This is a genomic window from Sphingomonas arenae (assembly GCF_016924655.1).
In the GTDB taxonomy this organism is placed as follows: Bacteria; Pseudomonadota; Alphaproteobacteria; order Sphingomonadales; family Sphingomonadaceae; genus Sphingomicrobium; species Sphingomicrobium arenae.
This window is the reverse complement of sequence record NZ_JAFFJU010000001.1, coordinates 834577-946452: the sequence shown is the minus strand read 5'-3', so window position 1 is coordinate 946452 and position 111876 is coordinate 834577. Positions and strand designations below refer to the sequence as shown.

Genomic DNA, 111876 nt, shown 5'->3' with positions numbered 1-111876 from the left:
CGATGACCATCGCCATGCTGCTGCGTAACACCCTGGTCGCGGCGCACCGGCGCGCCGGCCTCAAGGTACCGGAGGACCTGTAGATGCTTTCCATCCTGCTCGCCGCTGCCGCCGCCCCGACTGCCGTCGATGCGGAACGCGCCTTTGCCGCTCGCGCGCAGCAGGTTGGTCAGTGGACCGCCTTCCGCGAATATGCGGAGCCCTCGGCTGTCATGTTCAACCCACAGGCCGTGTGGGCGCACGAGTTCCTGAGGAACCGCAAGGATCCGCCCCGCTCCGTCGAGTGGTGGCCGGCCCGCAGCTTCGTGTCCTGCGATCGCCGCAGTGCGGTGAACACGGGCCCGTGGCTGATCCGCGACCGGAACTTGCACGGCTATTTCACCACCGTGTGGCTGAAGCAGCAGGACGGTGGCTGGAAGTGGAGCGTGGACGGGGGTGACGAGCTCAAGACCCGGCTCCCGCGTCCTCGCCGCGCATCTGTCCGCCGCGCGAGCTGCGGCAACCTCAAGGCCATCCCTGCCGCTTACCGCGCTGCGACCGAGCCGACCGCCCTGATCGCCGGCAAGCCCCCAGCGGACGCAGGCCAGGGCCGCTCGGCCGACGGCACCCTGATCTGGGAGTGGCGGGTCGCAAAGGACGGCTCCCGCCGCTTCGAGACCAAGCTGTGGAATGGCCGCGCCTACGTCACCGCGCTTGACCAGCAGGTCGCCGCTCCCAAGTCGTGATCGAGCTTTTCACTTCGGCCTTCATCACGCTTGCGGTCATCATTGACCCGCCCGGCTGCGCGCCCATCTTCGCCGGACTGACCAAGGGCACCGATGCGGCCCACCGCCGGCGCATGGCGATCCGCTCCGTGCTTGTTGCCTGGTGCATCCTCGTCTTCTTCGCCCTGCTCGGTGAGCCACTGCTGCGCACCCTCGGTATCAGCCTGTCCGCCTTTCGGCTGGCGGGCGGCATCATGCTGTTCATGATCGCCCTCGACATGGTGTTCGAGCGCCGCACCGAGCGCCGCGAGGAGCGCGCCCGCGATATCGAAGGCACGCCCGAGGCCGACGACATCTCCGTTTTCCCCATGGCGATTCCGATGATCGCGGGGCCAGGCTCCATCGCCTCGATCATGCTGCTCTCCGCCCGGGCCCAGGGCACCGTGGAGGGGATCATTGTCCTGTCGGCAATGACCGCCGTCATCGTCCTGACGCTGATCGCCCTGCTGCTCGCCGGGCCACTAATGCGGCTGATCGGCGCCAAGCTGGAAGCGATGATCACCCGCATCCTCGGCGTGATCCTGGCCGCGCTAGCGGTGCAGTTCGTGCTGGACGGGCTGGAGCGGAGCCTGCCGGGCCTCGCCGGCTAACGCACCACCCGCCACATCCGGAGCGGGCTGTCCTTGCCGAGATCAATCGGCCGCAGCCACTCGGGCGCGCGACCGTTCGCCAGCTGCACGTAGAAGCCGCGCGGCGCGGAGGCCATGAACACCGTCGCCTGGCTCATCATTGGGCAGACCAGCACGTAGTCCGCGCGATACTTGTCCGCGATGATCGCGCGCGCATTGGCGGCATCGCCGCGGAACGCCTTCATCACGTCGCCGATCGCCTCACCATTGCGGTGGTAAGGGCCCGCGATGCTGCTGTGATGGGTGACCGAGATCACCCGCGGCGCCAGGTCGACGAAGGTGAAGATCGTGCCCTTGGGCTGCAGCGCCACGGGGCGCATCGCCGACAGGGTCGGGCACAGCCGGTTGGCACGATTCACCATCCGCTCGCGCTCCGTCTGCGGCGGCGAGGGGAGGAAGCCCCGCGCCAATGGCGCCGCGGCCCCGAAGCCGAGCAGGACCGCGCCGATCACCCCCAGCGCGAACAGCACCGGGTTCTTCGCGTGCCATGCCCAGGGCAGCAGGATCCACGCCAGCGCCACCGCTCCCGGGATCGCCAGCATCTGCGCCGAGGGGCCCGCCCGGGTCTGCCACAACAGCAGCAGCGCCGCCGCGATCGCAATGGCTCCAATCGCCACCGTCCGCCGGAACAGGTCGCGGTCCCGCCGGTTGCGCCATGCCAGCGCGATCCAGCCGATGACGCCAATGACCGGCAGCGTCGCGACCATCAGGATGGTCTGCTGCGTATGCTCGTAGAGCGGCTTGGCCTCCCGCACATTGTCCAGCCACAGCCGCTGGACCTCGGGCGAGACCCCCTCCAGCCGGCTGAGGCAGTGCGGCCAGGCCAACGCGTGGAAAGCGGCGACCACCACACCCGCTGCCGCGGCGCCGAGCATTCGCTTGGGCCAGCCCGCGGGCGACCACCAGGCGAGCAGCGTCAGCAGCGCTCCCCCAATCAGCGCGTCGCTCAGCCAGACCGGCGACAGGGCATCGCAGACCGGCGCCCGGTTGGCGTAGCTCGCGAACAGCAGGAAGCCGATGGTCGCTCCCCCGGCTAGGCTTACGCCATAAGCCGCGATGCGCCGCCGTTGACCTGCCTCGTCTACCCACATCAGCACCTGGGCTGCCCCGGCGATCGCCAGGTAGATCAGCATTTCCAGCCCGATGCTCAGTGACAGGGCGCTGGCCAGGCCGGTGGTCAGCCCGCCGCGTGCCGGCCGTGGGTCGGCGAGGCCCGCAACCGCCACCGCCAGCAGCGCAATCTGCCAGCCATGGTGATCGATGCGCAGCGGCATGAACATGCCGTTGGTCGACCCCGCGAAGAACAGGGTGCCCAGCGCCACCACGAAAGCGGCCGGATGGATCAGCCGGCGCACGCTCAGCGCGACGGCGAGACCCAGCAGCAGGTAGGGCAGCAGCGGCGCCACCGCGACCGCGAACCGCTCGGCATTCGGGCCGTTGGTGAACAGTCGTCCCAGCAGGATCAGCCCCGCGATCGGCAGGTCCACGACGCGCGACCAGTGGATGTTCGCGCCCGCGGGCGGATCGAGCTTGTACTGGCGAAGGTCGTACCAGTCCTGCCCGCCGAGCCACGCCCGCACCTGCGCCATCCGCAGATTGTCGTCGGTGTCGGACAGCGCGAACCAGTGGATGCCGGTCCAGCGCTGATAGAGCATCCAGGCGCATGCGCAGGCCCAGGCGACCACCACGATGGCTCGCCAGTGCCGGCCCGCCCAGTCCAGCGTCTCGTCCCAGGTCACACGCACCATGGGGCTGGCGCTCTAGAGCCTTGCGGCTAAAGGGCAAGGTGAACCCATGTTGTCGACCTTGCCTCCCCAGCACCGCGAAACGGTAAGCCAGATTGTCCGCTTCGGGATGGTCGGTCTCGCCCTGACGGTTCTGTATTCGGTGATCTACTGGCCGCTCGCCACTTACGTCATGTGGCCGGTGTTCGCGGTGGTGATCGCTTTTGGGGTGGCGGTGACGGTCGGCTTCTTCTTGCACAGCCGGTGGAGCTTTAAGGGCCATGGCAAGGTCGAGGACCGCCGGACCAAGCTGCAGTTTTTGGGCGTGCAGACCTTCGGCTTCGTCCTGAACGCCACCTTCACTTGGGTCTGCACGGACGTGCTCGGCGGGCCAACCTGGTGGCCGCTGGTCCCCGCCGTGCTGGTGACGCCCTTTGCCACCTACCTCCTCAACCGCCTGTGGGTGTTCGCCTGATGGAACGCATCGTCTACGACCGCATGGCGGAACTCGACCAGCAGCATTGGTGGTACCGGGCCCGGCGCGAGGTGCTGGCCGCCCTCATCCGCCGCCGGGTCCGGCCGCCCGCAGGCGCGCGCATCCTGGAGATCGGCTGCGGCACCGGGCACAACCTCGCCATGCTTGGTCAGTTCGGGGATGTCGAGGCGATCGAGGTGGACCCCGCCGCGCGGGCGGTGGCGGAGCAGCGGCTGGGCCGCCCGGTCGGCTCCGCTCCCCTGCCCGACCTGACGGGCGTGCCGGAACGCGCGTTCGACATGATCGCCTCTCTCGACGTCATCGAGCATATCGAGGATGACGCCGCTGCCCTCGCCAGCATCGCCCGCCGCTTGAAGCCCGGCGCCCGCTTCCTGATGACGGTTCCCGCACACCAGTGGATGTGGTCGGCGCACGACGTCGTGAACCATCACCATCGCCGCTACTCGAAGCGCCAGCTCAAGGCCTTGGTCGACGCCTCACCGCTGAAGCTGGAAGCGATCGGCTATCTGAACAGTCTGTTGTTCCCGGTCGCGGTCGCCGCTCGACTGGCCGGCAGGATCACCGGCAAGGACGACAGCGACGACAAGCTTCCGCCGGCGCCCTTCAACACCGCGCTGGAACGCGCTTTCGCGCTGGAGCGTCACTTGATCGGCAGGGTTTCCCTGACGCCCGGCCTGTCGCTCTTCGCCATCGCGTCCGCCACCTGACCCAGCCGCCCGGTCCGCTGACCCGGGCCGGCAATCTCCTGCACGATGTACAGCGGCCGGTTCTTTGCCTGGCTGTACAGGCGCCCGAGATATTCACCCATCATCGCCAGCACGAACATCTGCACCGCGCCCAGGATCACCACCACCAGCATCAGCGAGGTCCAGCCCTGGATGCTCTGCCCGGTTGCGAACGCGTAGAGGATGTAGAGGACGATCAGCAGCGATCCCGCCGACAACAGCAGGCCGAAGTGACTGGCAAGCTTCAGCGGTGCGGAGGAGAAGCCGGTCAGCGCGTCGAAGGCGAAGCGAAGCATCTTGCGCAGCGGATATTTGGTCTCGCCCGCCGCCCGTTCGGCGCGGTCGTACTGAAACGGCACCTGGCGGAAGCCGATCCAGGCGACCATGCCGCGGATGAAGCGGGCCTGCTCCGGCATGGCGAGCAGCGCGTTCAACGCGCGCCGGCTCATCAGCCGGAAGTCGCCGGCATCTACGGGAATGTCGATCTCCGTCGCGCGCGCCAGCAGCCGGTAGAAGGCATGGGCGGTGGCGCGCTTGAAGCGGGTCTCGCCGGCGCGGCTCCGGCGAACGCCATAGACGACGTCGGCCTGCTCCCGCTCCATCACCTCCAGCATCGGGGCGAGCAGTTCCGGCGGATCCTGCAGGTCGGCATCGATGATCAGGATTCGGTCGCCCCGGCACAGGTCCAGTCCCGCGGTCAGCGCCAGCTGGTGCCCATGGTTGCGAGACAGGTCGAGCGCGACGAGGTGCGGGTCCTCCCGACTGAGGCGCTGCATGATGGGCCAGCTGCCGTCCCTCGAGCCGTCGTTGATGAGCACGATCTCATAGTCCGATCCAACGCTCTTCTGGGCGGCGGCAGACAGCCTGGCGTGCAGCAGCTCCAGGCAGGCTTCCTCGTTGTAGCAGGGAACGACAATCGACAGCGCGGTCATGGGTCACTTACCTAGCGCGGCCGGAACCCAGCCGATAGAGGCTGCTGTTCCCGCCTTCCCAGACCTTCTGCGCATCCCCAAGCAAGGCCGGATCGAAGGGCGGCGGATCGACCAGCCACAGATAGTCGAACGCTTCGCGCGGAAGCTGGACCAGCGAGCGGTCGATGGACCAGTTCTCGCGGTTCTCGCACTGCCGCGGACGGATGCGCTGCGACGGATCGAAGGCGAACCGGCCGGCAGCTGGGTGGTTGATCTCCAGCAGGTTGCCCCCCTGCATGAACCACTGGTTGTTGGAAAAGCCGTTCCGCCGCACCACGACCATTCCGCCGAGGTGGTCGTTGCGGGGCAGCGCCCAGCGCCAGCCGCATCGCGCGCCGACGAAGGTTGCGACCGGCGCGCCCCGCGGCACATGCTGGAGCGCCTGAAGCTTTGCGCGATGATCGTTGGCGGCCATTCCGAGGCTGGTGGTGACGGTCGCGGTGCGCATCAGCATGAAGCCGACGGCCAGCACCGCCAGCACGCGGGCCAGCGGAAGCACCGTCTCCGACTTGAAGCGGATGCCGAGCACCGCGACCGCCAGCAGGAACGGCATCAGCCGCATGTCGGCATAAGCGGACCCGAAGATGATCCGGGGCAGGAGGACAAATGCCGCCAGCAACACCAGTGCAGTGAAGCTCAGCATTCGGGAGATGGTCAGCCGGGGGTGGATCAGCGCGAACAGGAACACCGCGCCCAGGATTGCGACGGACGCGAGATCATAGACGTACCAACGGTCGCGGAGCGCGGATTTGACCCACATCCACTTGGTTTTCCAGTCGAACCAGTCGCCGGTGAAGCCGCCGCTGTTCTCGCGCCACGCCAGCATCAGCAGCAGTGGCAGCGCCAGGACCAAGGCCTGCGCCGCGGCGCCAAGCCCGGCCTTCCACCAGGTCCGGCCCCCGTCGTGCTGGCGGACGGCCTCGGCGGAGAAGCACAGGAGGCCCAGCATGCCCCAGCCGAAGGCATGCGCGACCCACACGATGATGCTGATCGGCACGAACAGCAGGGCGCGCAGCCGGAACTTGCCCAGCCGGCCCAGCCGCAGCCACAGGCCGAACGCCAGGAAGGCGAGGGCCATCGCCAAGGCATAGTTGACGAAGCCGAACAGGAAGTGGTGCCCGTAGGCGAACGGCAGGGCGAAGGCGACGGTCGGCGGCAGCCGGTGGTGCACTTCGCGCGCCACCCACAGGAAGCCCGCGACGGTCATCACCGGAATGGAGATGACGATGAGCTTGGTGGCTAGTTCAAGGCCCAGCAGTTTGCCGAGCGGCCAGACCAGCAGGTCGACGCCCAAATTGCCGATCACAGCCCAGTTGTAGCCGAAGTAGCGCTGCAGCTCCGGCGACTGGCCGAGGTCCAGCTCGACCCGATAACGAGCCATGTGGCCCATCATGTCGACCAAGGGCGGGATGGGCGGATAGAGCAGCGGCACTGCCGAAAGCAGGATCATAGCCGCGACGAACCAGCGCGTCTCCCACCATGGGCGCGGTCCCGGCGGGGACTCGGGCGCGGCGGGGACGATCACCATGTCCTCTCGCCTGTCACGCCCTGCCCCTTCATGCCGCGCCGCTGCTCTGCCACTCGCGGCGGGCGCTTTCAACCGGATGACGACGCCGTTCAAGCGGAAGAAAGGCGTAAGCTGTTAATTCTCCTCCAACCTTATCCCGGAGACACACTCATGACCAAGCATCTGATCGGCGGCCTCGGTCTGGCTGCGATCGCGGCATCCGCGGCGCTGGCGCAGGTCCCGGCCGGTGGCCCTCGCGACGCCGGCCACACCAAGGCCGAAATGCTGCGGCATGTGCAGACGATGTTCACGCGGGCCGACGCCAATCGCGACGGCTCGATCACCCGGGCGGAAGCGGAGGCGGTGCGGAGCGAGTGGCGTGCGCAGCGCCAGGCCCGCCGGGGCGAGCGGGGCGCCGCCGCCTTCGACCGGATCGACAGCAACCGTGACGGCTCCATCTCGCGTCAGGAGTTCGACGCGCATCGTGCGCAGCGCCAGGCGCGCCGGACGGATGGCGGCACCCAGCGCGCCGGCATCGGCCGGATGGCGCTTGCCGGGCGGATGTTCGACATGGCGGACGGCAATCGCGACGGTCGCCTGACGCTTCAGGAGGCCACGGCCGCTGCATCGCGCCACTTCGACATGGTCGACACCAACCGCGACGGAACGGTCAGCCGTGAAGAACGCCAGCACATGCGGCATGCCGCAGGCGCGGTGAAAGGCAGCCGCTAGGCCACTGGCGGAGGGGCAGCACGATACCGCTCCTCCGCTTCCATCATGTAGTCGCGGGTGATCGGCAGGGCCCTTCGGTCGCGCACATATTGCACCTGGAAATTGTTCATCGCGCCATTCTCGAAGGCGACGATCCCGCCCGCCAGGTAGAACTCCCACATGCGGAAGAAGCGCGCGTCGTACAGCGCCTCGATCTCGCGCCGGTGCGCATGGCAGTTCGCCAGCCAGTGGCGCAACGTATAGGCATAATGCAGCCGCAGCGTCTCGACGTCCGTCGTGATCAGCCGCACCGCCTCCGCCGCCTCGCTCATCTGGCTGAGGCTCGGCAGGTGATAGCCCGGGAAGATCCACTTGTCCGTGAACGGGTCGGGCGCACCGGCCTTGCCATACTTGCCGATGGTGTGCAGCAGCATCACCCCGTCGTCCGTCAGGAGCTCGCGGCACTTGCCGAAGAACTCGCGATAGTGCGCCGCGCCGACATGCTCGAACATGCCGACCGACACGATCCGGTCGAACCGTCCCGTGGCGTGGCGATAGTCGATGAGCTCGAACCGGACCCGGTCTGCGACGCCCGCCTCGGCGGCGCGCTGGCGAGCCACCCTCAGCTGCTCCTCCGACAGGGTGACGCCCAGCACCTCCACGTCCGCCACCCGGTTGAGATAGAGCGCCATGCCGCCCCAGCCGCAGCCGATATCCAGCACGCGCTGACCCGGCTTCAGGTGCAGCTTGGCCGCGATATGCGCCTTCTTGTCCGCCTGCGCCTGTTCCAGGCTGTTCGCCGGATCGCGGAAGTAGGCGCAGCTATACTGCAGGTCCGGGTCCAGGAAGAGCCGGTAGAGCCGCCCGTCGAGGTCGTAATGGTGCGCGACGTTCCGCTTCGCTCGCTTGGCCGGGTTGCGACGGAGCAGCCGCTTGATCGGCCCGAGTTTGCCCTTTCTGAGCTTGCCCTTGTGCCCTCCGCGCTCGAACGGGTTGGCGCCGACGACCAACTCCAGCAGATCGAGGATGCTGCCATCCTCCACCGTCAGGCGCCCGTCCATGTAGGCCTCGCCCACCTTCAGCCGCGGGTTGCGGAGGATGTCGAGCAGTGCACGCCGGTCATGCAGCCGCACGGTCAGATGCTTGCCTCCGCGGCCGTAAGTGGACTGGCCCGTCGGCGTGATCACGGTCAGCCGGCCGTCCGGCAGTGCCTGATCGAGTAAGCTGCCCAGCAGACGCATCGGACTTGCCCTCCCTTCGGAGGAGGAGCCTAGCGCGGGTTGAGCGCCCAGCGCAAAGTGCCGGCAAGGCCCAGCGTCGCCGCGCCCAGCGCCGGCCGTCCGAAACCCGAGGAGCGCAGCCCATGCATGCGCCGCGCCCAGTCCGGCAGCAGGTCCACGGCCGACTGCATCAGCAGCGCCTGGATCGGCAAGGTCCGCAGCTTGTCCGGAGCCTTCCGGAGGATGAGGTTCTGTACTGTTGCCGTCCGCTCGTCCCCGACCAGCTCCGGCTGGAAGCTGCGCAGCAGCCGCGCTGCCTCGGCCGTGGTCACCGGCACCGGGTCCGCGCCTAGCTTCCGTGCGATCGGCGCGACCTCCGCCCAATATCGGTCCATGTCCGTCAGGCTCATTGCCGGCTCGCCGTAACGGACCCAGCCGTCGAGAAACATGGCCGAACCGGCGACGTGCACCCAGGCGAGCAGCCGGGGGTCGTTAGCGTCGTAGGGCGTTCCGTCGGGCAAAGTGCCGTGGACATGGTCGTGGATTCGGCGCACCCGATCGATCGCCGCCTTCGCATCGATCCGGGCGCCATAGGTGGTCACCGCGATGAACCGCGCCGTGTTGCGCAGCCGCCCGTGCATATTGTGCTGGAAGTCGCTGTGGTCCCACACGCCGGCAAGCGCCTTGGGGTGCAGCATCTGCAGCAGCAGCGCCGCAATGCCGCCGACCATCATGGAGGTGACATCCCCATGCACCCGCCACGCCACCCCGCCGGGCGGGCAGAGCGCGTCGGGCGAGGACTTGATCGGCTCCTGCCCGCGTTCCGCATCGTTGAAGAACGCCACCACCTCGCCCGCGATGCGACGGCGCAGGGCTTCGGCAGGGGGCGCGAGGGAGGCCATGTCCCTACAACGTGGGGAACCGCCCAATGCTCCTCAACCCGTCACTCCCGCGAGGGCGGGGATGACGAGGGTTGCTTAGCCCGCCCGCTCCGCGTCCAGCTCGCTGCGCCGCTTCTTCTCCGCGGCCGTCTTCAGCTGGCCACAGGCCGCGTCGATATCGCGCCCGCGCGGCGTCCGTACCGGTGCCGAGATGCCCGCCTCGAAGATGATGTTGCTGAATGCCCGGATGCGCTCCGGCGTCGAGCATTCGTATGGCGCGCCAGGCCAGGGGTTGAACGGAATGAGGTTCACCTTGGCCGGCAGGCGGTAATGACGGATCAGCCGCACCAGCTCGCGCGCATGCTCGTCGCTGTCGTTCTTGTCCTTGAGCATGACGTACTCAAAGGTGATGCGCCGCGCATTGTTGGCGCCCGGATAATCGGCGCAGGCCTGCAGCAGCTCCTCGATGCCGTACTTGCGATTGAGCGGCACGATCTCGTCGCGGATTTCCTTGGTCACCGCGTGCAGCGACACCGCCAGATTGACCCCGATCTCGTCCCCGCAGCGCTCCATCATCGGCACCACGCCGGACGTGGACAGAGTGATCCTACGCTTGGACAGGCCGAGGCCATCGCCGTCCATCACGATCTTCAGCGCGTCGCGGACATTGTCGAAATTATAGAGCGGCTCGCCCATGCCCATCATGACGATGTTGGTCAGCATGCGGCCTTCCGGCTGGCTCGGCCACTCGCCCAGCGCATCGCGGGCGAGCATGACCTGACCGACGATCTCGTGCGGCTCCAGGTTGCGGACGAGGCGCATGGTGCCGGTATGGCAGAAGCGGCAGTTGAGGGTGCAGCCGACCTGGCTCGACACGCAAAGGGTGCCGCGATCCGCGTCCGGGATGAACACCATCTCGAAATCGTGGCCGTCGTGCGTCTTGAGGAGCCACTTGCGCGTGCCGTCGGTCGACACCTGCGCCTCGACCACGCCGGGACGAGCGATGGTGAAGCGCTCCGCCAGCCAAGGCTGCTGCGCCTTGGCGATGTCGGTCATCAGCGAGAAATCGGTGACCCCGCGATTGTAGATCCAGTGCCAGAGCTGCTTGGCGCGCAGCTTGGCCTGCCGCGGCTCCAGCCCAGCAGCCTCCAGCGCGGCACGGATGCCGTCCTTCGAAAGGCCGACCAGCTCTTGCCTGCCGTCGGCACGCGGCGTGGTCGGCCGCGGAACGGGCACAGGGTCGATCGGGCCGGGGATCGGCATCAGGGTGGTGTCAGCGCTCATGGGAGGCTGCCATGTAATGACAAATGCGGCCTTTTTCCAGTCGCCGTCTCAGCGCGGTGGGGCGCAGCCGATGGCGGCGGCATCGATCGCCGTCGCCGCGCCCGCCAGAAGGTAATAATCCGTGTAGCGCCGGCCGCCCGCGCCCTGCCACTGCAACCGCATCCTCGGGGCGCGTCGCAGACTGGCGATGATCGCCTGCTCCTGCGCCGGACCACGGCTCCAGGCATCGGACCCGCGGGTGACGAGCAGGAATTGGTCGGTGCCGATCGTCAGCATGGCATGAGCGCCGCCCCGCGCCGGCCGGCTCAGTCGGGCATGCAGCTGCCCGTGGCGTCGGCCCGACCGGTCGAAGGCGATGGCGACCCGCGCCTGCTCCTCGCCTTTGGGCGCCAGCAACTCGCTCCGGGCGACCGCCTCGCAAGTGCCGCCGGGACGCTGGAGTGCCGCCCAGGAACCCCCTGCGGCCAGCACCTGCGCTCCGGCCGGTGCGGCGATCAGCAGCAGCGCGAAGAGCGGCGCGCGATAAGCGGTCACCTTTGCCCCGGAACCGCGCTCCAGTTGGTGCGCGGATCGACTGGCTGGTGCGGGCCCACCGTGCTGACGGTCAACAGCGCGCCGGCCGCGATCGCGACGCCGTAGGGGATGCCGGCTTTCCGACGCAGGATCACGGCGCGCTGCTGCATCGCCTCGCTCCACCCGAACGAGCGCAGCGCGATGATGAACATCGCCAGGACCCCGCCCGCGATCGCGACCGACAGCAGCAGCCACATCGCGCCGCCGAAATCGAACCAGAAGACCGTGCAGGCGAACAGCTTGACGTCGCCCCCGCCCAGCTTGCCTGCGCTGAACAGCATGGTGCCGACCGTCAATGTCGCGGCGAACACCAGGAAGTTCTGCCACAGGTCCAGGCGAAAACCGGTCAGCACGACCACCACGATCGCCAGCAGGAGCACCGCGCCGCAGATCAGGTTGGAAATCTTGAGCTGGATTGAATCCTGCAGCGCGGCGAGCGCGAGCAGCGCCATCAGGAGCAGGACCGCCCATTGCGGGGCGAGCGCGGCAAGATTCATTTCTTCGACTCCACATACGCGAGGTTGTTGGCCGCGCGCGCGAACCAGCGGTCGCTTGTTTCCAGCGCTTGGGCGAAAGCTGCAATGGCTTTTTGCCGGTCCCCGCGCCGGAAAGCGATCACTCCTGCATCGTTGAGGCGGGCCGCCCAGTCGCCGTCGCTCTCGCCGGGGCGACGAGCCGGCAGGGACTCGGCCACGGCGGACCGCGCCAGGTCAAGGTTGGCAGCGATCTTCGCATCCTCAGGGGTGAGCGCCGCCGCCCGTTCGAGAAAGCCGACCGCTGCGCTCCATTCCCCGCGGAGCAGCATCGACCAGCCACGATTATTCAGCAGCTGCGGATTGTCGGGCGACACCTTCAGGGCCTGCGCATAAGCCCGGTCCGCGATTCCCCAGTCCTTCTGCCGATCGGCCGCAACCGCCCGCGCATTCCAGGCGCGCCAACCCGCGCCCGGCTGCGCTACGGCCTTGTCCAGCAACATCGTGGCCTCACCCGACCGGTTCATGTGAAGTGCCGCAATTCCCGCTTGCTGAAGCAGGTGCGCGTCGGACGGGCGCGCCGGGAGCAGCGCCGCATAGCCGGCGGATGCGCGAACCCAGTCACCCTCTTGAAACGCGAGGTCGGCGAGCAGCCGGTCGACCGCCGGTCCGCTTGCTCCACTGGCGACCGCACTGGCGATCATCTGCCGCGCCTGCTCGGGCCGTCCGGCGGCAAGGGCGCGGGTCGCCTCGTCGAGGCTGGGAGTGGCGATGGCCCCGGCGAGCGCGGCCAGCAGCAGCATCATCCCCGGCGGCGGCTCAGGACGGCGGCGGCATCCCGGCCCAGCAGGACCACCAGCCCCGTGCCGGTTCCGGGCCGATGGCGAAGCGCAAAGCCGAACTGGCTGGCCAGCCGAGCGGCCTCCGAGCGCCGTCCCGTGGGATAGAGGATCACGGACGCGCGCTGAACCGCCGGCGCATTGCCGATCACGATCCGCTGCGGTGCATAGCCCCGCCGCTGCAGCAGCGTGCGGGTGCGCGCGGCCAGACCCTCGCTGCGCGCGGCGTTGAGCAGCGTCAGGCGGATGACCGGTGCAGGACGCAGTGCAGAGCCGCGGTCGGCAAACGCGGTGGGGGTTGTGCGCTCCGCAAGGCGGGGCTTCCAGCGCACCGGGCCGCTGCTGACCAGGGCAACCTCGCCAAGCGAGATGCGCTCCAGCCGCGGGCCGGCTGGCCGCTCCGCCCTGGGCCGCACCGGCGCAAGAGCCACGCTCACGCTCGCTGCGGCCGGTGCGGGCGCGGGCATCGCTGCGGTTTGCGGTTGCCGCTTGGCAACCTGCGGAGCCTCCGCAAGCTTCACTTCCGCTCGCGGTTCGAGCTCAGGCTCAGCGAGCACCGGCGCCGCCACGGCGATCCGGGCTGGACCGACCGACAGGGCAGGAGCCTCGGCCACGACCGGATGCTGGCCGAGCACCGGCGGAGCAGCCACGGCCACGACTGGCGCTTCCACCGCGGCGACCTCGACCAGCGCGGCCGATGCGGACTGCCCGGCCGCCAGCCGCGAGGCCATTTCCGCCCGGACCGACGCGGCCTCCTCGCGCTTGCCCTGCATGTCGAGCGACAGCGCGAGGTTCGCGTAGAGCCGCGGATCGCCCGGCGCGACCGCCAGTGCCATCTCGTAGTAGCGCCGAGACAGGTCGAACCGCCCCATCCGGTCGTAACAGGCGGCAAGCCCGTTCATCGCGTCGACGCTGCCGGCATCCTCCCGCAGCGCCTTGCGGAAGCCTTCCAGCGCGAGCGCAACATTGCCGAGCGCGAAGTGCGCCCGGGCCTCGGCCACTCGGAAGCTGACCGGCTGTTCCCCCGGCGCGAGGTTGCCCGGCTTGGCGCGGATCGCCAGCTCCGCTTGCTGTGCACAGCCCGGAAGCGCCAGCATGGCTGCTCCGGTCATCAGGATGATCGCCCCCCGCTTCATCGTGTCAGCTCCCCATCGCCGGCAGCACCGTCCGGATCACCCGGATGAACGCCGGCAGCATCAGCACGCCGATCATCACCGGCAGCATGCAGGCCACCAGCGGGATCGAAAGCAGCACCGGCAGCCGGTGCGCTTTCTCTTCCGCGCGGAGCCGCCGCTTCTCGCGCATCTCGCTCGCATAGATGCGCAGTGTCTGCGCGATCGAAGAGCCCAGCTTGCCCGACTGGATCAGCAAAGTCGCAAACGCGCGGATCTCGTCCACTTCCGCCCGGTCCGCCATCCGCCGCAGCGCGTCCTCGCGGCTCCGGCCGGCACGAAGCTCCAGCACCACCGTGCCCAGCTGCTCCGAGATCAGCGGATGCGACTGCACCATTTCCTGCCCGACCCGGTTGAACGCGGCCTCGAGGCCAAGACCCGCCTCCACGCAGACCAGCATCAGGTCCAGGGCATCGGGAAAACCGTTGATCAGCTCGCGCTGGCGCCGGTCCGCCTTGGCCCGCACGAACAGTGACGGCAGGTACAGCCCCATCAACGCCGCGATCATGCCCTGGACGTAGAGGGTGACCAGGCCCGGGCTGTTCCCCGACCACCAGTGCAGGAACAGCACCGTGGTGGGCAGCAGGACCACCATCATCAGGCGGACCAGGGTGTAGACCCGCGGTGCGTAAGGCGCCGTGAACCCGGCCGCGGCCAGCTTCTGGCGCAACTGCTGGTCCTTGCTGTCGGTCAGGCTCAGGCCTGATTTCTCGACCGCGTCGACCAGCTTCGCCCAGGCGCTCTCGCTGGCCGAGTTGCGCAGCGAGGCCGCGCGGTACGTCTCGCCGATCGCCGGTCCTTCCGCCTCCAGCCGCTGGCGCGTCTGCGACCGGGTGAAGACCAGGTTGACGGCCATGAACGCAAGCCCCGCGACAGCCATGAACAGCAGCGCCAGCAGGCTCAATCGGGCGATCTCATTGTCGGCAAGCAGGTCGAGCATATCGCGTTACACCTTCAGGTCGACCATCTTTCGGATGGTGAAATAGCCCGTCAGGTACAACAGGATGAGCACCGCGAAGCCAGGGATGAACAGGGCGTCGTCGGCCACATCGAGGTAGAAGCCGGGGTTGAGCAGGAACAGCGCCGTGAAGGCGAGGATCGGCAGCAGCGTCAGCATGACGGCCGTCATCCGCCCTTCGCTGGACAGCGCGCGGACCTTCATCAGCATGGTGTGCCGGTCGCGGATCACCTTGGACAGATTTTCCAGGATCTCGGCCAGGTTGCCGCCCGTTTCGTTCTGCACGGACAGGCTGACCACGAACATCCGCATGTCGTCGAGGTCCCAGCGCTCCGCCAGCGCGAACAGCGCATCGCGCAGGTCCGCGCCATAGGTGACCTCGTCCACCACCACGCCGAACTGGCTGCCGATCGGATCGGGCATCTCCACCGTCAGCAGGTCCAGCGCCGCCGCGACCGGATGACCGGCGCGCAGGCCGCGGATGAACACGTCGAGCGCGACGGGGAACTGTTCCTCCATCTTGCGCCGCCGCCGCTGCGCCTTGGATTGCAGCACGACCAGCGGCACGGCCAATCCCACCGCCACCGCGAAGGTCCCGAGCAGGAGCAAGCGCCCGGGCCCGATCGGCGATCCCAGCGCCATCATCACCACGATGATCAGCGCCATCAGCGCCGCCGGTCCCATGGCCATGAACAGCAGCACCTGGCTGGTCGGCATGGTGATCCCGGCCGCCATCAGCAGCCGTTCGAACGCCCGCGCCGGCCGCTCCAGGAAGCTGGGCACCTGCTCGGCCAGTTGGAAGTCCTGCCGCCGCAGCTTGTTCATCGTGTCGGTGCGCGATGCACCGCGGCCGATCATCTGCAGGCGAAGGTTGATCGCACGCCCTTCGGACCGGGAGCGCGACACGGTCCGGACCAGGGTCTCGACCAGCAGCAACACCGATGCGAACACCAGGATCAGGATCAGGACGCGGAGGAAGGTCTCGTTCATGCGTCGAACCTCAGGTCGGGCCGGAACAGGTCCACGGGCAGGCTGATGCCGTGGGAAATGGCATCCTCCAGGAAGCGCGGGCGGATGCCGGTCGCCTCGAACCGACCGATCACCGCGCCGTCGGCCGAGCGGCCCGTCTGCCGGAAGCGGAAGATTTCCTGCATGGTGATGACGTCGCCTTCCATGCCGCTCAGTTCCGACACGCTCATCAGGCGGCGCCGGCCGTCCGACAGCCGGGCGAGTTGCAGCACTACGTTGATGGCCGATGAGATCTGCGACCGGGCGGAGCGCGCCGGAATGTCGATGCCGCTCATGCCGATCATCTGCTCGACCCGCGACAGCGCGTCGCGCGGCGTGTTGGCGTGGACGGTGGTCATGGATCCGTCGTGGCCCGTGTTCATCGCCTGCAGCATGTCGAACGCCTCGCCGGAACGGACCTCGCCGACGATGATCCGGTCGGGCCGCATGCGGAGCGCGTTCTTGACCAGGTCGCGCTGGGCAATCTCGCCCCGCCCTTCGATGTTCGGCGGCCGGGTCTCGAGCCGGGCCACATGGTCCTGCTGCAGCTGGAGCTCGGCCGAATCCTCGATGGTGACGATGCGTTCGCTATTGTCGATGAAGGCCGACATGGCGTTCAGCATGGTCGTCTTGCCCGACCCGGTGCCGCCCGAGATCAGCACGTTGCGGCGGGACTGGACGACGGCCTTGAGCACCTCGGCGATCGGCTCGGGCATCGAGCCGATCTCGACCAGCCGCGCCATGGAGATCGGCACCTTGGCGAACTTGCGGATGGACAGCAGCGACCCGTCGAGCGCGAGTGGCGGGACCACCGCATTCACGCGGCTGCCGTCGGCGAGGCGAGCGTCTACCAAAGGCGAGCTTTCGTCGATGCGCCGGCCCACCGCCGACACGATCTTCTGGATGATGCGCAGCAGGTGCCGCTCGTCCTTGAAGCGGGCGGCGCTCATTTCCAGCTTGCCGAACCGTTCCACGAACACCCGCGCGTGACCGTTCACCAGGATGTCGTTGATGGTCGGGTCCTTGAGCAAGGGCTCCAGCGGCCCCAGTCCCAGCAATTCGTCGAGCACGTCGTCGACCAGTTGCCGCCGCTCGGCGAGGTTCAGCGCATGCTTCTGCTTGGCCAGTTCCTCCTGGACGATGTCGCCAATTTCGTCCTGCACCTGCTCGCGCGACATTCCGTCCAGCGCCGACAGGTTGATGAGGTCCAGCAGTCGCTGGTGCAGTTCGACCTTGAGTTCGGTGTTGAGGTCCCGCTTGGCGAAGGCGCCGGCGTCGCCGACGTTCATCAGCCGCCGTTCCTCGAGCGGGACGACCCGTTCCTCGTTGGCCGGCGTCGGATGACGGTCGGGTTTGCGGATCTGCCACATGGCTTAACGCTCCAGTCCGAGTGCTGCGGCAAGTCCCGCATCAAGGGTGTCGAGATCGCGACCGAGGGCGCTCTTGCGTTTGACCTCGTCGATAAGGACGCCGCGATCGAGGGCGGCATCCATCACCGCCGGCTCGTTCGCGACCGTGTAGCTTGCCGGGCGGCCGAGGACCTTCTCCACGTCGGCCGGCTTGACGGTGCGGAACAGGCCCTTCTCGAACCTGTTCACGACGACGCGCAGCTCGACATTGCCGAGGCCCTGCTCCTGCAGCAGGTCGATCTGCCGCCGGGCGCGGTGCAGGCCGGCAACCGTCAATTCCGTGACCAGCAATACCAGGTGCGACCGGGCAACCAGCGACAGCGACCAGTGCGCCCAATTGGCCGGCAGGTCGACGAACACCGTGCCATATTCGCGCTGGGCCCGCTCCACGATGGCGATCACATGGTCGTTGGACAGCGCCTCCAACGGCAGCATCTCTGGCGGGGAGGCGATCACCGCCAGGCCCGACGGATGCACCGTCGCGACCGAGCGGAGCAGCTCCCCGTCCAGGCGCGCGCCCGCCTCGATCAGGTCGCCCACGCTCAGCTTCGGCTTGAGGCCGAGCTGGAAGGCCACGTCCCCGAACTGCACGTCGAGGTCGATCAGGCAGGCATGGCGCCCGTGCTTCTCCTCATGCTGGGCGAAGCGGCAGGCCAGCTGCGTCAGCAGCGACGTCGCACCGCACCCGCCGCGGCTCTTGATGACGGTAACCAGCCGAGACGTTCCGGCGAACGCCTCGACCTCCTTTTCGGCCACGCGCTCGCTCAGCGGCGCGAGCGACGTCTCCAGGTCGTCCAGCGTCAGCGGGAGCGGCAGCACGTCGTGCGCCCCGCTGCGCAGCAGGCTGCGGACCAGCGCGAGCGGCGGTTCGTAGGCGGCCGCGATCAGCGGCGTCTCGGTCGCCTGGGCGAGTCGCTCGAACCGCTTGATGGACGCCGGAGTACCGGGGTCGACCTGCACCACCGCGACGGCGGCCGAACTGAGTTCCTTCGGATCGATCCAGTCGGTCAGCGGGACCAGGCTGAAGCTCAGCGGCATTCCGCCGGCGCGCGCGCCGAACAGCTCGGCCGAGTCGCCCTCGGCGCCGCTCAGGTACAGGTGCACGCCGGCTTCGCGTCCCTGGGGGCGCCAGACCTTCGCAGTGTCGTGTGGGTTCATGACGCTCACGGGTCTTTCCTCAGTTGGACTCGGTTCCGCTGCTGTCCTCGACGGGCAGCGTGGTGCGAAAGTCGGGCAGATTGAACGACACAAGTCCGAACAGGAAAAGAGGCCGGAATTCGACGTTCTGAAGCGAGACAGTCACGAGAGGCGACAGGTCCATGCCATTAGGGTCGCCCGCATAGCCAAGGCCGGAGCCCGTATAGCTGACGATCACGTCCGCATTCTCGATGCTCGCCCGCATGCCCCGCATGCGCGAGACCATCGCGGTGAAATTCGCGCTGTTGAAGGTACCGAGGTTGGTCGGGCAGGGGGAAGTCTGACAGGTGCAGCTGGTGCTGGTGCAGCGCACTTCGCCCAGCACAGAGGCAGGGATACGATCGCCTTGCGTCAGCGGCCCCAGCGGACCACCCCCATCCGGGTCCACGCCAAGGTAGCTACCCGCCAGCCCGGGCGCGAGGATGTTTGTGACCGCCAGGTAACGGGCCCCGATCTGGGTCGCCTTGGCCGCCTGGTTGTACTCGAAGCCCAGCCGGCCCGCGTCGATCAGGCCGAAGATCAGCAGGATCAGCAACGGCAGGACCAGCGCGAACTCGGCCGCGCTCGCACCGCTGCGGTCGCGCAGGAGGCGGCGCGCGCTCATATGCCCATCACCGCGGCTTGCTGCTCGGCCCGGATGATCAGGCCCCAGCCCTTGAACCCGATCGCGCCGAGCACCGGTTGGTAGGGAATCTCCGCAACCACCGTGACCACCGGCGCATTGGTCGTGCCGCCTGCAACGGGGTTGTAGATCCCACCCAGGTTGGTGGTGACGCTTCCTCCGCCCGACCCGGTGGTCACGCTGGCAAAGCACTGCACCGTGACCGAAAAGGTCGCGTTGCCCCATTGCGGAAGCAGGTCGCCGCCGTTCGCCAGCAACCCGGTCTGGACGACGTTGCGGGTCGGCGTCACGACATTGGTCGCGTTTGCCGTGCCGGCGCCGCAGTCGAAGTTGCTGAACTCCTGCCGTGCCGCGAACCGCGCGCCGTCACGCACCGCCTTGGTCAGCGTATGCTGGTCGCGGAAGTAGTTACCGACCTCGAAAGCGCCCATCATGATGATCAGCAGCAAGGGCGTGACCAGCGCCAGTTCGGCCGCCGCCGCGCCGGAGCGCGACCGGATGAGCCGGCGAAGCATCATCGGATGAGGTACGGCACATCGCGCCGCACCACCTGCGCGTTGGTCGAGCCCGATCCGCCGCTGCTCGTCTCACCGATGATCTCGACGTACAGGTCGCCCTGGCCCGTTGAGACACGCTTGACGGCTGTCCCGGCAATCGTCCGTGCGTCCGCTCCGCGATTGAGCGATGGCTCGACCACGAACACATCGATCCAGCGGCGCACCGGGACGTTGGTCGAATTGCCGTTCACGCTGTTGGCCGTGCAGTTCACCACCGCCACGGTGAAGCGGCGGCGATCCACCACGTTCCCGGTGGGAACCGTACCGCTCCCATAGCCCTCCACGGGGCTGCAGACGGGCTTGCCGTGGGACACCAGGGTTGCCCCGCTCGCGGTCGGCGGACGCTGTCCGAGGACAGTGACCCCATCGATGACGGTGTCGCGGTTGTCCATTTCCCACTTGTACACTTCGTACCGGGTGGGCCGGGTCTTCGCGACATTCTCGGTCAGGCCCGTGTTGAACTGCCAGTCGGCGTTGGTCCAGTAAGTGCCGTCCGAGCGCCGATAGTTCGTCCGAAAGTAAGCGTCCCGGTCCCACTTCGCATCGCCGATCCGCCCGCTGGCGCAGCTTTCGTCATAGGCGTGGCACATGTCGCGTGGGTGACCCATATTGGTAGGCGTCACCGTGGTCGGCAGCGGTGTCGCGGCCGAGCTCGGCAAATAGGGAACTGCTCCCTCCTGCCAGCCCTGGTTGTGGATCGCGCAGGCGTTGTTGCCGCTCGCGTTTGCGGGCCGCACCACGTCCTTGACGCTGTTGATCGAAGCGGGGCAGGTGCCGCCGGTCTGGCAGCTGGAATTGCTGTCGTAGATATCGAAGCGGGTGTTGACCGCGTCCGTCGCCGGCGTGTTCGCGCCTGGCTTGGTATCGACGCCCGTCGCCTCGATGCACTCGCCGGGCGGCGTGACCCAGCCCAGCGCTTCCTGCAGCCCGGGCACGCCGTTGGACCCGCCGCCCGTGTTCAGATAGCCGAAGTTCCCCGGCGCCCAGCTGCCGTTGCCGCCGCCCACGCTCGTCAGCTTCAGCCCGCGACCTCGGTAGGAGTTGGCATCGAAGTCGGAATTGGCGTTCACTTCGTCCGGGTTGCAGATCATCACCGGCGGCGTCTTGCAGATGGAGGTGCCGAGCCCCGCCACCGCTTCGCCGCCCATGGTCGCGCGGAAGGCCCTCACCACCGGCGTCAGCGTGTAGACCGCGTCGCGCGGCGCGACCCGGACCTTGACGAACTTGGCCCGGGCGAACTCCGTCACCGCGGTGAAGCTGTTGGTGTCCGCCTCCGCGTCCGCCTTGTTGGCGTAGAAGACGATCGCGCCCGTGGCCGTGTCGACCGCGACGTTGATGCCGCCGCCATCGTTCCCGAACCGCGTCTGGTTGGCGAGCAGCCCGCGCGCCGCCGCCTCCGCTCGCTGGATCGCGCCGGCCTGCCCGTCGAGCTGGCTCGCCGCCGCCAGCGCCGCCTGGTCCGCCGCATTCTGCAGCTCCGTGTCGAGGCTCGCCATCCGCGCATAGTCGAAGGCGATGCCGCCCGCGGCGATCAGTGCGAACAGGGAGAGGGCAACAGTCGGGGCGACCGCAGCCTCATCCGCCTTTCCCAGTCTCCGAATTCCACCGAGCATGACCTGTCACCCTTATTGAGGTCCTGAGCCCCCGCCGCCCGAGCCGCCGGAGCCGCCATTGCCGCCGCCGCCGCTGGTCGTGCCGACCTGCTCGACCGCCTTCACCGCGTCCGTGCGGTAGCGCTTGGTCGCGGCCGCCGCCTTCTCCCCGTGGGAGCCGGGCTTGGCGTCGTTCTCGCCATAGACGGGGTCCGGATCGATGATCTGCGCTTCCTTGTTCCAGGCCACCGCCTCGCCGAAATGGCGGTCGACGGAGCCCGTCTGCGGGTCGGCCGTGGCGCAGCCGGCCAGCGGAAGGGCGAGGCCGAGCAGGATCCAACGCTTACAGGACATGGCCATACTCCCGTTCCAGGCCGGTCGGACCGGCGGGGTTCACTTGGGCGGACCCGCCCGGCACCGGGCCTGGCGCCGGGGCCTGGCCGGCGTCGTGCTGGATGCCGAGTTCGGGCACCGGACCCACGCCCGTGTCGGTCCGGCCGAGCACGAACAGGTCCGCTTCCGCCGGCGGCTTCACCCGGTCGGTGGGCGCCTTCAGCGTCGCCGCGCGCACCGGACGGACCAGCCGCGGCGTCACGATGATCACCAGCTCTGTTTCTTCCTTCTGGAAGTTGGTGGAGCGGAACAGCGTGCCGATGATCGGGATCGATCCCAGCACCGGGAACTGCCGCACCGTGTCCTGGAAGTCCCGCCGCAGCAGCCCGGCCATGGCGAAGCTTTCGCCGTCGCGCAGTTCCACCACCGTCTTCGCCCGCCGGGTCTGCAGGCCCGGGATGCGCAGGTTGTTGATCAGGATGGACGCGGTCGGGTCGATCGAGCTGACCTCCGGCGCCACCACCAGGTTGATCACCCCGTCGGCCAGCACCGTCGGCGTGAACGCCAGGCTGACGCCGAACGGCTTGAACTCCACCGTGACCTGGCCCGCGATGCCCTCGTCATCGTCGTCGTTGCCGCCCGAGTTGCTGCGCAGCACCGGGATCGGGAACTCGCCGCCCGCCAGGAAGCTCGCCGTCTCGCCCGACAGGGCCACCAGCGTCGGCTCGGCCAGCGTCGTGATCACGCCCTTGCGCTCCAGCGCGTCCAGCGTCGCGTCGATGTTGAGCCCGCCGATGCCGAACGTCCGGCGCAGGATGCCGAAGCTGTCGGCGATCGCGCCCAGCGTGGGCGGACCGCTGCCCGACAGGCCGGCCCCGCCGCCGATCGCGCCCTGGAAGCCGTTGTTGCCGCTGCCGTCCAGGAAGCCGCCGATCCCGAACTGCTTGAACGCGTTGCGCTTCACTTCGGAGAACCGCACTTCCAGCATGACCTGCTGGGCAGAGCCCACCGACAGCAGGTTCACCACCTTGCCGGGCGCATAGGTCTCCGCGATCTGCACCGCCCGATCGGCCGCGGGGCCGCTCGACACGATCCCTTCCAGCACCACCGCGTCGTTGGACATGCGCGCGCCGACCTGGTCGCCGGGCAGCAGTTCCGACAGCTGGCGCTTCAGGCTGGTCACGTCCGGCCCCACCGCCACGTCCATCACCGCGATCAGCATGTTGCTGCGGTCATAGAGCGTCAGGCTGGTGGTCCCGGCCTTCTTGCCCAGCACGTACAGCGACTGGCTGGTGAGCGGCAGGACGTCGGCCACGGCCGGGTCCCCGATCAGCGCCTTGGCATAGGGCCGGTCGACGCGGAGCACCTGGCTCTTGCCGACGGGCACGGCGAGTTCGCCCGCATGGACACCGTCGGCTTCGCTGACGGCGGTCACCTGGGCAAGCGCGGGGGCGGGCACCAGGGCCGCCGCCGCAACGCTGCCCAGGGCAGCGAGGATCCGATGCTTATTTGCCATACCCCCCCACTTCGTAACTGGTGCCCGTGGTCCCCCGAACCACTTCGACACTATTGGTGACCGGCTTCGGCGCGGCGGGCCGTGGCGCTGCACGGCGGACCGGCCGCGGAGCGGCAACGCGGGTGTAGCGCGGTGCGGAAGCCTGGACGTTCAGCGCTTGCGGAGCGAGCGGCCGGGCGTAACCCGCCGACCCGTACCGGCCGTAACGCAGGTCCTCCAGGCTGACGGTCTCCACCATCGCATTGTCTTCCTTGGCGCCGGGCTTGCGCAGCACCAGGCTGATCTGTCCCACGGTCTGGGCCAGCGCGAGCTTCTGCGCGTCGAGCGGCTCGACCTCCAGCGTCGCGGTCTGCGCGACGGCGGGCTCGCCATTCTCGTTCTTGGCGTTCTGGTCCATCGCGATCACGCGGATGTTCTGCAGCAGCACGTCGGTGACCTGGGCGTTGCCGCGATTGTCCGGGCCGATGACCTGGCGGGTGATCAGCACGTCGACGCTGTCGTTGGGGCGGATGAAGCCTGCCACGCCCGACACGTCGTTGATCCGCACGGCGGCGGCGCGCTTGCCGTTGGGCAGCAGCGCGGCGATGGAGGCCGCCTGGCCTTCGCCGGTGACCTTGTCGGCCAGGATGGGTTCGTTGACGGCGAGCGGCCGCAGCACGACCCGGCTCTTGCCCACGGGCAGGAGCTCGTTCACGGTGCGATAGCTTCCGGCCGGAAGCGCGTTCGCCGGATAATCGATGAAGCGGACCTTTTCGGGCGTCAGTTCGGCGCCATAGTCCAGCGGAACGGCCGCGACCGCGACCTTGGTGGTGCCCTCGGGCGCCTGTGCGACCCGGCCGGCGGTAAGGTAGGTGTTCGCCAGGTAAACGGCGACCAGTCCCAGAACGAGCGCGATTCCGATCGCGATCAGCGATTGCCGTTTCATGTACAGACCCCCCTGCCGGGCATTTCTAACACCGATTGATCGTTACGCATACGGCCACACTGTGGCACGTCAGCAACTTCCACCGCACGTCTGCACGTTGGTGGACGCGTCGCCGACGCTGGTGGTGATGGCGTTCCCGAGGTTGATGGCGCCAAGCGCGACGACCGATCCGATGGCACCGACGATCAGCGCATATTCCGCCGCGGCGGCCCCGCTCTCGTCCCGCATCATTCGAACCCATGCGCGCATGTCCGTTCCCCCAGGACAAAGCGGCCGGCCCCCGAGGGAGCCGGCCGTTCCGTTAGTTACTGGCAGTTCGCCGTGTACTGAGTGGAGTTCTTCGACTTGATGCAGGTCGAGGTCGTGTTCAGACGCTCGCTGATGGCATTGCCGAGACCAATCGCGGCGAGGGCAATGGCCGAGCCGATGATCGCCAAGATCAGGGCATATTCGGCTGCGGAAGCGCCGGATTCGTCGTTCAGCATCTTGATGAAGTTGGTCATTGTACGTCCCTCTCTACTCGTAATGGTTGGAGAGGCGGCCGCGCAAACCGGCCGCCATCGGTTACTGGCAGTTCGCCGTGTATTCGGTGGAGTTCTTCGACTTGATGCAGGTGGAGGTCGTGCTCAGGCGATCGCTGATGGCGTTGCCCAGACCGATCGCGGCGAGCGCGATGGCCGAGCCGATAATGGCCAGGATCAGCGCATATTCCGCCGCCGAGGCGCCGGACTCATCGTTCAGCATCTTGATGAAATTCGACATGACAAAGTCCCCTTCAATCCGCCCCCTGGATGGGGCCTTTTCGACGCGTCGCGACCTTGTCGGGAGTGTCCCCCTGGCGGTGCCGGCGCAGGAACCCTGTGAAGCGCTGTTGCGTTTCGACCCCCTGCGCCGAACCAGGCCCCCGGCCGCTCGGCTGAGATGGAGGGAATGGAATCCTTAACCCGCTGTCAAGGATAGGTGTTTAACCCGGATCAACGGAATGCATTGCAAACTGTCTGAACTAACAAATTGAATTCAAACGGTAATTTCGGGTTAAACGAGCCTTGCGGCGGCACACGCGCAACTCTCCGTTTTGTTCCAAAAAAATACATAGAGGGTGTTTGCGGCCACGTTTTCGGACCGCGTTCGCAACGACTTGCTTGTCTAAAGCTCGTTAACCAAATCGCTGATTCGCAACCGATTCGGTTCTTCTCATGCCCGTGCTCGTCGTCTTTTCATCTCCGAAGTGCCGCACTTGCACCCACAAGCCTAGGAGAAGGAGGGGAGGCGCTAGCCAAGTGCCGATCAAGGTCAAAGCGGGTGAGGCGAACCCCAAAGCCGCCGCTGTCTTCTCCCAAAGCCTCAACGCCGTCCAACGGCTCTCAAGTAGGACTGCAAAGCCCAAGCAGACCGCAGGCATGTCGTAGTGAAACCCGTATGGGATCAGGAGGAACGTCGCGGTGGCAGCCGTGAACACGTTGAACTTGCGCCAAACCAGAACCAGCAGCGATCCCGAAGACAAGCTGGCCGACCAGCCCGTACCCGGTAGAGGGCGTTACCTGAAGGTAGAAGAGCTTGGCTTCAGGATTGGCAACTCGAGAAAGCTGCAGTGCCAAAGAGCTATCGAAGAAGTTGCGCCACGAGCTGGTGCCGAACGCAAGAACCCTCGCCAAAAGCCAAGTTGCGACCTTCAAGATGGCCTTCAACGCCGAGGTTGGGTGGCGCAAGAACGGAACCGCGTAAAGGAAACCAACATGCGGCTTAATCGTCAGCCCCGCTCCCGCCCAAGACGGACCGCCTGAATGCCAATAGGAACAGGGCGCTCGTAAGCAAACCATATTGACCGAAGCTGAGGCAAATCACGCTCGCAGGCGCGCACCCTGCTAGCCAAAGCCTCTCTGGCAGGTGGAAGCGGGCAGCATAGAGAAAGAGGCCGAGCGTCAGAACATTCCATGACGCAAAGGCCAATCCGAGCGGCAGGTAGGCAAAGGGCATCGCAATGAACAGCGCGTGGGGAGGATAACTGTAAGCATTCCCCGCCGTCTGGATCCCCATCATGGCAGATGCCGCCGCGTCGAACGCACGCAAGTTATAGATTTCAGCGATGCGGCCCTCGGTGGCGAGACATCCGGCGACCCACATCATGTTGAAGTCGCGGCCTTGCAGGCTGAAGCGTAGCGTTTGGCTGATCACATAACCGGTGCTTGCGACACACAGGGCAGCCCAGAAAGTTATTGGAACCCTCGTCGTCGTCATCTTCCGAGCGCGTGCAGCAGGCTGGCCGTGGGCACGTAAAGACATGCGCCGATAATGATGACGATTAGCGCGTACTCAGCGTGCCGCAGTCGGTCCCCCATCAGGCGAAGCTAACAGCGGCTTGCTGGATCGCAAATGGTGGTGTGACGGGCTGCTTCTCGGCCGCCCCCACCTCGACGGCTAAGCCGGCACCCGGTGGCGATACGTCACGTTCACGCGCTTGCTCAGCAGCAGGTAGGGCAGCCACAGGCCCACGCTGATCATCGTCTTCTTGATATTGCCTTCCAGCAGCGCATGGAGGGCGCTCGCGACGTCTCCGGGGACGTCGGTCGCGACCACCGCGTTGGCGATCAGCAGCTGGGCGGTGATGTCGGTCAGCCAGATGAACAGCAACAGGCGCGGGAACAGGGGCACGCGGCGCAGCGCGGCGACGAAGGCGACCACGTACAGGCTGCTCATCAGCACCGCGTCCACCGTCATCGCGAAGTGCAGGGTGGACAGCCACTGCGGCGCGTCGGCGGCGATCGCCGGGATGGATGCCAGATACTCGGCCGCGCGGACCGGCACGTTCAGCAGCATCCCGATCAGCAGCGAGACCATGATCCCGCTGGTGCCGTACAGCGCATGGCGCTTCGCCTCGTCCGGGCCGACGCTCCGCCAGCGGCCGACCAGCGCTAGGCGCCGCTCCGGCTGGGGCAGGCTCTCCCCGTCCGCGAACCAGCGCAGCGCCAGGACAAAGCTCGCCGCCGGGGCCAGCACCAGCAGCAGGTAGGGGGTGATCGCCGTTCGGTCGAGCACGGGCAGCGGGCTTGCGGCGACCCGCGCGGCACAGGCCAGCGCGGCCAGCAGCATCCAGCCGATGACGATGTGGGACAGCCGGCTCTCCAGGCTGGTCAGCAAAGCCGTCGAACGGGCGTGGAGCCGGGCGCTGATCGTCTGGAACATCGGCAATGCGAACACCTGGCGTACCTCGTGAATCCTGTCCGGCCCGCCCTGTTGTGTCTTCTCGCCCTTTCGATGCGGTTAATGCGCCGATTACGGGTCGGTTCCGGTCAATATAGGTGACCGTTGCGACACAAACACACGCGTTTGTGAACTTCAACGTGTCACAAAGACGGTGATTGCCGCCCGCCCCGCGGCTGTGTCAGGGGCGCCTTGCTCGGTTCACTGGTCCGTCAACGGGGGGTTGGGACCGATGCGCCTTCTCGTCATCACGAAGCCGTTTCCTTGACCTTGCCCACGGCCCTGGCCGGAGCGGCGGATGAGCTGGCGCTGTTCGCGGCGGCCGGATTTCTGCTGTTTTCGCTCGACGATCTGCTGCTGGACTTCCTCTATTTCGCGCGCGGCCTGTGGCGTCCGGACGAATGGCGCGACGCCCGCGACCTCCCCCGAAGCGCCAATCCGGGCTGGATGGTGGTCTTCATTCCCGCTTGGGACGAAGCCGCAGTGATCGGCCAAATGCTCCGCGCCACCGTCCAACGCCTTGATTATCCTCGATATACTCTGTTCCTCGGCCACTACCGCAACGATCCCGCCACCGCCGAAGCCGTCCACGCCGCCGCCCGCGAAGATGGCCGGATCGTCCCGGTCGAGGTCCCCGCCGACGGCCCCACGACCAAGGCCGACTGCCTCAACCACCTCTACGCCGCGCTGGTCCGGCTAGAGGCGGAGCGGGGTGAGCGCGCCATGGCGATAGTGCTCCACGACGCGGAAGACCTGGTCCACCCGCTCGAGTTGCGCCTGTTCGACGCGGCAATTCCCGGCGCCGGGCTGGTGCAGCTGCCCGTGGTGCCTCTGCCGGACTCGCTAAGTCCCTGGATTGCCGGCCATTATTGCGACGAGTTCGCCGAGAGCCACGGCAAGGATCTCGCGGTGCGGCAGTCGGTCGGGGCCGCGATTCCGCTCGCCGGCGTCGGCTGCGCCATCAACCGCGATGCCCTCGCCAGGCTCGCGACCGCGGGCAACGGCAGCCCCTTCGCCACCGGCAGCATGACCGAGGATTATGAATGCGGGCTCCGGCTCGGCGCCATGGGGGAGCGGACCCGCTTCGTGCGCCTGCCGGAGGTCGAGAACGAACGCGCCCTGGTCGCCAGCCAGGGACAATTCCCCGGCACGCTCCGCGCCGCCGTGCGCCAGAAGGCGCGCTGGATCGGCGGCATCTCCTTTGCCGGCTGGGAACGGCTCGGCTGGGGCCGCGGCTGGGGCGAGAACTGGTTCCGGATGCGCGACCGCAAGGGCCCGATCGCCGCCCTGCTGATGGTTGCCGGCTATGCCGCCGCGATCCTGTGGGGACAGCTGTGGGTCGGCTCGGCCCTCGGAGCCCCCAAGCCGCCGCCCATGTCGCCGCTGCTGCAAGGCCTGCTCGCCGCCAATGCCGGGCTACTCGTCTGGCGCCTGGCCATGCGCGCGGCGTTCACCTGGGCAGTCTACGGCTGGGGCGAAGCCTTGGCCTCGCTGCCCCGGGTGCTGGCCAGCAACCTCGTCGCCATTCTCGCCACCCATCGTGCGCTCGGCATTCACCTCAGGGGTGGGCCGAAGCGCTGGGACAAGACCAATCACACCTTTCCGACGGAGTATCGTTAGATCATGAGCAGTGCACCCCTGCGTTTCCTGGGAGTCGCCATCATCACCTGGATCGGGGTCCGGACGGCCGGGCAGGCGCTCGCCTTGGCCCCGCTCGCCCCGATCCCCGTGCCACCCGCGGTCACTCCGCTGCCGGTCGAGCCGCAGGTGGACGTTGCGGACGCCGGACCGCCGGCACAGCCATGGGCCTATGGCGCGCCGCCGATGCAGCCGGTCGCCTACCCCTATTCAGTGGCCGTGCCCATGTCCGTGCCCTCGGCTCGCCCGGTCCGTTATGCAGAAGCGCCTCCCATCTACGCGCCCGCGCCGGTGGTCTATCCTGCCGCTTACCCGCCCTTCGGGGGCTGGCCCGGCCAAGCACCCGAGATGGCGGCGACCTCCCCCACAACGCCGGTTCGGACAACGCCAAGCTTCACGCCGGTCATGCGCAAGGCCTTCGATCGCCTTAGCCTTACCACCTGGGCATTGCTGCGCCAGAACCAAGGGATCGCCGCCCCCGTGAACGGCCCCACGCCGCTGGCACCGAGCGGGCAGTTGGGGCAGAGCCAGGCGGGCGCGCGGCTGACCTGGCAGATTGATCGCGCCTTCGCGCTCAACCTGCGAGTCTCCTCGCCCGTGCACCAGCAGCCTGGGCAGAAGCCTGCCGGCGAAGCCGCGCTCGGGGTCAGCTGGCAGCCGGTGCAAAGCGTCCCTGTCCGACTGCTTGCCGAGCGTCGCAAGGCCTTTGGCATCGGCGGCGGGCGCAACGCCTTCGCGCTGCTCGCGGAAGGCGGCATTTACGACCATCCGCTCCCGTGGAACTTCAGGCTCGACGGCTATGCCCAGGCGGGCATCGTCGGCCTGCAGAGCCGCGACATGTTCGCCGATGGCGGCTTTGCGGTCTCGCGCCCGGTCAACAGCCGGCTCGCGCTTGGCGGCGGGGTCTGGGGCGGGGTCCAGCCAGGGTTGGCGAGGCTCGATGTGGGCCCCCGCGCCTCACTCTGGATCAACCCGCGGATCCGGGCGCACCTCGACTACCGGCTCAAGCTGATGGGCAACGCGATGCCCGGCAGCGGACCGGCGCTGACGGTGGGAGCGAACTTCTAGAGGCATCCTTACGGGACCGTTACGCGTTGGCGGACCGAAGGAGGCCTGGATGAAGCAAACGGTTCCCCTGCTCTGTCTGGCTGCGGCGGCTTGCGGCACGACCCGTGATTATGACCCGGCGCCTTCCGTGAGGCCCGGCGCTTACCGGGCCACTGGAAGCAGTCCGGCATGGGAATTGTCCATCGACCGCGCGAACATGGTCTATACGGATTTCAGCAACCGCGTCCGCGTCGCCGAGCCGATTTCCGGGCGGGCCATGATTGCCGCTGGGCTTCCGATCCGGACCAGCCGGATGCAGGCGCTGATCACCCGCATGCGCTGCACCGACCCCGTCACGCAGCGCTCCTATCCCGACACTGTCCAGTTGACCGTTGATGGACGTCGCTTCAGCGGCTGCGGCGGGGAACCGCTCAGCATGACGCTCGGCAACAGCAACTGGACGGTCGAACAGGTGAACAGCCAGCCGGTGAGCGGCGCCATGCAGTTCGCCGGCAATCGGATGACGGCACGGTTCGGCTGCAACACCATCACGGGCACCTATACCGTGACAAGCATCACCTTCAGTGCTGGCGCGCGCGCGTCGACGCGCATGGCCTGCCCCGACATGACCGCCGAAACGCAGGCGCTGGCGGTGCTGTCCCAACCCGCGACCCTGCTGTGGCAGTCGGCCGACCAGGTCACCATCGGCAATGACAAGGGTCAGATCCGGCTTCGACGGGCGCTGTAGCGCATCCCGCCGGTCGTAGTTCACCTGACTGCTTGTACGCGGACGAGCGACGGGCAATGACCGTCTCCATGAACGCTCCCCCGCTCGAGTTCCTCACACTTCCCGATGGCCGCCGCATCGCCGCTCGCCGGCGTCCGGGCCGTTCGCCGACCCTGCTGTTCCTGCCGGGATACGCCTCCGACATGGAGGGGACCAAGGCGCTCGCGCTAGACGCCTTCGCTGCGGAACGCGGAGTTGCTATGCTGCGGTTCGACTATTCGGGCACGGGTTCCTCCAGCGGCCGGTTTGAGGACGGCACCCTCAATCGCTGGCTGGAAGAGGCGCTGGCAATGGTGGACGCGCTCACCGAAGGGCCGCTGATCGCGGTGGGCTCCTCCATGGGCGGGTGGCTCGCCCTGCACCTCGCGCTACAGCGGCCCGCGCGGGTGGTAGGACTGATCGGCGTCGCTGCGGCACCGGACTTCACCGACTGGGGCTATACGACCGATGACAAGGCGGCTCTGGTGCAGCACGGACGATTGGAGCGTGAAAACCCCTATGGTCGCGACAAGCAGGTGACGACCCGGGCATTCTGGGAGTCCGGTGAACCACTGCGCGTGCTCGGCGGAGCCATCAACATCCGCTGTCCGGTGCGGCTGCTGCATGGTGATGCGGATGCGGATGTTCCCACCGGGGTTGCGTTCAAGCTGGTGGAGCAGCTGCGTTCAGCCGACGTCCAGCTGACCTTGCTCAAGGGCGGCAACCATCGCCTCTCGGAGCCGCACGAGCTGCGGGCGCTGAGCCGAGAGGTCGACGACCTCGTGGAGCTTGCCGGATGATCCTTGTCCTTGCTGCCGTCCTTGCGACAGCCCAACCGCAGACGCCGCCGGCGCCATGTCCCGACATCGATACTCCGGTAACCTATGTTTGCAGGGCCGTTCAGGCCCAGGGGCTCGGTCAGCCCGCCCGGGCGGCGGAGCAGTTCGAGAAGGCAGCCGCGGCCTCGCCCGCAAACGGTCCTGAACGTGATCGCGCCCTCGCGGCGGCAGGCAACATGTGGATCGCCGCGGATCAGCCCGGCAAGGCCGCATTGGCGCTCGACCGTGCCCTGGCCGGCACCGGGCTCCAGGCGGAACAGCGCGGCGAGGCCTTGCTCGACCGCGCCCGCGCTGCGGAGGCGCAGAATGACCTCACCACGGCTCGCACCCGGGCCGACGAGGCCGCAGCCATCATCGGGGAAGACCCGTTCCTCTGGTACTTCTCGGCCGCACTTGCGATCAGGGAGGGGAATGCCGGCCGCGCCAAGGATGCGATCGGTCGGGCGCTGACCCTTGCGCCCAACGACGCGCTGGTGCTGTTCGAGGCGGGCCACGTGTACCATTTTGCCGGTGATGTGGCGAAGGCCCGCGAATACTGGACCCGCGCCGCTGCCGCCGAGCCGAACAGTCCCACCGGCAAGGCCGCCAGGGAAGCCTTGGCCTTGCTGGACGCGCCCGCCGCGCCCAAGTGAGGGGCATGAAGTTCCTCCACACCATGATCCGGGTGACAGACCCGGAGGCCACCGTCCGCTTCTTCAACCTGCTCGGGCTGGAAGAGCGTCGCAGAATGAGTAGTGAGGCGGGCCGCTACACGTTGATTTTCCTGGGCGTGCCCGGCGACGAGGGTGGCGAAGTTGAGCTCACTTACAATTGGGATCCGGAAGACTATGGTGGCGGCCGCAATTTCGGCCACCTCGCCTACCAGGTCGACGACATCTACGAGACCTGCCAGCGCCTGATGGATGCCGGCGTGACCATCAACCGACCACCGCGCGATGGCCGGATGGCCTTTGTCCGAACGCCTGATCGGATCAGCATCGAGCTGCTGCAGATGGGCGGGGCCAAGGATCCTGCGGAGCCCTGGGCTTCCATGCCGAACACGGGCGAGTGGTGAGCACGGCAGCACCCGAAATCGTTGCTGTCCCGGCGTTCAGCGACAACTACATCTGGCTACTGCGCGATCCTGCAAGTGGTGCTGTCGCGGTCGTGGATCCGGGCGACGGAACGGCAGCGCTCCGAGCCGCCGAGGAGCGCGGATGGCGGATCGGACAGGTGCTCACCACCCACTGGCATCCCGACCATACGGGCGGCAACCTGCAGGTGAAGGAGGCGACCGGCTGCACCATCCATGGACCGGCCGCCGAGCGCGATCGCATCCCCGGCATCGACGAGGAACTGCGGGAGGGCGACCGGGTTCGCGTGGGTCAGCTGGAGGCGGAAGTCTGGGAGGTCCCGGGGCACACGCTGGGCCACATCGCGTTTGTCTTTCGTGAGGCCGGTTTCGCTTTCGTCGGCGACACGCTGTTCGTCATGGGCTGCGGGCGACTGTTCGAGGGGACGCCGGCGCAGATGCATGCCTCGCTCCAGCGGCTGGGCACGCTCGGCGCGGACACGCGGCTCTACTGCGCTCATGAATATACGCTCGGCAACGCTCGCTTCGCGGCTCATGCGGAACCCGACAACATCGCGGTGCGGACCAGGCTCACGCAGGTCGAGGCGCTGCGGGACGCCGGAGCGATGACGGTACCCACCACGGTGGCCGAGGAATGGGCGACCAACCCTTTCCTGCGGGCGAAGGATGTCCAGGAACTCGGGTCGTTACGGCAGGCGAAGGACAGCTTTCGTTAAGGTCGGAGACAGCATTGTCTTTCGTGCGTTGACAGCACCCGAGTTCGAGAGGTCCGCCATGCGCTCACTACTTCTTCTTCCTCTGCTTGCGAGCGTCGCCGCGTGCGCCGCTAGCGCGAACGATCAGCCACGATCGGCCAAGGCGCAGCAGGAGCTGGATCGCTATCTCACCGGGAAGGTCGCAGGGTCGCCACAGACTTGCCTGCCGACCTTCCGCCGCGACGACATGGTCGTAATTGACGAAAAGACCATCCTCTTCCGTGATGGGTCACGGCGCGTCTGGCGGAACGATCCGGCTGGTGGCTGTATCGGCCTTGGGCGGCCCGGCGTTGCCATGGTCACGAGGACCTTTGGCAGCGGTGAGCTCTGCCGGGGAGAGATCGTCCGGATGACGGATCTTACCAACGGAATCACCGTCGGATCCTGCTCGCTCAGCGACTTCGTGCCTTACACCACTCCCGACCAGCCTCGGTAAGCGTCAGCGCCCGTAGAGGGCATCGAGGCGATCCTCGTAGGCCGCCTTGATGACGTGCCGGCGGATTTTCATCGAGGGCGTGAGCTGCTCGTTGTCCACGGTGAAGGCCTCGTCTGCCAAGATGAAGCGACGGACCTTTTCTATGACGGACAGGTCCGCGTTGACCCGGTCGACCGCCTTCTGCAGCCGTGCCCGGATTGCGGCCTCGTCGCGTTTCAGCTCCGACACCAACTCGGGTTCCGGAACCAGCAGCGCGACCAGGTGCGGCTTCCGGTCGCCATAGACCATCGCCTGCGCGATCTCCGGCTGGAGGGTCAGCATGCCCTCGACCCGCTGCGGCGAGACGTTGTCCCCCTTGTCGTTGACGATCAGGTCCTTCTTGCGATCCGTGATGCGAATGCGCCCGGCATCGTCGAAATGGCCGACATCGCCCGTAAGGAGCCACCCGTCCTGGAGAACCCGGCCCGTTTCCTCGTCATTGTTCCAGTAGCCGTGCATGACCAGCTCGCCCCGGACCAGGATCTCGCCATCCTCCGCGATACGTACTTCGGTGTTGAGCAGGGGCGGTCCCACCGTGTCCATGCGAATGCCATTCTTGGGCCGGTTGCAGCTGATCACCGGTGCGGCTTCGGTCTGCCCGTAACCCTGCAGCATGGTGAGGCCGAGCGAATGGAAGAAGAGGCCCACCTCTGGGTTGAGCGGAGCGCCGCCCGATACCATCGCCTTGATCCGGCCTCCGAATTTCCTCGCGACCTTCTTGCGCAGGGTAAGTGAGAGGAACAGGTCCATCGGCTTGTCGATGAGCGGGATGGTGCCTTTCTCGTAACGCTCCTGGCCGATGGCCAGCGCGCGGTTCAGCAGCTTCTGCGACAGGCCGCCCGACTTCTCGATGGTCTTGAGGATGCGCTGCCGAAGCATCTCGAACAGGCGGGGGACGACGACCATGATGGTCGGCCGGACCTCCTCGATGTTGGCTGCCAGCTTCTCGAGGCTCTCCGCATAGTAGATCTGCGCGCCAAGCCCGATCGGGAAGTGCTGACCACCGGTATGCTCATAGGCGTGGCTGGCCGGAAGAAAGGACAGGAAGATCTCGTCGTCCCACCCGAAGTCGTTGGCGATCACGTCGGTGCAGGCTGCGACATTGTGGAGGATGGCGCCGTGATGCTGCCGGACTCCACGGGGCGCGCCGCCCGTGCCGCTGGTGTAGATGAGACAGGCGAGATCGTCGCGCCCGACACCCGCGATCCGCTGGCGCAGCGGCTCGAGATCATGTCCATTGCGGGTGAGCTCGTCCCACTGGTGAAAGCGCGCGCCTTCCAGTGCCTGCCCGGTGCGGATGTCCTCTATGCCGATCACGTCGTGGCAGTCGGACGAAAACAGCACGGCGGGGACGAGGGTCTTCGCCAGCTTCTGGTTGGAAACGATCACTGCCCGCGCACCGGAATTGCCGAGAATGTGCGTGTGATCGCGCGTGGTGTTTGTGGTGTAGGTCGGAACCGTCACGCAGCCCGCGGCCATGATGGCAAGGTCGGCGATCAGCCATTCCGGCCGGTTTTCGCTGACAAGCATCACCCGGTCGCCCGGCTTTAATCCCATCTGCAGCAGGCTGGCCGACAAGGCGGCGACCTGCCGCGCTGCCTCCTTGTAGCTGACGCTCTCCCACCTGCCGCTCCGCTTGGCCCAGAGGAAGGGCGCGTCTCCGCGTTCCCCGACCCGCGCCAGGAACATGGCGACGAGATTCGGGAAGTGTTCGAGCTGTGTCCTCTTCATTCGCTGACTGCTGCCCCCTCGCTTCGGGGATCGGCCGCTCCCACCCAGCGGCCGTCCACCCGTTCGATTGCATTCGCCTTGAAGCTTGGCGCACGCAAGCCGACCTTGTGCCCATAAGCGCGCAGCGCCGGCGCCATCGCCTCAAGTGCCGTCCCCCGTTCCAGGAACACCGTGTCCCCCGGCGCATAGATGACGGGGGCGGCGAGCGCCTGCTGCGCGGTCATGTTCCAGTCGACCATGGCGATGATCGCCTTGGCCACCTGCGCGATGATGGTGGGACCTCCGGCCGCACCGACGGCCAGCCGCACCTTGCCCTCCGGTCCATAGACGATCGTCGGAGCCATGGAGCTGCGCGGCCGCTTGCCCGCCTGCACGCGGTTGGCCACCCAGACGCTATCGACGTTGGGGACGAGGCTGAAGTCCGTGAGCTCGTTATTGAGATAATAGCCATTCACCATCAGCCCCGAGCCGAAGCTGCTCTCGATGGTGGAGGTGAGCGACGCGACCTCGCCCCATTGATCGACCGCCACGAAGTGCGAGGTGGAGATGACCTCCGGCGTCAGGCCCTCCGCAAGCCTGGGAGCACCGGGCGGGGTCCCGGCCTCCGCCGACGCCAGCGCGCGATCGGGAGAAATCAGTGCGGATCGCTGGGCAAGGTAACCCGCGTCGAACAGACCGGTGGTCGGTACTGAGATGAAATCCGGATCGGCCAGGTACCGATTGCGATCCGCAAAGGCGAGCCGCATGGAGTCCGCGATCAGGTGCCAGCTCTGCGGACTGGCAGGCCCCAATTGCCCAAGCGGAAAGCGCTCGAGCTGCTTGAGGATGGCGAACACCGTCGTGCCGCCGGAGGAGGGCGGGCCCATGCCGCAGATCCGATGCCCGCGATATTCGCCGCACACCGGGGGGCGCTGCTTGGCCTCATAGGCGATGACATCGCCCACGGTCATTGGCGCCGGGTTGGTCCGCGCGGTGCTTACGGCCGACGCGATCGCCGCGGCATTTTGGCCCGAGTAGAAATGGTCCGGACCTTTGCGCGCGAGCTGCTCCAGGAAGGATGCGAGTTCCGGATTGCGGATGATGGTGCCGACCGGCTTGGGTGTTCCATCGGCCTGGTAGAGCAGCGCGCGACCCGTTGCGGTATAGCCCGCGGTCTCCTTGTTGTTGGCCAGCATCTCGCGGAAGCGCGGCGTAACCGCGAAGCCGTCGCGGGCGAGCCGGATTGCGGGTTCGAACAGCTTCGCCCAGGCGAGGCGCCCCTGGTTGCGATGCGCAAGCGCCATCAGGCGCACGTTGCCGGGCACGCCGACGCTGCGCCCGCCGGGGATCACCTCCGGGAAGTCGAGCGGCTTGCCGTTGACGAAGAACCACGTCTCGTTCGCCGCCGCCGGCGCCGTTTCGCGTCCGTCGTAGGTCTCCGGGCTGCCATCGCCGTCGTCGTAGACGAGGAAGCCGCCACCGCCGATGCCGCTGGATTGCGGCTCGACCACGGTCAGCGCGAGGAGCGTTGCGAGAGCCGCATCCGCGGCGCTGCCGCCCTGTCGAAGCATCTCCGCTCCGGCCGCAGCTGCGCGCGGATCGGCCGCGCTGACCATGCCCTTGGCAGACGACACGAGCGCCGGCTGGGCGGCAGGGGAGGCGGCGCCATGGCCCACTTCCGTCGGTGGCGCTTCCCGGACTGCGGCAGGCGTAGTCGAGGTACTAACCGCGCAACCGGACAGCAGCAGCGCGGCGATGAGCGTCAGGGAACGGGCTCGCATGATGTGCGGGGCTACTCCGTCCCCACGGCCTCGGCAATGCTGCTGAAGCCGGCGCGTTCAAGCTCCACCGCCAGTCCCTCGGCGATCCGGCGTGCGATCCCCGGACCTTCATAGACCATGGCGCTGTACAGCTGCACCAGGCTCGCACCCGCCCGAATGCGCTGCCAGGCATCCTCGGCCGAAGCGATCCCCCCCGCGCCGACCAGCGGCAGCTGCCCGCCCGATGCCGCCCGGAACCGACGCAGCGCATCGAGGGCCAGGGGTTTGAGCGGAGCGCCCGAGAGCCCGCCCGCTTCACCGCCGTGGCTGGACCGGAGCGGCGGGCGCGAAATGGTCGTGTTGCTGACGATCAGCGCGTCGACGCCATGGTCCAGCGCCGCGCGCACGATCTGCCGAGGTTCCTCTTGCCCCAGGTCGGGCGCGACCTTCAGGAATACCGGAGGGCCGTCCGGTGAACGGGCGTCGCGCACGGCGGCAAGCAGCTCCCGCAGCGCTCCTTCGTCTTGGAGCTGACGCAAGCCCGGAGTGTTGGGCGAGCTGATGTTGATCGTGAGATAATCCGCGACCTCGCTCATCCGGCGCACCCCCTCCGCATAGTCGGCGACACGATCCGGCGAGTCCTTGTTGGCCCCGATATTCACCCCGAGGACGCCCGCGCGCCTGCGGCCACGGAGGCGCTGGAGTGCATCCTCCTGTCCCTGATTGTTGAATCCGAACCGGTTGATGACCGCCTGATCCTCCGGGAGCCGGAACAGTCGTGGACGAGGATTTCCGTGCTGCGGCCTGGGCGTGAGTGTTCCCACCTCCACGAATCCAAAGCCCAGCGCGAGCATCGCATCCGGCACTTCGGCGTCCTTGTCGAACCCCGCGGCCAGTCCGACGGGATTCGGAAACCGCAAGCCGGCGACCTCCACCGCCAGCGCGGTGGGCGACGATGGAGCTTTACGCTTCGGCATGGCCTTAAGCGACGCGATCGTCACTTGGTGCGCCTTTTCCGCGTCCAACCGCAAGATGAGGGGGCGAAGGAGGGGGTAGAGGGCCATGTGCTCCGGTCGTTGGTCGAATAGCGCGTCATGCCGGGCTTGATCCGGCAAACGCCTTCCCCTTGAAGGAAGCGGACGCTGTTTGAAAGGTCGCCCGCTTGAAGCATATCCTTCTCCTCGCCTCCACTGCTCTCCTCGCGGCCTGCGCGACGACACCTCCGGCGGCATCGTCGGCCACGGCGCCGATCGCTGAAGCGCCAGTGCCCTCTGCTGCTCAGCCGGCGCCCGCCAGGAATGCCGAACTCGCCGCCTTCTTCGACGAGTATGACAAGGCCGAACTCGCCCTGTCACCGCTGTCCAAGTCCTACCGCGGCATCAAGGACGCCGATTACGGCAAGTGGGACGAGTTCACGGATGCCGCCGCGGAGGAGAACCGCGCCCTCGATCAGCGCTACGCCGCAGAGCTTCAGCGACGCTTCCCACGTGAGAGCCTCAGCCCGGAAGACCAACTCAGCTACGACCTGTTCCTGTATCGCATCGCGCGGTCCGACTCGCTGTGGCCCTACCGGAAGAACGGCCTCGTCTTCGACCAGATGAACGGCGCGCAATCGGAAGGCCCCGCGTTCCTGATCAACATCCACAAGGTCGACAGCGTCTCGGATGCGGAGGCGTATGTGTCTCGAATCAGCGGCGTCGCGCGCTACCTCGACCAGGCAATTGCCGAAGCTCAGGACCGTGAGGCTCGAGGCGTGCTCGCGCCCAAGTGGGTCTACCCGTACGTTGTCGCCGACAGCCGCAACCTCATCAAGGGCGCTCCCTTCGACGGCGGGGCGGACAACGATCTCTGGGCCGATTTCAAGACCAAGGTCGGCAAGCTCAATGCCGACCAGGCGACCAAGGACCGCCTCCTCGCTGCGGGGCGCACCGCAATGGTTCGCGACCTCAAGCCAGCCTACCAGCGCGTCATCTCGGCCATGCAGGCACAGCAGGCGAAGGCCGGGCGTGACGACGGCATCTGGCGCTTCCCGAATGGCGCGCCCGAATATCAGGCGCGCCTCAGATATTATACGACGACCGACCTCACTCCCGACCAGATCCATCAGCTCGGGCTCGACCAGGTCGCACGAATCCATCGTGAGATGACCGCCATCAAGGATCAGGTCGGCTTCAAGGGAACGCTGCCCGAGTTTTTCGAGCACATGCGGACGTCGAAGCAATTCTATTATCCGAACACCGCGGCGGGTAAGCAGATGTACCTCGATGAAAGCGCAAAGGCGCAGGCGGCGGTCCAGGCTGCCCTGCCGCGTTTCTTCGGCCGGCTGCCCAAGACCCCGTTGCAGATCAAGCCGGTCGAGCCGTTCCGGGAGAAGAGCGCCGGTAAGGCCTTCTACAACGACCCGCCGCCCGATGGCTCGCGCCCGGGCATTTACTATGTGAACCTCTACGACATGAACGACATGCCCTCAACCGAGGTCGAGGCCTTGTTCTGCCACGAGGGCATTCCCGGCCACCACCTGCAGGGCGCCTTGTTGAGCGAGCTTGGCGAAGGCGAGGTGCCACCGTTTCGTCAGTTCAGCGGCTACACCGCCACCGACGAGGGCTGGGGTCTCTATGCGGAAAAGCTGTGCAAGGAGATGGGCCTCTACAACGACCCGTACCGCGACTTCGGCCGGCTGCAGCTGGAGCTGCACCGGGCCATTCGCCTCGTCGTGGACAGCGGCATCCATCACAAGCGCTGGACCCGTGAGCAGGCGATCAAGTACGTCGAGGACAATAGCGCCGACGCCAAGGGCGGCATTGTGAAGGCGATTGAGCGCTACGTCGTCTACCCGGGCCAGGCGACCGCCTATATGGTCGGCAAACTCAAGATCGAGGAACTGCGCGCCAAGGCGAAGGCTGAGCTCGGTACTCGCTACGACGACCGGCAGTTCCACGACACGGTGCTGCTGGCTGGGTCCATGCCGCTCGACCTGCTGGAAAAGCGGGTGAACGAATGGATCGCGTGGACCAAGGCGAGCTGATCGGCGCGGGACACACGTAGTTCCCGCACTTGATTTTTCAGGGCAATTGCACAAATCGGACTGTGAAAGTCTGATTTAAGCTCATGCGCCTGACCCACCTTGCCGACTATGCGGTCGTGATGATGACTGCCGCGGCCCGCCGTCCCGCGGGCGAGCGCCTGTCCGCGACTGTGCTCGCCTCTGAAACTGGCGTGCCGCTCCCGACTGCTCAGAAGCTGCTCGGCAAGCTCGCGGGCGCGGGCCTGTTTCGAAGTGTGCGCGGCGCAGGTGGAGGTTTCGTGATGGAACGTTCGCCGCGCGAAATCAGCCTCGCCGAAATGGTCGAGGCGGTGGAAGGCCCGATCGCGATGACCCAGTGCTGCGGTTCGGAAGAGGCGTCGGAGTGCGCTCTCGATGCGCATTGCCGGGTCAAGCCGCACATGAGCGTCGTGAGCAATGCCGTCCGCGGCGCGTTGGCGGCGGTGACCCTGGAAGACCTTTGCACGCCGGCGGTCACCGCCCGCGTTCTGGAACAAGCATGAATCAGGAAATCATCACCAAGAACCGCGAAGCGCACGAGGCCGCGGAGAAGCTCGCCACCTACGAGTGGGGCTTCACCAGCGACATCGAGTCCGAACGCGCGCCCAAGGGCCTCAATGAGGACACCGTGCGCTACATCAGCGCCAAGAAGGGCGAGCCCGAATGGCTGCTCGAGTGGCGGCTCAAGGCCTATCGCGCCTGGCTCGAGATGGAGGAGGTCGACTGGGCCAAGCTCGACATCCCGGCGATCGACTACCAGGACGCCTATTACTACGCCGAGCCCAAGAAGAAGCCGACCATCGCCTCGCTGGACGAGCTCGACCCGGAGATCCGCCGCACCTACGAAAAGCTCGGCATCCCGATCGAGGAGCAGAAGGTGCTCGCCGGCGTTGAGGGCGCGCGCAAGGTCGCGGTGGACGCGGTGTTCGACAGCGTCTCGGTCGCCACCACCTTCCGCGAGGAGCTGGAGAAGGCGGGCGTCATCTTCCGCTCCATTTCCGAAGCAGTGCGCGAATATCCGGACCTCGTCCGCCAGTACCTCGGCAGCGTGGTGCCGCAGCGCGACAACTATTTCGCCTGCCTCAACAGCGCGGTCTTCTCCGACGGCACCTTCGTCTACATCCCCGAAGGTGTCCGCTGCCCGATGGAGCTGTCGACCTATTTCCGCATCAATGCGGAGAACACCGGCCAGTTCGAGCGCACGCTGATCGTCGCCGACAAGGGCAGCTATGTCAGCTATCTCGAAGGCTGCACCGCGCCGATGCGCGACGAGAACCAGCTCCACGCCGCGGTGGTCGAGATTTTCGCGCACGAGGATGCGGAGGTGAAATACTCCACAGTCCAGAACTGGTATCCGGGCGATGCGGAAGGCCGCGGCGGCATCTTCAACTTCGTGACCAAGCGGGCGATGTGCTCGGGCGCGCGGAGCAAGGTCAGCTGGACGCAGGTCGAGACCGGCAGCGCGGTCACCTGGAAATACCCTAGCTGCATCCTCAAGGGCGAGGGCAGCGTCGGCGAATTCTACTCGGTCGCGCTGACCAACAACCGCCAGCAGGCCGACACCGGCACCAAGATGGTGCACATCGGCGCGAACACCCGCTCGACCATCGTCAGCAAGGGCATCAGCGCCGGCCGGTCCGACAATACCTATCGGGGGCTGGTGAAGGTACTCCCCGGAGCGGAGAACGTCCGCAACTTCACCCAGTGCGACAGCCTGCTGCTCGGCGACCAGTGCGGCGCGCACACGGTGCCCTACATCGAGGTCAGGAACCCGACCGCGACCATCGAGCATGAGGCGACCACGTCCAAGATCAGCGAGGACCAGCTCTTCTACGCCATGTCGCGGGGGTTGGACCAGGAAGCGGCGGTGGCCCTGATCGTCAACGGCTTCGCCCGCCAGGTGCTGAAGCAGCTCCCGATGGAGTTCGCGGTCGAGGCGCAGAAGCTGTTGGGGATTAGTTTAGAGGGGAGCGTGGGGTGATGCTGTTTGCTGCCATGCTGATCGCGTCGCAAGAACCATCATTTGTCAGCGATCCCAAGACGGCAAGTGCGCTGAGAGCGTATTCGCAGTGTTTGAGAATGCGGGCTATCGAGCTTGAGCCGTCTGGTGCATCACCGGACGATCTGTTCAAGGCAGCAAAGACTGCCTGCGCTGATGAATTCGTCAGTGCCAGCTACGCGCTTCAAGAGCGGTATGTTGAACGAGGGCGAGCTGAAGCCGCGCGTATGAGCGAGCGTTTCATTGCAGCCATCGAAGACCCGGCTCTGGAAGACGTCCGGCTGAAAGTTTTGGAACGCCGAGCGACAAAGAAGAACGATGCTGCAAATCACTGACCTCCACGCGACCGTCGCGGACAAGCCGATCCTGAACGGCCTCACCCTCACCGTTCCGGCGGGCGAGGTGCATGCGATCATGGGGCCGAACGGGGCGGGCAAGTCGACGCTCGCCTATGTGCTCGGCGGGCGGCCCGGCTATGAGGTGACGGACGGCTCCGTGACCTTCATGGGCGAGGACCTGCTGGCCCTCGAACCGCACGAACGCGCCGCGGCGGGCCTGTTCCTCGGGTTCCAGTATCCGGTGGAAATCCCCGGCGTCTCCTCCATGCAGTTCATCCGCGAGAGCCTGAACGCCCAGCGCCGCGCGCGCGGCGAGGCGGAACTCTCCGGCGCGGAGTTCATCCGCCTCGCCCGTGCCGAAGCGGCCGAGCTCGGCATGGACGTCGAGATGCTCAAGCGCCCCGTAAACGTCGGCTTCTCGGGCGGCGAGAAGAAGCGGATGGAGATGGTCCAGATGGGCATCATGCGCCCCCGCTTCGCCGTGCTCGACGAGACGGACAGCGGCCTCGACATCGACGCGCTGCGCATCGTCGGCGCCGGCATCAACCGCATCATGCGCGCGCCCGATCGCGGCGTGCTGCTGATCACCCACTACCAGCGCCTGCTCGACGTGGTGCAGCCGGACCGAGTGCATGTGCTCAGCGCCGGTCGCATCGTGCGCTCGGGCGGGCCCGAGCTTGCCCACGAGCTCGAGCGCGAGGGCTATGCGGAGGTGGCGGCGTGAGAGTGGCCCGACCCAGCGCTTGCGCTCACCCTGAGCCTGTCGAAGGGTGTGGTGCAACGCTTCGACAAGCTCAGCGTGAGCGCGGGAGGCGGATGTGACTGTTCCCTTCCCGACCCGCAAGGCGGAGGCTTACCGTTATTCCAACTTGGATGCCCTCAAGAGCGTCTGGGCCGACCTCGAAGCGCCAAAGCAGATCGTCGTTCCCGCCAGCGAAAAGCACTGGCACGTCCTGCTGCCGACCGAGGAACCGGTGCAAGTCCGCCGAGCCGAGATCGTGCTGGAGGCGGACGCCGAGCTGTCGATCTTCGCGCTTAATACCGCGTCCGACTACGGGCGCTACGAAATAGATGTCGAAGTGCGCAAAGGCGCCAACTTCACCTTCGATGCCGCCAACATCGGCGGAGGCAAGGCGACGCAGGAGATCGTCACCACGGTCCGCCACGTCGAGCCCAACGGCACCTCGCGGCAGACGGTGCGCAGCGTGCTCGGCGGCACAGCGACCGGCAGCTATCTCGGCAAGGTGGCGGTCGCGCGCCATGCGCAGAAGGTCGACGGCGAGCAGTCGGTCAAGGCCATGCTCCTCGACCGCGGCGCCACCGCGAACTGCAAGCCGGAGCTGGAGATCTACGCCGACGACGTGAAGTGCGCCCACGGCGCCAGCGTTGGCGAGCTCGATCCCAACCAGCTGTTCTATGCCCTGTCGCGCGGCCTGCCGCCGGCCGAAGCCAAGGCGCTGCTGCTGGAAGGCTTCGTGCTGGAGTTGTGGGACGATGTGCCGGATGAGGCGCAGCGTGAGGCGCTAGTCGAGGCCAGCCGTGCCGCACTGAGGAGTGTGGTGCGGTGAACAGGCCTGATCTCGTCACCCCGGCCTTGAGCCGGGGTCTGCCTGCCTTCCGAGAAGAAGGCGGTTCCCGGGTCGAGCCCGGGACGACGGACGCACTTGCGGTCCGCGACCAGTTCCCCGCCATCGCCGGCTGGCACTATCTCGATTCCGCCGTCTCCGCGCAGAAGCCGCAGGCGGTGATCGACGCCATCACCCGCGCCTATGCCCAGGACTATGCGTCCGTGCACCGCGGCGTGTACCAGCGCTCGGCGGACATGACGCTCGCCTACGAAGCCGCCCGCGCCCGCGCGGCGAACCTCATCGGCGGCGCGGCCGACGAGGTCATCTTCACCCGCGGGGCGACGGAAGCCATCAATCTGGTTGCGCAAGTGCTCCGCAAGGAGGACCGCTCCCGCGTCCTCCTCTCCGCACTGGAGCACCACAGCAACATCGTGCCGTGGCAGCTCGCCGGCTACGACATCGATGTGGTCCCGCTGACCGCCGATGGCCGGATCGACTTGGATGCAGCGGAGCGGATGATCTCCGACCAGCACCGGGTCGTCGCCTTCGCCCACGTCTCCAACGTGCTCGGCTCGATCCTCGACGGCAACCGCGCCGCCGAGATCGCGCACTCCAAGGGCGCGCTGCTGCTGCTCGACGGCTGTCAGTCCGCCCCGCGCCTGGCGGTGGACGTCGCGGCGATCGGCGCCGACTTCTACGCCTACTCCGGGCACAAGCTGTACGGCCCAACCGGCATCGGCGTTCTGTGGGGCCGCAAGGACCTGCTCGAGTCCATGCCGCCTTGGGCCGGCGGCGGTGCGATGATCGACCGGGTCACGTTCGAGCGCACGACCTTCATGCCCCCGCCGCAGCGGTTCGAGGCTGGCACCCCGCACATCGTCGGCGGGATCGGGCTCGCGGCGGCGATCGACTGGGTCGAGGCGATCGGCGTCAAGCGGCTGCACGCGCACGAGGCTGCGCTTGTGGCGGAATGCCGGGAACGGCTGCGGGGGCTCGGCTTCGTCCGGCTGTTCGGGCCGGAGGAGAGCGCGGGTATCGTCAGCTTCGAGGTAGACGGGGTTCATCCGCACGACGTGGGCACCATATTGGACGACGCGGGCGTGGCGATCCGCGCCGGGCATCATTGCGCGCAGCCGCTAATGGACCTGCTCGGCGTGCCCGCGACCTGCCGGGCGAGCTTCGCGGCGCACTCCGACAGTTCGGACATCGATGCGCTGGTGGACGGCCTCAGCCAAGTGAAGCGGATATTCGGATGATGGGTGAGGAACGCAAGATCGAGATCGAGGAAGTGACGGAGGTCACTCCGCCGCCGCGCGCCCGCGTCGAGAGCGCGGGCGAGACATTCGAGCGCAAGCGCGACTATCTCGCGGGCTTCCTCGCGGAGAAGCCTGTCGATGCACCGGTGCACGGTCCCGGCGGCGACGTGCAAGCGGCGATCGTGGAGGCGCTTAAGACCATCTACGACCCGGAGATCCCGGTCGACATCTACGAGCTGGGCCTCATCTACGACGTGACGGTCAGCCAGGACGGCGACGCCGTGGTCACCATGACGCTGACCACGCCGCACTGCCCCGTGGCCGAGTCGATGCCGGGTGAGGTCGAACTGCGCGTGCTGTCCGTGCCCGGAGTGCGCGATGCGGAGGTGAAGCTCGTCTGGGACCCCCCGTGGGATCCGAGCAAGATGAGCGACGAGGCCCGGCTCGAATTGGGGATGCTTTGATGACCGAAGTAAAAACCCGCACCCGACCGGCCGCCATCACGCTAACCGCGTCCGCCGAGCAGCGGATCGCCGACCTAATGGCCAAGGCTCCCGAAGGAGCGATTGGAGTGAAGCTTTCCACGCCGCGCCGCGGCTGCTCCGGGCTCGCCTACTCGGTGGACTACGTCACCGAAGAAAGCCGCTTCGACGAGAAGATCGAAACTCCTGGCGGCACCTTCTACGTCGATGGCGCGTCCGTGCTCTACCTGATCGGCTCCGTCATGGACTGGCGCGAGGACGACTTTACCGCCGGCTTCGTGTTCGAGAACCCGAACGCCAAGGGCAGCTGCGGCTGCGGGGAGAGTTTCACCGTCTGAGCGTGAATGTGATAACCTTCGGTTCTCGGAGGTGAGTCATGCGATTGTTGCTGCTTCCCGTCCTGGCTGCGGCGCTGGGCGCCCCAAGTGCTCCACCGACCGCGAAACCTGTCGCCGACATGCCCAGCTGGAACCCTTATCAGGAGCAGGCCGGCTGTCCGGAGACGCCGATGTCGCTGGCCCGCAAGCAAGGGGAGAATCCGCGCGCACGGAACCTGACGGACTTGCCCGACGCGATGATGTTCGCAGCTGTTGACCGGCGCATCGACCGCTGCCCGGCCCCACTGGTCCTCAGCCGGCAACCGCGCGGGCGCTGAACTGCCCGCGACAAAGGGGTCCACAAGGGAGGATGCAGTCGCTACATGCGCCTCCCTATGTCCAAGATGTTCAGGATTTCGCTTCCCGATGGCTCCGTGCGGGAGATGCCGGAAGGCTCGACGCCGGCCGATGTGGCTGCCGCGATCGGGCCTGGCCTGGCCAAGGCGGCCCTGGCCGCGCGCGTCAACGGCGAGGTGCGCGATATCACTCGGCCCTTCGAGGAGGATGCCGAGCTCGCGCTGATCACCGCCCGCGACGAGAAGGACGCGTTGGAACTCGTCCGGCACGACTATGCGCACGTGCTGGCCGAGGCGGTGCAGAACCTGTTCCCAGGCACGCAGATCACCTTTGGTCCGGCGACGGACGATGGCTTCTACTATGACTTCGCGCCGGCGCCCGGCCGGGGAGCCTTCACCGAGGAGGACCTGCCCGCCATCGAAGAAGAGATGCGCCGGGTCATCGCCCGCGACGAGCCGCTCATCCGGGAAGTCTGGCAGCGCGCGGACGTACGCGACTTCTTCCAGCGCACCGGTGAGACCTTCAAGGCCGAATGGGTGATGGAGCTGCCGGAGGGCGAACCCATCACCATGTATCGCTCTGGGCAGGGCGAGGGCAAATGGATGGACCTGTGCCGGGGACCGCACCTGGCCTCCACGGGCAAGCTCGACCCGCAGGCGTTCAAGCTGACGCGCGTGTCGGGCGCCTACTGGCGGGGCGACCCTAAGAACCCGATGCTGAGTCGCATCTACGGCACCGCCTGGCTCAATCGGAAGCAGCTCGACGAACACCTCAAGCGGCTGGAGGAAGCGGCCAAGCGCGACCACCGCAAGCTGGGGCAGGAGATGGACCTCTTTCACCTCCAAGCCGAGGCGCACGGCTCCATCTTCTGGCACCCGAACGGCTACCTCATCTGGCGCGAGCTGGAGGCGTACATGCGCCGCGCGATCGACGCCGCCGGCTACCAGGAGGTGAAGACCCCGCAGATCATGGACGCTCGCCAGTGGGAGCAGAGCGGCCACTGGGGCAAGTATCGCGAAAACATGTTCGTCATCCCGGACGAGGTGCCGAACACGGAGGACGAGGGGCCGGTCATCACCGGCGATGCCGACTGGATGGCGCTCAAGCCGATGAACTGCCCGGCCCACGTGCTGATCTTCCGCCAGGGCATCAAAAGCTACCGCGACCTGCCGCTGCGCCTGTACGAGAACGGCTGCTGCCATCGTAACGAGCCGCACGGCGCGCTGCACGGCCTGATGCGCGTGCGTCAGTTCACGCAGGACGACGCCCACATCTTCTGCCGCGAGGACCAGATCGTCGACGAGGTGAAGGCCTTTTGCTCGCTGGCTGACCGCATCTACAAGGACTTCGGTTTCAGCTACTCCATCAAGCTGGCGCTGCGGCCCGAGAAGCGCTTCGGCTCGGACGCGGATTGGGACAAGGCCGAGAACGAGTTGCGCGATGCCGTGAAGGCAGCGGGGCTGGCAACGCCGGAGTACGGGTGGGAGGAGCTTCCCGGCGAGGGCGCCTTCTACGCGCCAAAGCTCGAGTGGCACCTCACCGACGCAATCGGCCGCACGTGGCAGGTCGGCACCATCCAGTCCGACCGCGTGCTGCCCGAGCGGCTGGATGCCTCCTATGTGGGCGAGGACGGCGGCAAGCACCGGCCCGTCATGCTCCACCGGGCCATCTTCGGCTCCTACGAGCGGTTCATCGGCATCCTGATCGAGCATTATGCAGGCAGGTTTCCGCTGTGGCTCGCGCCCGTGCAGGCGGTGGTCGCCACCATCGTTTCGGATGCGGACGGCTATGCCGAGGAGGTCGTGCGCAAGCTCAAGGCGGCTGGCATTCGCGCCGAGACGGACCTCAGGAACGAGAAGATCAACTACAAGGTGCGCGAGCACAGTCTGGCCAAGGTTCCGCTGCTGCTGGTTGTCGGCAAGCGCGAGGCGGAGGAGGGTACGGTTGCGCTCCGTCGTCTCGGATCGGAGGAGCGGCAGCTGGTGATGAGCCTAGACGAGGCGCTCAGGATGATCGCGACCGAAGCGGTCGCGCCGGATCTTGCCGGACAGCAGGGCTGAGCTCGAGCAGCGCTGGCTGCACCTTACACGCGTCGCGCTGCCGGCAGTAGCGGCGGAGCGAGGCTGGCCGCTCAAGGACGATCACTGCTTCCAGCGCGTGCTGCTCGACGGCGCGTGCGAGGGCTGCTGGTACGACCACGTGTCGGGACGTCCGGCATATCGCCATGCGCCGGAGCAGCTCCTGGCGCGGGCGGTCGAGCTTGGGCAGCAGCTGTTGGCCGGAAAGCTAGACCTTCGCGTCAGCAATCGGCAGTCGCTGGCATGGCGCGGCCGCCTGCGTTGAGCGATCAGGAGCGCGGCAATTCCGAGCGGCTTGCGTCGGCTGTCTTGCCGTCGAAATAGCGGTGGAGCACCTGCAGCCGTTGGTCGTCCGCAGCCCGGACCTCCGCCCGCGCCTGCTCTGCCTCCGCAGCGATCTGCACCAGCCGACCCAGCGTCTCATCGACATACGCCCGGCGCTCGTCGGGCCGGGCCCGCTGGCAACGCTCGAGGCAGGTGTCGATGAGCTCGGGAACGCGCCGCTCCAGCGAGACCAGGAGCGACTGGTGCTCGTGGGTCAACGAGGGCGACTGACGCTCCGCCAGAAAGCCCTGGATGGACTCTCGGGCAAGGCGCGCCCGCTGGCGCTCCGGCCAGGTCAGGCACTTGTCGAGTTTGCGCCAGCGCAGGTCCGGAAGAAGGTTGGTCGAGGGCACCCCCGGACGGCGGCGCATGGCGTCGTCTCGTTCGCGCCCGCTCCGGCGAAGTTTCCAGCCGAGTCGCGCGGCGAGGGCCAGGAGCAAGCCGCCGATCACGGCCGCCCACCACGCCTCGTTCGCGACTCCGGCCGTACCGACGGCCAGGCCGATCAGCACCAGCAGGGCAACAGCCCCGGCCAGCGCTGCACGGAACAGTCGATTGAGGGGGCCGTGGAGTCGCTCCCCCATCGCTAGCAGGATCGCGAACGCCAGCGAGCCCACCAGTGCCGCCAGGATTCTCAGCATCGTCGTCCGTCTCTCCGCATCGCACAGGGCGATGTAGGAACCCCCTGGCGCTTGCGCGAGGGCCAACTGACGCCGGCTCGCCACAGAAGAGCGCAAAAACGGCGCGGGAGAGCCACACTCCCCTTTTCAGCGGAGCCAAGAGGCACTAGCTCGCACCCTCGGGTACAACTGACTTCAGGAGATTGCGTTATACCACCGCCCTATCCGCGCCGTTCCATGGCGCCGCCGACGTTTTCCGGCCCTCGCTACAATGAGTTCATCCAGTCCCAGAAGGTCCGGGTGATCGACGAGAATGGCGAGAATTTGGGCGTGATGTATACGCGCGAAGCTTACGAGCAGGCCGTCAGCGTGGGCCTCGACCTGGTCGAGATCAGTCCCAACGCCGACCCGCCCGTCGCCAAGTTCCTCGACATCGGGCGCTTCAAGTATGAAGCGCAGAAAAAAGCCAACGAGCAGCGCAAGAAGCAGAAGACGCAGGAGATCAAGGAGATCAAGATGCGTCCGAACATCGACGACCACGACTACGACACCAAGATGAAGAAGGTCGTCGAGTTCCTGGAAGAGGGCGACAAGGTGAAGCTCACCATGCGCTTTCGCGGTCGTGAGATGGCGCACGGCCAGCTCGGCATGGCAGTGCTCCAGCGCGCATCGGAACAGGTTGCGGAGATCGCCAAGATCGAAGCCCATCCGCGCATGGAAGGCCGCCAGATGCTGATGGTCTTGGCGCCCAAGTAAGGTCCAACGAGGGAGGCCCGCGTGAACCGCAGTTCCGCTTGTTCGAAGTGCGGCGGGAGCATGGGGGCGGGCTTCATCGTCGACGAGGGCCATGGAACTCGTACTGTTGCGAAGTGGGTCGCCGGTGCGCCCGAGCGCAGCATCTGGACTGGCCTGAAGTTGCGCGGACGCGAGCGACTGGACGTTGTGACGTACCGCTGCAGCCGCTGCGGCTTTCTCGAAAGCTACGCGGCCCAGCGCTGACGGGCTGGTTAACGTGTCGCAAAGGGGTTCATTTCCCTGTTGCAACTTTACGACAGTGGGTCGGATTCCCGCAGGGCGCCAAATGCGGTTCGCTTCCCTCTAGGCTGAGGCTGCACTAGCCTTCTCTCCAGAACAGGAGAGGGGTTCATCATGCGCAAGTCCGTCTGGCTGCTATCGGCCGGCATCTTTGCACTTTCGACACCTGCGCTCGCGCAGGAAACCGACACCGACCAAGGCGCGGCCCAGCCGACCGATGGCGCAACGGCTGAGGCCGGCGCCGTGGATGCTTCGGCCACCCAGACTCAGGACAACGCCCAGGCGGGTGAGATCATCGTCACGGCGACCCGCCGTAACGAGGCGCTGTCCGACGTTCCGCTGGCGGTCAGCGCGGTAACCGCGCAGACGCTGGAGAACACCGGTGCGACGGACATCCGTGCGCTCAACCAGGTATCTCCGTCGCTGCTGGTTTCGTCGACGTCATCCGAAGCGGGCGCGGGCGTCGCCCGTATCCGCGGCATCGGCACGGTCGGCGACAACCCCGGCCTGGAAAGCTCGGTCGCCGTGTTCATTGACGGCGTCTACCGCTCGCGTACGGGCGTCGGCCTGACGGAGCTCGGCCAGATCGACCGCATCGAAGTGCTGCGCGGGCCTCAGGGCACCCTGTTCGGCCGCAACGCCTCGGCCGGTATCATCTCGATCATCACCGCGAAGCCGAGCTTCACGACGCAGGTGAACGGCGAGCTGACCATCGGCAATTACGATCTGCGCCGCGTGGAACTGGGCGTGACAGGTCCGATCGGCTCCACTGTGGCCGCGCGCCTCGACGCCATCTACATGAAGCGCGACGGCTTCCTCGACGACGTGATCTCGGGCCGCCAGGTGAACGACCGCGACCGCTACCTGCTGCGCGGCCAGACGCTGTTCCAGCCGAACGACGACTTCTCGCTGCGGCTGATCGGCGACTATGCCAAGCGGGACGAGGAATGTTGCGCGGCTCCCTTCCTGCCCGCACGCGATGTGAACGTGGTGAACGGCGAGGCCCAGGAGGGCCCGTCCACCATCGCCTTCATCGAGCGCGGGCTCGGCGCGGTGATCAACGACGATCCGTTTGAGCGGAACGTCTCGATCACCCCCGGGCGCAGCTACCGCTCGGACGTGAAGGACTGGGGTCTCTCTGCCGAAGCGGTTTACGACTTCGGCGGCGCTGAACTGACCAGCATCACGGCCTACCGGTATAACAATTACATCCGCGGCCAGGACGCGGACTTCAACAATCTCGATCTCGTCTATCGCGACGATGACGGATCGGCCTTCAACCGCTTCAAGACGTTCAGCCAGGAACTTCGCCTGCAAGGCTCGGCCTTCGGCGACCGCCTCGACTGGCTCCTAGGCGGCTATTACGCGAACGAGAAGCTGCGGGTGGACGACAACATCGCTTACGGCGATGACTTCTCGCGCTACGCGAACTGCCTGGTGGCGAACAACTTCGCCCAGTCGTTCGAGTTGAATCCCCTGCTTGCTCCGTTCGCGGGCAGCCTGGTCCAGCCGGGTAACGCTACCTGCTTCAATGGCGCTACGGCTCCCGGCCTCTACGCAGCGCTGGCCGCGGCTCCGACGACCCAGGCGGTGTTCGGCGCATTCTCCCGCCAGGGGCCGTTCGCCGCGCCGATCTTTACCAATAGCGGCTTCACCAACCTGTCGATCGCGAACGGCTTCGGTGCCCGGTCGCTGACCGGAACTGGCACGGACGACCGGTTCGACCAGACTAGCAACAACATGGCGATCTTCACCCACAACATCTTCACCATCACGGATGGTCTGAAGCTGACGGTCGGCGCACGTTACACCCGTGAGAAGAAGGAGCTGGATGCCGACCTGCTGGACGTGGGCGGTTCGGTCTGCGCGCTGTACGGAACGGGCGGTCCGCTCGGTGCCCTGCAGCAGATTCCGTGCGTCATCCCCAGCCTTCCGGGCGGGGCGCTGTCATTCAAGGACAGCTTCACCGAGAAGAAGCTCTCCGGAACCGTGGTCCTCAGCTGGAAGCCGACACCCGACCTGCTCACCTATGCGAGCTTCTCGCGTGGTTATAAGGCCGGCGGCTTCAACCTGGATCGGTCGGCGCTCAGCCGCTACGTGGCGCTGAACTCCTCCGGCGTTCCGGTCGCGGGCGCGGTATGTCCCACCAGCGGAACGCTTCCGGCGGGTTGCGCCACCGGCGGGTTCACGGATCCCAGCCAGCTGCGCTTCAAGCCGGAGATCAACAACGCGCTGGAGATTGGTGCCAAGTACAACGGGCGCGGGTTTGACGTGAACGTTGCGGTGTTCCGCCAGCTGTTCAAGGACTTCCAGCTCAACACCTTCAACGGCATCAACTTCTTCGTTGAGAACATCAACGCCTGCAAGGACGACCTGAACGGCGCGGACACGGACAACTCGCAGATCGTTCCGACCGGCGCCTGCGAGGGCAAGACCAAGGCGGGCGTGAAGAGCCAGGGCGTCGAATTTGAAGTCTTCACCCGTCCGCTCCGCGACGTGACCTTCAACTTCGGTGCAACGGTGGCCGACACCAAGTATCGCAAGAACCTGGTCGGTGCCGATGGTCGCGCGCTGACCCCGGCCCTGTTCCAGCTGCCGGGCCGCCGTCTGTCCAACTCCTCGCGGTTGACCCTGTCGTCCTCGATCGGCTGGACTCCGCCGATCGGCTCGAGTGGCCTGCGGGGCCTCATCTACCTCGATGCGCGTCACCAGTCGAAGTTCAACACGGGCTCCGACCTCGACATCGAGAAGATCGACGATGGCTACACCGTCTTCAACGGCCGCGTCGGCCTGCGTGGACCGCGCGATCGGTGGGCGCTGGAGTTCTGGGCGCAGAACCTGTTCAACACCGACTACAAGCAGGTGGCCTTCGACGCCTTCCTGCAGGGCAGCTGCACGACCCGCGGCGCGCAGGCGGGCTTCTGCTCGCCGATCCCGAATCGTTCGACCCAGCTATTCGGCGCCTTCCTGGCCGAGCCGCGGACCTACGGCATGACCCTGCGGATGAAGCTGTCGCCGGAGCCGCGGGTCGAGGAGGCCGCACCTCCCCCGCCCCCGCCCCCGCCGCCTCCGCCGCCTGCCACGCAGACCTGCGCGGACGGCTCGGTCATCCTGGCGACGGACAGCTGCCCGTTGCCGCCACCTCCGCCGCCCCCGCCGCCGCCGGCGCCGGAACGCGGCTGAGCCTCAGCCGAGTGAACAGGGAAGGGCTCCGCGAAAGCGGGGCCCTTCCTCTTTTCGGGGATCAGGCGGCCGCAGCCTCTGCGCCGTCGCTCGCCGCGGCGAGGAGTGCGGTGCGAAGAATCGCATTGTCGACCGGTTCGAGCTTCTTCCCGTCCGCTCGGGTCAGGTAGAAGACGTCGACCGCGCGCTCTCCATATGTGGCGATGTGCGCGGAATGGATAACATGGCCCAGCCCGTGGATCGCACGGGCGAGGCTGGCAAGCAGGCCGGGACGGTCTGCCGCATTCACCTCCACCACCGTGGTTCGCCGCGAGGCGCGATCCGCGACGGTGATCGACGGCGCGATGGCGAAGGCACGGGCCGACGATCCGGCGGGGAGCGGGGGGAGGGACTCGCCCGCAAGGGCTGCCTCGACCGAGCGGACCAGCCGCTGCCGAAGCCGCTTCTCGCCGTACGGCTTTCCTCGCCCGTCCTGCACCAGCAGATTATCCAGCGCCATCCCGTCTCGTGTGGTGTGAATGCGCGCGTCGACGATCGTGGCCCCCGCGGCCGCCAGACCGGCGCAGACCCGATAGAAGAGTCCCGGCCGGTCCGGAGCGAACACCGTGACGCGAGTCGCGCCCTCTTCCTCACCTTCAGCCAGGACGCTCGCCCCGGCATCGCCGATCCGAGCGCCGGCCGCGGCGATCTGCCGGGCATTGGCAAGGATCGAATCCGGCGTTTCCGCAATCCAGTAGCTATCGGGCAGCCGGCGCGCATGGGCACGTGCAGCACCGGCCTGCCAGCCGAGCGCGCTCGCCAGCTCCGCCTGCCGGGCCGCGACCTGCTCGGCGCGCCCGCGCTGCTTATGTCCAAGTCGCAGGCGCTCTTCGGCTAGGTCGAACAGGGAGCGGATCAGTCGGCGCTTCCATTCGGTCCAGACGCCCGGTCCGACGGCCCGGATGTCGACCACGGTCAGGATCAGGAGCAGGCGCAGCCGCTCCGGCGACTGAACCGCGGCGGCGAAGTCGTCGATGGTCTTGGGATCCGATAGATCACGCTTGAATGCCGTTGCCGACAGCAGCAGGTGATACCGGACCAGCCAGGCGACGGTCTCCGTTTCGCCAGCGTCCAGCCCGAAGCGCGGACAGAGCCGCTCGGCTATTTCCGCGCCCAGCACCGAATGGTCGCCACCGCGCCCCTTGGCGATGTCGTGGAGCAGGACGGCGACGTAGAGGACCCGGCGCGATCCGATCTGGTCGAACAGCGCGGTTGCCAGCGGGTGGTCGGCCTGGAGTTCGCCGCGCTCGATCGCGGCCAGCAGGCCCACCGCGCGAATGGTGTGCTCGTCCACCGTATAGTGGTGGTACATGTCGAACTGCATCTGCGCGACGACGCGCCCGAAGTCTGGCACGAACCGGCCGAAGACTCCGGCCTCGTTCATCCAACGCAGCACCAGGTCCGGCCGCTTCCGGTGGGTCAGCACGTCGAGAAACAGCGCGTTGGCCTGCGGATCGTCGCGAACCTGATCCACCAGCTTCGCATCCCGGGTGGCGGCGCGCATCGCGGTGGGATGGATCTCCAGCCCCTCGCGAGCGGCCAAGGCAAATACTTCCAGCAGGCGAACCGGCTCTTCCGCCAGGAAGTCGTCCCGCGGGATCGACAGGCGGCCGCGGTCCAGCACGAACCCGTTCAAGCGGCGCGGGCGGCGGAGGAACGTCGGAAGCGCGAACCGCCGGCCCTTCTTGCCGAGCTGTTCGTCCAGCTGCGCAAGGAACACGCCGGTGAGATCACCGACCGTCTTTGCCTGCAGGAAGTAGAAGTGCATGAACCGTTCGACCGCGGATTTTCCCGGTCGGTCGGAATAGCGCATCGCCTCGGCGATCGCGCGCTGATGGTCGAAGCTCAGCCTTTCTTCGGCACGCCCGGCGAGCAGGTGCAGGTGACAGCGCACCGACCAGAAGAAGCGCTCCGCCCGATCGAAGCGGCGCGCCTCCTCCGGGGTCAGCAGGCCGGCGTCGACCAGTTCGGCCGGGCTTTGCACGCCATGAACATATTTCCCGATCCAGTAGAGCGTATGGAGGTCGCGCAGGCCGCCCTTGCCGTTTTTGACGTTGGGCTCGACGACATAACGGGTATCGCCCATCTTCACGTGCCGTTCGTCTCGTTCCGCGAGCTTGGCCGTCACGAACTCGGCGGCGGTGCCCGCCACTACGTGCGAGCGGAAGCGACCATTCGCCTCCTCGAACAGGGTTTGGTCGCCCCAGAGGAAGCGCGATTCCAGCATCGCCGTGCGCACCGTCATGTCGGACCGGGCGAGCGAGAGCAGTTCGGGCACCGTCCGGATGGCCTGCCCGACCTTCAGCTTGAGATCCCACAGGAGGTACAGGGTCGCCTCGATCACCTGCTCGCACCATGGCGCGCGCGGGTGAGGGGTCAGGAACATCAGGTCGACGTCGCTGAACGGCGCCATCTCGCCGCGCCCGTAGCCGCCGAGGGCGACCAGCGACACACGCTCCCCCGTGGACGGGTTCCCGTTGGGGTAAAGGCGGGTGGCTGCGAAATCGAAGGCAAGGCGAACCAGTTGATCCGTCATCCACGCCGTACCGGCGGCATGGACCCGGCCCCGCGCCGGCTCGGCGGCAATACGGCGGGCGATTTCCGCTCGACCGTGGTCCAGCGCCTGCTTCAGGGTCGCGACCGCGTCGTTGCTGTTTCCGCTCCCGAGCGTGTCGGCGATCGCGCGGCGGTCGATGATCGTCCGCTTGTCTTCGACCAGGTCGAAGCGCTGGGCGCTCATCCGTCCCGCTCCATCGACAGGCGCTTAAGGCGATACAGGGCTTCCAGCGCGTCGCGCGGGCTGAGTGCGTCAGGGTCGATAGCGTCCAGGGCGTCAACCAGAGGGTCGGACTTGTGCTCCGGCTCCGCCAAAGCAGCAGCGAACAGGGGCAGGTCGTCCAGCCCCGCGGCGATCCCGCCGGTCGCGTCCCGGCCGGCCTCCAGCTTGGCGAGCACCGACTTGGCTCGCGCGACCACGGCCGGCGGAAGTCCCGCGAGTCGCGCCACCGCGATGCCGTAGCTCCGGTCCGCAGGTCCGTCCGCGACCTCGTGCAGGAGGACGAGATCACCCTTCCACTCGCGGGCACGGACGTGGTGCAGCGACAGCGCGTCGAGCCGGCCGGCGAGACGGGTCAGCTCGTGATAGTGGGTCGCGAACAAGGTCCGGCACTTGACCTGATCGTGCATCGCCTCGACTACGGCCCAGGCGATAGCCAGACCATCGTAGGTGGATGTGCCCCGCCCAATCTCGTCAAGGATGACGAGGCTGTTCCGGGTTGCCTGGGTGAGGATGGCCGCAGTCTCGACCATCTCGACCATGAAGGTCGATCGCCCGCGCGCGAGATTGTCCGACGCGCCCACCCGGCTAAACAGGCGGTCCACAAGCCCCAGCCTGGCGCGTGCCGCAGGGACGAAGCTCCCCGCCTGCGCAAGCAATGCAATCAGCGCCGCCTGACGCAGGAACGTCGACTTGCCGCCCATGTTGGGTCCGGTGATCAGCCACAGGCGGTCTTGCGGCCCGAGCGCGAGATCATTGGCGATGAACCGTTCGCCAGACGATTGAAGCGCGCTTTCGACAACCGGGTGGCGCCCGCCCTCGATCTCCAGGCAGGGCTGCTCCAGCAAGGCGGGTGCGCACCAACTACCTTCGGAAGCGCGCTCGGCATGGGACGCCGCCACGTCCAGCCGGGCGATCGCGTCCGCGGTGTCGGCGACGGCCGCGGCCGAGGCAACCGCCAGGCTGGTCAGCTCCTCCAGGTGGGCGGCTTCCGCGGCAAGCGCGTGGGCGCCAGCCTCCAGCACCCTGCTAGCCTCCTCGTGCAGGGCCGGCGAGTTGAAGCGCACCACCCCCGCCAGGGTCTGGCGATGGGTGAAGCCGCTGTCGGGCTGGAGCAGCCGGTCGGCATTCCTGGCGGAAACCTCGACATGGTAGCCAAGCACCGCATTGTGCCGGATCTTGAGGCCGCTGATCCCCGTCGCCTCGCGGTAGCGCGCCTCCAAGGCGGCGATGGCTCTTCGGCCGTCCGAGGAAGCGGCACGAAGAGCATCGAGATCAGGGTCGTAGCCCTCGGCGATATACCCGCCCTTGCTGGCGTCCAGCGCCGGCGCGAGGACCAGCGCGGCGGCAAGGTGCTCTGTCAGCGCCTCATGCCCGCCGAGCCGCGGCAGCAGCCGCTCGAGCAAGGCGGGGCGTTCCCGCTCGCCTTCCAGTTCGAGCCCGAGCGCTGCGGCCGCACCGAGTCCGTCGCGGAGCAGCGCCAGGTCCCGCGGGCCGCCGCGCCCGGCCACCAGGCGGCCAAGCGCACGGCCGATGTCCGGCATGGCCTTGAGGGCTTCCCGCACTCGCCCTCGCCGCAGCCCGTCTTCGTGCAGCCAGGCGACCAGCGCCAATCGTGCCTCAATGGCAGCCTTGTCGAGGAGGGGAGCGGAAAGATCGGCCGCGAGCAGCCGGCGACCGGCCGCAGTGGTGCATCGGTCCACTTCGGCCAGCAGCGAGCCGGCGACTTGGCCATCGACGGTGCGGGTGATCTCCAAGCTCGCTCGCGTCGCCGCGTCGATTGCCATGTGCTGCAGCCGCGCGATCCGGCGCGGAGCCGCAAGGAACGCCGTTGCGTCCTTCTGCGTCGCATGGAGATAGGCGAGGAGCCCGCCCGCCGCGGCGAGTTCCGCTCGGGACAACTCGCCGAACCCGTCGAGCGTCTGCACCGCGAATCGGCTTTTCAGCGCGCGCTCGCCCGACAGGCTGTCGAACCCGCCCTTTCCGGCCACGCAGCGTACACCCGGCACCTGGCCTTCCGCGATGATCTCCGCGGGGGAGAGCCGTGCCAACTCGGCTTGCAGGTCGCCGGGCCCGCAGGCAACCAGCTCGAAGCGCCCCGTGGAAATGTCGGCGGCGGCAATGCCCCAGTCGTCGCCCGCGCGGGCAATCGCCGCCAGCCAGTTCGCCGCACCGCTGTCGAGCAGCGTCTCCTCGGTCAGCGTCCCCGGCGTGACCAGCCGGACGATGGCCCGCTCGACGAGCGCCTTGGACCCGCGCGCCCTGCGGGCTTCGGCGGGACTCTCCGTCTGCTCGGCGATGGCGACCCGATGTCCGGCGCGGATCAGCCGGGCGAGGTAGCTTTCGGCCGAGTGGACCGGCACGCCGCACATCGGCACCGGCTCGCCCCCGCTCTCACCCCGCTTCGTCAGCGCGATGTCGAGGCAGGCCGCGGCGGCCTTGGCATCCTCGAAGAACAGCTCGAAGAAATCTCCCATGCGATAGAACAGCAGCGCATCGCCTGCCTCCGCCTTGAGGCGGTGGTACTGCTCCATCATCGGGGTCGGGGCATCGGCGCGGGCCATGAGCGGTGAGTTAGCCTGAGTGGCGCTCTTCGCACACCCCTTCGCGCACGCTGAACAGCCACGAAGTGGCGTATCGAAGCGCAGTCCGTCGATATCCGACTGCGCCGAAACTCAGGATGATCGGGAGGGGTGACGTTCCGAGCCGAAGTCACTACCTGCGACCCGAACCTCAAGGAGACCACCCATGGCCGACGCGCCGCAGACCCTCACCCTGACCCTTTCCAGCGGCGGCGATGTCGTCATTCGCCTGCGCCCGGACCTTGCCCCCGGCCACGTGGAGCGGATCACCAGCCTCGCCAAGCAGGGCTTCTATGACGGGGTGGTCTTTCATCGGGTGATCCCGGGCTTCATGGCGCAGGGCGGCGACCCGACCGGCCGTGGCACCGGCGGCTCCAGCCTTCCGGACCTCAAGGCCGAGTTCAACGCCGAGCCGCACGTTCGCGGCACCTGCTCGATGGCGCGCACCAACCAGCCGGACACGGCAAACAGCCAGTTCTTCATCTGCTTCGACGATGCGCGGTTCCTGGACCGGCAGTATACGGTGTGGGGCCAGGTCGAGAGCGGCATGGAGCATGTCGATGCGCTGCCGGTCGGCGAACCGCCGCGCAATCCGGGCAAGATCGAGAAGGCGATCGTCGCCTAGACCGACAGCAAGCGGGCGCTCACGCTTCGACAGGCTCAGCGTGAGCGCTCGGGAGGGCGTCTGAAGTTGCGCTCACCCTGAGCCTGTCGGAATCGAAGATGACCGAAGGACAAGGGTGTCCGCGATGACCTCACCTGTTGCCCTCATCACCGGCGCCTCGGCCGGCCTCGGCACCGACTTCGCCCGCCAGCTCAGCGCCACCGGCGCGCGGCTGGTGCTGGTCGCCCGGCGCAGGGATCGGCTAGAGGCGCTTGCCGCGGAACTGGGCAATGCCCGCGCCGTCGACCTCGACCTGTCGGAGCCTGACGCGGCGGAGCGGCTGATGGCCGACCTCTCCGCTCACGACGAGCATGTCGACCTGCTGGTGAACAACGCCGGCTTTGGCCTTGGCGGACGGTTCGAGACGCACGACCCCGCGCGCCTCCGCCAGATGGTGGACCTGAACTGCGGCGTCCTGACCGACCTCACTCGCGCGGTCGTGCCGGCGATGATCGAGCGCAGGCGCGGCGGCATCCTCAACGTCGCATCCACCGCGGCCTTCCAGCCCGGGCCTGGGATGGCCGTCTATTTCGCGACCAAGGCTTACGTGCTGAGCTTCTCGGAAGCCCTCCACGAGGAACTGAAAGGCCAGGGCATCCACGTCACCTGCCTCTGCCCTGGACCAACTGCGACCGAATTCCCCGAAGTGGCGGGCTTCGGCAAGGCGGGCGCGTTCGACAAGCTCTCGGCCGACAGCGCCAGCGTGGTCCGGGCGGGCCTTGCCGGCCTCGACCGCAACCAGGCGGTGGTCATCCCGGGCACTTTCAACAAGCTCGGCGCCCAGGGGCATCGGCTGCTCCCCCGAGCTCTGCTGCGCAAGGCCGCCGGCATCATCAAGCTCTGAGGCGACGGCTCGCGGGTGTCTTGCGCATAGCCGGTGAACCAACCTGAGCCTCAGCTAGTTCGCCCCGCCTGCGGTAACACCCCCGCGCAGCTGGCCAAGCGCCCTCTTTTTTCGTTTCGCGTCAGTCCCACATTGAACCTTGCGGCCGGTGCCCGGGTTCACAGGCGCGAGAAGGAGAGCGTTGCGAATGGCTGATGTGGATACCGAGGTACGGCGACTGCAGGTTGCCAACCTCCCGCCCTCGGAAAGCGGCCGCGGCCTGGCGCGCCTGCCCGTTCGCTTCATGGCGGAAGCCGGACTGGAGGACGGCGCAGTCATCGAGATCGTCGGCAAGCGCTCCACGCCGGCCAGGGCGATTCGGCCGCTGAAGGACGACGAGGGGGTCGACATCGTCCGGCTCGACGGCCTGCAGCGGGCCAACGCCGGTGTCGGCTCGGGCGATTTCGTCGAAGTGCGACCGGCCCAGTCGAAGCCGGCCACCCGCGTGGTGTTCGCGCCGGCGGTGAACAACATCCGTCTGCAGGGCTCCGCGGAGGCATTGAAGCGGACCTTCGCCGGTCGCCCCCTCACGTCCGGGGACACGGTGGCGACCAGCGGACACCAGCGGATCAACGCCGACATGCCCGAGCACGTCCGCCAGCTGCTGAACGCGCCCGCTTTCGCCATTCAGGAGATCCGCCTCGCCGTGGTCTCCACGACGCCCCGCGGCATCGTCCACATCGACGCGAACACCCAGGTGGAGCTGCTCGCCGAATATGCGGAGCAGCATGGTGAGCGGCGAGCGGACGTCACTTATGACGACCTCGGCGGCATGCGCGGGACCATCGATGCTTTGCGCGAGATGGTCGAGCTGCCGCTTCGTCACCCGGAGCTGTTCCAGCGCCTGGGTGTCGATCCGCCCAAGGGGGTCCTGCTCCACGGCCCGCCCGGCACCGGCAAGACGCGGTTGGCCCGGGCAGTGGCGAACGAAAGCGATGCGCAATTCTTCCACATCGCCGGTCCGGAGATCATGGGCTCGGCCTATGGCGAGTCCGAGAAGAAGCTGCGCGAACTGTTCGAGGAGGCCAGCCAGGCAGCACCGTCCATCATCTTCATCGACGAGATCGACTCCATCGCTCCCAAACGCGGGCAGGTGACGGGTGAAGCGGAGAAGCGCCTGGTCGCGCAGCTGCTGACCCTGATGGACGGGCTGGAGCCGCGCCAGAACCTGGTGGTGATTGCCGCCACCAACCGCCCGGAGGCGATCGACGAGGCGCTGCGCCGGCCAGGCCGGTTCGACCGCGAGATCGTGGTCGGCGTACCGGACGAGAACGGTCGGCGCGAAATCCTCGGCATCCATACCAGGGGCATGCCGCTGGACGGCGGCGTCAACCTCGATGAGCTGGCGCGGCGCACCTACGGCTTCGTCGGTGCGGACCTCGCTGCGCTGACGCGTGAAGCGGCACTGGAAGCCGTCCGCCGGATCATGCCGGAGCTGAACCTCGCCGATGGCACCATCCCGAACGAGGTGCTCGACAAGCTGGCGGTGACCGGCTCCGACTTCGACAACGCACTGAAGCGGGTGCAGCCCTCGGCGATGCGCGAGGTGCTGGTGCAGGTGCCCAACATCGGCTGGGAGGACGTCGGGGGCCTCGACGCCGCAGCGGAGAAGCTGCGCGAAGGGGTGGAACTGCCGCTGAAGCATCCCGACGCGTTCCGCCGCTTGGGCATCCGGCCGGCCAAGGGGTTCCTGCTCTATGGCCCGCCCGGCACGGGCAAGACGCTGCTGGCGAAAGCCTGCGCGCGGGAAAGCCAGGCCAACTTCATCGCGACCAAGTCATCCGACCTCCTCAGCAAATGGTATGGCGAGAGCGAGCAGCAGATCGCCCGCCTGTTCGCCCGTGCCCGGCAAGTCGCACCGACGGTCATCTTCATCGACGAGCTCGACAGCCTGGTTCCGGCGCGCGGCGGCGGAATGGGGGAGCCGCAGGTGACGGAGCGGGTGGTGAACACCATCCTGGCCGAGATGGATGGCCTGGAAGAGCTGCAGGGTGTCGTGCTGATCGGTGCGACCAATCGCCCGAACCTCATTGATCCCGCCTTGCTTCGCCCGGGGCGGTTCGACGAGCTGGTCTATGTCGGTCCACCCGACACCGCCGGCCGGCGACGCATTCTCGCGATCCACACCAAGGGCATGCCGCTCGCGAACGACGTGGACCTGGAGCGGCTGGCGCAGCGGACCGAGAACTTCACCGGGGCGGACCTCGAGGATCTCACCCGCCGGGCCGGCCTGACGGCCCTTCGGCGCGGGCTCGACGCCGGCCAGGTCACCATGGCCGATTTCGAGGCTGCGCTGTCCGATACGCGGGCATCGGTAACGCCGCAGATGCTGGAAGAATATGCCCGCATCCAGTCGACGTTGAAGAGCGATGCGGTTCGGCCTGACGGCGGGATCGGTTTCGTCAGCCCTGGAATGCTTCGCCCACGGTCGGCCGAGAAGCAGGGCTAGGCGAGGCGCTTCCTGCCCCAAACGATCAGGACCAGCAGCAGCACCGTCGCCGCGCCGAAGGGCAGGTGCGTATCGATGCCGTACATCGCCATGGCGATCGTCGGGGCGGCGACGTAGCTGATCCCGTTCGCCGAGGTGATCACGCCGGCGACCGCGCCCTGCTCGCCCAAGGGGACCGCGAGGCTTGCTCCCGCCGTGAAGCCTGGGCGCGTGAACCCGAAGCCGATGGAGGTGATCGAGAAGCCCAGTACTAGTCCGTAGAGATCGGATGCGAACATCGTCACCAGCAGCCCTGCCGCCGCAATGGCCGAGCCCCAGAGGATCAGTGGTCGCGGGCCCATGGCGAGCCGCGGAATCAGCCCCCATTGGGCAGCTAACGTGGCAGCGGCTCCAGCCATCATGACGATGGCGATGCTCGTCTCCGCCCCATTGGGCTGAAGCTGCAGCTGGTCGATGATGAAGAAGCCCAGGCAGGTAAGGCCGCCTGCCTGCGCATGGCCCGACGCGACGCCCGCCAAAATCCAGTTCCGGATGCGCGGGTCACGCCAGCGCAGGCGGTCTTGCCGGGTCGGAGAGGTCGCTGCCTTGACGCTCGCACCCGTCACCATGGAGGCGAGGCTGGGATAGCTCATGGCCGCACCCCGGCCCTCCCGCGGCTCCGCCGCATCGTCCGGCAGCCAGATCAGGATCGCGCCGGATACCCCGACCGCAATCAAGGCAAAGGCGAACAATGGGCCGGGCAGCCCGACGAAGGGCAGCACGAACAGGGGCGCGAGCGCCGGTCCGATCACCGTTCCCAGTCCGAACGACGAGGACAAGGCCGACAACGCGCTGGTTCGGGCTGTCCGCCGGGTTTTGCTGGCGAGATAAGCCTGGGTCGCGCTCGGGGTCGCGCAACCGAGGCCGCCGTAGATCGCCCGGAACAGTCCGAACAGCAGGAAGGTCAGCGCTCCGCCGATCCAGCCGTGCATCCCCGCGACCAGTGCCAGTCCGCAAAGCGTCATCGATACGATGAACCCGAGAAGGCCCAGAAGCGTCAGCGCCTTGCGCCCGTGGTGATCGCTCTGCCTTGCCCAGAAGGGCGCCAGCAGCACCCACAGGACCGCGGACCAGGTGTAGGCAATAGCGACCCAGAAATCGGCGATCCCGATCTCCCGTCCGATCGCCGGCATGACCGACTGCAGCGCCGTGTTGCCCGCCGCCGCCACCAGCATAGCCGAAAAGAGCAGTCCGAACTGGAGGGGAGTGACTGCGGAACCTCCGACCTTGCGCTGTCCCGTTCCTCTCGCCATGGCCGCGGGTCATAGTCCGCAGGACGGGTGAGGCAAGCGAGCGGCTGGAACTTGCCAATCGGCCGGGCATTTGCCACCGGGGGACAAATCTTCCCGCTCATCCGGAGACTTCATGCCTGCCTCGACTGCCCGCACGCTGAAGGGACCTCGTCGCCTCGCTCGCCGCGATGCGCGCCGGACATCGAATCCGCGCCTCCACTTCCTTCGCGGCTTCCTGAAGAATCCCGTGATGGTCGGCTCAATCATTCCCTCCAGCCGCAAGCTGATCGATCGCATGCTGGAACCGGTGGATTGGGCCAACACCCGCGTTTTCGTCGAATATGGCCCCGGTGTCGGCACCTTCACACGCCCGATCCTGGAACGGCTCGGCCCGGACGCGACCCTGATCACGATCGACACCAATCCGGAGTTCACGGACTATCTGCGCCGCGATATCGACGACCCTCGGCTGGTTCCGGTGACCGGCTCGGCGGCCGACGTGGAGAAGATTCTCGCCGACCGCGGCTTCGCCCATGCCGACTATGTCCTGTCGGGATTGCCGTTTTCGACTCTGCCACCGGGTGTGGGGGATGCGATCGGTGCGGCCACCTCGCGGGTGATCCGTCCGGGCGGCGCTTTTCTCGTTTACCAGTTCAGTCCAAAGGTTCGCGAGTTCATTGCGCCCGTTTTTGAGCGTCTGGAACGCGGTTTTGAGTGGTTCAACGTGCCACCCGCGACACTGTTCTGGGCCTATCGGGAGCCGCAGGCAGCGGAGTAGCGCCTACTTCTCCGCGCCGAAGTTCAGCCGCCGCGTCACCGTATAGTCGATCGTCGTCACCAGGAAGTGACCGATGGTCCACTTCGCCTTGCGCCACCAGTTCGCTCGCGCCTTGTGGATTTCGGGCGTGATCTGCAGGCTGTCCCGTGTCTCCCGCTCGAAGTAACCCCGCATCTGCTCGGCAAAACCCGCATCTTCGATCCGAAGCATGATCTCCAGGTTCAGGTAGAGGCTGCGAAAGTCGAAGTTGGACGAGCCGATGTGCACCGCATCGTCGACGATCGCCAGCTTGGTATGCAGGCGGCACGGCTGATACTCGTACATCTCGACGCCATTGCGCAGCAGCCGCTTGTAGGTGTGCCGCGCAGCCGCGATGGTGGTCGTGTTGTCGGACTTGGAAGCGGTGATGACGCGGACCTGGCCGCGCCGTCCCATTCGCGCGATCCGGCGCAGCATGGCGTAGGGCGGCGAGAAATAAGCCGCGATCATGTCCATGCGCGTGCCGCTGATGATCTCCTTGGCGATCTGGGTCGGCCAGGGATTGCGACGGCGCATCGGCCCCGAGAACTTCCACTGCAACGCGCCCCTGCGCTGCGAATGGCGATGGATCAGGCGGCGTAAGGTGCGGATCTTCGCTCCCTTGGTCGTCGTCCACTTGAAGATCGCTTCATAGTAGCGCGTGAGCGGGGTGACAGCGCTTCCGTCCAGCGTCAGCCACAGGTCCCTCCAGTCCGTCGCCTTGCTGCCGTCGCCGAAATAGTCGTCATCGATGTTGGAGCCCCCGACGATGGCTCTGCGACCGTCGAAGATGGCGATCTTCTGGTGGTTCCGCAGCAGGTACCGGACTCCGTAGCGGGGATGGAACAGGCAGAAGTGCCCGCCCGCATCATGCAGCGGCTGGTAGAAGTCCGGCCGCGCCGCCGAGCAGCCAAACCCGTCCACCAGCAGCCTCACCTCGCAACCGCGCTCCACGGCCCGCACGAGGGCCTGGACGACCGCGCGTCCGGCATGGTCGTCGGAGAACATGTAGAAGAGCATGCGGATGCTCTCCCGCGCTTCGTCGATCATGCGCAGGATCGTTTCGAGCCGCTCGGGCCCTTCTTCGATCAGTTCTAGCCGCGTGCCCGCGATGTCCGCGCTGATCCGCCGGTGCGACGACGGCGGCTGCGGATCGGGGCGGTCGGCCATGGGCGACCTTTGCCGGGCTGGAGGTGGAGGCGCAAGCATCGGAGGCGTAACGCATCCGGAACGGAAAAGTCGCGCTTTCCTTGACTCTGGCACAGGGGCGTCTTAGGTCGGCGCCCTTCCGTCGAACTCCCGCTTTTAGAAAGACAGGCCGTCATGGCACGCGTCACCGTCGAAGATTGTGTCGACAAGGTTCCGAACCGCTTCGATCTCGTCCTGCTTGCGGCGCAGCGCGCGCGGCAGATTTCCGGCGGCGCCGACCTGACGTTGGATCGCGACCGGGACAAGAACCCCGTCGTGGCCCTGCGCGAGATTGCCGAGCAGACGGTTCGTCCGCCCGAACTGCACGAGGCGATCGTCTCGGGTCTCCAGCGTGTCCGCATCGACGAAGAGGACGAGACGGACGAACTCGCCTCGCTCAGCGAGTCGGCCGAGGCGCTTCGTCTGACCGCGGCGGCTCCGCCGCGCCCGACGCCGAGCGGCGGCGACTACGAGTAATCGGCGGCGAGGGACTGCGCTGCGCTCGCCGCAGCGCTGGTCCTGACCGGTGCCTTCTGCGGCACCTCCGCATCGACCCAGGTGAGATCGGCGGGCGACACGGCGCGACCAGCGTGATCCCGCGCGACGAGCTCCTGCAGCGGCTTGCCAGAGCGCTTGTCCGCCAGGATCATCCGCGATGGTCCTGCCAGCCATTTCTCTGACCATTGGCGAAGCGCGACCAGCGTCGGCAGCAAGTCCGCTCCCATGGCGGTCAGCTCGTAGATAATCCTTCGCCTGTCCACAGGATCACGACGACGCTCGAGCACGCCTGCTTGGACCAGACGAACCAGGCGGTTGGACAAGATGTTGCGCGCAATCCCCAGAGAGGCTTGGAACTCCTCGAAATGTCGGAGACCCGACATTGATCCTCGCAAGATCAGGATCGTCCACTTTTCACCAATCAACTCGATCGCGGGAGAAAGCGGACAATGGGCTGCTGCAGCCCTGAACGCTTCAACAATGCCGCTACTTGCGTCGTTACTCAACGAGACGGTCCTTGACAGGTCTTCGGCCGCACGAATGAAGCACACAACCGCCGCCGACGCTAGCAGCCGAAGCGTGAGCGCTACCATGCGTGGCCTTGGTGCCGCAGTGGCTTTCGCACTTGCAACAGGATGGCCCCTCGGCCCACATTAGGGGCGTGCTACGCCAATATGAGTTGATCGAGCGGGTTCGGTCGTACGATCCCGACGCCGACGAGGCGTTGATCAACCGCGCCTACGTTTTCTCGATGAAGGCTCACGGCTCGCAGACGCGCGCCAGCGGAGACCCTTACTTCAGTCATCCGATCGAAGTCGCGGGCATCCTGACGGACCTGAAGCTCGATGACGAGACGATTGCCACGGGCATTCTCCACGACACCATCGAGGATACGGTTGCGACGCCGGAGGAAATCGAGCGCACTTTCGGCCCGAACGTCGCCAGGCTGGTCGATGGCGTTACCAAGCTCAGCAAGATCGAGGCGCAGTCGGAGAATGAGCGCGCCGCCGAGAACCTGCGCAAGTTCCTGCTCGCCCTGAGCGACGATATTCGCGTGCTGCTGGTGAAGCTGGCCGACCGGCTCCACAACATGCGCACGCTCCACCACATCAAGAACGAGGACAAGCGCCGCCGCATCGCCCGCGAGACAATGGAGATCTATGCCCCGCTCGCTGAGCGGATCGGCATGTACGAGATCATGAACGAGATGCAGACGCTCGCGTTCCGGCAGCTCGAGCCCGACGCCTATGCATCGATTATGCGGCGCCTGGCGCAACTGCATGCCGAGGGCGGGGACATCGTCAGCCGCATCGGCCTGGGTCTGCAACTCCACCTGCAGGACAATGGCTTGGAGGCCGACGTTCAGGGTCGCGAGAAGCACCCCTACAGCATCTGGCGGAAGATGGCCGAACGGCACATCAGCTTCGAGCAGCTGTCCGATGTGATGGCTTTCCGCGTGGTCGTGGAGAGCGTCGAGGATTGTTACCGTGCGCTGGGGCTGATCCACCGCCGCTGGCCGATGGTCCCGGGCCGCTTCAAGGATTATGTCTCGACCCCCAAGCGCAACGGCTACCGGTCGTTGCACACGTCCGTGATCCACGACAGCAAGATGCGGATCGAGATCCAGATACGCACCCGCGAGATGCATGAACTCGCGGAGCGCGGGCTCGCCGCGCATTGGGCCTACAAGGAGGGCAAGCCGACCGCCGACATCCGGGTGCCGTGGATCGACGACCTGGTCGAGATCTTGGATCATGCCGAGAGCCCCGAGGAGCTGCTCGAGCACACCCGGATGGCGATGTACCAGGACCGGATCTTCGCCTTTACTCCCAAGGGCGAGCTTATCCAGCTGCCCAAGGGCGCCACGCCGGTGGACTTCGCTTATGCCGTGCACACCGATCTTGGCGACCGGACGGTCGGCGCCAAGGTCAATGGTCGCGTGGTGCCGCTCCGGACGTTGCTGGACAACGGTGACCAGGTCGAGATCCTGCTGTCCGAAGCGCAGCATCCCCAGCCGTCCTGGCTGCGCTTCGTCGCCACCGGGAAGGCGCGCTCGGCGGTGCGGCGTTTTGTCCGGCACAAAGAGCGGGACGAAACCGTCGAGCTCGGCCGCAAGATCTACGACGAGATCGTCGCGCGCCTGCCTGTGCCCTTGCCAGCCGAGGCCCTGCCGCGAGCGCTCAAGAAGCTCAAGATGGAGGACGAGGACGCCTTGATGATCGCCATCGCGCGCAAGCGCGTCGGCGACGAGGCGCTGATGGAAACGCTGGTGCCCGGCTCAACCGGCACTGATGTGGCGCCGCGTCCTGCGGCACAGCTCAAGGCGATCTCGATCAAGGGACTGACCGCCGGCGTGGCCTACCACCTGGCGCAATGCTGCCATCCGATTCCGGGCGACCGGATCGTCGGATTGCGCCGCGAGGACGAGGAGATCGAGGTCCACGCCATCGGCTGCGAGCGGCTGGCCACCGGGGTGGACGCGGACTGGCTCGACCTCGCCTGGGGCGACGGCTCGGACGGCGCGACCGCGCGGCTGTGCATCATCCTTCGCGATGTCGCCGGAGCGCTTGGCGTGATGGCCGGGATTCTCGGCGGCAAGGGCGCCAACATCGTCAACCTGCAGCTGGTGCACCGCGACGGCAGCTTCCACACGTTCCATGTCGATGTGGAGGTGCACGACCTGGCCCACCTGCACGCGATCGTCGCGGCGCTGCGGGCGGCGGATCAGGTCTCAAGCGCGGAACGAATCTAAGCTCTGGTCATGCCTGCGTAGGCGGGGTCCCTCATATCCCCCGGACAAGCTCGGCGCTTCGGAGATGGACTCCTGCCTTCGCGGGAGTGACGGTCAGGCGCGCTTCGCCCGGTCCGCTCCGCCGGCCGCCAGAACCGCAAGCGTCACCAGATCGCTCGCGCTCGCCGTCATCGGGGCAATCTGCACGGGCAGCTGCATGCCCAGCAGGAACGGCCCCAGCACGCTTTCCCCACCCAGGGCGCGGAGCAGCTTCGCCGACAGGCTCGCGGACTGCAGGCCCGGCATGATCAGGATGTTGGCAGGACCGGACAACCGGCTGAATGGATAATAGCGCCGCTGCATGTCGTGGTTGAGCGCGAGCTCGGGTGACATCTCGCCCTCATATTCGAAGTCGACCTTGCGCCCGTCGAGCAGGTGAACCGCTTCGCGCAGCTCGCCGACGTAGGCGCCGGGCGGGTTGCCGAAGGTCGTGTAGCTGGTGAAGGCGACCCGCGGCTCCTGCCCCATGCGACGTGCGAAGGCGGCGGAGCGGGTCGCGATGGCCGCCAGCTCCTCGGCTGTCGGTCGCTCGGTGACCGCGGTATCGGCGATGAGTACCGTCTGGTTCTGCCCGACGACGATGTTGATGCCGAACGGAGTCGCGCCTTCGTCCGCATCGATCACCATCGATACCTGGCGGAGGCTCTGGCTGAAGGGGCGCGTGACCCCGGTGATCATCGCGTCTGCTTCACCAAGCGCGAGCATGGCCGCGGCGAAATAGTTGCGATCCTGGTTGACCATCCGCTCGATCTCACGCCGCAGGAAGCCCCTGCGCTGGAGGCGCCCATACAGGTGGTCTACCGCGCGGCCGACCAGCGGCGAGTTGCGGCTGTTCAGCACCTCGTAGCCGGACGGATCGTCGACCCCGAGGTCCTCGAGCAATTCGTAGACCTCCTCGCGTCCGACCAGCACCGGCGTGCCATAGCCGCCTTCCTTGAACGCGATGGCGGCGCGCAGGACATTGCGTTCCTCGCCCTCGGCGAACAGCACCCGCTTCGGATTGGCGCGTGCCGCCTCGTAAGCGAGGCTCAGAACGGACACCGTCGGGTTAAGACGCGCGCGCAGCGACTGGCGGTAAGCCGCCATGTTGTCGATCGGCTTCTGCGCCACGCCCGAACGCATCGCGGCGTCGGCCACGGCCGCGGGCACGATCTCCATCAGCCGCGGGTCGAAGGGCGCGGGGATGATATAGTCGGCGCCGAACTTGTGACTCTTGCCGCCATAAGCTGCCGCGACTTCTTCCGGCACCGCTTCACGCGCCAGGGCAGCCAGCGCCTCGGCAGCCGCAATCTTCATCTCGTCGTTAATGGCCCGGGCGCGCACGTCGAGCGCACCCCGGAAGATGAACGGAAACCCAAGCACATTGTTGACCTGGTTCGGATAGTCCGACCGGCCCGTCGCGACGATCGCATCGGGGCGCGCAGCCTTGGCCTCCGGTGGAGTGATCTCCGGGTCCGGATTGGCCATGGCGAAGATGATCGGCTGGTCCGCCATGCCCTTCACCCATTCGCCCTTCAGCGCGCCCGCCGCGGACAGGCCTAAGAACACATCAGCGCCGACCAGCGCCTCCTGTAGCGTGCGGCGGTCGGTCTCCACGGCATGCGCGCTCTTCCACTGATCGAGGTCCTCGCGACCCTTGTGGATCACGCCGGTGCGGTCGCACATGATGACGTGGTCGCCCCGAACGCCCATCGCCTTGATCAGCTCGGTGCAGGCGATCGCCGCGGCCCCGGCGCCGTTCACCACCACCTTGATGTCCTGCAGCTCACGCCCCGTCAGCTTGCACGCGTTGATGAGGCCCGCCGCCGTGATGATGGCGGTGCCGTGCTGGTCGTCGTGGAAGACGGGGATGTTCATCCGCTCCCGCAGCGTCTGCTCGATGACGAAGCAATCGGGCGCGGCGATGTCCTCAAGGTTGATGCCACCGAAGCTGGGTTCCAGCAGCGCGACGGCTTCGATGAACTTCTCGCAATCCTCCGTGTCCACTTCGAGGTCGATCGAATCGACGTCGGCGAAGCGCTTGAACAGCACCGCCTTGCCTTCCATCACCGGCTTGGACGCCAGCGCGCCGAGGTTGCCGAGCCCAAGGATCGCCGTGCCGTTCGAGATCACGGCGACAAGATTGCCCTTCGCGGTGTAATCGTAGGCGGTCGCCGGGTCCTCGGCGATTGCGCGTACCGGCACGGCGACACCGGGAGAGTAAGCCAGGCTGAGGTCGCGCTGGGTCGCCATCGGCTTGGACGCGATGATCTCGATCTTGCCCGGGCGCCCGCGTGCGTGGAAGTGGAGCGCCTCGGCTTCGGAGAACTTGACGTTGCTTTCGGACATTCCGCCGCCTTAGCCGCTGGAGGTGGCTCAAGTCACCCTTCGGGGTGACAAAGCCGGCGACAGGTGACAAAGGGCCGTTCACTCGGGTCGGCAAGGGGTCAAGCACATGAGCGAGCGCGAGAATATCGCCGACGCCCCACTTGCGCCCGAGGTCAAGGACGTCACTTCGCCCCCGCAGCAGGCCGAGCCGGACGACCGGGTGATGGACGAGGAAGACCGGCTTCGGCCGGAGTTCGTCAGGGACGTGCTCGACGCCGTGGCAACGGGAGACGTCCAGACCGCCCGTGAGCTGGTGGAGCCGCTCCATCCGGCGGACGTTGCCGACCTGATCGAACTTGCCCGGGCGGACGAGCGCGAAGGTCTCGTGGCCGCTCTCGGCCTGATCGTCGACGCCGACGTGATCGCCGAGATGAACGAGCACGTCCGCGAGGCGCTCATCGACGAGATGGAGCCGCAGCGGGTCGCAGACATCGCCGGGCAGCTCGAAACCGACGATGCCGTCGCACTGATCGAGGACCTGGAGGAGGACGAGCAGCGCGCCGTTCTCCGCGCCATGGAGCCGGACGACCGCGCCGCCATCGAGGAAGCGCTCACCTATCCCGAGGAGTCCGCCGGTCGCCTGATGCAGCGCGACCTCATCGCGGTGCCGGAGCATTGGACGGTTGGGCAGGTGATCGATTACCTGCGTTCGGGCGAAGGTCTGGCAGACGACTTCTGGGAGGTGTTCGTCGTCAGCGCGTCCCACCATCCCGTTGGCACCTGCAAGCTGTCCAACATCCTCCGGTCGGCACGGCACCGGCGGGTCTGCGACATCATGTTGCGAGAGCAGACGCTAATCCCGGTCGACATGGATCAGGAAGACGTGGCGCTGCGCTTCCAGAAATATGCGCTGGTCTCGGCCGCGGTGGTCGACGACAGCGGGCGCCTGGTCGGGATGATCACGGTGGACGACGTGGTCCACATCATCCAGGAGGAAGCGAGCGAAGACGTCCTGCTCCTGTCCGGCGCTGGCGAGGGCGACATCAACGAGCCGGTGCGCGAGAGCTACAAGGCGCGCGTCCGCTGGCTGATCGCCAACCTTCTGACCGCCTTGCTCGCGTCCACGGTCATCCGGATCTTCGAGGACTCGATCGAACGCCTGGCAATCCTTGCAGCGCTGATGCCGATCGTGGCGGGGGTCGGCGGCAATGCCGGGACGCAGACGCTCGCGGTCACGGTTCGCGCGCTCGCCACCAACCAGCTCACGCGCTCCAACCGCTGGCGGCAGGTCTGGCGCGAGATCCGGGTCGCGATGCTGAACGGGCTCACGGTCGCGACGCTGATCGGAATCGCCGTTTCCCTGATCCTCCAGAGCCCGCAATTGGGCGCTGTCATCGCCGCAGCCATGCTCTTCAACATCCTGATCGCCGGCTTCGCGGGCGTGCTGGTTCCGCTCACCATGGAGCGCCTGCGCGCCGATCCGGCGGTGGCGAGCAGCATCTTCGTGACCATGGTGACGGATTCCATGGGGTTCCTCATCTTCCTCGGGCTTGCAACAGCGGTTGGCCTCACTGGCTAAGCCCTTGTCTTCGCCTGCGCTTTTGCCGCAGGAGCAGGGTGTGCCGACTCTCCATCTCACCAAGGTTGCCGTGGGCTGCCGTGATCTTGCGGCGCTGGAAAAGCGGATCGCCTCCCGCACCGGTCACGGTGAGGTTCGCGTTGTTACGCGCATGAAGCCCAAGCGTATGGCAGAACTGGTCGGTGGCTCGCTTTACTGGATCGTCAAGCACCGGATCATCGCCTGCCAGACGATCCTGCGGTTCGAGGACCGGCCCGACGGACGCCTCGACATCGTCTGCGCCGATGCGCTGCAGCCGGTGCCGCCCACGGCCAAGCGCGCGCACCAGGGTTGGCGCTATCTGGAAGGGGCGGAGGCGCCGCTGCCGGGAGACACTGACGACAGCGGGTTGGGGCTGCTTCCTCCGCCGCTCTACGGAAGGCTGGCGGCGCTCGCTTTGGTCTAGCGGCAGCCGGAAACGGTTGCCGAGCCCTCGGCGACGACCTTGCACGCAGGATTACCTGCCAGGGTCACGGCCGAAAGCCCACGGGCGGTCACGTCGGCGCTGTTGGTAGCCACGGCGCGAACCGTGGTGGGCCCCTCCGCGCCGATCTTCAGGTCCTTGACCTGCAACGCCCCCGCATCGAGCGCAGAGGTACCGCGCACCACGGCCGTGAACTTCAGCGCCTTGCCGGCCAATCTGGCGCTCCCGGCCCCCGCAATGCCGGTCGTCAGCCTGTCGACACCGACCTGGTCGATCGAAGCGGTTCCGGCGCCCTGGATGGTAAGGTCGAATGCGAGCCCCTTGACCGCATTAATGGCCAGGCTCCCCGAGCCGTTCAGCACCGCGCTCCTCAACTCATGGGTTCCAACGCTGATCTCCACGGGCCCGCGTTGCTGGCCGGGATAGCCACCCCAGGAGGAGCGGTTGGGCCGGATCACCAGTGTCCGCCCATTGATCTCGACCGCCACGCCGTCCAGACCCTGCGCAGATCCGCTAGCCCTCGCGAACGGGGCCTTGCCCGTCACCAGCGTAACCGCGAACGGCCCTTCGACCCGGATCCGGTCGAAGCTCGTGATGGAGAAGTTCCGCTCCGCCGCGGTAGCGGGGAATGAAGCGGTCGCAAGGGCAGCTATCAGCAGGAAGCGTGTCATCGCTCCTTCATGCCGCACGATGGTTAATGCGTCGTCAAGAGCACTGGACGTTGCCGCTCCCTGCCTTGCTGATGCTGCATTTGGCACCGCCGGTCACGCGCACGTCCCCGGACCCGGCAATCCCCACCTTGGCCGTGTCCGTGGCATTGGCCTCGATATTTCCCGAACCAGCAATGTCAGCCGAGACTTGCTGGCTTGCTACCTGCCCCGCGCGGATGTCGCCGCTTCCGGCAATCTCATAACGGGCTCGTGCCGCCTGCCCAGCGGCCGAGGCTTCCCCCGAGCCGGCGATCTCCAGCCGCAGGTCCTCGACCCGCACCTCGGCGATCCGAAGGTTGCCGGAGCCCGCGATGGAGCCTGCGAACCGAGGGCCGCTGACCCGGTTCACGCGGACATCACCCGATCCCGCTATGGCCGCGCCTTCGATCATCGGTGCCGAGACCGCGACGCGCGCCTTGCCGCCACTCCAACTGAAGCCGCTTCCGAACCAGCCGGAGCGCTTCTCCGGGTGGATTCGAAGGGTGTTGCCGTCCACCTCGACGACCATTTTCTCGAGCAGCTTTTGGGGGCCTTGCGCCGCTACACTGGGCTGGCCCCCGGTGGTCACGTCAACGTCGAACGGGCCTGCAACCTCGATCTTGGTGAATCCCCCTACGGGAAAGGTACGGGACGTTGTCGGCCCGCCGTCTTCCGCCTTGCTGACACTGCACGCACTCAGTGCAAGCGTGGCCGCCATCGCTCCAAACACCGCTCGACGCATCGATACCCTCCTGTCTCGCTGTATTGCATCAACAATACACCAGCGGCCGAGGCATGGCAAGCATGCGAAAAAGGGCGCCTCCCGCGAAGGAGGCGCCCTTGTTCGACCTCAAGGAGGGCGGGGAGGCTTATTCCACCACTTCCTTAGTCTTGTGGTGGATCAGCGCTGCCTTGTTGAGGATCTCGAGGATCTTCTTCAGCGCCGTCGGTTCGTCGACCTGCTCCATCGCAGCCAGCTCGCGTGCGAGACGCGAAGAAGCGGCCTCGAAGATCTGCCGCTCCGAATAGCTCTGCTCCGGCGCGTCGTCCGGACGGAACAGGTCGCGGACCACTTCGGCGATCGACGACAGGTCGCCCGAGTTGATCTTGGCTTCATACTCCTGGGCGCGGCGCGACCACATGGTGCGCTTCACCTTCGGCTTGCCCTTCAGCGTCTCGAGCGCGGCGGTCATCGTCTTGTCGGACGACAGCTTGCGCATGCCGACGGAGTCCGCCTTGTTCACGGGAACGCGGAGCGTCATCCGCTCCTTTTCGAAGCGCAGCACGTAAAGGTCGAGCCGACAGCCCGCGATCTCCGTGCTTTGCAGTTCAACGACGCGGCCAACACCATGCTTGGGGTAAACTACGTAATCGCCAACGTCGAAGCTCAACGCCTTCGCTGCCATTCGTTCACCTTTCTTCGAGTGTGAGTCCGAGCCCTCGGAATCCGCATGGTCCCCCCAAGTCGACCTGCGGCCTTGGCTCTTCTCTCTCCTGGAGTCCTGCTTGCAGTCGGGCTTCCGCTGAATCGCGGCTGCCTCTGAAATCAGTCTGTAACACAAACTGACTTAAATCTCCAGACCCAGCTGTAACGGCACGCCCGCGTTAACCACGATTAAGTTGTGGATGCCGAGGCCGAGCAGCCTGACGCCCTTGGGCACGGGCAACAGACTAGCCAGGAGATGGTGTCCCGCGGTCGTGAATCCAACCTTGTCGGTCACCGGATCGACGAAACTCCTGGATCGCGTGATGGTCTGAAAGTCCGCGAACTTGACCTTCAGCGTAACCGTTCGCCCGGCGACCTCAGCGCGCTCGATCCGCGCCCAGGCGAGTGTCGCCACCCTTTCCAGCTCAACCGTGAGGGCTTCGGGCTCGCTGAGGTCCGTGTCGAACGTGCGCTCCGCACTGACGGACTTTGCTTCCCGATGCGGGCGCACGGGGCGCTCGTCGATGCCCCGGCAGATCCGCCAGTACCATTCGCCCGAGCTGCCGAACCGTCCCTCGAGTTCCGCCAGGCTCAGTCCCTGGAGATCGGCTCCGGTATGGATCCCCATCCGGTTGAGCTTCTCGGCGGTCTTGGGTCCGATGCCATGGAAGCGGCCGACCGGAAGCGAGCCGATGTAGCGTGGTGCATCCTGCGGCCGGATGACACACAGGCCGTCGGGCTTGTTCTGATCGGAGGCGAGCTTCGCGACGAACTTGCAGTAGGACACGCCAGCTGACGCCGTGAGCTGGGTTTCCTCCCGAATCCGCCGCCGGATGTCCTCGGCAATGGCGCGCGCGGAACCGAGCCCGTGCCGGTCCTCCGTGACATCGAGATAAGCTTCGTCGAGGCTGAGCGGCTCGATCAGGTCGGTGTAATCCGCGAAGATGCGCCGGATCTGCTGCGACACCTCCCGATAGGCGTCGAAGCGCGGCTTGACGAAGACCAGGTCCGGGCAGCGCCGCTTGGCGGTGACGGACGGCATGGCCGATCGCACGCCGAACGGGCGGGCCTCGTAGCTTGCCGCCGCGACCACGCCGCGGTGGCCGCCGCCGACTGCCACCGGCCTTCCCCGAAGGTCCGGGTTGTCGCGCTGCTCCACGCTTGCGAAAAAGGCATCCATGTCGACATGGATGATCTTGCGGATCGGTCGAGGCGGCCCTGCGTTCACGCCCCGTTCCCTAGCTTGGCATCCTTCCGGAGTCATGCTTTAGGGCCGCGCAAACGCAATCCCGGGAATCTTGCATGAACATCCACGAATACCAGGCCAAGGAATTGCTCGCGAAGTTCGGCGTGCCGGTACCCGCGGGTCATGCGGCGTTGAGTGTGGAGGAGGCGGTGAAGGCCGCCGAGCAGCTCCCCGGGCCGCTGTGGGTGGTCAAGGCGCAGATCCACGCTGGCGGTCGTGGCAAGGGCAAGTTCAAGGAACTCGGGCCCGACGCCAAGGGCGGCGTGCGGCTGGCCAAGAGCATCGAGGAAGTTCGGGCGCACGCCGAGGAGATGCTAGGCAAGACGCTGGTGACCGTGCAGACGGGCGATGGCGGCAAGGAAGTGCAGCGGCTGTACATCACCGATGGCGTCGACATCGCCAAAGAGTTCTACCTGGCACTGCTGGTCGACCGCGAAACCGGCCGCATCGCGGTGGTCGCCTCCACCGAGGGCGGCATGAACATCGAGGATGTGGCGCACGAGACGCCGGAGAAGATCCACACCATCACCATCGATCCTGCGACCGGCCTGATGCCCCACCATGGTCGCTCGGTGGCGGCAGCGCTCGGGCTCACGGGGGACCTCGCCAAGCAGGCGGCAAAGGTGCTCGCCGGCCTGTACGCGGCCTTCCAGGGTACCGACGCCTCGCAAATCGAGATCAATCCGCTGGCGATCACCGACGACGGCAAGCTGATGGTGCTTGACGCCAAGGTCGGCTTCGACTCCAACGCCATGTTCCGCCACAAGGACCTGGCCGAGCTGCGCGACCTGACCGAGGAGGACCCGCAGGAGATCGAGGCGAGCAAGTACGATCTCGCCTACATCAAGCTAGACGGCGACATCGGCTGCATGGTCAATGGCGCGGGTCTCGCCATGGCGACAATGGACATCATCAAGCTGAACGGCGCCGAGCCGGCCAACTTCCTCGATGTCGGCGGCGGCGCCTCCAAGGAGAAGGTCACCGCAGCGTTCAAGATCATCCTTGCCGATCCGGCGGTGAAGGGCATCCTGGTCAACATTTTCGGCGGCATCATGAAGTGCGACATCATCGCAGACGGCATCGTCGCCGCGGCGCGTGAGGTCGACCTCAAGGTTCCGCTGGTGGTCCGGCTCGAGGGCACCAACGTTCAGCAAGGCAAGGACATTCTGGCGAGTTCAGGCCTGCCGATTGTTGCTGCCAACGACCTGGGCGACGCTGCGGCCAAGATCGTCGCCGAGGTGAAGCGCGCCGCTTAATCGTCATCCCCGCGAGGGCGGGGATCCAGCTCCTGCTCCCAGGCGCTGGAACGAGGGTTCAGGAAATGGATTCCCGCCTCCGCGGGAATGACGCGAGAAGAGGTTTGAGCATGAAGGTCTTAGTCGCGGTCAAGCGGGTCATCGACTACAACGTCAAACCGCGTGTGAAGATGGACGGCACCGGCGTCGATCTCGCCAACGTCAAGATGAGCATGAACCCCTTCGACGAGATTGCTGTCGAGGAAGCGATCAGGCTCAAGGAGAAGGGCGCGGCCACCGAGATCGTCACCGTCTCCATTGGCCCGGCGAAGGCACAGGAAACCCTCCGCACGTCGCTCGCCATGGGTGCGGATCGTGCCATTCTCGTTCAGACCGACGATGAGGTTGAGCCGCTCGCCGTCGCCAAGATCCTCGCGAAGATCGCGGAGGAAGAGCAGCCGGGACTGTTCCTGCTCGGCAAGCAGGCGATCGATGACGACGCCAGCCAGGTCGGACAGATGCTGGCTGCGTTGTTGGGCTGGGGCCAGGGCACCTTCGCGTCGAAGGTGGAGGTGGACGGATCCAACGCCAATGTTACTCGGGAAGTTGACGGTGGCCTCGAAACGGTCGCGCTAAAGCTACCCGCGATCGTCACCACCGACCTTCGCCTGAACGAGCCGCGCTACGCCTCGCTGCCCAACATCATGAAGGCCAAGTCGAAGCCGCTCGCGACCAAGTCGCCGGCGGATTATGGCGTAGACACGGCTCCACGGCTGCAAACGCTCAAGGTCGTCGAGCCGTCGAAGCGGCAAGCAGGAATCAAGGTCGGCTCTGTGGATGAGCTCGTTGCGAAGCTGAAGGCGATTGGAGCGGTGGCATGAAGATCCTGGTTTTGGGCGAGCACCACGACGGCAAGGTCAAGGACTCGACGCTCGCGACGCTCGGTGCGGCCGCCGCGCTCGGCGGTGAGGTCGACCTGCTCCTGCCGGACAGCGCGGCTCCTGCGGCTGCGGACGACGCAAAGAGCATCGCGGGGGTGTCGAAGGTGCTGGTGGCGGCTGACTCCGCGCTGGATCATGAGCTCGCTGAGACGGTTGCCCCGCTGCTCGCGCGCCTGATGGAGGGCTACGACGTCCTGCTGGCTTCGTCGACGACGACCGGCCGCAACATCGCGCCGCGTGTCGCCGCCTTGCTCGATGTCATGCAGATCAGCGATATCATTTCCGTCGAGGGGCCGGACACGTTCACCAGGCCCATCTACGCGGGCAATGCCATCGCGACGGTGCGCTCCAACGATGCCAAGAAGGTGATCACCGTCCGCGGCACGGCTTTCACCAAGGCGGAGCGGGGTGCCGGATCGGCCACGGTGGAGCAGGTCGAAGCCGGCGTGACAAACGACCGCTCGTCTTTCGTCTCCATGGAAGCGAGCGAGAGCGAGCGGCCGGAGCTGACCAGCGCCAAGATCATTGTTTCCGGCGGTCGTGCCCTGGGCTCCAGCGATACGTTTCACCAGCTGATTGACCCCCTCGCCGACAAGCTTGGCGCGGCGGTCGGCGCCAGCCGTGCGGCGGTCGACGCGGGCTATGCGCCCAACGACTATCAGGTCGGGCAAACCGGCAAGATCGTCGCTCCGGAGCTGTACATCGCGATCGGCATTTCGGGCGCGATCCAGCACCTCGCCGGCATGAAGGACTCCAAGGTCATCGTTGCGATCAACAAGGACGAAGAGGCGCCGATCTTCCAGGTGGCGGACGTCGGGCTGGTCGGCGACCTGTTCAAGGTCGTCCCGGAACTGACCGAGAAGCTCTAACGCACTTAGGCGGCCGTTAACCGCTTGTGGTTAACCAGAGCCCCACTTGTTGGGGGCTCAGATATGAAGCACACACCTATCGTGCCGGGAAATGCGCGGCGCGGTCCGAAGTTCGATCGAGTGGAGCGGGGCCTCGAAGCCGTGCTGTTCGGCAGTCGCTGGCTGATGGCGCCCTTCTACCTGCTGATGGTCGTGGCGCTTGCATGCTGCTGGTGAAGTTCGCGCAGGAAAGCTGGCATATCGTCACGCACACTCTGACCATGAGTGAGAGCGATGCCGTCCTGGCCGTGCTGTCCCTCATCGACATCACGCTCACCGGCAATCTGCTCCTGATGGTTCTGTTCGCAGGCTACGAAAACTTCGTCTCGAAGATGGATGTGCAGGACCATGAGGATCGACCCGAGTGGATGGGCAAGGTCGATTTCGCCGGGCTGAAGCTCAAGCTGATCGCATCGATCGTGGCAATCTCGGGCATCAACCTTCTGAAGAACTTCATGGCGCTGGAGCCCGGCAAGATGGTCCCAGGAACGGATCAGCAGTTGTTCTGGATGGTCGTCATCCACCTGGTCTTCATCGCGTCGGGCGTGATGCTCGCCTTCATGGACAAGATTGCCGCCTCAACGAACGGCCACCGCTAACCCCGACGCGCAAAGCCTTCGAGGAAGGCGGCCATGTTGGCGCCGAGCGCGTCTATCGCATACCCGCCTTCCATCACGATGAGCGTTGGCAGGTCTAGTGCAGCGATGCACCCCGCCATAGCCGTGTAGTCGGGTGTCTCGAGCGCGAAGTGGCTGATCGGGTCGCCCGCGTAGGTGTCGGCGCCGTAGCTGACGATCAGCAGGTCGGGCGATCCGGCCGCGACCCACTCCAGCCCCTGAGCGAGCGCGCGTTCGTAGGCAGGATAGCCGGTGCCGCGCGGAAGCGGCAGGTTGAGGATGTTTCCGCGACTCTCGTCGGCATGGCCCCAGAAGAAGGGGTAGTCGGTCGTCGGGTCCGCATGAATGGACACGAACCGTACATCGTTCCGGTCGGTGAAAATGTCCTGTGTGCCGTTCCCATGATGATAGTCTACATCGAGAATCGCTACCTTCGACCCGCCTTCTGCGAGCGCCTGTTCTGCGGCGACTGCGGCATTGTTGACGTAACTGTAGCCGCCAAGATAATCGCGTCCCGCGTGATGTCCCGGTGGGCGGCAGAAGGCGAAGGCGGTGCCATCCGCACGCGCGGCTTCGAGCGCTGTCAGGGCCGTCTGCGCGCCCCAGTATGCGGCCTGCCAGCTATGCTCACCGATCGGTGTGGAAGTGTCGTAACTGTACTGACCGAGCTTGGCGTCGATGCGGTCGAAATCCAGTGCTCGGCGATGCACCACCGGAAAGGCGTAGGGGAAAGCGTCACCCTCGCGTCCGGCAGCACGCCACTCGGCAAATGCCGCTCGAAGGAAGTCGAGATAGTCTGCGGAATGAACCCGTAACAGCGGCTCCAATCCATGGTCGCGTGCAGGTTCCGTCGCGCGGATCGCCGACAGAACCGCATCCACCCGACCACCATGCTCGGCGGCGGGATGCAGCGCGCCGTTGAAGAACTCGGCGGCGGGAGCATGGGCCCGCTGCCGCTCGTCCCAGAAGCAGCGCATCACCGCGCCTTCAAGTCGGACGGGAGGGTGGGCTCGGAGAGGAGCTGCTCCATTCGTCTCCAGCGCGCCTCCTCGGCTGCACCGGCGCTCTCGACATCCGCCGCCACCATATCCCGGCCGAGACCATAATTGATGACGTAGCTGCGATACTGTTTGGTGAAGTTCACCGACTGGCGTGCACGGGCTTCGCTGAACAGCTGGTACTTCTGCGTCAGCCGCACCGCCTCTTCCTCGCCGATCTGGCCGTCCAGGAACATCTGCGCGATGGTCATTCGCGCACCCTGAAGATCCCGTAGTGCCAGCAACAGCTGGTCGTACCTCTCCGCGTCCTGCGTCGGCAGCTTCGCCAGCGGGTACAGGACAGCCATCTCGTAACGGAGCTTGCGGGCCGGCGGAAACGCCAGGTCGATGCCAAAATTGGCGGAGCCTTCAGCGATCAGCGACTGCGGCGAATAAAGGGGATAGACGCTGAACTCGACCCAGCCGCGACCGCGCACCAGTCGCTCTTCCAGCAAGACGTTCAGCGCGTGGTGCCCGGGATAACCTTCGTGACAGCCAAGATCAATCGCCCGGTTGATGCGGATCGGCAAGTCGGTGTTGATCTCGATCCGGGATTGGTAATCACCAAGATAATAGTTGTAGCCGCTCCAACTCTTGTCGTGAACGAAAGCCAGGTTGAAGCGCTCCGTCGGGGGCAGGGTGATGTGCCGCAGCGTGGCTGTCCGGCAGGCCGCGATAGCGTTCCGGAACACGTCCTCCAGTTCCTTGCGCCCCACCGTGAAGCGATTCTGGAAGGCCTCAACCCGATCCGGCAGGGCATCCTCTCCGGGAACGAGCGCATCGATGCGGGCAAGGACCGGGTCGTAGGCCGACAGGGGTTTGAGTTGCGGACGAACTCCGAACAGGCCTTGCGCTTCTTCGGCGAACGGCAGTTTCTCGCCTTGGAGCATCTGCAGCCGTGTGGCAGCCGCGTTCAGCTGCGCGTCCAGAAAGGCTGCGCGCCGCGGCTCCGACTGGTGGAGCGGACCGATGCGTGCGCGGAGCTGCGAGACTCGTGCGGCCAATTGCGGCAGGCCCTCCGCCGCAGCGATGGCCTTTCCGTCCGCCTGCAGGTCGGCGGGACCGTAGTAGGCGTCAATGTAGCCATCTTCCTTCACGCCGATCGCAAGCTGCGTGCGCACATAGTCTCGAGCCACGGCGTCCAGGCTGTCGTTGGGCGCACCGACGTTGACGCACGCTGCCAGGAGCAACGCCAGCAGGATCAGCGGGAGAGCTCGTCTTTGCATACCGTCGGGTCCTTGTCCGCATCCTCGCCGAACACTTCTTCAGCCTCGTCCAGTTCGTAGCGGGTGCTTGGGATGGGGCCGGCCCATTTGAGCACGGCAAAGCCCAGGAGCCCAGAGGCCAGTGATCCCGCCAGCGTGCCGATCTTCGCCTCGTCCACCAGCAGCGGGTCGTCGAAAGCCAAGGCGCCGATGAACAGGCTCATGGTGAAGCCGATCCCGCACAGAAGCGATGCTCCATAGATGTGCACCCACCGAAGCGATGCCGGCTTGGGAGCAACGCCCGTCCGATCCGCGATCCACACCGCACCTAATACTCCGGCCTGCTTGCCCAGGAACAGGCCAAGCGCGATGCCGATCGGGAGGGGTGCCAGAATCGCGTCCGTGCCGGGAAAGGTCACACCGGCACTTGCAAAGCCGAACAGGGGCACGATCCCGAACATGACATAGGGGTGGATGCGATGCTCGAGCAATTTGAGCGGGGAGTATGGCTCCCCCTTGCCGAGCGGGATCGTCAACGCGGCGAGAACGCCCGCGATGGTCGCGTGGACACCGGACTGGAACACAGCGATCCACAACAGCACGAAGCCCGCCAGAAACGGCCAGAGCTTGCGGACTCCGAACATGGTCATGGCCGCCATGATGCCGACGATGAGCGCGGATACGGCCAGCGCCTGCACGTTCAGGTCCGACGTATAGAAAAGCGCGATGATCACGACTGCGCCGATGTCATCAATGATGGCGATGGTGACGAGCAGCAGCTTGATCGATGCTGGCACCCGGCTGCCGATCAGCGCCAGCACCCCCAGCGCGAAGGCAATGTCGGTCGCAGCAGGAATCGCCCAGCCGCTGCTGAGCGCCGCATCGAAGCCGGTGGCAATCTTGTACACCAACGCGGGCATCGCCATCCCGGCGGCGGCGGCGATCATCGGCAGACGCCGCGCCGCCGGCGTCGCCAGCTGACCGTCATACCACTCGCGCTTCACCTCCAGTCCGACCAGCAGGAAGAAAACCGCCATCAGCGCGTCCGCGATCCAATAATGGATGGTCAACGGACCGACGTATGCGTGAAGGGCCCCGTGGTAAGCATCGGCCATGGGCGAGTTGGCGATGACCAGCGCAAGCCCCGCCGCCGCCATGAGCAACAGCCCCGCGTTTCGCTCGTGGTTCGAAGGATTGCCGGCGGCCATGGGACGGCCATGCACAGCTACTTCAGCTCACGCAACTCGCAGTCGGCGGCGCCTAGGCCGAAGCGCCGGCAGCGATCTCCACGTCGAGGCTCGTCTCCGCGTTGAGGAGCTTGGAGATCGGGCAGTTCGCCTTTGCGCTCTCCGCCAGCTCCCGCAAGCGCGCCTCCTCGATGCCCGGGACGGAGGCGCGTAGCCTGAGGTCGGAGCGGCTGACCTTGAAACCGGTGCCGTCCTGGTCAAGCTTGACCCTCGCCTCCGCCTCAAGCGTCCCATCCTCGACACCGACCTTGGCCAGTTCGAAGCTCAGCGCCATCGCGAAGCAGCCGGCGTGAGCCGCCGCGATCAGTTCCTCCGGATTGGTGCCGGGCTCGTTCTCGAAACGAGTGTTGAAGCCATAGCGCTGGTCATGAAGGACGCCAGATTGTGTGCTGATCCAGCCCTTCCCGGATTTCCCCATACCCTCGTAGCGCGCGCTCGCGGTGCGTGTGATCATCTGGTCGCTCTCCTGTGTGGCCCCATACGGACGAACGGGCAGGGTGCGGCTTGGTTGCGGAGCAGGATGCGGCCCGGGTCGTTCCCTCCCCATGGCTCTCGACCCGCAAGCTACCGGTGACCGCTTCCGCTCCTGGCTGGACCTTGCGCCCGGTTCGCCACTGATCCTGGGGCACTTCGATGCGGACGGGCTGTCGGCCGTTGCGATCCTCGCGCGTACGCTTGAAGGATCGGACGTCAGGCTGGTGGGCAAAGGCGAGAACCCATGGTCCCCGGAGCTCCGCGCGGAGCTGGCGGAGCGTTCGCCTCCCGCCCTTATCGCCACCGATCTTGGGGTCCGCGACGGCGAGATCGCACCCGGCGTGCCGACAGTTCTCATCGACCATCACGTGCCGACCGGTGTGCCGGGCGAAGCGTTGGTGATCAGCGGGCACGGCCAGGTGCCCGAGCCGACCTCGGCGCTGCTCGCTTATTGGTGCGCGCGGGGCGCCGGAGCGGCCGAGGACCTGCTGTGGCTCGCAGCCATCGGGCTGATCGGCGACATGGCCGAGGACGCCGGCTTTTCCGAGCTGGAGGAAGCGCAGCGACGCTTTGGCAAGACCGCCCTCCGCAACGCCGTCTCGCTGATCAACGCGCCCCGGCGCACAGCCTCGGCCGACGCCACGCCGGCTCTGCAGCTGCTGCTGAAGTGCAACTCCCCGAAGGAACTGCTGTCGGGTGAGTATCCCGAGACCGCCGAATTGATCGCCGCCAAAGAAGAGGTGAAGGCCGAGATGGAGATCGCGCGGCGGGTGGCCCCGAAGGTGCGGGGCGATGTCGCTCTGATTCCGCTCGCATCGCCCTGCCAGGTCCACCCTCTGGTCGCCCAGCAATGGCGATCGCGCCTGAAGGACAAGGTCGTAATCGCGGCCAATCGCGACTACCGGCCCGGCTGGGTCCACTTCGCCGCGCGCACGGCTGCCGGGCACGACCTCATCCGCTTCTTCGCCGAGCGCCGGCCGGAGGGCGCAGGCAGCGAATATGGCAGCGGCCACCGCGCAGCGAGCGGCGGTGCGTTACGGCACGAGCAATGGAACGAGTTCGTGCGCGAACTCGGCTTTCCAGAGGAGCAGATCGCATGACGTCGACCCCGACCCGCCCGTTGCGGCTAGGCTTTCCCGTGAAGGTACTGGGAGTGCCTGGCCTCAAGGGCAACGACACCCGTCGCTGGCAGAAGAACCCGCACCTGAAATGCAGTCTCGAACATGTCGACGAGATTCTCGACTACCTGAAGAAGGTCGAGATCGACATGTACCGGCTGAGCTCGGACCTGGCGCCCTACGCCACCCACCCGGACATGCCGCAGTTCCACAACATGGTGGCGGAGAGTGATGCGGAACTGGCCGCGTTCGGCAAGAAGGCGCGCGAGCTCGACATCCGCCTGTCCTTCCATCCCTCCCAGTACGTTCTGCTCAACAGCCCGGACCCGGACCTTACCCGCAAGAGCATCTGGGACCTGTCCAGTCAGGCCGAGATGCTCGACAGGATGGGCTGCGGTCCGGAAGCGGTGCTCGTGACGCACGTCGGCGGGGTCTACGACGACCGCGAAGCCTCCAGGGCCCGTTGGATCGATGGATGGAACCAGTGCCCCGAGCATGTGCAGCGGCGGCTGGTGCTCGAGAACGACGACATCCGATTCTCCGCGGCCGACGTACTCTGGATCCACGAGCGGACGGGCGTGCGCTGCGTGTTCGACTACCAGCACTTCTGGTGCCTCAACCCTGAGCGACTGGACATCCGGGAAACGTTGGAGAAATTTCTGGCGACTTGGCCTGACGGAGTCCGGCCGAAGATTCACTTCTCCTCACCTAGGACTGAGATGCGGGAGGTGAAGCGCCAGATCACCGCCAAGCAGCGCGCTGCCGCAAAGGCTGGCACGGGTCGCCGTTCAAAAGCACTGACCAAGGCGCCGGTGAAGGCGACTGCACGGGTCAAGACCGTCCTGCTGCCTCCGATCTGGACGGGTCACAGCGACTTCACGAATCCGTTTGAATTCGCGACCTTCATGCGCATGGCCGAAGGGCTGGAATTCGACGTGATGATGGAGGGCAAGTCGAAGGACGTGTCGATTATCAAGCTTCGGCCGGACCTGCTCCGCTTCGCGCCTGACGTTGCGGCGCGATTTGGGATCACGGCGGAGGATGCGGAGGAACTGGCGGCCGAGGAAAAGAGGCTGGAGCAGGGCGTTTCCGCCGAGGAGGAACCGGACGTTGATGAAGGCGCACTGGCGGCCGCGGATGAGGAGGAATTCGCCTGAGCGCTGACGGGCGGCCCGGGTCCGGGCCGCCCGCTGATACGTGCGCTTAGCCGCGCAGGAAGGTCTGCAGTTCTTCCTTGGAAACGTTGCCGTTCTTGTCGGAATCGGCCTTGCGGAAGGCCGAGTTCAGGTAGCCGCGGGTGGGGGCTTTCTTGTCCGCGGCAGTCTGCAGGTCCGTCACCCACTTGTTGAACTCGGTGCGGCTGAGCGTGCCACCGCTGTTGGTGTCGTACTTGGCCCAGTCCGCTTCCACCGTGGTCGCGACGGCGTCGCCGCCGCCCTGCTCCCCGGTCGCGGCATCCTGCTGCGCAGGTGAGGCGGGAGTCGCAGGGGTCGCCGAAGTGGACGTGGATGGATCGGCGGGAGTGGCAGGCTGGGCCGGCTGGACTCCCGACGGCGTCGTCGTGGACTGCTCTGTCGGAGCCGGCTGGGCAGTAGTGGTCGTGGGTGTCGCCGGGTCCGTGGTGGTCGTGGTCGTTGTCGACGACAACGGATCAACAGGGCCCGCCGGCGCCGCAGGATCCGCGGTGGGCTGAGCGGTTTGCGCAAGCGCCGTCGTGCTGAGGAGCAGCGTAGAAGCTGCGATCGCGTACTTGATCATGGTCGAACTCCAATGTCGTGAGAATCTCGTGCGCCAGCTACAACCGGCGCGAGGGAACAAACGCCTGGCATGGCGTAACGATCTCGACATTGTCCCGGATTCAGAACGTTCGGGCGGATAAATTCCCGTTGAATTTCAACGAGGTGAATCGCTCACAATCTATGAGACTCGCCGGTTCGGCCGGGCCACGCAGCGCGCGGTCCGGCCTTCCCGATCAGAAGCGAACGCCCGCCCCAAAGCGGAAGTAGCGTCCACGGATCGCATCGAAATAGGTCACCGTTCCTCCGGAAGCTGGAACCTGGAACGGTTTCTTGCGATCGAAGACGTTGTCCACGACCACGTTGAACCGGAAGCGTTCACCTACATTGTAGGTCGCCGACAGGTTGTGCAGGAACACCCGCTCGATGGTCGGGAACTCGTAAGTGTTATCCTCCGCATCCGGGTCGATCTTCGCCTTGCCGAAGAACTGCGTCTGCCACTGCAGCGCCAACCCCTTGTTCCGGTAGGTCAGGTTGCCCGTCGCCTGGTGGCGCGAATAGCCGATGCTGCTGGCGAGCGTCGTGATGTCCCCGCGTCCGACCCTGACCGTAAGCGTGTCGTTGTACAGGTAGTTCAGGCCGAACTCGAGGGAGCTTCCGGCACCGAGGAACGGCGTGTCCCTCCGGTAAGCGATTTCGGAGATTAGGCCCTTGAAGCGCTGCCCCGCGGCGTTTTCGAATCCGGTCTCGATGAAGGTAATCTGCCCGTCGGCATCGCGGGTGAACTGCTCGCAGAAGTTCGTGCCCGAGGCCGAAACCGAGTTCGGGAAATCCGGGGAGTCGTAGCACGCCTCCAGCACCTGGGTCGCGGTCAGCGCCGTCACGGCGTTCTTGAGCTTGATGTCGATCCAGTCGACCGAGGCCGTGAAGCCCGGTAGGAAGCGCGGCCTCAGGACCGTCCCGATCGTCCATGCATCGGCAGTCTCGTTGATCAGGTTCGGATTGCCCGACAGCGATCCTGTGGCTGTGAAATCCACGATGTCGGACGAGAAGCCCGGCTGGATTCCATCAGCCGCGCAGTTCGCGGCGCGAGTTGCCGGATCCGGCCCCGAACTGATGAACTGATCGTCACACGGGTCGTTCGCGAGAGTGAAGATCTGGCTCGTTGGATTGAAATACTCCGTGATGGCGGGCGAGCGCACCGAGCGGGTGTAGTTGCCCCGGAACGTGATGTCCCGGAACGGCTGCCACGTGGCGCCTAGAGTATAGGTCGGGTCGGAGCCTGCCAGCGAGTGGTTGATGAGACGGATCGCACCGTTCAGCTCGAGCGAGTAGATGCCGGGGATGTTCTGGTCGCGGCTGACCAGTGGCACCGTCAGCTCGCCGAAGAACTCGTCCGTGTTGAACTCGCCCGACACTGGATCGAAGATCGCAGATTGTCCGAACGGCACTCGGTCGTTCGTCGGATCGCCATCGCCGTTCTCGTCCACGGTGGGGTCCGGATCCGGACCGCCGCTGTAGAAGGTCCCCGGGCTGAACTCAGAGCTTTCCTCCCGATGCTCGTAGCCGAGCGCAAAGGCAACGGGACCGCCCCAGATGTCGAACAGCGATCCCGAGACCGAAGCCGTGAAGACCTTCTGGTCGTTGACGTTCTTCGGGTTGGTCGGCGCCGTGATGTACGCTGCGGCTTCCGGACTGACCTGCCGTCCGAAGGGGTTGAGCGGCGCGCATGTCGAGCTGAACGTGGGGACATCCGCGTTCACGTAACCGGGCCGGCAGACGATGTTTCCGCTTGCGTCCACCACGGCGTCCAAGGCGTTTTCCAGGTTCTGCTGGACGACGGCTCGGCCGTTGCCCTTGGTGGTGGACTTGCCATAGTTGCCGACCACCTCGAACCGGAACTCCCGGTCCATCACGTTGAACGTTCCGTCCAGTCCACCCACGAAGCGATACAGCTCAACCGTGCTACTGGCCTTGCCCGAGATGATGTCGGTGTTGGCGCGCGTCAGGTAGAAGTAGTCTTGCGGAGCGCCGCCGAGGTTTTGATCGCTGATAATGTTGTTTGCGATCGCATTTTGAATGAGCGTCCGCGCAGATGGCGACAGGAACGGGTTGTCGAGCTGAATGATGAACTGACCAGCGGGGTCGCCAGCATCTGCGAACAGGTTTGTGTTGTATTCCGGCTGGGCGCGGAAAGTCGTGCCCTTGCTGTTCGCGTACCAGGCCTCCCCGAAGAGACGGACATTGGAAGTGATCTCGTATTGCGCGAGAGCTGTGCCAACGATGCGCCGCAAGGGTGCAACCAGGTTGCCTGGGAGCACGAAGCCACTGCCCCCATCGTAGTTCAGGAGGTTGCCGGTCCTAGCCCCGAAGTCGATCGGCACCAGCTCGCCGCGCTCATTGAAGGCGAGTGGAAGACCGGTGGGCGTCCCGTCATTGGTGACGCCGACCTGCACCGGGAAAGGAACCTCGAACAATCCTGGAAGGACGTCGTTCGCGGTGAAAGGGTCGACCACAAAGAACAGATCAGAGACCTGCGGGAGGCCGAATTGTGAGAGCGATGGCAGCCGTCGATCGCCGATGAGCACATTCTGGAACGGTGACGCTGGGTCCAGCGGCGTCGTGTAGAAGTTGTTCATGTTCTTGCGGTCGCTGAAATCGAGACCGCCGGCCTTGTTGTATTCCGCCGCGACCGAGATGTTGCCGCGCCCGTCCGCGAAGCTGGTCCCGGCCGCTCCACGAATCCGCCAGTCCTGAAGGTCGCCACGCGAAGAGATCGCGTTCTGGCCGTCCAGCTGGACTCCCTTGAAGTTCCGCTTCGTGATGACGTTGATCGTCCCGGCGATCGCGTCCGCACCGTAGATAGGGGCGCCGCCCACCGCCACGGTCTCCACCCGATCGATCAGCAGGGTCGGCAGAACGTTGAAGTCGACCTGCGAGCCATTGGTGCCCGTCGGCCCGAAAATGGACGCCGTATTCGAACTGACGAAGCGCCGGCCATTGACCAGGGTCAGCGTGCGCTGGTCGCCCAGGCCGAAGAAGTTGACGAAGTTCTGGCCTGAGCCAACGTCCCCGGACTGGCCCGTTCCGACGGGGCTTGATCCTGGGACGCCAAACGCCGGAAGTTCTTCGAGCGCGTCCGCCAAGTTCGAATACCCGCGCTGCTCGATCTGCGCCCCGCCAAGCACCACAGCCGGCTGGGGCGTGTCAAAGTTGGCCCGAGGAATGCGCGAACCGGTGACCACGATCGCTTCCGGCTCCCCGGCTTGCGCGTCGGCCTGAGCCGCAGGCGCAGCACCGGGTGCGGGTTCGACTGGCGGCTGCGCCGCCCGGGCCTCACACTCAGTCAGCGCAGCACCGGCCAGCCCGGAGCAATCTGCAGGCGCCGACGCGGCGTCGGGAGTTCCTTGAGCCCACGCCGGAGCAGAGAGGCTCAGGAGAGAAATCGCGAGTGCGCCCAGCGATGCCCCACGGCCGAGACCCGCCCGCCCAGAGCGCAGCACACAGGTATCCAGAACTTGATTGCGAGCAGACATACGACCTCCCGAGTTCAGCCCCGCGACGCGAGCTGAAGTTGTACGGTTGCTGGATAGGAAGGCAGCCTTAACCCTGTTCATGTGCGATCAACGTCTTTTCGACAGAACGCCAATGGCTTCCGATCAACGGTCGAAAATCCATTGAATGCAGGTTGGTACGGTAGGCTCAGGCTACCGGGAGGGATGGTGCCCAGGGGCGGGATCGAACCACCGACACTGCGATTTTCAGTCGCATGCTCTACCAACTGAGCTACCTGGGCCCACGGCTCGCGACCCGAGGGCGCGGCGCCTGTCCCGAGCAACGCCGCAGGCGGCGTCGTGGGGGGCGAGCGCTCCCCTAACGAGGGCCTTCGTCGCTGTCCAGCCCGGGATCGGCGGGCGGTCCGGGAATCCGATACCCCTCTCCAAGCCATTGCAGCAGATCGCGATCCTTGCAGCCGCGGCTGCAGAACGGAGCATGGGCGGGTCCGGTCGGCTTACCGCACAGCGGGCAGCCCTTCGATCGATCAGAGGGGTTCGGCATGGCCGCCCGACATGGCGAGCCGCGCATCGACCCGCAAGGTGACCCGACCGCCTACCCTCCGGCCCAGTTCGTCCAGCCACCCACGGTTCCGCTCCAACACGGCACCGATGGCCGCGGGAACCGCCAGACAAAGACCGCCGATGTGAGACTCGGCCCGCCGCAGCAGCGCCCGGGCTTCCGCCGCCGGGCGATCGCCCGCGTAGATCTCCGGCAGGGAAGCATGGGGGCGTGGACGCACGATCTGGACGAAGCCGAAGCCGTTCACGGCCGTGCGTTCGAAGCGGGTTCCGTCTAGAACCCGGTCAATCGCCTCCGCGGCGGCTGCCCGCGCCGTCTTGCCGGCGTTCGGAAGGTCCACTCCAATCGAACCACCGATGCCAAGCCTGCGGACGGCCTGCGCGGCGGCCCGCGCTCCAAGGACAGCGAGTTCATCCGTGGGCAGGGTTCCGTCCACGTCGAACAATGTCATGGCCGGCGTGACGAACAGTCGCAGTGCACCCCCCGCGAAGCTGATCTCGCCACTCGCGGCTTCTTCGAGCACATCACCCCATCCGGCCGCATCGAACTCACCCGGCATGGCAGGCCGGCCTGTCAGCTCGGCGATGGACGAAGGCGTATCGGAGGACCGTCCAAGCGGGCGCTTCCACGGCTCCGGACCGGCGATGGCTTCTCGCGTGATCTCGATGTGGAGGCGCTGCCCTTCGCTGACCCCTTGGGGTCTGTGAGGAAGCAGGATCTCGGTTCCATCGTCCAAGACCGCCAGGGCGTTACGTCCATCGGCCCCGACACCTGCCAGTCGCGCTTCCACCACACTGCCTACGGGGATCGTGCCATCGAGCAGAATGCGGCTTTCGAGGATGCGACCCGCCTCGACCAGCGCGGCGCGGGTCTCCCCGATCCCGCGCTCGACAAGCCACTCAGGCAAGTGGGTAGCCCGCCGCTTTCAGCAGGTGCCGCGTCTCGGCGAGCGGGAGTCCCACGACGTTGGAATAGCTGCCGGCGATGTGCCGCACATAGACCTCGCCATAGCCCTGGAGCGCATAGCCGCCGGCCTTGCCACGCCATTCGCCGTGGCTGGCGTAATAGTCGATCTCTTCGGGCGACAGGCGTTTCATCGCAATGGCAGTCTCGACCACCCGGCTGCGCAGGGGCTGCCCTGGGGCGGCTAGGGCGACCCCGGTCATCACGCGGTGACGCCGCGCCGAGAGTAGCGCCATGCAGCGACGGAGCGTCGGCTCGTCCTCCACCTTGGGCAGGATGCGTCGGCCCACCGCAACCACCGTATCGGCGGCGAGGACCAGCGCGTCCGGCTTCATTCTGGCAACGGCCTTGGCCTTCTCCTCGGCCAGACGCAGTGCATGGACCTTGGGCAACTCGCCCGGAGGAACGCTCTCGTCGATGTCGGCGGGGAGGACCGCGTCCGGAACGACGCCGATCCGCGCGAGCAAGTCGAGACGGCGCGGGCTCGCCGATGCGAGGACGAGGCGTGTCGACAGGGCTGGATCCCGGCCCCCGCCGGGACGACGGCCAGTAGGGGCCGTCACTTGAATCGGTAAGTAATCCGACCCTTGGTCAGGTCGTATGGTGTCAGCTCCACCAGCACTTCGTCGCCGGTCAGCACGCGGATGCGGTTCTTGCGCATCTTGCCGGCCGTGTGGCCGAGAATCTCATGGCCGTTCTCGAGTTCGACGCGGAACATCGCGTTGGGCAGCAGTTCCACCACCCGCCCCCGCATCTCGAGAAGTTCTTCCTTGGCCATGCAATTCCTTGAATTTGTGAGTTGAGTTGGCGCCCCTTAGCGGCGAGCGGTCCAAAAAGAAAGGCGGGCGGTCCCAACCGGTTCCGCCCGCCTTCTTCAATGTGGCGTGACGATCAGACCGCGCCGTGTCCGGCCAGCGCTGCGAGCAGCAGCAACGCCACGATGTTGGTGATCTTGATCATTGGGTTCACGGCCGGGCCGGCGGTGTCCTTGTAGGGATCGCCCACCGTGTCGCCGGTCACCGCGGCCTTGTGGGCCTCGGAGCCCTTGCCGCCGTAATTGCCATCCTCGATGTACTTCTTGGCATTGTCCCACGCGCCGCCGCCCGACGTCATCGAGATGGCGACGAACAGGCCCGACACGATCACGCCGAGCAGCAGGGCACCGAGAGCCGCGAAGCCCTGTTCCTTCCCGGCAACGGCTGCGATCAGGAAGTAGACCACGATCGGGGCCAGCACCGGCAGCAGCGACGGAACGATCATCTCCCGGATCGCGGCCTTGGTGACGAGGTCCACGGTCCGGGCGTAGTTCGGGCGGCTGGTGCCGTCCATGATGCCCGCGTTGTTCCGGAACTGGTCGCGCACGTCGAGCACCACGTCGCCGGCCGCCCGGCCGACGGCGGTCATCCCCATCGCGCCGAACAGGTAGGGCAGGAGCGCGCCAAGCAGCAGGCCGACAACCACGTACGGGTTGCTCAGCGAGAAATCGACCGACCCGGCGGCAATGCCGAGGTCGCCCGAGAACTCGTTGAGGTCGGTCGTATAAGCCCCGAATAGCACCAGCGCAGCGAGCGCCGCGGAGCCGATCGCATAGCCTTTGGTTACCGCCTTGGTGGTGTTTCCGACGGCGTCGAGGGCGTCGGTGCGATGCCGGACCTCATCCTCCATGCCGCTCATCTCCGCGATGCCGCCCGCGTTATCGGTGACGGGGCCGTAAGCGTCGAGCGCCACCACCATGCCTGCGAGCGCGAGCATCGACGTTGCCGCGAAGGCGATGCCGATCAGACCTGCAAGCAGGTAGGAAGCGACAATCGCGACGCAGATCACGATCGTCGGCATGGCGGTGGACTCAAGGCTGACCGCCAGGCCCTGGATGACGTTGGTGCCGTGGCCCGTCTCGGACGCCTTGGCGATGCTCTTCACCGGCCGAAAATTGGTGCCGGTATAATATTCGGTGATCCAGACCAGCAGCCCTGTCACCACAAGCCCGATCAGCATGCAGAAAAACAGGTCCCAGCCAGTGAAGCCCCCGGTCTGCTCCGCAACGGCTCCGGTTACGTCGAGGCCGGCCGCTTCCTGACCGCCAATGACGCTGTTGAGGTCGCCCAGAGCTAGGGTCGTCGCCAGCCAGATCGCCGGAACCGACAGTGCGGCCGTGGTCCAGAAGCCCTTGTACAAGGCTCCCATGATCGATTGGCCCTTGCCCAGGCGCACGAAATAGGTGCCGATGATGGACGTGATGATGCACACGCCGCCAACCAGAAGCGGCAGGCTCATCAACGCTGTCAGTTGTTCCGGGGCAGCCGTCACCAGCAGCGCCGTCAGCACCATCGTGGCGCCCACGGTCACGACATAGGTCTCGAACAGGTCGGCGGCCATGCCGGCGCAGTCGCCCACATTGTCGCCCACGTTATCGGCGATCACCGCCGGGTTGCGGGGGTCGTCCTCGGGGATCCCGGCCTCGACCTTGCCGACCAGGTCGGCGCCAACGTCGGCGGCCTTTGTGAAGATGCCACCGCCGAGACGGGCGAAGATGGAGATGAGCGAAGCGCCGAACGCCAGCGCGACCAGCGCGTCGATGACGGTCCGGTCACTGGGCGAGCGGCCCTGCACGCCCACCAGCACGTAGAAGAAGGTCGCGATCGCCAGCAGCGCGAGCCCGGCCACCAGCATTCCGGTGATCGCGCCCGAACGGAAGGCGGTGGTCAGGCCGCCCTGCAGGCTGGTGCGTGCCGCTTCGGCCGTGCGGACGTTTGCCCGGACCGAGATGTTCATGCCGATATAGCCTGCCACGCCCGACAGCACCGCTCCGACCACGAAGCCGACCGCCGCGATGCCGCCGAGGAACAGGAACACCAGCACCGCCACGACCACGCCGACAATGCCGATGGTGGTGTACTGGCGGCCAAGATAGGCCTGCGCGCCTTCCTGGATCGCGCCGGCGATATCGACCATTCGCTGATTTCCGGCTGGAGCCTTCAGCACCTGCATGCTTGTCACGATGCCGTAGAGCACCGCGAGCACGCCGCACGCGATCGCAATGAGAACCAACGTCATGGGTAGCTCTTCCCCTGTCCTGTTGTTTCCACGCAGGATGCCCCCGCGTGGGGATGCGGGCAGGGTTGTAAGGAGGAAATCGGGCCTGTCTAGGCCAGTAGCAGGAGGGCCGTGGCCATGCCGCTCAGCAGGCCGGCAAGGCCGACCACCCACTGGCGCGAGCTAGGAAGTACGATGTTCATGACCAAGCTGCTCCGGCAACGGCACGGAGCCGCTCGCGTCGGTCAGCGACAGGATGCTGCCGGGCGCAAGGGCTCCGATGCAGGCCACCCTGGTCTCGCCGGGTAAAGAAAGGCTTACTTCCGGCGGTACGGCGGCGAGGAGGGCATAGTCGTCTCCCCCCGTCGCGGCGAACAGGCGGGCGGTTCGGTCGCGTCCGCGTGCCGCGGTGAAGGCTGGCGAAAGGGGTAGCGCGCCGAGGTCGACCTCGGCGCCGCATCCGCTGGCTCGACAGAGCCGTTGAAGGTCGAGGAGAAGTCCGTCGGAGATGTCCATCATTGCGCTCGCCAGGGGGGCGAGTGCCCGCCCGGCGGCGAGCAGCGGAATGGGTCGACGGTAGGTGTCCACCAGCGGCCCATCCGCATGCTTGCTCACTCGAAGAAGGGCGAGGCCCGCCGCGCTGTCGCCGAGGGTGCCGACCAGCCAGAGCCGGTCGCCAACCCGACCCCCGGTGCGCGGGGGCGCTTTGGCCGAACGTCCGATGGCCGTCAGGCCGAGCACGCGCGGCGCTCCGCCGGGCAGGCTGATGGTGTCCCCGCCGAGGAGGGGCAAGCCATAGCTCTCGCATGCTGCCGCCACGCCGCCCAGGAAGGCCTCGGTCCAACCCTCCGCCCCGGTCAGCGTCAGCGACAGCAGCGCCGCAACCGGCTCCGCACCCTTGGCGGCGAGGTCCGACAGATTCACCGCGACCAGTTTCCACCCGACCGAAGCCGGCGGATCGTCGGGCAGGTAATGGACGCCCTCCGCGATCGTGTCGTGGGTGAGCACCAGATCCCCGATCACCGCCACGTCGTCGAGCAATCCGCGGGCTCCGGGGTCCGTGGCGATGCTGCGGAGGCGCTCGATGATCTGGTGTTCGGTGGTCATCGCTTCATCGTCACTCCCGCGAAAGCGGGAGTCCATCTCCGATCGTGCGGTAATGTTGAAACCTCGGGATATGGATCCCTGTCTTCGCGGGATGACGACAGCGACTAGCCCCGCGCATCCTTCGCCAGGCCATCCAGCAACCCGTTCACGAACGCCACTTCCTTCTTGTCGTAGAAGGCATGGGCAACATCCAGATATTCGCTGATCACGGTCGCCACCGGAACGTCCCGACGGGCGAGCAACTCATAAGAGCCCGCCCGCAGGATCGCGCGCATCGGCCGGTCGAGCCGCTCCAGCTTCCAGCCTTCTGCCAGCCGGCCCGTGATCTGCTCGTCGATCTCGGTTCGGCGAGAGTCCACGCCGCGCACCAGGTCATTGAAGAAATCGACCTCGGCATCGACCAGCGTCGCGCCGTCGATCGTCTCGCCAATTCGATGCTGATGAAATTCGTGGAGGAGCTGCGCCAGCGGCGTGCCCTCCATCTCCTGCTGGTAGAGCGCCTGGACGGCGGCAAGCCGCGCGGCGGAACGCGAGCGGGATCGGTCGGTTTGGGTCATGAGCGGCGGGCCTATGCCCCGTCTTGGCCCGAGAGGAAAGGCGCAAGCGCCTCTGCCACGGCCTCCGGCTTCTCCCACGGGACGAAGTGACCCGCATCCGGCACCCGGACGATCCGCAGGTCTTCCACCAGCCGCTCCAGTCCGTCGAGCTGGATCGGCAGCAGCGCCTTGTCCTTCATGCCCCATACTACCAAGGTTGGAATGCGGACGACCGGGAAGGCCCCGAGCACCCAGTCGGGCACGGGAAGGGGGAGGACGGGCGGAGGCACGACCAGCTGGCTCGCACGGTACCAGTTGAGCATGGCGGTGAGCGCCCCGGGCTGGCTCCATTCCGCAATATACTGGGCCCGCTCCTCGGGCGGGATGATGCCGAGGTCGACATGCCCGCCAAAGCTCTTGTCGAAGAAGGTGTCGAAGCCCATCGCCTCGACCGCCTGCTCGAATCCCGGCGTCCGGAAGGCAGTAATATACTGGCTGGCGGCGCGTTGGTCCTTGTCCTCGATCAGGCTCTTCTGGAAGATGACGGGGTGCGGCGCGTTGACAATGGCAAGCCGCTCGATCCTCTGATCGCCCTTGATCGCCGCCGCCCACGCAACGGCGCCGCCCCAGTCATGACCGACGAGGCTGAAGCGCTCGAGCCCAAGGGAGTCCGCCACCGCGAACAAATCCGCCAGGATTGTGTCCGTGCCGTACTCCGCCTTGTCCTGGGGCTGGTCCGACGCGCCGAAGCCCCGCTGGTCGGGCATGATCAGGCGGAACCGGTTCTCAAGGAGCGGCACGATCCCGCGCCAGGTTCGGTGCGACTCCGGAAAGCCGTGGAGGAGGATGACGGGCGGGGCGTCCGCCGGACCCGCCAGAGCCACGTTCAGGGTGACGCCTCGGCTCACGGGCAGTCGGCGAAATTCTGTCACGGATAGCTTACCGTCTTGGGGATCTCCGGGATCGGGATCCACTCGTCGTGATCGTCAGGAGGAAGCGTGAACTCGCCTGCCTTCCATGCGCGCTTGGCTTCATTGATGCGTTCGCGACTGGATGAGACGAAGTTCCACCACACGTGGCGCTCGCCATCCATCGGTGCTCCGCCACACAGGATCATTCTTGCTCCCCGCTCGCTTCGGAGCACCGGCTTGTGACCCGGGGCGAGCAGGACGAGATGCATGACCTCTAAAGAATGACCGTCCACCCCGGCGTCGCCCTCCAGCAAATAGAGCGCCCGCTCGTCGGCTTCGCCCTCAAGCTCGAGCGCCGCCCCGGGCGCAAGATCGATTGCGGCATAGAGCGTCGGCGAATGCTGGGTCACCGGCGACCGTGCGCCATACGCCTCGCCCATGATGAGGTTGAGGCGCACGCCGTCACCCTCGATCCAGGGCAGCCGGTCGGCGGCGACATGCTCGAACGCCGGACCCTGCTCTTCCGTCGCGCGGGGTAGGGCCAGCCAGGTCTGAATGCCGTCGAGCGCCGGTCCGCGCGACCGCTGGTCGGCCGGGGAGCGCTCCGAATGCGCGATCCCGCTCCCCGCCGTCATCAGGTTCACCGCTCCCGGCTCGATCCGCTGCACGGTCCCGAGCGAGTCCCGATGGTCGATCGCGCCTTCGAACAGGTAGGTCACGGTTGCCAAGTTGATGTGCGGGTGGGGCCGAACGTCGATGCCCTCGTCCACCCCGAGTCGGGCTGGACCCATCTGGTCGAAGAAGATGAAGGGACCGACCATCGTCCTGAGCTTGTGGGGAAGCGTTCGATGAACCTTGAAGCCGCCGAGGTCGTGACTGACAGGGGCGAGGCTGAGGAGAATGGGCGAATCCATGTGCGTCAGCTTATTCCCGTTCTCGGAGGTGCGATAGCGGGTTGCCCGGTCTGTGTTGGGCGTCTAGGGCACCGCCGGCCGGGACGTTCATCGGGGCTTCAGGGTCCGGAGCGTTTTAGACCGGCCAGCATTTCGGGGGGTTAACGGTTCGCGGACCTGCCAGCGGAGCCGGTTCTATCTCCACATCATTGCTCGCCGGCTCGCCTTGGGTCGCCGAGTTACTGCAACCTCGTGACCGTCGGGGGAACGGCGGTCGCGAGCATGACGGGGAAGAATTCATGCGATCCTTGCTTGCGACGACTTGCGTCTCCGCCCTGGTGCTGGGCCTGTCCGCTCCTGCCGCTGCCGAGACCGTGATCAGCACGGCGGTGACCACACCGGTCACCACCGGCGCCACCAACGACGACGTGCGGATCACGTCAGCCGGCTCCGTGAAGCCGACCAGCGGCGCCGCGGTAACCATCAACTCCAACGACAAGGTCACCAACGAGGGCACGATCGCGATCCAGGGGTCGAACGGCTCGACCGGCATCCTCGCCAACATCAATCTGACCGGCGACATCATCAACACCGGCACGATCACGATCGACGAGAACTACACGCCGACGGATACCGACAACGACGGCGACATCGATGGTCCGTTCGCGCAGGGTTCCAATCGGAACGGCATCCTGGTCCAGGGTGGCGGGACCTACACCGGGAATATCACCAACAGCGGCACGATCACGGTGGAGGGCAACAACAGCGCCGGTATCGCGGTGCTGAGCTCATTGACCGGGTCCATCTCCAGCAGCGGCAACATCTCCGTTCTGGGCGACAATGCCTACGGCATCCGCGCGGGTGACGTCAGCGGCAACATCACGCTCTCCAAGGGTGCGATCAGCGTTCGCGGAGCCAACGCGGTCGGCGTTTCGGTCGGCAATGTCGGCGGTGCGTTCGTGCTCCAGAACAGCGTCAACAGCAGCGGCTATCGCTACACGCAGGCTCCGGCGGACACGAGCAAGCTCGACGCCGATGACCTGCTGCAGGGCGGCTCGGCGGTCGTGATTGGCGGCAACGTCGCTGGTGGTGTCCTGTTCGACGCGGCCCCGCGCGACACCAACACCAGCGATCCCGATGAAGATGACGACGGCGTCCCAGACGCGCAGGAGACCACCGCCTCGGTCGTGAGCTTTGGCGCGGCACCGGCAGTCACGATCGGCTCGGCGAACCAGTCGGTGACGCTCGGCTCCGTCGCTTCTTCGAGCGCCGGATACGGGCTGGTGGTTAAGGGCCTGATCGCGGGCGGCGGCGTTTACTCGGGCGTGAACGGCAATGGCCTCGTCATCGGCGGTCTCGGCCAGGCAGTCACCGTCACTAACGGCATGAGCGTCACGGGGTCCATCACGGGCTCCGCGCTGAACGGAAACGCGATCGGCCTGCGCATCGGCAGCGGCGCCAGCGTTCCCGTGATCGACCTCGCCTCAGGTGCAACGATCGGCGCCGACGGCGGCGGAACGGCCAGCACCTCGGCTCAAGGCCTGCTGATCGACGCCGGCGGCACCGTCTCGACGATCCGCAATGCCGGATCGATCGTGGCGCGTGTCAACGGAACCGACGGCACCGCCGCGGCGATCGTCGATAAGTCCGGGACCGTCACCCTGATCGAGAACCGCGGAGCGATCGGCGTTAGCAACGCCGCCGCGCTTGGCGACAAGGCGGTGGCCTTCGACCTTTCCGCCAACAGCAGCGGTGTGACGGTGAACCAGCTCGCCGTCGCGTCGGGAACCGCGCCGACCATTGCCGGCACCATGCTGTTCGGCAGCGGCAATGACGTTCTGAATGCGGCCGACGGCACCATCGCGGGCACGGCCAAGTTCGGCGCGGGCAACAATGTCCTCACGCTCTCCGGTGACGCGGCCATGACCGGAGGGGCCACCTTCGGCGCCGGCATCGACAGCGTTCAGCTCGGCGGGACTTCGTCGCTGATCGGCAACCTGGCGTTTGGCGGCGGCAGCGACAGCCTGACCCTTGCGGGCACCAGCGTGTTCCGCGGCCAGCTCTCGGGTGCGTCTGGGCTCGCGGTCAACGTCGGCGCGGGCACGACCCTCGATGTCACCAACATCGGTCAGGTCGACATCGCCTCGCTCACCACCGGCGCGAACTCGTCCATCGGCGTGACCATCGGTTCGACCGGCCACACCCTCTACAACGTGCTGGGCGCGGCAGATTTCGGCACCGGGACCAAGGTGGACGTGAAGCTGCTGAACGTCGGAGGCGTGGCCGGAACCTACAAGATCGTCGATGCGGCGACGCTGACCGGAGCCGGAAACCTGCTCGCCACGGGCAGCTTGCCGATCCTGTTCGCCAGCTCGCTCGACACGACGACCACCCCGGGTGAGGTCAACCTCATCATCCGCACCAAGACAGCCGACGAGCTTGACCTCAACAGCTCGGAAGGCAGCATCCTCGCGGCGGTGCTCGGCTCGGCCGACAAGGACGCGGCGATCTCCGGCGCCCTGCTCGGAGCCGCCGACACCGACGTCCTCCAGGACACGCTGCAGGCGCTGCTGCCGGAGCATGCCGGCGGCGCCTTCGAGACGGCGACCAAGGGCGCACGCCTGCTGACCAAGCTGCTGGCCGATCCCAATCCGCCGGTCATCGATCAGGGCGGCCTCGGCATCTGGTTGCAGCAGGTCGGCTGGGGCACCAGCAAGTCGATCGGCAGCACCTCGTCCTACGACCTCACGGGCTGGGGTGCCGGCGGCGGCGTCGAGATGGGGCTCGGCAAGCTTGGTGCGATCGGCGCCTCCCTGGCCTACCTGTCCGGACGCGACAGCCACAGCCAGAACGAACTGCAGAGCAGCCAATATGAGGGCGCCTTGTATTGGCGGGCCGGGGTTGGTCCGATCCGCGGCTTCGCCAAGATCGCCGCCAGCACCGTCAAGTTCGACGGCGAACGCAACTTCACCGGGACGGTGAACGGGTCGTCCGTCACGCGTACGGCCAAGGGCGACTGGAAGGGCCGGACCATGTCCGCGACCGCTGGTGCTTCGTACGAGTTCACCAGCGGTCGGCTCAACGTCCGCCCGACCGCGCTGGTCGAATATTACCAGCTGAAGGAGAAGGGCTACACGGAGACGGGTGGCGGGGACGCGTTCAACCTGATCGTGGACGACCGCACCAGCAGCGAGACTGCCGTGAGCGGGATCGTGACTGTCGGTTACCGCATCTTCGGTCAGCCCGGCACCGACTCCTCGTCGGCCTGGGGCCGGGTCGAGCTCGACGGTGGTCGCCGCCAGATCATCAGCGGCAAGCTGGGCAAGACCACGGCGCGCTTCGCCGGCGGAACGCCCTTCACACTGACGCCGGAAGATCGCACAAGCGGCTTCCTGGCGGCCCTTCGCCTGATCGGTGGCGGCGCCGGCGTGACGCTCGGGGCCGAGGTCAACGGCGAGGAACAGCAGGGCCGCGCGTCCATCGGCGCCAAGGCCAGCATCAGCCTCGCGCTCTGACGAGCATTGGGGAGGCGGCCGGCGGCTGCCTCCTTATTCTCCGGGCGCCGTCGCCCTGATTGCCAGTGCGTGCACTCGCTCGTGCATGAGTTCGCCCAGGGCCTTGTAGACGAGGCGCTGCCGCTCGACCCGTGATTTGCCTGCAAAAACCGGGCTCTCGATCACCAGGCTGAAGTGGCTCTCGCCCGCGGGATTGTAGCCCCCGTGACCCCGGTGCTTCTCGCTGTCGTCGGTCAGGTCCAGCCGGGTCGGCTGCAGGTCCGCCTGGAGCCTGCGAGTCATTTCCGCTGCGACCGGACCGGTGAAAGATGCGTTCATTGGGCCTATATAGAGCGGCTTCGAGAACGAGTAACCGGTGGCTTCACGCAATCAGAAAATGCACGGGCGAGTGGAGGGCGCGGCGGACCGCTGCGCCGTTCCTGGCTGCACGCATGCGGGCGAGTTTCGCGCTCCTCTCCGGCCCAGCAGCTTCGATGGTCCGGGACAATGGCAATGGCTGTGCCTCGACCACGTGCGGGAGCATAATGCCCGCTACAATTACTTCACGGGGATGAGCCCGGAGGAGATCGAGGCCGCGCAGTCGCCGACCGCCGGCTGGGACAGGGCTACCCGCGCCTTCGCGCATGCCGGTGCCGATCCGGCCCCGCCATGGAGCGACTTCAAGGACCCGCTCGATGCCATCTCGGGCCGGTTCGGATCGCGCTTCAGGGAGCAGGCCCAGCCCCAGCGTGTCCGCTTTTCGGGCGCGGAGCAGCGGGCACTGCACGTCCTCGGGCTCGGCTCCGACACGGACCTCCACGCTGTCCGCAAGCGCTATTCGGAGCTCGTGCGCCGCTACCACCCCGACCGTAACGGCGGCGACCGGCGGCACGAAGGCAAGCTCGGCCAGGTGCTGGAAGCCTGGCAGGTCCTGAAGACTGCGCCAGCCTTCGCCTAATCGCGATCGGGCGCGCCCAGCGGGAAGTAGGGTCGGTAGGGTCGAGCGTCCTCGACGCAGCGGCTGACGGCCGGAAGCGCCAGCAGCTCCGCGCGCAAGGACGCGACGCGCGGGCATTCGGCCGGAATGCGTTCGATCCAGTCGGCATAGAATAGCGCGGGCGCCGCCGCGCAGGTCACCAGCGACACGTGCGGCGGCAGGACGTTCTCGCCCAGCCATTGCTCAAGCCACATGTAGGCACGCCGGAGCTTCGCCTTCCCGCCCGCGACTTCCGCTTCGTCCGGCGTTTCACGCAAGCCCAACTCCGGCTGGTCGCGGCTGATGAAGTGGGCGGCGACCACTCGCTGCATGTTGCCCATGACATAGTTGTCGAACACCCGGTCGATCATGCGAGCCACGACCGCCTCCGCCGGATCCGACGGGATCAGCGGCGCCGGACCGGGGTGGTGCACCGCCAGATGCTCGACGATGCTGGTGGCTTCCACCACCACCTTGTCTCCATCGACCAGCACCGGGATATGCCCGCCCGGATGCACCCGGCCGGGGAACTGCTCGCTCAGCGTTAAGCCGTCGGTCATTGCTCTGAACGTGAACGGCGTCTCGTTGGCGTAGAGCGCGATCAGCGCCTTCCAGCAATAGGACGAGAAGGGATGTCCATGGAGCTCGAGCTTTGTGGAAGAACTCACCAGCGGCCCTCCGCCATCGCCGCCTGCCGGGCCTGCTCGCGCTGGCTGGTGGACTGCGGACCGGCCCAGCCATGCTCCACCGCGCCGCCAGGCTCGTAGGTCGCGATAACCGCGCCCGATCGCGTCACCCGATGCTCGACCAGCTTCAATCCCTCCGCCGGTGTGCCTTCGCCGAAAATCCGCTTCCCGCCGCCTAACACCACCGGAAAGGTCATCAGGGTCAGCTCGTCCAGCAACCGGGCAGCGATCAGCGCGGGGTAGAGGGTGCTGCTGCCCTGGATCAGCAGGTCCGGGCCGTCCCCCTCCTTGATTGCGCGCAGCTCGTCGATGCTGCCGACTCGGTGGCTGTTCGACCAACCAAGGTCGGGCGAACCGCGGGTCAGCACGTACTTCCTCGCGTCCGTGAATGCGCGGCCCATGTCGATCGCGGCGGCCTCGCCATCGTCTTTGCCCGTCTTGTCGAAGACCTCGCCAACGCCGGTCGTCTCGCCGCCGACGTACGGCCAGTAGGCAGCGAAGATCTCATAGGTCCGCCGCCCCAGCAGCAGGTCGTAGCGGTCGCCGAAGAAGCGGTCGATCGCCTCTCCGACATCCTCGTCGAAGAACTGTGGCAACCAGCCGCCGTGAGCGAACCCGCCCGTCGGATCCTCGCTCGGGCCACCCGGGGCCTGCATCACTCCATCGAGCGACACGAACACGCTCCCGCGAATCTTACGCATGCACTGATTCCCCCCGCTCCGCCGCCTCGATAGTCGCGATGTCGATTTTGCGCATGGTCATCATGGCTTCGAACGCCCGCTTGGCCGCGGCCCTGTCAGGGTTCGAATTGGCCCGGAGCAGCGCCCGCGGCGTGATCTGCCACGAGAAGCCCCAGCGGTCCTTGCACCATCCGCACTCGCTTTCCTGCCCGCCATTCCCGACAATGGCGTTCCAGTAGCGGTCGGTTTCTTCCTGCGTGTCGGTCAGGACCATGAAGCTGACCGCCTCGTTAGCCTTGAAGTTCGGCCCGCCATTCAGGCCGACGAACGAGCGGCCGAGCACGGTGAACTCCACCGTTAGCTCCGTTCCCGCCGCTCCTCCCGGGAAGTCTGACGGAGCATGCATCGGCGCTCCGACGCTGCTGTCCGGAAAGGTGACTGCGTAGAACTCGGCCGCCTTGCGGGCTTCACCGTGGTCGAACCACAGGCACGTGACCAGCTTGTCTTTCATCGTATCGCTCCTACTGCGTGCGCGGACCGACCAGGCCCACCGATGCGCCCTGGGGGTCGAGGATGTTGAGCGAATATTCGCCGCCCGGGATCTCCATCGGCTCCATCAGGATGGTCGCCCCATGCGCCCTCGCGTAGTCGTGGGCTGCGTCGATGTCCGGTACGCGGAAGTAGAAAGTCCAGGCCGACACCGGCATTTGCGGCATGCGCGGCATGATCGCGCCCAGCATGAAGCCGTGGCGGATGAACTCGTATTTGCCCAGTGGCCCCATATCGAGGTCGCCGTCCTTGGCCCACCCGAACAGGTCTCCGTAGAAGCGCCAGGCTGCCGCAGGATCATCGCTGGACAGTTCGTTCCACGCACAATGGCCTTCCATCGGCCGCTCAGCGGCGAAGGCATGGCTGGTAGCATCATGCATGCCTTCGCGCGGAGTGGGGCGGATGACGTAAAGGGCGGCACCCTGCGGATCGGCGACGATGGCGAACCGACCGACGCCGACCATGTCGCGCGCTGGCAGGATGGTCCGTCCACCCGCGGCTTCCGCCCGACGCAAGGTAGCATCGACGTCGTCCACTGCGATGTAGCCGAGCCACGCGGGCCGTGCCCCACCGGCCTTCATCTCGGGCGTGAGCTGAAGCATTCCACCGACCATGCCCTCGCTGGCGCGGATCTCCCGGTAATCGGGATTGTCGCTTACCCGCCAGCCGAGCAGGCCAGTGTAGAAAGCTCCGGACGCCGCGGTGTCCGGGCTCATCAGCTCGTACCAGACGAAATCACCTTGCTTGGTTTCCATGTCAGGCCTCCCCGTGCCCGGCGAATGGCTTGAAGCCGCCCCAGAACATGCGCTTGCCGTCGAATGGCATTTCTCCGCCCGGTTGCATCTCCGGGTCGCCCATGAGTTTCTCCCAGGCCGCGTCTCGGGTCGACTTGTCCGGCCAGATGATGAAGGAGAAGACGACGTTCTCGCCCTCCTGGGCCTGCACGGCACGGAAGAAGTCGGTCGTATGGCCGTGCTCCAGCCCATCGCCGATGGATTCGAGCGACGATAACGCGCCGAGCTCCTTGGCCTTGCGGGCGAACATGTCAGCCATGGCCTTGTACTCGTCGAGCTTGTCCTCACGGAGCGGCAGAACAAATCCGTCAACGTAGCTCATTTCAGGCCTCCTCTTTCTCGAATGCCGATGCGCCCTGTTCCGCTGCGGCCGGGTCCATCCACATCACTTCCCATTGGTGCCCGTCCGGATCCTCGAAGTCGCGGCCGTACATCATGGGGGTCGGCTCCTGCTTGAGGCCGACATCGGTGCGCCCACCAGCCTCACCGGCCGCTTGTACCAAGGCGTCGACAGCCTCCCGGTTTTCCGCGGAAAGGCAGAGCATGACCTGGCTCGTCTGATGAGCATCCGCGATCGGCTTGCCGGTGAACGACGAGTAGAAGGGATGGGTCAGCAGCATGACGTGAATGGCGTCCGACAGGACGATCATCGCGGCCGCCTCGTTGGAGAACTTCGGCTCCTTCCGCCCGCCAATTGCCTCGTAGAAGCGGATCGACCGATCAAGGTCGGTCACGGGCAAGTTGATGAAGATCATGCGCGACATTTTGCACTCCATGCGACTCGATGACCCTTGAAGCATGCCAACGAAGGTTATACATTGCAACTGTGCAGTTAGAAAAAGTAACTAAGCGAGGGCGAACGGAGCCGAAGCGGGGCTATGACGATGCCTGCGGGACCGCTCATGCCCTGGAGCTGATCGGTGAGCGCTGGGCTCTGCTCGTCCTGCGGGAGCTTCTGCTCGGCCCGCGGCGCTTCTCCGACCTGCGGGCCGACCTGCCGGCGATCAGCGCAAACGTGCTGACGCAGCGCCTGACCGACCTCGAAAGTCGTGGTTTGGTGCGAAAGCGCAAGCTGCCGCCGCCCGCATCCGTCCAAGTCTACGAAGCGACGGAATGGGGCCTGGAAACTGCCGTCCTAATCCGGGAGCTCGGTCGTTGGGCAGCCCGCTCCCCCTCGCACGATCCGACGCTCCCGCTTTCCGGCGTGTCGATCATGCTGTCCTTCACCGCCATGCTGAATGCAGATCGGGCCGGGAGTTTCGATGGCAAGGTTGCCTTCCGCTTCGGCGAGATGACCTACCTGGCAGAGGTTCAGGATGGAGCCATTCAGGTGCGCCGTGGCGAGGCCGAGGAAGGGCAAGCTTTGGTCACGGGGGAGCCGACCGATGTCGCCGCCGTGGTGTACGGGGGTGCCCCGCTGGATCTTTTGACCATCGACGGAGACCGAGCGGTGGCCAAGCGTTTCCTCTCGCTCTTCACCCTGCCGCCCAAGGCCAGTTGAGGCCCGGGCGGCGCACAGCTAAGGGCGGCGCATGGCCGACATCTCCAACGAAGCTCAGATCCCCACCGGCGAAACGCTCATGAACGCGCCCGACAAGATGGTGAAGGTCCGCGACCTGTTCGGCGTCGACAGCGACATGGAGGTGCCCGCCTTCTCCGAGGCCGACGAGCGGGTGCCCGATCTCGACCCAGCTTATGTGTTCGACCCCGACACCACGCTGGCGATCTGCGCCGGCTTCGCCCGCAATCGCCGAGTGATGGTTCAGGGCTATCATGGCACTGGCAAATCCACCCACATCGAGCAGGTCGCGGCGCGGCTGAAGTGGCCTTGCATTCGCATCAACCTCGACGCGCACATCAGCCGCATCGATCTCATCGGCCGCGACGCCATCGTGCTGCGCGATGGTCAGCAGGTGACGGAATTCCGCGAAGGCCTGCTTCCCTGGGCCCTGCAGCATCCTGTCGCACTCGTGTTCGACGAATATGATGCCGGCCGCCCGGACGTGATGTTCGTCATCCAGCGCGTGCTGGAGGTCGAGGGTAAGCTGACCCTCCTGGACCAGAACCGGGTCATCCGGCCCAACCCTTTCTTCCGCCTGTTCGCGACGACCAACACCATCGGCCTCGGCGACACGACCGGGCTCTACCATGGCACGCAGGCGATCAACCAGGGTCAGATGGACCGCTGGAACATTGTCACAACCCTCAACTATCTTCCCGCCGCCGTGGAAGCCCAGATCGTGCTCGCCAAGTCAGGCGAGTATGACAATCCCGATGGCAAGGGGACGGTGGAGCGCATGATCAAGGTCGCTGAGCTCAGCCGTCAGGGCTTCATCAACGGCGACATTTCCACGGTCATGAGTCCGCGCACGGTGATCAGCTGGGCGCAGAACGCCATGATCTTCGGGGACGTTGGCTTCGCCTTCCGCGTATCGTTCCTCAACAAGTGCGACGAGACCGAGCGCCCGCTGATCGCAGAATATTACCAGCGCGTATTCGGCAAGGACCTGCCCGAAAGTGTCGTCGCCAAGGCTTAGGCGGTCGGCGCCTCTTTGCCTGCTGGGGCAGGATCCGGTCGGCGCGGGAAATATTCGATGCCGACCGTCAGAAGCGCCCAGACCCCCAGGGTGATCTGCAGCCGCGCCGGAACCGCCACGCTGTCCGGCGCCAGCTGCGGAAGTCCCACGACGAAAACCAGCGTCAGCGCCGAATAGGCCAGCCGGTAGGGGCTCGCGGAGATATACAGGATGGAGATGACCACGGTGCTGGTGGCCATCAGGAACATGGCGAAATCCATGTTGTCGGGGGCATTCACGTCGGCGATGACGAAGCCCAGGACGGCGCCGAAGAAGGTGTTCATGCCCGCGAGGTTGGCACGATACTCGCTTTCCGTTGCGATGAAGCTCTTGGGAAGGTGTAACCGCGGCATGGATCTGACCCCCTTGCTTGCATGGTGCGTTGCAGCCGGGGCAAAGGCAAGGCGATGAGCGCGACCACCCCCCTCGACCAGTTCCGCCGCGTTCTCGCCGGCGCGGCGCGCGCGATTGCTCAAGATGCGGAAGTGGAAGTCGCGTTCGCCTCCGAGAGCGGAGCCACGGGCGGTAAGCTGGCGCGGGTCGTCTCTCCGGGACCGGGCCTCTCGCCCAAGCTAGTGGCCGAAGCGCGGGGCGCAGCGGACGCGGTCGCGCTCAGGCTGCGCTACCATGATGCCAAGCTGCATGGGGGCCATGCGCCCGCTGAAGCCGAGGCCCGCGCCGTGTTCGACGCGCTGGAATCCGCCCGCGTGGAAGCCCTCGGTGCCCGCAGCATGGCCGGCGTGCGCGACAACCTCTCCGAACTCGCCGAGGCGCGCGTCCGCGGCGATGCGATCACGCGAGCCCGAACCGCGGAGGAAGTCCCGCTTGCAACGGCACTCTCGCTGCTTGCCCGGGAGCGGCTGACCGGGGCTCCCCCGCCCGCGGGAGCGGAAGCCGGGCTCGCGCTCGTTCGCGAGTGGATCGAGGACAAGGCGGGCGGCGACCTCGACGCGCTCGGCCTCGCGATCGACGACCAGCAGTCCTTCGCGACCCTGGCCCGCAAGCTGCTCGAGGATCTCGACCTTGCTGCCGCCGAAGAGCCCTCGCAGGAGGAGCCCGATGAAGGCGGCGAAGACGAGCAGGGCGAGGAGGCCGGCGAGGACCAGGAGGATGAGTCCAGCGACGCGCAGGGTGCGGCCGACGGCGAGATGGAAATGCGCTCCGAGCGCGAGGAGGGCGAGGAGCAGGAAAGCGAGTATAGCGAAGAGGATTTCGACGGTGACGAGGGGGCACCCGGCGACGAGGGCGACGAAGCGGCCGTGCCGCGGCCCAACCGCCGCCCATCCGAGCCGGAGATCGCCGGCGATTACCGCGCGTTCACCAACCGCTTCGACGAGGTCGTAGAAGCCTCGGACCTGTGTGACGAGGACGAGCTCAACCGCCTTCGCGCGTACCTCGATCAGCAGATGGGGCCACTGTCGAGCGTCGTGACCCGCCTCGCCAACCGGCTGCAGCGGCGGCTGATGGCGCAGCAGGCACGCAGCTGGGACTTCGACCAGGAAGAAGGTCTCCTCGACGCTGCGCGGCTTGCGCGCGTTATCGTCTCACCGGGCCATTCGCTCAGCTACAAGGTCGAACGCGACACCGAGTTCAAGGACACGATCGTCAGCCTGCTGATCGACAACTCAGGTTCAATGCGCGGACGGCCGATCTCGATCGCGGCCATCTCCGCCGACATCCTGGCGCGGACGCTGGAACGCTGCGGGGTGGCGACCGAGATCCTCGGCTTCACCACGCGCGCCTGGAAGGGCGGGCAGAGCCGGGAGGCTTGGCTGGCCGACGGACGCCCACCCAACCCGGGCCGCCTGAACGATCTCCGGCACATCGTCTACAAGCGCGCCGACGAGCCCTACCGGCATTCGCGTCGCAACCTCGGCCTGATGATGCGCGAGGGGCTACTCAAGGAGAATATCGACGGGGAGGCGTTGCTCTGGGCGCACAACCGGCTGATCGCCCGATCCGAGGAGCGGCGCATCCTGATGGTGATCAGCGACGGCGCTCCGGTCGACGACTCGACGGCGAGCGCGAACGGCGGCTCCTATCTCGAGAAGCATCTGCGGCAGGTGATCGGCTGGATCGAGGCGCGCTCGCCGGTGGAGCTGACCGCTATCGGCATCGGTCACGACGTGACGCGCTACTATCGGCACGCCATTACCATCATGGATGCGGAGCAGCTCGGCGGCACGCTGATCGAGCAGTTGGCCGGCCTCTTCGACGCACAATGATGGAGGAGAGAGGCGGCCACGGCGGGCGGATGAGCCCGGTGCAGCTACGCTACACGCACCGGGCTCCCCTCGTTACGCGACGCGAGGGAACTCGTACCCGCCGTGGCCGGCAGCGTGACGGGTGACAGGGGGGAAAACCCGTCCGCTTCAAGGGCTTATGCCTGATTCGCAGTTGAAGCGGGGTGAACGGCCTTTGCAGCGCCGGTTCAGGTTTGGCAAGCCTATCCTTCTGATTCTTCTCGCGTTTTCTACTCTCATGACG

112 protein-coding genes and 1 tRNA gene (2 of these 113 cut by a window edge) are annotated in these 111876 nt (G+C 66.5%); 50 read left to right on the top strand and 63 right to left on the bottom strand.

The features are described from left to right. The 3 genes in view from folD to JT720_RS04765 are tightly spaced (each overlapping or abutting the next) and all read left to right on the top strand, a layout consistent with a single transcriptional unit that may run on beyond the window. Nucleotides 1-83, top strand: partial view of a bifunctional methylenetetrahydrofolate dehydrogenase/methenyltetrahydrofolate cyclohydrolase FolD gene (gene folD, locus JT720_RS04775; protein WP_205479725.1) — the 3' end only. Its footprint begins 808 nt before the window's first position; the window shows 83 of its 891 coding nt (coding positions 809-891); its start codon lies beyond the left edge, outside the window; its stop codon occupies nt 81-83. Then, complete coding sequence (locus JT720_RS04770) at nt 84-725, top strand: hypothetical protein (RefSeq protein ID WP_205479723.1); 642 nt, start codon at nt 84-86, stop codon at nt 723-725. It abuts the gene before it with no gap. Beyond that, nucleotides 722-1354, top strand: coding sequence for a MarC family protein (locus tag JT720_RS04765; protein ID WP_205479722.1), 633 nt, complete (start codon nt 722-724; stop codon nt 1352-1354). Before JT720_RS04770 ends, JT720_RS04765 begins: the two co-directional genes overlap by 4 nt. Here JT720_RS04765 and JT720_RS04760 read toward each other — a convergent pair. Further along, nucleotides 1351-3141 (bottom strand): AcrB/AcrD/AcrF family protein, encoded by a 1791-nt coding sequence (locus JT720_RS04760; protein ID WP_205479721.1) that lies wholly within the window; start codon nt 3139-3141, stop codon nt 1351-1353. The two genes, JT720_RS04765 and JT720_RS04760, sit on opposite strands and share 4 nt — an antisense overlap. Before the next feature lie 46 nt (nt 3142-3187). Here JT720_RS04760 and JT720_RS04755 point away from each other — a divergent pair, with 46 nt between their 5' ends. Both JT720_RS04755 and JT720_RS04750 read left to right on the top strand, forming a co-directional pair. Continuing rightward, complete coding sequence (locus JT720_RS04755; RefSeq protein WP_205479720.1) at nt 3188-3592, top strand: GtrA family protein; 405 nt, start codon at nt 3188-3190, stop codon at nt 3590-3592. Then, complete coding sequence (locus JT720_RS04750; RefSeq protein ID WP_205479719.1) at nt 3592-4320, top strand: class I SAM-dependent methyltransferase; 729 nt, start codon at nt 3592-3594, stop codon at nt 4318-4320. The genes JT720_RS04755 and JT720_RS04750 overlap by 1 nt, the downstream gene beginning before the upstream one ends. On the opposite strand, the gene JT720_RS04745 is transcribed toward JT720_RS04750, so the two are convergent. Together JT720_RS04745 and JT720_RS04740 are read right to left on the bottom strand one after the other, a co-directional pair. Next, nucleotides 4254-5270, bottom strand: coding sequence for a glycosyltransferase family 2 protein (locus JT720_RS04745; protein ID WP_205479718.1), 1017 nt, complete (start codon nt 5268-5270; stop codon nt 4254-4256). The two genes, JT720_RS04750 and JT720_RS04745, sit on opposite strands and share 67 nt — an antisense overlap. A gap of 7 nt (nt 5271-5277) precedes the next feature. After that, nucleotides 5278-6837 (bottom strand): hypothetical protein, encoded by a 1560-nt coding sequence (locus JT720_RS04740; protein WP_205479717.1) that lies wholly within the window; start codon nt 6835-6837, stop codon nt 5278-5280. A gap of 150 nt (nt 6838-6987) precedes the next feature. On the opposite strand from JT720_RS04740, the gene JT720_RS04735 reads away from it, so the two are divergent. Beyond that, complete coding sequence (locus JT720_RS04735) at nt 6988-7548, top strand: EF-hand domain-containing protein (protein WP_205479716.1); 561 nt, start codon at nt 6988-6990, stop codon at nt 7546-7548. Here the strand turns inward: JT720_RS04735 and JT720_RS04730 are convergent. From JT720_RS04730 to JT720_RS04625, 22 genes are all read right to left on the bottom strand, one after another. Further along, complete coding sequence (locus tag JT720_RS04730; protein ID WP_205479714.1) at nt 7545-8768, bottom strand: SAM-dependent methyltransferase; 1224 nt, start codon at nt 8766-8768, stop codon at nt 7545-7547. The genes JT720_RS04735 and JT720_RS04730 overlap by 4 nt on opposite strands. A gap of 29 nt (nt 8769-8797) precedes the next feature. Continuing rightward, the gene (locus JT720_RS04725) at nt 8798-9649 is read right to left on the bottom strand and encodes an oxygenase MpaB family protein (protein WP_205479712.1); all 852 of its coding nucleotides are present in this window, start codon (nt 9647-9649) and stop codon (nt 8798-8800) included. 75 nt (nt 9650-9724) lie between these two features. Continuing rightward, a complete protein-coding gene (gene rlmN / locus JT720_RS04720) occupies nt 9725-10891 on the bottom strand; it encodes a dual-specificity RNA methyltransferase RlmN (RefSeq protein WP_205480178.1) in 1167 nt (388 codons plus the stop codon). 69 nt (nt 10892-10960) lie between these two features. Continuing rightward, nucleotides 10961-11446, bottom strand: a complete 486-nt coding sequence (locus JT720_RS04715) for a hypothetical protein (protein WP_205479710.1) — start codon at nt 11444-11446, stop codon at nt 10961-10963. Continuing rightward, nucleotides 11443-11937, bottom strand: a complete 495-nt coding sequence (locus JT720_RS04710; RefSeq protein WP_205479708.1) for an A24 family peptidase — start codon at nt 11935-11937, stop codon at nt 11443-11445. The genes JT720_RS04715 and JT720_RS04710 overlap by 4 nt, the downstream gene beginning before the upstream one ends. 41 nt (nt 11938-11978) lie before the next feature. After that, nucleotides 11979-12764, bottom strand: a complete 786-nt coding sequence (locus JT720_RS04705) for a tetratricopeptide repeat protein (RefSeq protein ID WP_205479707.1) — start codon at nt 12762-12764, stop codon at nt 11979-11981. Beyond that, complete coding sequence (locus JT720_RS04700; protein ID WP_205479706.1) at nt 12761-13933, bottom strand: LytR C-terminal domain-containing protein; 1173 nt, start codon at nt 13931-13933, stop codon at nt 12761-12763. Before JT720_RS04700 ends, JT720_RS04705 begins: the two co-directional genes overlap by 4 nt. Before the next feature lie 4 nt (nt 13934-13937). After that, nucleotides 13938-14909 carry a type II secretion system F family protein gene (locus tag JT720_RS04695; protein ID WP_205479705.1) on the bottom strand — a complete coding sequence of 324 codons (972 nt, stop codon included), beginning with the start codon at nt 14907-14909 and terminating at the stop codon, nt 13938-13940. Between the two features lie 6 nt (nt 14910-14915). Then, the gene (locus JT720_RS04690) at nt 14916-15917 is read right to left on the bottom strand and encodes a type II secretion system F family protein (protein WP_205479704.1); all 1002 of its coding nucleotides are present in this window, start codon (nt 15915-15917) and stop codon (nt 14916-14918) included. Continuing rightward, complete coding sequence (locus JT720_RS04685) at nt 15914-17224, bottom strand: ATPase, T2SS/T4P/T4SS family (RefSeq protein ID WP_205480176.1); 1311 nt, start codon at nt 17222-17224, stop codon at nt 15914-15916. The genes JT720_RS04690 and JT720_RS04685 overlap by 4 nt, the downstream gene beginning before the upstream one ends. Before the next feature lie 84 nt (nt 17225-17308). Further along, nucleotides 17309-18511 carry a CpaE/TadZ family protein gene (locus JT720_RS04680; protein ID WP_205479703.1) on the bottom strand — a complete coding sequence of 401 codons (1203 nt, stop codon included), beginning with the start codon at nt 18509-18511 and terminating at the stop codon, nt 17309-17311. 10 nt (nt 18512-18521) lie between these two features. Continuing rightward, nucleotides 18522-19145 (bottom strand): TadE/TadG family type IV pilus assembly protein, encoded by a 624-nt coding sequence (locus JT720_RS04675; RefSeq protein WP_205479702.1) that lies wholly within the window; start codon nt 19143-19145, stop codon nt 18522-18524. Then, nucleotides 19142-19681 (bottom strand): TadE/TadG family type IV pilus assembly protein, encoded by a 540-nt coding sequence (locus JT720_RS04670; RefSeq protein WP_205479701.1) that lies wholly within the window; start codon nt 19679-19681, stop codon nt 19142-19144. Before JT720_RS04670 ends, JT720_RS04675 begins: the two co-directional genes overlap by 4 nt. Further along, a complete protein-coding gene (locus JT720_RS04665; protein WP_205479699.1) occupies nt 19678-21333 on the bottom strand; it encodes a pilus assembly protein TadG-related protein in 1656 nt (551 codons plus the stop codon). Before JT720_RS04665 ends, JT720_RS04670 begins: the two co-directional genes overlap by 4 nt. A gap of 12 nt (nt 21334-21345) precedes the next feature. Beyond that, nucleotides 21346-21666 (bottom strand): hypothetical protein, encoded by a 321-nt coding sequence (locus tag JT720_RS04660; RefSeq protein ID WP_205479698.1) that lies wholly within the window; start codon nt 21664-21666, stop codon nt 21346-21348. Next, entirely contained in the window at nt 21656-23161 is a 1506-nt protein-coding gene (locus JT720_RS04655; protein WP_205479696.1) for a type II and III secretion system protein family protein, read from the bottom strand. The genes JT720_RS04660 and JT720_RS04655 overlap by 11 nt, the downstream gene beginning before the upstream one ends. Next, the gene (gene cpaB / locus JT720_RS04650; protein ID WP_205479694.1) at nt 23151-24086 is read right to left on the bottom strand and encodes a Flp pilus assembly protein CpaB; all 936 of its coding nucleotides are present in this window, start codon (nt 24084-24086) and stop codon (nt 23151-23153) included. The genes JT720_RS04655 and cpaB overlap by 11 nt, the downstream gene beginning before the upstream one ends. Before the next feature lie 69 nt (nt 24087-24155). After that, nucleotides 24156-24335: a Flp family type IVb pilin gene (locus tag JT720_RS04645; RefSeq protein ID WP_237219647.1), complete on the bottom strand. Its 180-nt coding sequence runs from the start codon at nt 24333-24335 to the stop codon at nt 24156-24158. A 56-nt stretch (nt 24336-24391) separates the two neighbouring features. Next, a complete protein-coding gene (locus tag JT720_RS04640) occupies nt 24392-24589 on the bottom strand; it encodes a Flp family type IVb pilin (protein ID WP_205479692.1) in 198 nt (65 codons plus the stop codon). Nucleotides 24590-24650: 61 nt separating this feature from the next. Then, the gene (locus tag JT720_RS04635) at nt 24651-24848 is read right to left on the bottom strand and encodes a Flp family type IVb pilin (protein WP_205479690.1); all 198 of its coding nucleotides are present in this window, start codon (nt 24846-24848) and stop codon (nt 24651-24653) included. A gap of 981 nt (nt 24849-25829) precedes the next feature. After that, the gene (locus JT720_RS13765) at nt 25830-26261 is read right to left on the bottom strand and encodes a glycosyltransferase 87 family protein (protein ID WP_205479688.1); all 432 of its coding nucleotides are present in this window, start codon (nt 26259-26261) and stop codon (nt 25830-25832) included. Nucleotides 26262-26504: 243 nt separating this feature from the next. Then, the gene (locus JT720_RS04625) at nt 26505-27284 is read right to left on the bottom strand and encodes a DUF2569 family protein (protein ID WP_205479687.1); all 780 of its coding nucleotides are present in this window, start codon (nt 27282-27284) and stop codon (nt 26505-26507) included. Between the two features lie 267 nt (nt 27285-27551). Here JT720_RS04625 and JT720_RS04620 point away from each other — a divergent pair, with 267 nt between their 5' ends. From JT720_RS04620 to JT720_RS04585, 8 genes are all read left to right on the top strand, one after another. Beyond that, nucleotides 27552-28907, top strand: a complete 1356-nt coding sequence (locus JT720_RS04620) for a glycosyl transferase family protein (protein ID WP_237219646.1) — start codon at nt 27552-27554, stop codon at nt 28905-28907. A 3-nt stretch (nt 28908-28910) separates the two neighbouring features. Next, nucleotides 28911-29993 carry a hypothetical protein gene (locus tag JT720_RS04615; RefSeq protein ID WP_205479686.1) on the top strand — a complete coding sequence of 361 codons (1083 nt, stop codon included), beginning with the start codon at nt 28911-28913 and terminating at the stop codon, nt 29991-29993. 49 nt (nt 29994-30042) lie between these two features. Then, nucleotides 30043-30720, top strand: coding sequence for an META domain-containing protein (locus JT720_RS04610; protein WP_205479685.1), 678 nt, complete (start codon nt 30043-30045; stop codon nt 30718-30720). Between the two features lie 68 nt (nt 30721-30788). Beyond that, nucleotides 30789-31538, top strand: coding sequence for an alpha/beta fold hydrolase (locus tag JT720_RS04605; protein ID WP_205479684.1), 750 nt, complete (start codon nt 30789-30791; stop codon nt 31536-31538). Continuing rightward, a complete protein-coding gene (locus JT720_RS04600) occupies nt 31535-32209 on the top strand; it encodes a tetratricopeptide repeat protein (protein ID WP_205479683.1) in 675 nt (224 codons plus the stop codon). Before JT720_RS04605 ends, JT720_RS04600 begins: the two co-directional genes overlap by 4 nt. Nucleotides 32210-32214: 5 nt before the next feature. Next, a complete protein-coding gene (locus tag JT720_RS04595; protein WP_205479680.1) occupies nt 32215-32631 on the top strand; it encodes a VOC family protein in 417 nt (138 codons plus the stop codon). Continuing rightward, on the top strand, nt 32628-33365 hold the full coding sequence (gene gloB, locus JT720_RS04590; protein WP_205479670.1) for a hydroxyacylglutathione hydrolase: 738 nt from the start codon (nt 32628-32630) through the stop codon (nt 33363-33365). The genes JT720_RS04595 and gloB overlap by 4 nt, the downstream gene beginning before the upstream one ends. Before the next feature lie 58 nt (nt 33366-33423). Further along, nucleotides 33424-33840 (top strand): hypothetical protein, encoded by a 417-nt coding sequence (locus JT720_RS04585; RefSeq protein ID WP_205479667.1) that lies wholly within the window; start codon nt 33424-33426, stop codon nt 33838-33840. Nucleotides 33841-33843: 3 nt separating this feature from the next. Here JT720_RS04585 and JT720_RS04580 read toward each other — a convergent pair whose 3' ends face one another. From JT720_RS04580 to JT720_RS04570, 3 genes are read right to left on the bottom strand one after another with little or no spacing between them, the layout of a single operon-like run. Continuing rightward, complete coding sequence (locus tag JT720_RS04580; protein ID WP_205479665.1) at nt 33844-35610, bottom strand: AMP-dependent synthetase/ligase; 1767 nt, start codon at nt 35608-35610, stop codon at nt 33844-33846. Then, nucleotides 35607-37370 carry a gamma-glutamyltransferase gene (gene ggt / locus JT720_RS04575; protein WP_205479663.1) on the bottom strand — a complete coding sequence of 588 codons (1764 nt, stop codon included), beginning with the start codon at nt 37368-37370 and terminating at the stop codon, nt 35607-35609. Before ggt ends, JT720_RS04580 begins: the two co-directional genes overlap by 4 nt. Before the next feature lie 11 nt (nt 37371-37381). After that, a complete protein-coding gene (locus tag JT720_RS04570; protein ID WP_205479661.1) occupies nt 37382-38413 on the bottom strand; it encodes a quinone-dependent dihydroorotate dehydrogenase in 1032 nt (343 codons plus the stop codon). Nucleotides 38414-38511: 98 nt separating this feature from the next. Between JT720_RS04570 and JT720_RS04565 the strand changes: the two genes are divergently transcribed. The 12 genes from JT720_RS04565 to JT720_RS04510 all read left to right on the top strand — a co-directional run bounded on the left by JT720_RS04565 (nt 38512) and on the right by JT720_RS04510 (nt 49052). Beyond that, nucleotides 38512-40374 (top strand): DUF885 domain-containing protein, encoded by a 1863-nt coding sequence (locus JT720_RS04565; RefSeq protein ID WP_205479659.1) that lies wholly within the window; start codon nt 38512-38514, stop codon nt 40372-40374. Between the two features lie 83 nt (nt 40375-40457). After that, a complete protein-coding gene (locus JT720_RS04560) occupies nt 40458-40895 on the top strand; it encodes an RrF2 family transcriptional regulator (protein WP_205479657.1) in 438 nt (145 codons plus the stop codon). Beyond that, nucleotides 40892-42373 (top strand): Fe-S cluster assembly protein SufB, encoded by a 1482-nt coding sequence (sufB, locus tag JT720_RS04555; protein WP_205479655.1) that lies wholly within the window; start codon nt 40892-40894, stop codon nt 42371-42373. Before JT720_RS04560 ends, sufB begins: the two co-directional genes overlap by 4 nt. Continuing rightward, nucleotides 42373-42726: a hypothetical protein gene (locus JT720_RS04550; RefSeq protein ID WP_205479653.1), complete on the top strand. Its 354-nt coding sequence runs from the start codon at nt 42373-42375 to the stop codon at nt 42724-42726. The genes sufB and JT720_RS04550 overlap by 1 nt, the downstream gene beginning before the upstream one ends. Further along, nucleotides 42710-43453 carry a Fe-S cluster assembly ATPase SufC gene (gene sufC / locus JT720_RS04545; RefSeq protein WP_205479651.1) on the top strand — a complete coding sequence of 248 codons (744 nt, stop codon included), beginning with the start codon at nt 42710-42712 and terminating at the stop codon, nt 43451-43453. The genes JT720_RS04550 and sufC overlap by 17 nt, the downstream gene beginning before the upstream one ends. A gap of 94 nt (nt 43454-43547) precedes the next feature. Continuing rightward, on the top strand, nt 43548-44297 hold the full coding sequence (locus JT720_RS04540; RefSeq protein WP_205479649.1) for a SufD family Fe-S cluster assembly protein: 750 nt from the start codon (nt 43548-43550) through the stop codon (nt 44295-44297). A 38-nt stretch (nt 44298-44335) separates the two neighbouring features. Next, nucleotides 44336-45553: an aminotransferase class V-fold PLP-dependent enzyme gene (locus JT720_RS04535; RefSeq protein ID WP_205480173.1), complete on the top strand. Its 1218-nt coding sequence runs from the start codon at nt 44336-44338 to the stop codon at nt 45551-45553. Beyond that, nucleotides 45553-46017 carry an SUF system Fe-S cluster assembly protein gene (locus JT720_RS04530; RefSeq protein WP_205480172.1) on the top strand — a complete coding sequence of 155 codons (465 nt, stop codon included), beginning with the start codon at nt 45553-45555 and terminating at the stop codon, nt 46015-46017. The genes JT720_RS04535 and JT720_RS04530 overlap by 1 nt, the downstream gene beginning before the upstream one ends. Further along, complete coding sequence (locus JT720_RS04525; protein WP_205479647.1) at nt 46017-46373, top strand: HesB/IscA family protein; 357 nt, start codon at nt 46017-46019, stop codon at nt 46371-46373. Before JT720_RS04530 ends, JT720_RS04525 begins: the two co-directional genes overlap by 1 nt. 38 nt (nt 46374-46411) lie before the next feature. Next, nucleotides 46412-46690 carry a hypothetical protein gene (locus JT720_RS04520; protein ID WP_205479646.1) on the top strand — a complete coding sequence of 93 codons (279 nt, stop codon included), beginning with the start codon at nt 46412-46414 and terminating at the stop codon, nt 46688-46690. A 57-nt stretch (nt 46691-46747) separates the two neighbouring features. After that, nucleotides 46748-48769: a threonine--tRNA ligase gene (gene thrS / locus JT720_RS04515; RefSeq protein WP_205479644.1), complete on the top strand. Its 2022-nt coding sequence runs from the start codon at nt 46748-46750 to the stop codon at nt 48767-48769. Then, complete coding sequence (locus tag JT720_RS04510) at nt 48750-49052, top strand: GCN5-related N-acetyltransferase (protein ID WP_205479642.1); 303 nt, start codon at nt 48750-48752, stop codon at nt 49050-49052. The genes thrS and JT720_RS04510 overlap by 20 nt, the downstream gene beginning before the upstream one ends. A 4-nt stretch (nt 49053-49056) precedes the next feature. Here the strand turns inward: JT720_RS04510 and JT720_RS04505 are convergent, their stop codons facing one another. Further along, the gene (locus JT720_RS04505; protein ID WP_205479641.1) at nt 49057-49752 is read right to left on the bottom strand and encodes a hypothetical protein; all 696 of its coding nucleotides are present in this window, start codon (nt 49750-49752) and stop codon (nt 49057-49059) included. A gap of 216 nt (nt 49753-49968) precedes the next feature. On the opposite strand from JT720_RS04505, the gene infC reads away from it, so the two are divergent. The 3 genes from infC to JT720_RS04490 all read left to right on the top strand — a co-directional run bounded on the left by infC (nt 49969) and on the right by JT720_RS04490 (nt 53949). Next, entirely contained in the window at nt 49969-50487 is a 519-nt protein-coding gene (infC, locus tag JT720_RS04500) for a translation initiation factor IF-3 (protein ID WP_205479639.1), read from the top strand. A gap of 21 nt (nt 50488-50508) precedes the next feature. After that, nucleotides 50509-50730: a hypothetical protein gene (locus JT720_RS04495; RefSeq protein ID WP_205479637.1), complete on the top strand. Its 222-nt coding sequence runs from the start codon at nt 50509-50511 to the stop codon at nt 50728-50730. 150 nt (nt 50731-50880) lie between these two features. Then, entirely contained in the window at nt 50881-53949 is a 3069-nt protein-coding gene (locus JT720_RS04490) for a TonB-dependent receptor (protein ID WP_237219645.1), read from the top strand. A 61-nt stretch (nt 53950-54010) separates the two neighbouring features. Here JT720_RS04490 and JT720_RS04485 read toward each other — a convergent pair whose 3' ends face one another. Together JT720_RS04485 and mutS are read right to left on the bottom strand one after the other, a co-directional pair. After that, complete coding sequence (locus JT720_RS04485) at nt 54011-56728, bottom strand: [protein-PII] uridylyltransferase (RefSeq protein WP_205479635.1); 2718 nt, start codon at nt 56726-56728, stop codon at nt 54011-54013. Further along, a complete protein-coding gene (gene mutS, locus JT720_RS04480) occupies nt 56725-59328 on the bottom strand; it encodes a DNA mismatch repair protein MutS (RefSeq protein ID WP_237219644.1) in 2604 nt (867 codons plus the stop codon). The genes JT720_RS04485 and mutS overlap by 4 nt, the downstream gene beginning before the upstream one ends. A 184-nt stretch (nt 59329-59512) precedes the next feature. Between mutS and JT720_RS04475 the strand changes: the two genes are divergently transcribed. From JT720_RS04475 to JT720_RS04465, 3 genes are all read left to right on the top strand, one after another. Then, nucleotides 59513-59971, top strand: coding sequence for a peptidylprolyl isomerase (locus tag JT720_RS04475; protein WP_205479633.1), 459 nt, complete (start codon nt 59513-59515; stop codon nt 59969-59971). 124 nt (nt 59972-60095) lie between these two features. Next, on the top strand, nt 60096-60854 hold the full coding sequence (locus JT720_RS04470) for an SDR family NAD(P)-dependent oxidoreductase (protein ID WP_205479631.1): 759 nt from the start codon (nt 60096-60098) through the stop codon (nt 60852-60854). 187 nt (nt 60855-61041) lie between these two features. After that, the gene (locus JT720_RS04465; protein ID WP_205479629.1) at nt 61042-63342 is read left to right on the top strand and encodes a CDC48 family AAA ATPase; all 2301 of its coding nucleotides are present in this window, start codon (nt 61042-61044) and stop codon (nt 63340-63342) included. Here the strand turns inward: JT720_RS04465 and JT720_RS04460 are convergent. Further along, on the bottom strand, nt 63339-64634 hold the full coding sequence (locus tag JT720_RS04460; protein ID WP_205479628.1) for an MFS transporter: 1296 nt from the start codon (nt 64632-64634) through the stop codon (nt 63339-63341). The two genes, JT720_RS04465 and JT720_RS04460, sit on opposite strands and share 4 nt — an antisense overlap. A 112-nt stretch (nt 64635-64746) precedes the next feature. On the opposite strand from JT720_RS04460, the gene JT720_RS04455 reads away from it, so the two are divergent. Continuing rightward, nucleotides 64747-65391 carry a class I SAM-dependent methyltransferase gene (locus JT720_RS04455; RefSeq protein ID WP_205479626.1) on the top strand — a complete coding sequence of 215 codons (645 nt, stop codon included), beginning with the start codon at nt 64747-64749 and terminating at the stop codon, nt 65389-65391. Nucleotides 65392-65394: 3 nt separating this feature from the next. Here the strand turns inward: JT720_RS04455 and JT720_RS04450 are convergent, their stop codons facing one another. Beyond that, a complete protein-coding gene (locus JT720_RS04450) occupies nt 65395-66579 on the bottom strand; it encodes a phospholipase D-like domain-containing protein (protein ID WP_205479624.1) in 1185 nt (394 codons plus the stop codon). Nucleotides 66580-66732: 153 nt separating this feature from the next. On the opposite strand from JT720_RS04450, the gene rpoZ reads away from it, so the two are divergent. Next, nucleotides 66733-67074, top strand: coding sequence for a DNA-directed RNA polymerase subunit omega (gene rpoZ / locus JT720_RS04445; protein WP_205479623.1), 342 nt, complete (start codon nt 66733-66735; stop codon nt 67072-67074). On the opposite strand, the gene JT720_RS04440 is transcribed toward rpoZ, so the two are convergent. After that, complete coding sequence (locus tag JT720_RS04440; RefSeq protein ID WP_272873171.1) at nt 67065-67520, bottom strand: winged helix-turn-helix transcriptional regulator; 456 nt, start codon at nt 67518-67520, stop codon at nt 67065-67067. The genes rpoZ and JT720_RS04440 overlap by 10 nt on opposite strands. Before the next feature lie 236 nt (nt 67521-67756). On the opposite strand from JT720_RS04440, the gene JT720_RS04435 reads away from it, so the two are divergent. After that, on the top strand, nt 67757-69847 hold the full coding sequence (locus JT720_RS04435) for a RelA/SpoT family protein (RefSeq protein ID WP_205479619.1): 2091 nt from the start codon (nt 67757-67759) through the stop codon (nt 69845-69847). A gap of 93 nt (nt 69848-69940) precedes the next feature. On the opposite strand, the gene JT720_RS04430 is transcribed toward JT720_RS04435, so the two are convergent. After that, nucleotides 69941-72214: an NADP-dependent malic enzyme gene (locus JT720_RS04430; RefSeq protein WP_205479618.1), complete on the bottom strand. Its 2274-nt coding sequence runs from the start codon at nt 72212-72214 to the stop codon at nt 69941-69943. Nucleotides 72215-72320: 106 nt separating this feature from the next. On the opposite strand from JT720_RS04430, the gene mgtE reads away from it, so the two are divergent. Beyond that, complete coding sequence (gene mgtE, locus JT720_RS04425) at nt 72321-73772, top strand: magnesium transporter (protein ID WP_205479616.1); 1452 nt, start codon at nt 72321-72323, stop codon at nt 73770-73772. Nucleotides 73773-73812: 40 nt separating this feature from the next. Further along, complete coding sequence (locus JT720_RS04420; protein WP_205479615.1) at nt 73813-74217, top strand: DUF1489 family protein; 405 nt, start codon at nt 73813-73815, stop codon at nt 74215-74217. Here the strand turns inward: JT720_RS04420 and JT720_RS04415 are convergent. The 4 genes from JT720_RS04415 to dinB all read right to left on the bottom strand — a co-directional run bounded on the left by JT720_RS04415 (nt 74214) and on the right by dinB (nt 77578). Then, nucleotides 74214-74906, bottom strand: a complete 693-nt coding sequence (locus tag JT720_RS04415; protein WP_205479613.1) for a GIN domain-containing protein — start codon at nt 74904-74906, stop codon at nt 74214-74216. The genes JT720_RS04420 and JT720_RS04415 overlap by 4 nt on opposite strands. A gap of 34 nt (nt 74907-74940) precedes the next feature. Further along, nucleotides 74941-75666 carry a head GIN domain-containing protein gene (locus JT720_RS04410; RefSeq protein WP_205479611.1) on the bottom strand — a complete coding sequence of 242 codons (726 nt, stop codon included), beginning with the start codon at nt 75664-75666 and terminating at the stop codon, nt 74941-74943. 127 nt (nt 75667-75793) lie between these two features. After that, a complete protein-coding gene (locus JT720_RS04405; protein WP_205479610.1) occupies nt 75794-76330 on the bottom strand; it encodes a CarD family transcriptional regulator in 537 nt (178 codons plus the stop codon). 162 nt (nt 76331-76492) lie between these two features. Next, complete coding sequence (gene dinB, locus JT720_RS04400; RefSeq protein ID WP_336511936.1) at nt 76493-77578, bottom strand: DNA polymerase IV; 1086 nt, start codon at nt 77576-77578, stop codon at nt 76493-76495. A gap of 74 nt (nt 77579-77652) precedes the next feature. On the opposite strand from dinB, the gene sucC reads away from it, so the two are divergent. The 5 genes from sucC (at nt 77653) to JT720_RS04375 (ending at nt 81279) form a co-directional block, all read left to right on the top strand. Beyond that, the gene (gene sucC, locus JT720_RS04395; protein WP_205479607.1) at nt 77653-78852 is read left to right on the top strand and encodes an ADP-forming succinate--CoA ligase subunit beta; all 1200 of its coding nucleotides are present in this window, start codon (nt 77653-77655) and stop codon (nt 78850-78852) included. Between the two features lie 110 nt (nt 78853-78962). After that, complete coding sequence (locus JT720_RS04390; protein WP_205479606.1) at nt 78963-79712, top strand: electron transfer flavoprotein subunit beta/FixA family protein; 750 nt, start codon at nt 78963-78965, stop codon at nt 79710-79712. After that, nucleotides 79709-80641 carry an electron transfer flavoprotein subunit alpha/FixB family protein gene (locus tag JT720_RS04385; RefSeq protein WP_205479605.1) on the top strand — a complete coding sequence of 311 codons (933 nt, stop codon included), beginning with the start codon at nt 79709-79711 and terminating at the stop codon, nt 80639-80641. The genes JT720_RS04390 and JT720_RS04385 overlap by 4 nt, the downstream gene beginning before the upstream one ends. Nucleotides 80642-80704: 63 nt before the next feature. Beyond that, on the top strand, nt 80705-80857 hold the full coding sequence (locus JT720_RS04380) for a hypothetical protein (RefSeq protein ID WP_205479604.1): 153 nt from the start codon (nt 80705-80707) through the stop codon (nt 80855-80857). Continuing rightward, nucleotides 80845-81279, top strand: a complete 435-nt coding sequence (locus JT720_RS04375; RefSeq protein WP_205479603.1) for a TIGR00645 family protein — start codon at nt 80845-80847, stop codon at nt 81277-81279. Before JT720_RS04380 ends, JT720_RS04375 begins: the two co-directional genes overlap by 13 nt. On the opposite strand, the gene JT720_RS04370 is transcribed toward JT720_RS04375, so the two are convergent. Genes JT720_RS04370 through JT720_RS04355 form a run of 4 tightly spaced genes read right to left on the bottom strand, consistent with a single transcriptional unit; the run spans nt 81276 to nt 85240 of the window. Next, nucleotides 81276-82274 (bottom strand): histone deacetylase family protein, encoded by a 999-nt coding sequence (locus JT720_RS04370; protein WP_205479602.1) that lies wholly within the window; start codon nt 82272-82274, stop codon nt 81276-81278. The genes JT720_RS04375 and JT720_RS04370 overlap by 4 nt on opposite strands. Then, complete coding sequence (locus JT720_RS04365; RefSeq protein ID WP_237219642.1) at nt 82274-83560, bottom strand: hypothetical protein; 1287 nt, start codon at nt 83558-83560, stop codon at nt 82274-82276. Before JT720_RS04365 ends, JT720_RS04370 begins: the two co-directional genes overlap by 1 nt. After that, the gene (gene nhaA / locus JT720_RS04360; RefSeq protein WP_205479600.1) at nt 83536-84747 is read right to left on the bottom strand and encodes a Na+/H+ antiporter NhaA; all 1212 of its coding nucleotides are present in this window, start codon (nt 84745-84747) and stop codon (nt 83536-83538) included. The genes JT720_RS04365 and nhaA overlap by 25 nt, the downstream gene beginning before the upstream one ends. 52 nt (nt 84748-84799) lie before the next feature. Further along, nucleotides 84800-85240 carry an OsmC family protein gene (locus JT720_RS04355; RefSeq protein WP_205479599.1) on the bottom strand — a complete coding sequence of 147 codons (441 nt, stop codon included), beginning with the start codon at nt 85238-85240 and terminating at the stop codon, nt 84800-84802. Nucleotides 85241-85331: 91 nt separating this feature from the next. On the opposite strand from JT720_RS04355, the gene JT720_RS04350 reads away from it, so the two are divergent. Next, the gene (locus JT720_RS04350; RefSeq protein ID WP_205479597.1) at nt 85332-86360 is read left to right on the top strand and encodes a single-stranded-DNA-specific exonuclease RecJ family protein; all 1029 of its coding nucleotides are present in this window, start codon (nt 85332-85334) and stop codon (nt 86358-86360) included. After that, nucleotides 86357-87535 (top strand): UV DNA damage repair endonuclease UvsE, encoded by a 1179-nt coding sequence (gene uvsE, locus JT720_RS04345; RefSeq protein ID WP_237219641.1) that lies wholly within the window; start codon nt 86357-86359, stop codon nt 87533-87535. Before JT720_RS04350 ends, uvsE begins: the two co-directional genes overlap by 4 nt. Before the next feature lie 46 nt (nt 87536-87581). On the opposite strand, the gene JT720_RS04340 is transcribed toward uvsE, so the two are convergent. The 12 genes from JT720_RS04340 to JT720_RS04285 all read right to left on the bottom strand — a co-directional run bounded on the left by JT720_RS04340 (nt 87582) and on the right by JT720_RS04285 (nt 99655). Next, nucleotides 87582-88136 (bottom strand): EF-hand domain-containing protein, encoded by a 555-nt coding sequence (locus tag JT720_RS04340; RefSeq protein WP_205479595.1) that lies wholly within the window; start codon nt 88134-88136, stop codon nt 87582-87584. Nucleotides 88137-88350: 214 nt separating this feature from the next. After that, nucleotides 88351-91650 carry a TonB-dependent receptor domain-containing protein gene (locus tag JT720_RS04335; RefSeq protein ID WP_205479593.1) on the bottom strand — a complete coding sequence of 1100 codons (3300 nt, stop codon included), beginning with the start codon at nt 91648-91650 and terminating at the stop codon, nt 88351-88353. A gap of 184 nt (nt 91651-91834) precedes the next feature. Next, nucleotides 91835-91910, bottom strand: a tRNA-Phe gene (locus tag JT720_RS04330). 77 nt (nt 91911-91987) lie between these two features. Then, nucleotides 91988-92173 carry a DNA gyrase inhibitor YacG gene (locus tag JT720_RS04325; protein ID WP_205479592.1) on the bottom strand — a complete coding sequence of 62 codons (186 nt, stop codon included), beginning with the start codon at nt 92171-92173 and terminating at the stop codon, nt 91988-91990. Further along, nucleotides 92157-93098: a ribonuclease gene (locus JT720_RS04320; RefSeq protein ID WP_205479590.1), complete on the bottom strand. Its 942-nt coding sequence runs from the start codon at nt 93096-93098 to the stop codon at nt 92157-92159. The genes JT720_RS04325 and JT720_RS04320 overlap by 17 nt, the downstream gene beginning before the upstream one ends. Next, nucleotides 93091-93717 carry a Maf family protein gene (locus tag JT720_RS04315; RefSeq protein WP_336511935.1) on the bottom strand — a complete coding sequence of 209 codons (627 nt, stop codon included), beginning with the start codon at nt 93715-93717 and terminating at the stop codon, nt 93091-93093. Before JT720_RS04315 ends, JT720_RS04320 begins: the two co-directional genes overlap by 8 nt. Then, nucleotides 93714-93932, bottom strand: coding sequence for a translation initiation factor IF-1 (gene infA, locus JT720_RS04310; protein ID WP_147042814.1), 219 nt, complete (start codon nt 93930-93932; stop codon nt 93714-93716). Before infA ends, JT720_RS04315 begins: the two co-directional genes overlap by 4 nt. 113 nt (nt 93933-94045) lie before the next feature. Continuing rightward, entirely contained in the window at nt 94046-96208 is a 2163-nt protein-coding gene (locus tag JT720_RS04305; RefSeq protein ID WP_205479588.1) for a sodium-translocating pyrophosphatase, read from the bottom strand. A 162-nt stretch (nt 96209-96370) separates the two neighbouring features. Continuing rightward, on the bottom strand, nt 96371-97294 hold the full coding sequence (thiL, locus tag JT720_RS04300; RefSeq protein ID WP_205479587.1) for a thiamine-phosphate kinase: 924 nt from the start codon (nt 97292-97294) through the stop codon (nt 96371-96373). Between the two features lie 104 nt (nt 97295-97398). Then, nucleotides 97399-97851, bottom strand: coding sequence for a transcription antitermination factor NusB (gene nusB / locus JT720_RS04295; protein ID WP_205479586.1), 453 nt, complete (start codon nt 97849-97851; stop codon nt 97399-97401). Between the two features lie 11 nt (nt 97852-97862). Beyond that, entirely contained in the window at nt 97863-98762 is a 900-nt protein-coding gene (locus tag JT720_RS04290; protein ID WP_205479585.1) for an alpha/beta fold hydrolase, read from the bottom strand. Further along, nucleotides 98759-99655, bottom strand: coding sequence for a pirin family protein (locus JT720_RS04285; protein ID WP_205479584.1), 897 nt, complete (start codon nt 99653-99655; stop codon nt 98759-98761). The genes JT720_RS04290 and JT720_RS04285 overlap by 4 nt, the downstream gene beginning before the upstream one ends. Before the next feature lie 278 nt (nt 99656-99933). Here JT720_RS04285 and JT720_RS04280 point away from each other — a divergent pair, with 278 nt between their 5' ends. After that, a complete protein-coding gene (locus tag JT720_RS04280; protein ID WP_205479583.1) occupies nt 99934-103149 on the top strand; it encodes a beta strand repeat-containing protein in 3216 nt (1071 codons plus the stop codon). Nucleotides 103150-103182: 33 nt separating this feature from the next. Here JT720_RS04280 and JT720_RS04275 read toward each other — a convergent pair whose 3' ends face one another. Further along, nucleotides 103183-103467 (bottom strand): BolA family protein, encoded by a 285-nt coding sequence (locus tag JT720_RS04275; RefSeq protein WP_205479582.1) that lies wholly within the window; start codon nt 103465-103467, stop codon nt 103183-103185. Nucleotides 103468-103525: 58 nt separating this feature from the next. Between JT720_RS04275 and JT720_RS04270 the strand changes: the two genes are divergently transcribed. Further along, nucleotides 103526-104086, top strand: a complete 561-nt coding sequence (locus JT720_RS04270) for a DnaJ domain-containing protein (protein ID WP_205480167.1) — start codon at nt 103526-103528, stop codon at nt 104084-104086. Here JT720_RS04270 and JT720_RS04265 read toward each other — a convergent pair. Genes JT720_RS04265 through JT720_RS04240 form a run of 6 tightly spaced genes read right to left on the bottom strand, consistent with a single transcriptional unit; the run spans nt 104083 to nt 107577 of the window. Then, complete coding sequence (locus tag JT720_RS04265) at nt 104083-104772, bottom strand: glutathione S-transferase N-terminal domain-containing protein (protein WP_205479581.1); 690 nt, start codon at nt 104770-104772, stop codon at nt 104083-104085. The genes JT720_RS04270 and JT720_RS04265 overlap by 4 nt on opposite strands. Continuing rightward, nucleotides 104769-105491 (bottom strand): dihydrofolate reductase family protein, encoded by a 723-nt coding sequence (locus tag JT720_RS04260; protein ID WP_205479579.1) that lies wholly within the window; start codon nt 105489-105491, stop codon nt 104769-104771. The genes JT720_RS04265 and JT720_RS04260 overlap by 4 nt, the downstream gene beginning before the upstream one ends. Further along, nucleotides 105484-105981, bottom strand: a complete 498-nt coding sequence (locus JT720_RS04255; protein WP_205479577.1) for a VOC family protein — start codon at nt 105979-105981, stop codon at nt 105484-105486. Before JT720_RS04255 ends, JT720_RS04260 begins: the two co-directional genes overlap by 8 nt. Before the next feature lie 10 nt (nt 105982-105991). Next, nucleotides 105992-106774 carry a VOC family protein gene (locus JT720_RS04250; RefSeq protein WP_205479575.1) on the bottom strand — a complete coding sequence of 261 codons (783 nt, stop codon included), beginning with the start codon at nt 106772-106774 and terminating at the stop codon, nt 105992-105994. A 1-nt stretch (nt 106775) separates the two neighbouring features. Next, complete coding sequence (locus JT720_RS04245) at nt 106776-107135, bottom strand: DUF1428 domain-containing protein (RefSeq protein ID WP_205479573.1); 360 nt, start codon at nt 107133-107135, stop codon at nt 106776-106778. A gap of 1 nt (nt 107136) precedes the next feature. Continuing rightward, nucleotides 107137-107577 carry a VOC family protein gene (locus JT720_RS04240; RefSeq protein ID WP_205479571.1) on the bottom strand — a complete coding sequence of 147 codons (441 nt, stop codon included), beginning with the start codon at nt 107575-107577 and terminating at the stop codon, nt 107137-107139. Nucleotides 107578-107639: 62 nt separating this feature from the next. Here JT720_RS04240 and JT720_RS04235 point away from each other — a divergent pair, with 62 nt between their 5' ends. After that, complete coding sequence (locus tag JT720_RS04235; protein WP_336511934.1) at nt 107640-108314, top strand: winged helix-turn-helix transcriptional regulator; 675 nt, start codon at nt 107640-107642, stop codon at nt 108312-108314. Between the two features lie 31 nt (nt 108315-108345). Beyond that, nucleotides 108346-109350 carry a cobaltochelatase subunit CobS gene (cobS, locus tag JT720_RS04230; protein ID WP_205479569.1) on the top strand — a complete coding sequence of 335 codons (1005 nt, stop codon included), beginning with the start codon at nt 108346-108348 and terminating at the stop codon, nt 109348-109350. Here cobS and JT720_RS04225 read toward each other — a convergent pair. Continuing rightward, nucleotides 109347-109742: a hypothetical protein gene (locus JT720_RS04225; protein WP_205479568.1), complete on the bottom strand. Its 396-nt coding sequence runs from the start codon at nt 109740-109742 to the stop codon at nt 109347-109349. The genes cobS and JT720_RS04225 overlap by 4 nt on opposite strands. A gap of 54 nt (nt 109743-109796) precedes the next feature. On the opposite strand from JT720_RS04225, the gene cobT reads away from it, so the two are divergent. Together cobT and JT720_RS04215 are read left to right on the top strand one after the other, a co-directional pair. Beyond that, nucleotides 109797-111614: a cobaltochelatase subunit CobT gene (gene cobT / locus JT720_RS04220; protein WP_205479567.1), complete on the top strand. Its 1818-nt coding sequence runs from the start codon at nt 109797-109799 to the stop codon at nt 111612-111614. 256 nt (nt 111615-111870) lie between these two features. After that, on the top strand, nt 111871-111876 hold the 5' end (the start) of the coding sequence (locus tag JT720_RS04215; RefSeq protein ID WP_205479566.1) for an esterase-like activity of phytase family protein. It continues 891 nt past the right edge of the window; the window shows 6 of its 897 coding nt (coding positions 1-6); it begins with the start codon at nt 111871-111873; the stop codon falls past the right edge of the window.

Bases quoted from the DNA above. Each gene is read 5' to 3' on its own strand.
- cobS (WP_205479569.1), top strand. From the start codon at position 108,346: ATGGCCGACATCTCCAACGAAGCTCAGATCCCCACCGGCGAAACGCTC.
- JT720_RS04380 (WP_205479604.1), top strand. From the start codon at position 80,705: ATGAAGCACACACCTATCGTGCCGGGAAATGCGCGGCGCGGTCCGAAG.
- JT720_RS04475 (WP_205479633.1), top strand. From the start codon at position 59,513: ATGGCCGACGCGCCGCAGACCCTCACCCTGACCCTTTCCAGCGGCGGC.
- ggt (WP_205479663.1), bottom strand. From the start codon at position 37,370: ATGCGAGCCCGTTCCCTGACGCTCATCGCCGCGCTGCTGCTGTCCGGT.
- JT720_RS04485 (WP_205479635.1), bottom strand. From the start codon at position 56,728: ATGAGCGCCCAGCGCTTCGACCTGGTCGAAGACAAGCGGACGATCATC.
- JT720_RS04430 (WP_205479618.1), bottom strand. From the start codon at position 72,214: ATGTCCGAAAGCAACGTCAAGTTCTCCGAAGCCGAGGCGCTCCACTTC.
- JT720_RS04465 (WP_205479629.1), top strand. From the start codon at position 61,042: ATGGCTGATGTGGATACCGAGGTACGGCGACTGCAGGTTGCCAACCTC.
- JT720_RS04755 (WP_205479720.1), top strand. From the start codon at position 3,188: ATGTTGTCGACCTTGCCTCCCCAGCACCGCGAAACGGTAAGCCAGATT.
- JT720_RS04710 (WP_205479708.1), bottom strand. From the start codon at position 11,937: ATGGCGCTGCTCGCGCTCGCCGCGCTGCAGGATTCAATCCAGCTCAAG.
- JT720_RS04520 (WP_205479646.1), top strand. From the start codon at position 46,412: ATGCGATTGTTGCTGCTTCCCGTCCTGGCTGCGGCGCTGGGCGCCCCA.
- JT720_RS04655 (WP_205479696.1), bottom strand. From the start codon at position 23,161: ATGGCAAATAAGCATCGGATCCTCGCTGCCCTGGGCAGCGTTGCGGCG.
- nusB (WP_205479586.1), bottom strand. From the start codon at position 97,851: ATGACCCAAACCGACCGATCCCGCTCGCGTTCCGCCGCGCGGCTTGCC.
- JT720_RS04390 (WP_205479606.1), top strand. From the start codon at position 78,963: ATGAAGGTCTTAGTCGCGGTCAAGCGGGTCATCGACTACAACGTCAAA.
- JT720_RS04470 (WP_205479631.1), top strand. From the start codon at position 60,096: ATGACCTCACCTGTTGCCCTCATCACCGGCGCCTCGGCCGGCCTCGGC.
- JT720_RS04645 (WP_237219647.1), bottom strand. From the start codon at position 24,335: ATGCGCGCATGGGTTCGAATGATGCGGGACGAGAGCGGGGCCGCCGCG.
- JT720_RS04615 (WP_205479686.1), top strand. From the start codon at position 28,911: ATGAGCAGTGCACCCCTGCGTTTCCTGGGAGTCGCCATCATCACCTGG.
- JT720_RS04305 (WP_205479588.1), bottom strand. From the start codon at position 96,208: ATGACGTTGGTTCTCATTGCGATCGCGTGCGGCGTGCTCGCGGTGCTC.
- JT720_RS04410 (WP_205479611.1), bottom strand. From the start codon at position 75,666: ATGCGTCGAGCGGTGTTTGGAGCGATGGCGGCCACGCTTGCACTGAGT.
- JT720_RS04600 (WP_205479683.1), top strand. From the start codon at position 31,535: ATGATCCTTGTCCTTGCTGCCGTCCTTGCGACAGCCCAACCGCAGACG.
- JT720_RS04560 (WP_205479657.1), top strand. From the start codon at position 40,458: ATGCGCCTGACCCACCTTGCCGACTATGCGGTCGTGATGATGACTGCC.
- JT720_RS04740 (WP_205479717.1), bottom strand. From the start codon at position 6,837: ATGGTGATCGTCCCCGCCGCGCCCGAGTCCCCGCCGGGACCGCGCCCA.
- infC (WP_205479639.1), top strand. From the start codon at position 49,969: ATGGCGCCGCCGACGTTTTCCGGCCCTCGCTACAATGAGTTCATCCAG.
- JT720_RS04355 (WP_205479599.1), bottom strand. From the start codon at position 85,240: ATGATCACACGCACCGCGAGCGCGCGCTACGAGGGTATGGGGAAATCC.
- JT720_RS04225 (WP_205479568.1), bottom strand. From the start codon at position 109,742: ATGCCGCGGTTACACCTTCCCAAGAGCTTCATCGCAACGGAAAGCGAG.
- JT720_RS04505 (WP_205479641.1), bottom strand. From the start codon at position 49,752: ATGCTGAGAATCCTGGCGGCACTGGTGGGCTCGCTGGCGTTCGCGATC.
- JT720_RS04595 (WP_205479680.1), top strand. From the start codon at position 32,215: ATGAAGTTCCTCCACACCATGATCCGGGTGACAGACCCGGAGGCCACC.
- JT720_RS04335 (WP_205479593.1), bottom strand. From the start codon at position 91,650: ATGTCTGCTCGCAATCAAGTTCTGGATACCTGTGTGCTGCGCTCTGGG.
- JT720_RS04670 (WP_205479701.1), bottom strand. From the start codon at position 19,681: ATGATGCTTCGCCGGCTCATCCGGTCGCGCTCCGGCGCGGCGGCGGCC.
- JT720_RS04325 (WP_205479592.1), bottom strand. From the start codon at position 92,173: ATGCCGAACCCCTCTGATCGATCGAAGGGCTGCCCGCTGTGCGGTAAG.
- JT720_RS04675 (WP_205479702.1), bottom strand. From the start codon at position 19,145: ATGAGCGCGCGCCGCCTCCTGCGCGACCGCAGCGGTGCGAGCGCGGCC.
- uvsE (WP_237219641.1), top strand. From the start codon at position 86,357: ATGACGTCGACCCCGACCCGCCCGTTGCGGCTAGGCTTTCCCGTGAAG.
- JT720_RS04255 (WP_205479577.1), bottom strand. From the start codon at position 105,981: ATGAAAGACAAGCTGGTCACGTGCCTGTGGTTCGACCACGGTGAAGCC.
- rlmN (WP_205480178.1), bottom strand. From the start codon at position 10,891: ATGCCGATCCCCGGCCCGATCGACCCTGTGCCCGTTCCGCGGCCGACC.
- JT720_RS04370 (WP_205479602.1), bottom strand. From the start codon at position 82,274: ATGCGCTGCTTCTGGGACGAGCGGCAGCGGGCCCATGCTCCCGCCGCC.
- JT720_RS04760 (WP_205479721.1), bottom strand. From the start codon at position 3,141: ATGGTGCGTGTGACCTGGGACGAGACGCTGGACTGGGCGGGCCGGCAC.
- JT720_RS04750 (WP_205479719.1), top strand. From the start codon at position 3,592: ATGGAACGCATCGTCTACGACCGCATGGCGGAACTCGACCAGCAGCAT.
- JT720_RS04725 (WP_205479712.1), bottom strand. From the start codon at position 9,649: ATGGCCTCCCTCGCGCCCCCTGCCGAAGCCCTGCGCCGTCGCATCGCG.
- thrS (WP_205479644.1), top strand. From the start codon at position 46,748: ATGTCCAAGATGTTCAGGATTTCGCTTCCCGATGGCTCCGTGCGGGAG.
- mgtE (WP_205479616.1), top strand. From the start codon at position 72,321: ATGAGCGAGCGCGAGAATATCGCCGACGCCCCACTTGCGCCCGAGGTC.
- JT720_RS04350 (WP_205479597.1), top strand. From the start codon at position 85,332: ATGGCTCTCGACCCGCAAGCTACCGGTGACCGCTTCCGCTCCTGGCTG.
- JT720_RS04635 (WP_205479690.1), bottom strand. From the start codon at position 24,848: ATGTCGAATTTCATCAAGATGCTGAACGATGAGTCCGGCGCCTCGGCG.
- JT720_RS04730 (WP_205479714.1), bottom strand. From the start codon at position 8,768: ATGCGTCTGCTGGGCAGCTTACTCGATCAGGCACTGCCGGACGGCCGG.
- rpoZ (WP_205479623.1), top strand. From the start codon at position 66,733: ATGGCACGCGTCACCGTCGAAGATTGTGTCGACAAGGTTCCGAACCGC.
- JT720_RS04735 (WP_205479716.1), top strand. From the start codon at position 6,988: ATGACCAAGCATCTGATCGGCGGCCTCGGTCTGGCTGCGATCGCGGCA.
- JT720_RS04415 (WP_205479613.1), bottom strand. From the start codon at position 74,906: ATGACACGCTTCCTGCTGATAGCTGCCCTTGCGACCGCTTCATTCCCC.
- sufC (WP_205479651.1), top strand. From the start codon at position 42,710: ATGCTGCAAATCACTGACCTCCACGCGACCGTCGCGGACAAGCCGATC.
- sucC (WP_205479607.1), top strand. From the start codon at position 77,653: ATGAACATCCACGAATACCAGGCCAAGGAATTGCTCGCGAAGTTCGGC.
- JT720_RS04285 (WP_205479584.1), bottom strand. From the start codon at position 99,655: ATGGATTCGCCCATTCTCCTCAGCCTCGCCCCTGTCAGTCACGACCTC.
- JT720_RS04375 (WP_205479603.1), top strand. From the start codon at position 80,845: ATGCTGCTGGTGAAGTTCGCGCAGGAAAGCTGGCATATCGTCACGCAC.
- JT720_RS04695 (WP_205479705.1), bottom strand. From the start codon at position 14,909: ATGCTCGACCTGCTTGCCGACAATGAGATCGCCCGATTGAGCCTGCTG.
- JT720_RS04280 (WP_205479583.1), top strand. From the start codon at position 99,934: ATGCGATCCTTGCTTGCGACGACTTGCGTCTCCGCCCTGGTGCTGGGC.
- JT720_RS04385 (WP_205479605.1), top strand. From the start codon at position 79,709: ATGAAGATCCTGGTTTTGGGCGAGCACCACGACGGCAAGGTCAAGGAC.
- JT720_RS04585 (WP_205479667.1), top strand. From the start codon at position 33,424: ATGCGCTCACTACTTCTTCTTCCTCTGCTTGCGAGCGTCGCCGCGTGC.
- JT720_RS04405 (WP_205479610.1), bottom strand. From the start codon at position 76,330: ATGGCAGCGAAGGCGTTGAGCTTCGACGTTGGCGATTACGTAGTTTAC.
- JT720_RS04665 (WP_205479699.1), bottom strand. From the start codon at position 21,333: ATGCTCGGTGGAATTCGGAGACTGGGAAAGGCGGATGAGGCTGCGGTC.
- JT720_RS04690 (WP_205479704.1), bottom strand. From the start codon at position 15,917: ATGAACGAGACCTTCCTCCGCGTCCTGATCCTGATCCTGGTGTTCGCA.
- JT720_RS04340 (WP_205479595.1), bottom strand. From the start codon at position 88,136: ATGATCAAGTACGCGATCGCAGCTTCTACGCTGCTCCTCAGCACGACG.
- JT720_RS04490 (WP_237219645.1), top strand. From the start codon at position 50,881: ATGCGCAAGTCCGTCTGGCTGCTATCGGCCGGCATCTTTGCACTTTCG.
- JT720_RS04640 (WP_205479692.1), bottom strand. From the start codon at position 24,589: ATGACCAACTTCATCAAGATGCTGAACGACGAATCCGGCGCTTCCGCA.
- JT720_RS04365 (WP_237219642.1), bottom strand. From the start codon at position 83,560: ATGCAAAGACGAGCTCTCCCGCTGATCCTGCTGGCGTTGCTCCTGGCA.
- thiL (WP_205479587.1), bottom strand. From the start codon at position 97,294: ATGACCACCGAACACCAGATCATCGAGCGCCTCCGCAGCATCGCCACG.
- JT720_RS04700 (WP_205479706.1), bottom strand. From the start codon at position 13,933: ATGAAGCGGGGGGCGATCATCCTGATGACCGGAGCAGCCATGCTGGCG.
- infA (WP_147042814.1), bottom strand. From the start codon at position 93,932: ATGGCCAAGGAAGAACTTCTCGAGATGCGGGGGCGGGTGGTGGAACTG.
- sufB (WP_205479655.1), top strand. From the start codon at position 40,892: ATGAATCAGGAAATCATCACCAAGAACCGCGAAGCGCACGAGGCCGCG.
- JT720_RS04570 (WP_205479661.1), bottom strand. From the start codon at position 38,413: ATGGCCCTCTACCCCCTCCTTCGCCCCCTCATCTTGCGGTTGGACGCG.
- JT720_RS04660 (WP_205479698.1), bottom strand. From the start codon at position 21,666: ATGTCCTGTAAGCGTTGGATCCTGCTCGGCCTCGCCCTTCCGCTGGCC.
- JT720_RS04260 (WP_205479579.1), bottom strand. From the start codon at position 105,491: ATGCGTAAGATTCGCGGGAGCGTGTTCGTGTCGCTCGATGGAGTGATG.
- JT720_RS04525 (WP_205479647.1), top strand. From the start codon at position 46,017: ATGACCGAAGTAAAAACCCGCACCCGACCGGCCGCCATCACGCTAACC.
- nhaA (WP_205479600.1), bottom strand. From the start codon at position 84,747: ATGGCCGCCGGCAATCCTTCGAACCACGAGCGAAACGCGGGGCTGTTG.
- JT720_RS04460 (WP_205479628.1), bottom strand. From the start codon at position 64,634: ATGGCGAGAGGAACGGGACAGCGCAAGGTCGGAGGTTCCGCAGTCACT.
- JT720_RS04685 (WP_205480176.1), bottom strand. From the start codon at position 17,224: ATGAACGTCGGCGACGCCGGCGCCTTCGCCAAGCGGGACCTCAACACC.
- JT720_RS04610 (WP_205479685.1), top strand. From the start codon at position 30,043: ATGAAGCAAACGGTTCCCCTGCTCTGTCTGGCTGCGGCGGCTTGCGGC.
- JT720_RS04275 (WP_205479582.1), bottom strand. From the start codon at position 103,467: ATGAACGCATCTTTCACCGGTCCGGTCGCAGCGGAAATGACTCGCAGG.
- JT720_RS04455 (WP_205479626.1), top strand. From the start codon at position 64,747: ATGCCTGCCTCGACTGCCCGCACGCTGAAGGGACCTCGTCGCCTCGCT.
- JT720_RS04530 (WP_205480172.1), top strand. From the start codon at position 45,553: ATGGGTGAGGAACGCAAGATCGAGATCGAGGAAGTGACGGAGGTCACT.
- JT720_RS04605 (WP_205479684.1), top strand. From the start codon at position 30,789: ATGAACGCTCCCCCGCTCGAGTTCCTCACACTTCCCGATGGCCGCCGC.
- mutS (WP_237219644.1), bottom strand. From the start codon at position 59,328: ATGGCCCGCGCCGATGCCCCGACCCCGATGATGGAGCAGTACCACCGC.
- JT720_RS04770 (WP_205479723.1), top strand. From the start codon at position 84: ATGCTTTCCATCCTGCTCGCCGCTGCCGCCGCCCCGACTGCCGTCGAT.
- JT720_RS04745 (WP_205479718.1), bottom strand. From the start codon at position 5,270: ATGACCGCGCTGTCGATTGTCGTTCCCTGCTACAACGAGGAAGCCTGC.
- JT720_RS04550 (WP_205479653.1), top strand. From the start codon at position 42,373: ATGCTGTTTGCTGCCATGCTGATCGCGTCGCAAGAACCATCATTTGTC.
- cpaB (WP_205479694.1), bottom strand. From the start codon at position 24,086: ATGAAACGGCAATCGCTGATCGCGATCGGAATCGCGCTCGTTCTGGGA.
- JT720_RS04580 (WP_205479665.1), bottom strand. From the start codon at position 35,610: ATGAAGAGGACACAGCTCGAACACTTCCCGAATCTCGTCGCCATGTTC.
- JT720_RS04270 (WP_205480167.1), top strand. From the start codon at position 103,526: ATGCACGGGCGAGTGGAGGGCGCGGCGGACCGCTGCGCCGTTCCTGGC.
- JT720_RS04450 (WP_205479624.1), bottom strand. From the start codon at position 66,579: ATGGCCGACCGCCCCGATCCGCAGCCGCCGTCGTCGCACCGGCGGATC.
- cobT (WP_205479567.1), top strand. From the start codon at position 109,797: ATGAGCGCGACCACCCCCCTCGACCAGTTCCGCCGCGTTCTCGCCGGC.
- JT720_RS04245 (WP_205479573.1), bottom strand. From the start codon at position 107,135: ATGAGCTACGTTGACGGATTTGTTCTGCCGCTCCGTGAGGACAAGCTC.
- JT720_RS04250 (WP_205479575.1), bottom strand. From the start codon at position 106,774: ATGGAAACCAAGCAAGGTGATTTCGTCTGGTACGAGCTGATGAGCCCG.
- JT720_RS04705 (WP_205479707.1), bottom strand. From the start codon at position 12,764: ATGATGCTGCTGCTGGCCGCGCTCGCCGGGGCCATCGCCACTCCCAGC.
- JT720_RS04240 (WP_205479571.1), bottom strand. From the start codon at position 107,577: ATGTCGCGCATGATCTTCATCAACTTGCCCGTGACCGACCTTGATCGG.